This window comes from Phytobacter palmae (assembly GCF_039409775.1).
Lineage (GTDB): Bacteria > Pseudomonadota > Gammaproteobacteria > Enterobacterales > Enterobacteriaceae > Phytobacter > Phytobacter palmae.
Genome location: NZ_JBCIVJ010000008.1, coordinates 1 through 115,343, shown reverse-complemented (window position 1 = coordinate 115,343; position 115,343 = coordinate 1). Strand labels below are relative to the sequence as shown.

The following is a 115,343-nucleotide window of genomic DNA, read 5'->3' as shown; positions in this document are numbered from 1 at the left end:
CCAGTATCGCTATTGCTGATTTCGTGGCGGGTAGCCAGGATTCTTTCGTTAGCCTGATGAACAGCTACTCGCAAAAACTTGGCCTGACCAACACCACGTTCAAAACCGTCCACGGGCTGGACGCGCCGGGGCAGTTCAGTACCGCCCGTGATATGGCGCTGCTCGGTAAAGCGCTGATTCACGACGTTCCGGATGAATATGCGATCCACAAAGAGAAAGAGTTCACTTTCAACAAAATCCGTCAGCCGAACCGCAACCGTCTGCTGTGGAGTACCAGCATGAATGTTGACGGCATGAAGACCGGGACGACGGATGGCGCGGGTTATAACCTGGTGGCGTCGGCAACAATGGGGGACATGCGCCTGATCTCCGTAGTGCTGGGGGCGAAAACCGACCGCATCCGTTTTAACGAGTCGGAAAAACTGCTGACCTGGGGCTTTCGCTTCTTCGAAACGGTCACGCCTGTCAAACCTGACGCCACCTTTGTGAATCAACGCGTCTGGTTTGGCGCGCAAAGCGAGGCGAAACTGGGGGCGGGGGAGGCCGGTTCGGTCACCATTCCAAAAGGGCAACTGAAAAACCTGAAAGCCTCTTACACCTTAACCGAACCGCAGCTTACCGCGCCGCTGAAACAGGGGCAGGTTGTCGGCACCATTGATTTTCAACTTAATGGACAGACCATTGAAAAGCGTCCGCTTATTGTGATGGAGGCGGTGGAAGAGGCCGGGTTCTTTGGCCGGATGTGGGACTTTGTCCTGATGAAATTCCACCAGTGGTTTGGCTGGTTCGCCTGATAACCCCACACCGTGCCCCATGCGGGCACGGTCAGAAGAACAGTTTGATCTGCTCGGCTTTGGCAAACTCAACCAGCGCCTCGTCCGGGCAGCAGTCGCTGACGATGGCGTCAAAATGGTTTAAATCGCCCATGCACGCCGGACGCACTTTGCCAAACTTACTGTGATCGACCACCAGCACATGAAATTGCGCGCTGGCCATTGCCCACTGCTTTAGCGGCAACTCTTCCAGATTAAAACAGGTAACGCCCTGCTCAATGTGAACCCCGGCGGCGGAATAAAAGGCCATATCCGGGCGCAGATAGCTCAGCGTCTCTTTGAAATTGAGCGGCTGAAAAATGGCATTACTGGCATGAAATTCGCCGCCACTTAAGATGGCGCGGCAAAGCGGCTTTTCCTGGAGAGCCAGAAACGTATTCAGGGAGTAGCACACCCCGGTGAACGGCAGATCCGCCGGAATGGCTTCAATAATCCAGGGGGTCGTGGTGCCGCAGTCAAAGAACACCATTTGATGTGGCTGCACCAGCTTCGCGGCTAACTCAGCCGCACGGCGCTTCTCATCTACCAGACGGGTTTTCTGATCGCTTAGCAGATAATGGCTGGCGGTGCGCGGTTCAAGTACGATATAGCCGCCCAGTAGCACAACCGGCGCGCTGTTAGCGCTGAGATCGCGGCGAATCGTCATTTCTGAAACACCCAGAAGCGCGGCGGCCTCTTTCAGATGCAGCTTATCGCTGCGCTTGAGCGCCGACAGTAACTGGCTTATCCGTTCGTCACGTCTTGTTTCCATAATACCCCTGAATAAAAGAAAGCCCTGCGTTTAGCAGGGCGTTCATCTTACCTTTGCCGCCGGGCTTAGTCACGTACCCAGCCCCGGCGAATCGGAAAGGCAAAACAGAGGCGGTAGAGGTGCTGTAACGTGCGGTGTAGCGCCGGGCCGAAGATCTGCCAGAGTATCTGGGCGCTCAGACAACCACACAGGCCAACAAACAGACCGCCAACCATATCGAGTGGCCAGTGTACGCCCACGTAAACGCGAGACCAGGCAATCGCCAGCGCAACCAGCATCAGCACCGCGCCGGACCAGGCCCGGTGCCAGGCCATAAAGGCAATGGCAAACGTAAAAATCACCGTACCGTGATCGCTCGGGAACGAGTAGTCCGGCGAATGGGGCAGAAAGTTGTAGCCGACATGATCAACAAATGGGCGGTTATGGGGGAAGAGATGCCCCAATAATAGCGAAAGGCTCATGCTGATAGCCATTGCCATGGTGACTTTGATGACTAACTGGCGCTGTGCGCTAAGCTGTTTACGCGGCCCCCAGAGCCATAGCGCCACGGCAAGTAGCGGCACTATGCTGATTAAATCATTGGCGATGAACCGTGCTGCGGTAATCATCCACGCGGGGGAGTCCGGTGTGGCGTTGATCATCGCAAACAGCGTGTAATTCAGATTTTCCAACATGCTCTTTATGACTCCGGGCTCTGGCTGATGTGAATATTTGATGACAGCGCTCACCTTAAAAGCGGCGCGATAAACGGTAAAGTCGTTTCAGCTTATTTAACGGAGAGTTAGACGATTCTTAAGCCGTTTATTGCATCAATGTGACACGGTACGCAGTGATAATTAAGACAACCTTAAGGTTGAAAAAAGTGCTTTCCAGGTTGCGAGTAGCATAATTCGCTATCGTCGACCGGCCGCTTTGATTACACTCTGCGCGATTTTTTACGTAAAAGAGATTGCATGCAAAACCATACCCTTACTGGCCGTCGCCTGGGGCGTCAGGCACTGTTATTTCCCCTTTGTCTGGTCCTGTACGAATTCTCAACCTATATTGCCAACGATATGATTCAGCCGGGTATGCTGGCCGTGGTCGGGCAATATCAGGCCGGGATTGAGTGGGTGCCGACATCAATGACCGCCTACCTTGCCGGTGGCATGTTTTTACAGTGGCTGCTGGGCCCGCTGTCGGACCGTATCGGCCGTCGCCCGGTGATGCTGACCGGAGTGGTCTGGTTTGTGGTGACCTGCCTGGCCACCCTGCTGGCGCAAAACATTGAACAGTTCACTTTGCTGCGTTTTTTGCAGGGGATCAGCCTGTGCTTTATTGGCGCGGTCGGTTATGCGGCCATTCAGGAGTCCTTTGAAGAGGCGGTGTGCATTAAGATTACCGCGCTGATGGCTAACGTGGCGCTTATCGCGCCGCTGCTCGGTCCGCTGGTGGGGGCGGCGTGGGTTCATGCCGCTCCCTGGCAGGGGATGTTTGTCCTCTTTGCGCTGCTGGCGGCGGTGGCGTTTGTGGGACTGCAACGGGCGATGCCGGAAACCGCCACCCGGTTGGGTGAACCGCTGTCGTTAAAAGCCCTGTGGCACGATTATGCGCTGGTGATGAAAAATATCCGTTTCGTCGCCGGAGCGCTGGCTACCGGGTTTGTCAGCCTGCCGTTGCTGGCCTGGATTGCCCAGTCACCGATCATTATCATCAGCGGTGAACAGCTCAGCAGCTACGAATACGGGCTGTTGCAGGTGCCGATTTTTGGCGCACTGATTCTGGGGAATCTGCTGCTGGCACGGCTGACCTCCCGGCGTACCGTGCGTTCGCTGATTATCCTTGGCGGCTGGCCGATTGGAGCCGGGCTTATTCTGGCGGCCGTGGCAACGCTGGTCTCCTCGCATGCTTATCTCTGGATGACCGCAGGTTTGAGCCTGTATGCGTTTGGTATTGGTCTGGCTAATGCCGGGCTGGTGCGCCTGACGCTGTTTGCCAGTGAGGTCAGCAAAGGGGCCGTTTCGGCGGCGATGGGTATGCTGCAAATGCTGATTTTCACTGTCGGTATCGAAGTCAGTAAATATGCCTATCTGGCCGGCGGAAATGGCCTGTTCAGCGTTTTTAATCTGCTCAATGGCCTCTTCTGGCTGGGGCTGATGGTTGTTTTCCTGCGTGATAAAAGCGTCGGAAACTCGTTTGAAGGTTAAGCCTGTCCGCCGGGTGAGGGAAGCGCGTCCATCTGCCAGGGATGATTTTCCTTCGCCCATTTGAACCTGATGGCTTCGGGTGCCCCACAATCTGAGTAACTCGTTATTCCGCCAGTGATTATATCGACATATCTGTTATCACTTCCGGCGTGTCACTTTTACTGAAAACGCGTATCTTTGATAGCGATATTGCTGAGCACGACGCACCTGCCTGTTCACAAACTATTCAGATAAAACGTTAGGGACACATCGATGATCTTGAGAAAGACGCTGATTTCTTTAGTGACTATATATACCCTCTGCCATTTAAGCCCTGTGCTGGCGGCCTCTGCGCCGGTATTTACGCCTGAGCAGGAAGCGCAAATCGGTAAAATCGCTGCCGACTACCTTGTCGCCCATCCGGAGGTGCTGGTGCAGGTCAGCCAGAAACTGCAGCAGCAAGAGCAGGAGCGTCAACAGATGGCGTTGACGCAGAAGGTGATGGAGAACCAGGAAGCGCTTCTGCGTGATAAAGATACGCCAGTTATCGGCCCGCAGGATGCGAGTGTGGCGGTCATCGAATTTTTCGATTATCAGTGTATTTATTGCAGCAAACTTGCCCCGGAGCTGGAGAAAGTCATGAAGGCCAGCCCGGACGTGCGTTATATATTCAAAGAGTGGCCTATTTTTGCGTCACGCTGGGAGAACTCAGAGAAAGCGGCGCAGCGCGGTCTCGATGTCTGGAAGCAGAAAGGCGCGGCCGGATATGCCATCTATCACAACAGTATTTACCATACCGGGCATAACGAGGGGCAACTGACGGTCGAGGATATCAACGCTGCCGCGAAGGCTGCCGGTGCCACGGATAAGCCGCAGGCGGATTACAGCAACATCCTTGAAAATACCAATACGCTGGCGCAGACCCTCGAACTCACCGGGACGCCAGGACTGATTGTCATGCCGGTTAAAGGGGCAAACCCGCAGAACATCACCGTCTTCCCGGGGCTTGCCAGCGCGGAGCAGATTCAGGCCGCGATTAAGAAAGCCAGCCACTAACCCGCAACATTGCCGCCGGTTATACCGAATCCGGTGAGAATTACCGGCGGCAATTCAGTATCCGTGCGTTAATGTACGCTCTGTCGCGCCCCCTTTATTAACCAGAGAGAATTCAAGCTAAAGCCGCTGTTTGTTATTTCACTATAAGCATAACTACACTCTTTCAGTATGGCTTATTTAATATTCGCCATTCTTTTTCGCCATTGTCCTGGCGGTGTATTATAAATTTTCTTAAATATTTTTGAGAAGCTTTGCTGATCATCGAATCCGTACTTAGAGGCTATGTCAATAACGGGCATACTGGTTGTTAGTAAATCTGATGTCGCCTTCATTATTTTTTCTTGTCTGATATATCGTGCAAGGCTGAGCCCGGTGTGATGTTTGAAGATTCTTTGTAAATGTCTTTTTGAATAACCGGCTCTTTTGGCCGCGCTCGCGATGGTGATGTTTTTATCAAGGTTGTCGTCAATCCATGTTTTTATTTCCATTATTACCGTTGCCTGTAAGTGCGGCATTTTCTGCGCCTCGCCATTCTCTCTTTTGCGTAGATCCTGAGTGCTTTGGGTATTAAATTGTGGCGTGTTATTCAATCCCAGCCATAGCAGTACGTTATGTAAGCCACCAGGTAAATAACTGCACAGGCACCCCAAAGCGCAAATAAAAATAGAGTATCCTCACGCTTCATTTTTCAATGCTCATCATTAAAATGTGTAAGTTATGGCACCGGTAAAAGAGAAACTATTTCGTCTGAAAACAATGGGGCTTTTTGTAATGTCATCATCCAGCCAGTTATAACCCGCGTTTAACGTTGTCCCCCAATGCTGGTCAAATTGATGATTCCAGAGCAGGTTTGTGCTTACTCCATACAAGCCTCCGCCAGGGGTGAAGGTCTGATAGCCTGTATTATCGCTCTGTTTTTTACTGACACCATAATTAATTAGCGTATATCGATGATCGCCAAACATGGCGGTATTCTGCAGTGCGATAGTATCTATATCATTCTGCAAGGGAATAATAGTGAAAGACGCCTGATATTGTACCCCCTGGCTATCAGTCAGGGGTAAAATGGCTTTTCCTTCAACATTCGCCCAGGGCGTCATGGACCAGCCCACAGCCAGAGCGGTATTCATGGCCGCTTTAATGTTGCCCATTCCCTTTAATTCGTTTGCACCTTCCCGCCAGTCAGAATTACGCTCAGAACGCCCCAGACTATAACCAAGCGTGTGCTCTAAATACAGGCCATTGTCGGCCTGCAGGTCATATCCCAGACCTTTTTCTGAATCAACAAAAAACGCCCCTTTGCGCCCCTGAATTACCGGTAATACCTGGAAAAATTGATGATTTGAACCGCTGTAACGTGGAGCATATTGCCCTGCAATGCCCATGGTGAATGTGTTTTGATCAGCGGCAGTATCATCTGCATTCGCAAATGATGTCACCGTGGTAAATAGTAAACCGGTCATCAACGATAGGTTTTTTTGGGTAGACATTCATCATCTCCGGATTCATTAAAAAGCGTGTGATATCAGTGCATGATTTTCTGATTGTTCAGTATGAAGTACTGGTATCAATAAACAGTCGGGGAATTGTTAAGATACTGTCAAGTTTCGCATATTGAGGGGCTGTTTCTGAGAAATTCAGTACTCCCTGCGCGGTTCGTCCCATTTGTCATTTTATCGATGCGCATAGACTGTCATGAAAAGGGTATTGTATGTATTGGCGTAACAGACCGGCAATTGCTGTTGTCCAGAAAAACCAGGATAGACAGATGGCTTATCGAAAATTTTCGCTAATTGAAGACGATACGGATGCTGCCGACGTTCTGGCAAATATACGCGGCATTGAATACAGGTTTTATCAGCTATGAAAAGTCCCGTTCACCAGTCACTCTGGCGCTGGATTTGCGCCCGTATCCTTGCCCTTGCTATCGGGGCTGTGATCATTATCGCTCTGTGCATGTGGCTACGTTATGCAATCCAAAATTACTGGGCTTTGCATGACATGCCCGCCAGTGTCAGAGCTGAATTCCTCGCCTTGAGGGATAACCCTCAGGTTAACCCGGAACGCTTTCATTACATTGTCGATAAATGGTGGGGAATAAGTTACTCAACGCCCTCAATTGCCTCGACCGACTGGATTATGGTTGGTCTACTTGTTCTGGTCATGATCCCTTTTATCGTCATTATGGGGTTACGCTATGCGCGCCCCTTATCTTCTCAATTCACCCGATTACGAGAGGCTGCAGATAAAGTCACACAAGGGCAATTCGGCAGCCAGGCTGAACTCGTCAGAGATGCGCCTGAGGAAATGATACGTTTCGCCGTTGATTTTAACAGTATGACGCAACAGCTCGCCCTTTATGAACGCGAACTGCGCGCTTCACATGTCGCGATGGCACATGAACTTCGTTCCCCTTTAACGGCGGCCATTGGCCGGCTACAGGGGATGCTGGATGGTGTCTTTAGCCCTACAGAAGAGCAACTGGGTATGGTGATGAACCAACTGTTGCTCCTGAGTCGCCTTACCGAAGAATTACACTTACTTTCACTGGCAGATGCCGGACAACTGACCCTCGACCGTCATCCTCTGTGTCTTGAGGAGTTATTGCGTGAGCGTGCAGCATGGTTAAAGTTACAGGCGGATACGTCCGGCATGAGCATTACTGTTGCTGATACTTCACCGTCCATTTTCAATGGGGATGCTCTGCGCCTGGGTCAGGCCTTTACGATTATTATGGAAAACGCCTTGCGCTACGGGCGGCAGGGGGGACATTTAAACATTGGCGTTCGTCGCAATGCAGATGTGTTCAGCATTACCTTTAATGATGATGGTCCAGGCGTAGACCCCGCTTTCTTGCCGATAATCTTCGATCGGTTCACGCGAGCCGATGCTTCGCGGGCGCGGCATTCCGGGGGCAGCGGGCTCGGGTTATCCATAGCCAGGGCTATTTGCCTCGCTCACGGTGGGTATATTGCAGCTTTTTTGCCCGAAAAAGGGGGCCTGCTGGTAGAGATAACCCTGCCGGCTGAGGACATATAAATGCACTCTTGATGAATCCTTGATGGAAAATGAAGAGAATCTCGACTTCATAAAGGTGTAATGACGCCATTACCGATCAGGAGTGGCGTTATGTCAGAACAGCTCACCATATTATTTCGTCAAAGCGCGCATCATCTTTTTAATGCCGCACGTCAATTTTCACTTCTTTCTTTGCTGCCGCTCATCACTCCGGTGGTGTTAATTTTTTTCCTGACCGGCTGCGGGGAGAAGGAGACGCACAAGGCCGCTCCACCGCGGCCCGTTCGCTACGTTGTTATTCAAACCTTATCCTCTTTTCCGGTCGATGTACGAACCGGAGAAATACGTGCCCATGATGAAACCTTGCTCTCTTTCCGACTGAACGGCCGCATGGTGAGCCGTCTCGTTGATATCGGCGATCATGTGCATGCGGGGCAAGTGCTGGCGACATTAGAAAGCCAGACAGGAACAAATGAACTTGCCAGTGCCCGCGCTGATGTAGAGAGTGCCAAAGCAGCCGAACAGGTCGCATTGCTGAATTTGAACCGAATGCAAAAACTCTTGCCCTCCGGCGCTATCGCCCGTACTCAGCTTGATAGCGCGCGTGCTGACTGGCAAGCGGCGGCATCACGCCTTAAAAGCAGCATGGCCGCCATGCGCAATGCACAGGATAATCTTGCCTGGACGAAACTGACCGCACCTGCTGATGGCGTTATTACCCGCGTCAGTGTCTCTGCAGGTCAGGTTGTGAGCGCCGGGCAAACGGTCTTTACCCTTGCGACCAGCGAGGCTCGTGATGTGGTATTTGATATTGCTGACCCCCGGCGACTTTCCACCCCGGATGCAAAAGAGAGGGTATTTCACGTTGCGTTGTTGTCAGATCCAGCCGTAAAAACCATCGGTACACTGCGTGATATCAGCCCCCAGGCCGACCCACAAACAAGAACCTGGCAAGTCAGGGTTGCGCTTAATAACCCGCCTGCCGGGATGGCGTTGGGGGCAAGCGCGACCATTGAAATCCCGTCGTATGTGTTGCCCGGTTATAAGATCCCCGCCACCGCGCTGAGTCGCATCGGCGATAAACCCGCCATCTTTGTTATTGATAATAATGGGCAGGCGCAGTTACGTGAGGTCACTTTATCAGGCTATGTTGCCTCCTTCGCGTTCGTTTCATCAGGCCTTCATCCCGGCGATAAAGTCATCACCGCAGGCGTGAATAAGTTACGTGATGGCGAAAAAGTTATTCCGGGGGAGCGCCAGTCATGAATGCTTCCGCTAAAAAGCAGCGCTTCAATCTTTCCGCATGGGCGCTTGAACATCAGCAACTGGTGAGCATGTTTATGATGCTGATTCTCGTCGCGGGAATCTTGAGTTATGAAAAACTCCCGCGAAATGAAGACCCGGCATTCACCATAAAAACGGCGGTGGTCTCCGCGCAGTGGCCAGGCGCTACTGTTGAGGAGACGACCAGGCTTGTCACCGATGTTCTGGAGAAAAAACTGCAGGAGACGCCCTGGCTCGATTATATAGAAAGCGAAACCCGGGCAGGCCGTAGCGTTATTTATGTGAACTTACGGGACGACACGCCGCCGCAGCAAGTTCAGGGGATTTGGTATCAGGTTCGCAAAAAAATGCAGGATATCGCAACCTCATTACCAGAGGGGGCGCAAGGGCCTGCTGTAAATGATGAGTTTGATGATACGTTCGGCACCATTTATGCGTTCACAGCCGATGGCTACACTTCGCGGGAGTTACGCGATCGCGTAGAAGAGATCCGCCGTAATCTGATGTCGGTTAAAGATATCGGTAAGATTACGCTTCTGGGTGAACAGCAGGAGCAGATTGTTATTGCCTTTTCTCCCCGACAACTCGCCGGTATGGGTTTAGACGTTCAGCAGGTGAGCGAGGCATTAAAGGCCCAGAATGCCGTCGAACCCTCCGGCACGATCCGTACCGAAAACGATAACATTGCCTTGCGGGTGAGTGGCGCGTTGGTCTCAGAAGAGAGCCTTCGCGCTGTCACACTGCATATCAATGACCGGTATATTCCCCTGACGGATATCGCTACCGTCACGCGTAAAATTGCTGAACCCGCCACCCCTCTTTTTCGGGCAAATGGACAACCTGCGATAGGGCTTGCGATATCAATGGCCTCAACCGGTAACATGTTGCGTTTCGGTAAGACGCTTAACGCCCGAATGGCGCAGGTCAAAAACCAGTTACCTCACGGTATTGAAATGGTGAAAGTTGCCGATCAGTCTGTTGTCGTGAGCGATGCCGTCAGTGGTTTTGTCCGTGTGCTTATTGAAGCTGTTCTGATCGTGCTGGCCGTCTCCTTTATCTCGCTCGGCATGCGAGCCGGGCTGGTGGTCGCAGCAGCAATACCTCTGGTACTGGCAATGACCTTTGTCGGCATGATGCTGACCAATATTGGTTTACAGCGTATCTCTCTGGGGGCGCTCATTATTGCGCTCGGGCTTCTGGTTGATGACGCGATGATAACGGTAGAAGCGATGGTGGCACGGCTCGAGGCGGGCGACTCGCGTAAAAATGCCGCCACTTACGCTTTCAAAACCACGGCTTTTCCCATGTTGACGGGAACGCTGGTGATGATAGCCGGGTTCATTCCTGTCGGCTTTGCGGCTTCCAGCGCCGGAGAATACTGCTTCTCACTGTTTGCCGTTGTTCTGATAGCGCTACTTTGCTCCTGGGTTGTCGCCATCCTTTTCTCGCCGCTGACTGGCACCTGGTTACTTCCTGCACATATTAAGAAACATGGCGGGGGCGCAGGCAGGCTTGCGCTGGCCTATCGCTCTTTACTGGAGCGCGTGTTGCGTTATCGGCTGACCACAATCGGTCTTGCCTTACTGGCGCTTATTTTGGCAGGCGTTGGGGCGACATATATGCAGGGGGAGTTTTTCCCGGCATCGGACCGACCCGAACTGCTCGTTAGTCTTTCGCTCCCGGCGAATACCTCGCAACCGGAAACGGAACGGCAGGCAGAACGTTTTGAAAAAGCGATAAGCGGTAATGAAAATATTGACCATTACACAACCTACGTCGGATCGGGCGCCATACGTTTTTATTTGCCAATGGAAGTCCTGCCAGATAACGAAAACACCGCGCAACTCGTTATTGTGGCGAAGGATCTGACAGCGAGAGACCGCTTACAACAGCAACTCACGACCCTTTTAGCCAGCCAGTTTGGCGACCTGACGACGCGTGTGTCCCCCCTCGAATTAGGACCGCCAGTAGGCTGGCCCATAAAATACCGCGTGAGCGGGCCTGATTATGCCCAGGTACGGTTAATCGCCAGTCGTGTTGCCGCTAAAATCGGAGCATCGCCTTTTGCGCGCGAGGTTAACCTTACCGCTGGCGAACCGGAAAGAGTGATCACGCTTAATGTCAACCAGACGGCAGCGCGGGCAGCAGGCGTCTCCTCAGAAGATATCGCTCAAACGCTTAATACGGTCTGGTCTGGCCGAACTGTTACCACAGTCCGGGATAATGATCGCCTCGTGGATGTGGTGCTACGTGCAAACGATAATGAGCGTCTGGATATCAGCGCGTTATCGTCCCTGGTGCTGACAACCGCGACGGGAAAGAAAATTCCGCTAAGCGAAGTCGCCACGCCTGTATGGGGCGTTGACGATCCGGTTATCTGGCGTCGCCAACGTCTTCCCTTTATTACCGTGCAGACAGACCTCGCGCCAGGCCTTAACGCACAGACCGTCTCATCTGCACTGCGTGCGGATATTGATCAACTGCGTACGCAACTGCCGGCGGGATATCACATTGAAGAAGGGGGAACGGTAGCGGAATCGGATAAGGGGAATAGCTCAGTTTTCGCGGTGTTGCCTGTGACCCTCATTGCAATGCTGGTGCTGTTAATGGTTCAGTTGCAGCGTTTCTCGCGTATGCTGCTCGCGCTGTTTATGGCGCCTTTTGGTTTGCCTGGCATCGTATTAGCAATGTTGCCGACAGGAACGCCAATGGGATTTGTGGCATTGCTGGGCGTGATCGCGCTGGCAGGGATGATTATCCGCAATGCGGTGATTCTGATAAGCGAAGTGGACAACAATCAGGCGCAGGGGATGGCTTCGCGCGAAGCCATCGTTGCGGCAGCGGAGCATCGTTCGCGTCCCATCGTTTTAACGGCCTGCGCGGCAATACTGGGTATGATTCCCATATCACATCAGGTCTTTTGGGGGCCGATGGCCTATGCCATTATCGGCGGACTTCTCGTGGCCACGCTGGTAACACTTACGGTATTACCAGCCTCATTGAGCCTGCTGCTGGCCAGAGAAGAGAGGAAGAATTAACGGTAATAAAAAGCGAATGCGCGCGCGTAAGTCCCGGTGAATGGTTAGTGATGATCGTCAATTTGATGTTCGATAATCATCCCTTCGCCGACGCTTGCCAGATGACGGACACGAGGCGCAACGCGAACAACTGGCGCAGGGGCAACCACCTGCGGTGCAACATAATTAGCTTGCGCTGTGGGGGTGTTGATGGGGACTAACTCGATTTTGTAACCATCCGGGACATTGACCGTCACGTTTTGCGCCAGAGCGCAAGAAGAGAGCGTGCTAAACAGCAGCGCCGTTAACAGTTGAACTTTCATTTTCGCCTCGATAATTGACGGTGGCTGGCAATATGCCAGCCACACAGCAGGGCGAAGTATGCGTAATCGATCCCGGCGAAGTGTTGCCGCATGTGCGCATTACCCGGTTGCCGATTGCATGTCGCGCTCCGGCTTTGCCACCGCTTTAGCAACCAGCGCGGCGACCAGAACGAGGCCTAACACCACCAGCATTGCGCTGCGCAAGCCGTAGTGTTCCCCTAAGAAACCAAGCAGCGGCGGCCCTACCAGAAATGCCAGATAGCCCGTTGTGGCGACCACGCTGACGCGGGTTGGCGCATCGGGTCCGGTATCGCTGGCGGCAGAAATGGTCAGCGGGAAGCCCAGCGATGCACCCAGTCCCCAGAAAATAACCGACATTCCGGCAATCCACGCATTATCGACAAAAATAATCAGCCCAATACCTAAGGCGCCCATTACTGCGCTGGCGCGGACTACGGTGACGCGGCTGTAACGGTCTATAAACCAGCCGCCGGTAAAGCGGCCGACCGTCATTCCGAGGGTAAAACCGGCATAGATTAACGAGCCGGAGGTGGGGTTAAACCCATGGCCGTCGACCATTAATAACGGCAGCCAGTCATTGGCAGAACCTTCGGCAAAGGCCATCGCCAGCACTACAACCCCAATTAACAGGAGCTGAATATCACGATAGAAGGGGAGTCCCTGTTTGTTACGCTGCTTATCTTCAGGGGTATCTTTACCGGTCCCTTCGGGAATGGCAGAAATAGCCAACGCAATCGGCGCAATGGCGACTACCGCAGCCAGCAGAATGTGCAAGGTTGCCGGTGTACCTAAAGCGGTCAGGGTCATACCAACCCCTGCGCCAGCCAGTGTGCCGAGGCTGTAGAAGCCGTGCATCATCGGCAGGACAGTTTTATTCATTTCGCGTTCTACCACCGCGCCTTCAATATTTATCGCCACTTCGCCTGCACCCATACTGCCGCCAAAAAACGCCAGTCCAACGGCAAACAGCAGCGGGGAAGCCAGCCACAGAGCCAGACTCAACAACACCATGCCTGCGATGGCGGCGGTCATACTGGCGCGAATGACTTTGCGCGTACCAAAACGCTTTACCAGCCAGCCGGATGAGAGGATGCCACTCATGGAACCCACAGAGAGGCCAAACAGCACGACGCCCATCTCCGCCGTTGAGACAGATAAGATGTCGCGAATAGCCGGGGTTCGGGTAGCCCACGACGCCATCAGCAGGCCCGGAATAAAGAAGAAGGTAAATAGCGCCCAGAGCCGGTGCCTTAGAGCATTACGATGTGAAGTGACTGGCATTACGTCGCATCCTGCAAGGAAAAGAGAAGACAACACTAGCAAGCATGTGTACATTTGTACACATCTGATTGCGAGGATTTATGAGCCGAAGACCCAACGACCCGCAGCGGCGTGAGCGCATCCTGGATGCCACGCTGGAAACCATTGCGCAGCACGGTATTCATGCCGTCACCCACCGAAAAATTGCCAGCTGTGCCGATGTCCCGCTCGGCTCAATGACCTATTATTTTGCGGGCATTGATGCGCTGCTTGATGAAGCTTTTACCCGCTTTACGCAGCAAATGTCCGCGCAATATGCGGCGTTTTTTTCGCAGGTTGATAGCGCCGCAACCGCCTGTGATGCCGTAACTGAACTGATTTTTAGCGCTCAGGTGACGACACCGCACAATATGGAGCTGATGTATCAGCTGTATGCCCTGATGAGCAAAAAACCGATGCTGAAAAGCGTAATGCAAAACTGGATGCGCACCAGTCAGACCACGCTGGAACGATGGTTTGATCCGGTAACCGCCCGTGCGCTGGATGCTTTTATCGAAGGGATGACGTTGCATTTTGTTGTGGACCGGGAACCGCTGAGCCGTGCGGATATTCGCGCGATGGTGGGAAGGATTGCGGGCGAGTAAGCGCAGGGCAGATGACAGGCAACAAAAAACCCATCAACCTTGAACCGAAATGGCGGGGTTGATGGGCTCCACAAATTGGGGACATCAAAGAAAAGCAGTGGCACTAGTTATGACTAATGCTGAGAAAAAAAGTTCTCCGGGTGTTAATAATTTTTTTTAAGTTCGGAGTTATCCTAAACCCGGCCAGACAATGATAATAAGGGTCCCCGCCAGTGTAAGCAGTACGTTCGCTATCGCATAGGTGCCAGCATAACCCAATGCCGGAATGTTACTGCGCGCGGTATCGCTGATGATCTCCATCGCCGGCGCACAGGTCCGTGCCCCCATTAGTGCGCCAAACAGCAGTGCGCGGTTCATTTTCAGCACCCAGGCACCGAACAGGAAACAGATCATCACCGGCACCAGGCTGACAATCAGACCTGCGATCAGCATTTGCCCACCCACTTCTCCCAGGCTGTTACCAATGCCGCTGCCGGCGCTTAAGCCGACACCCGCCATAAAGACCATCAGGCCAAACTCTTTCACCATATTCAGCGCACCCTGAGGGATATAGCCAAAAGTAGGGTGGTTGGCACGCAGAAAGCCGAGCATGATCCCGGCAAACAGCAGGCCTGCCGCGTTGCCGATACCAAAGCTGAACGAGCTGAACTGGAAGGTGATCATGCCGATCATCAGGCCAACGATAAAGAAGGCGCAGAAGGCGAGCAGATCCGTAACCTGACTATGAATAGAGATAAAGCCGATACGGTCAGCGATGGTTTTTACTCGACGGGCATCCCCGCTCACCTGCAGGACATCGCCTTTATTAAGCAGAATGTTGTCATCAATCGGCATCTCAATCTGACTGCGGATAACACGGTTGAGGAAGCAGCCATGGTCTGTCAGCTTAAGCTGAGCCAGACGGCGACCCACCACATTATGGTTTTTTACTACCACCTCTTCGGTGACAATGCGCATGTCGAGCAGGTCGCGGTCGAAAACCTCTTTTCCGTTACGGAAACTGGGGTCAAGACGTGCATGCGCATCCGGATAACCAACCAGTGCAATTTCATCGCCCATTTGCAGCACCGCATCGCCATCCGGGTTCGCGAGAATACCGTTACGACGAATTCGCTCAATGTAACAGCCCGTCTGGCGATAAATGCCCAGTTCGCGCAAATTTTTGCCATCCGCCCAGGCCACCAGCTCCGGGCCGACGCGATAGGCGCGGATGACCGGCAGATAGACCTTCCGGTTGGTGTCGGTGTCGAGTCCACGTTCCCGGGCAATTTGTTGGGCGCTGGTCTGCAGATCCTGGTGCTGTAATTTTGGCATATAGCGAGCGCCGACGATCAAACTGACCAGGCCAATAAGGTAGGTCAGGGCGTAGCCGAGGCTTAAGTGATCGAGTGCCTGTGAAAGCTGACTACTGTCCATACCCGAATGACGTAGCGTATCGCCGGCGCCTACCAGTACGGGGGTGGAGGTCATTGCACCTGCCAGCATCCCCGCCGTCAGACCAATATCCCAGCCGAACAATTTGCCGAGCCCAAGAGCAATCAGCAATGCGCTGCCGACTAATACCAGCGCCAGCATCAGGTAATTTTTGCCGTCGCGAAAAAAAATAGAAAAAAAGTTTGGCCCGGCTTCCACACCTACGCAAAAAATAAACAACATAAAACCTAAATTGAGGGCATCGGTGTTTATGCTGAAATGTTGCTGACCTAATAATAAGGAAACCACTAAAACGCCAATGGAATTACCGAGTTGTACAGAACCCAGGCGTAATTTCCCCAGGCAAAGTCCGAGTGTCAGAACAACAAATAATAACAGTATGTAATTCCCGTTTAACAAATCTGCGACGTTTATATTCACGGAGGCTAACTTCTTGTTTACTTGTAAGCTATTGAAAGAATGGGTTATTTGGGCTACTGTTTTGCGAAGAATCTGAGGTTGAAAAACGCAGCAGTGCGTCTTTATTCCCGGCAACACAATAACTGGCCGCTAGTTTAATCGTATTGAATTGCAACGGCTAGTAAGAATCATCTATTCGCGCGGGGGTTTTTCGGCAAGGAGTGCCATAGCGCTTTATCTGACCGTACGTTCTTTGGAACGGATGAAGAGTTTGATAGAGAAAAGTCAGGAGGATTGTTTGAAACATAAACGCGGACTTGCAGGCATAATTTGCTGTTTTTTACTTTTCATTGTCGTCTGTTTTTTAGAAGTGACAAATATGGAAGGTGCCTTTCGTTCGTCCGGGCATCCTGAGCTGGGTTTGCTGTTTTTTACTTTACCGGGTGCCGTTGCCAGTATTTTTTCACGTCAGCGTAAACTGATGTTGCCACTTTTTGGCGCGATCCTCGCCGCACCGCTCTGTTTCGTCGTCATGCGCCTGTTTTTTACCCCGGTACGTTCTGTCTGGCAGGAGCTTGCGTGGCTGTTTAGCGCGGTATTCTGGTGCGCGCTGGGCGCGCTCTGTTATCTGTTTATCAGCAGCTTCTTTGGCAACGGGACGCGTTGAGCCCAGCCTCGCCCCGGTTGTTGCCTGTCTATTTTACTCTGCCGAACTGCTTGCGAACGAACTTATCAAACTCGTTAAAGCTGCCAATGTGTTTTTGATCGACAAAAATCTGTGGCACCGTTTCGATGGGTTTGCCGGCTGCTTGTTCCAGCGCTGCGCGGGTAACACCGTCGGCGTGGATATCAACATAACGCCACTCGAAATTATCTTGTGCTTTGCTGACTTTTTCAGCCAACTCTTTTACACGGGCGCACTGCGGGCAGCCCGCGCGACCAAATATCACTGCGTACATGGATCCTCCTTAAACCAGACGGTAAGCAGGGGATATAATGCGGCTTTTGCGTCCACGCATAAAACAGGTTGTGCCTGTTATGTTAATTCCCGCAACCTTTCAGCACATATTGGCGAGCATTTCCGGCGAAACTGTTCGCTATAATGGGGGTTTTATTTCCAGGGAAAATGACCATGACCCCAGTTATCGATCTGCTCCGCGCCCACCGCTCTATTCGCCATTTCACCCAGGAGCCCATTACCGCAGCGCAGCGTGAAGCGATTATCGCCAGTGCCCAGGCCGCCTCGAGTTCCAGCTTTTTACAGTGCAGCTCCATTATTCGCGTCACCGACCCGGCGTTGCGTCAACAACTGGTTACACTGACCGGCGGTCAACAGCATGTGGCAGAGGCCGCTGAATTTTGGGTGTTTTGCGCCGATTTTAATCGTCATCTGCAAATTTGCCCGCAGGCGCAACTGGGGCTGGCGGAACAGCTACTTCTCGGGGTCGTCGATACGGCCATGATGGCGCAAAATGCCATGACGGCGGCGGAGTCGCTTGGCCTTGGCGGCGTGTATATTGGCGGGATCCGTAACAACATTGAGGCGGTGACTGAATTACTCCATCTGCCGCAGCATGTTTTGCCACTCTTTGGGCTCTGCCTGGGCTGGCCTGCTGACGATCCGCAGGTGAAGCCGCGGTTACCCGCCGCGCTGGTGTTGCATGAAAACAGTTATCAGCCCGTCGATGCAGGTATCCTTGCACAGTATGATGAGCAAATTGCCGCGTATTATACGTCGCGAGGCAGCAATACCCGTCAGGATACCTGGAGCGATCATATCCGGCGCACCATCATTAAAGAGAACCGCCCGTTCATCCTCGACTATTTGCACAAACAAGGATGGGCGGTGCGCTAATTCCCGTTCATCCTGTGTCCCGCTGCGTGTATGATACGCAGGCTTTCTGCTCGTCTTACTTCACGTTGTCCGTGGGTTGGCTGCATCTGTGCTCCCTGGTCAGAGAGTGAGCTATGCTCCTGAGGACTTACTGACTTGTCGCCTTCCGGCAACGTGAAATATGCAGAGTATTGCCAGTTTATTCAGAGAGGTGCAGGGTGAAAATCGCCATTTTGTCCCGGGACGGAACGCTCTATTCATGCAAACGCCTGCGCGAAGCTGCCATTGCGCGCGGGCATCTGGTCGAAATTCTCGATCCGCTGTCGTGTTATATGAACATCGACCCTGCGGCCTCATCTGTCCATTATAAAGGGCGTCAGCTTCCCCATTTTGATGCGGTGATCCCGCGCATTGGCTCTGCGATTACCTTTTACGGTACCGCCGCGCTGCGCCAGTTTGAAATGCTGGGCAGTTATCCGCTGAATGAATCGGTGGCGATTACGCGCGCACGTGACAAATTGCGCTCTCTGCAATTATTGGCCCGCCAGGGGATTGATCTGCCGGTGACGGGGATCGCCCATTCGCCGGATGACACCAGTGACCTGATTGCGATGGTCGGCGGCGCACCGCTGGTGGTCAAACTGGTGGAAGGGACGCAGGGGATCGGCGTGGTCCTCGCCGAAACACGGCAGGCGGCGGAAAGTGTCATCGATGCCTTTCGCGGCCTTAACGCCCATATTTTGGTTCAGGAATACATTGAAGAAGCAAAGGGGCGGGATATTCGCTGCCTGGTGGTGGGTAACGAGGTCGTCGCGGCTATTGAACGGCAGGCGAAAGAGGGTGATTTTCGTTCCAACCTGCATCGTGGCGGTGTGGCCAGCGTGGCGACAATCAGTGCGCGTGAGCGGGAGATGGCGATTAAAGCCGCACAAACGCTTGGTCTGGACGTCGCCGGAGTGGATATCCTGCGCGCCAACCGTGGACCGCTGGTGATGGAAGTCAATGCGTCGCCGGGGCTTGAAGGTATTGAGAAGACTACAGGGGTAGATATCGCGGGTAAAATGATTGCCTGGATTGAGCGTCATGCCACGCCCGGCTATTGCCTCAAAACCGGCGGATAGTGGATTTTACGCGCTACGCAATGGTATGCGGTCTGCTTTTTGCGTAAGCTATGGCTCCACTTTTTTCGTCAGAGGTTGTTTTGCGCATGAATTCACTCGTCGCACCTGGTCTGGACACGCTTCGTCAATGGCTTGATGAGCTGGGTATCAGTTTCTTCGAATGCGATACCTGCCAGGCGTTGCACCTGCCGCATATGCAGAATTTCGACGGGGTGTTTGACGCCAAAATCGATCTGATTAATGACGTTATCCTGTTTACTGCGATGGCAGAAGTGAAGCCTTCCGCATTGCTGCCATTGGCCGCCGACCTTTCCGCCATCAATGCCAGTTCTTTGACGGTGAAAGCCTTTCTCGATATTCAGGATGATAACCTGCCTAAACTGGTCGTTTGCCAGACATTATCTTCAGGCGCCGGGGTGACGCCCGAACAATTTGCGTGGTTCATGCGCCAGAGCGAAGAGCAAATTTCCATGGTGATCCTTGAAGCCCGCGCCCATCAACTCCTGTTTGTTCCCGAAGAAGAAGAGTTCAAAGCTGGCGATGACGCACACAATTTTCTTCACTAAGCCTGCCTGACATTAGCGCAGTCGCTGCCAGAGCGGCTGCATAATGAATATTTTAATTCTGCTTTTAACCTTCTTTAAAAGAATTTTTCACCGCTATTCTCGCCGTTTCGGCTTATCACATAGACAGAATCTGCATAAAAAATTGATAAAAGGCGTTTTTTAATCTGCCCTATAGCCTCTAACCCTGGCTACAGTTATTCTTGCGGTGCTTTGAAAAGCATGCGGCGTCGGCCGAAAGAATTTTCCTCTTCGACCAGTGCAGACTGACAAAAATATGCATGAATTTTGCATATCTTAAATGCGTACACTTTGTTCGTATGGTAACGGACTTTCCAGAAGGAATGAGATATGACCGCTTTGAGTAAAAAATGGTTATCAGGTCTTATTGCGGGTGCATTAATGGCTGTCTCTGCCAGCACACTCGCCGCAGAGCAAAAGACGCTGCATGTATATAACTGGTCTGACTATATTGCGCCGGATACGGTCGCGAATTTTGAAAAAGAGACCGGGATTAAAGTCGTTTACGATGTGTTCGACTCCAACGAAGTGCTGGAAGGGAAATTGATGGCGGGCAGCACCGGCTTCGACCTGGTAGTACCTTCTGCAAGCTTCCTTGAGCGCCAGCTGACTGCCGGTGTGTTCCAGCCGCTTGATAAGAGCAAGCTGCCGAACTGGAAGAACATGGACCCGGATGTGCTGAAAATGGTTGCTCAGCATGACCCGGACAACAAATACGCGGTGCCGTACCTTTGGGCCACCACCGGCATTGGTTATAACGTAGATAAAGTTAAAGCGGTACTGGGCGATGTGCCGGTCGACAGCTGGGATCTGGTGCTCAAACCAGAAAACCTGGAAAAACTGAAAAGCTGCGGCGTCTCCTTCCTGGATGCGCCGGAAGAGATTTTCGCTACTGTATTGAACTATCTGGGTAAAGATCCGAACAGCACCAAAGCGGACGATTACTCCGGCCCGGCAACCGATCTGTTGCTGAAACTGCGTCCGAACATTCGTTACTTCCACTCCTCTCAGTACATTAACGATTTGGCAAATGGCGATATCTGTGTCGCCATCGGCTGGGCGGGCGATGTATGGCAGGCGGCTAACCGTGCTAAAGAAGCGAAGAACGGCGTGCATGTTAACTACATCATTCCGAAAGAGGGCGCCCTGGCGTTCTTTGACGTCTTCGCGATGCCTGTTGACGCGAAAAACAAAGACGAAGCCTATCAATTCCTGAACTATTTGATGCGTCCTGACGTTATTGCACACATCAGCGACCACGTCTTCTATGCTAACGGTAACAAAGAGTCCAAACCGTTGATCAGCGCAGAAGTGCGTGATAACCCGGCAATCTATCCGCCGGCGGATGTTTTCGCGAAACTGTATACGCTGAAAGTGCAGGATCCGAAAATTGACCGCGTAAGAACCCGTGCGTGGACAAAAGTAAAAAGCGGCAAATAATCAATCACCTGAACTGTGATTGAGTTGCACCGGGGCGGTGCAATTGCCCTAAACCTGGACAGAGGTCATCGGCCTCTGTCCGGTCATTTGTAATCAACTAGCTGGTACTGGTTGAGTTTTTTTGCCGGAGAGCACTTGAGTGAATGACGCTATCCCCCGCCCACAGGCGAAAACCCGTAAGGATTTAACGCCTCTGCTTGAAATCCGCAATCTGACCAAATCGTTTGACGGCCAGCACGCCGTTGATGACGTCAGTCTGACCATTTACAAAGGCGAAATCTTCGCGCTGCTGGGTGCATCTGGCTGCGGCAAATCAACGCTGCTGCGAATGCTGGCAGGCTTTGAACAGCCGACGACCGGGCAAATTATGCTCGATGGTGTCGATCTGGCTCATGTGCCGCCTTATCTGCGTCCTATCAATATGATGTTTCAATCCTATGCCTTGTTCCCGCATATGACGGTTGAACAGAACATCGCGTTTGGCCTCAAGCAGGACAAGCTGCCCAAAGCGGAGATCGCCAGTCGTGTTGCGGAGATGCTGAGTCTTGTGCACATGCAGGAGTTCGCGAAGCGTAAACCGCATCAGTTGTCCGGCGGTCAGCGTCAGCGTGTTGCTCTGGCCCGTAGTCTGGCAAAGCGCCCGAAACTGCTGCTGCTTGATGAGCCGATGGGGGCGCTGGATAAAAAACTGCGTGACCGTATGCAACTCGAAGTAGTGGATATCCTGGAGCGCGTTGGCGTGACCTGCGTAATGGTTACCCACGATCAGGAAGAAGCCATGACCATGGCCGGACGTATCGCCATTATGAACCGCGGTAAGTTCGTGCAAATTGGCGAACCTGAAGAAATTTATGAACACCCGACCACCCGTTACAGCGCGGAGTTCATCGGCTCAGTTAACGTGTTCGAAGGCCTGCTTAAAGCGCGTGAGGATGACGGTCTGGTGATTGACTCGCCGGGGCTGGTTCATCCGCTAAAAGTGGACCCGGATGCCTCTGTTGTTGATAACGTGCCGGTCTATGTTGCGCTGCGTCCGGAGAAAATCATGCTCTGCGAAGAGCCGCCCGCTGACGGTTATAACTTCGCGGTGGGTGAGGTGGTGCATATTGCCTATCTTGGCGATCTGTCTATTTACCACGTTCGTCTACAAAGCGGACAGATGATCAGTGCACAGTTGCAGAACGAGCACCGCTATCGTAAAGGTACTCCGACATGGGGCGACGAAGTTCGCCTGTGCTGGGATGCTGACAGTTGTGTGGTTCTGACGGTTTAAGGAGCGGTGATGAGTACACTTGAACCACCGACCCGCGTCGAAAAACCGGGCGGTTTTAACCTGTGGTTGGCGCGTTTTCAGATGAAGCACGGGCGTAAGTTCGTTATCGCGCTGCCCTATATATGGTTGATCTTACTCTTTTTGCTGCCGTTCCTGATTGTATTTAAAATCAGTCTGGCAGAGATGGCGCGCGCGATCCCGCCCTATACGGATCTGGTGGAGTGGGCCGATAATCAGCTCACCATTTCGCTCAACATCAATAACTTCCTGCAACTGACCGACGATCCGCTCTATTTTGAAGCGTATCTCCAGTCTTTACAGGTAGCGGCTGTATCAACGATATGCTGCCTGGTATTGGGGTATCCGCTGGCCTGGGCTGTTGCGCACAGTAAGCCATCGACGCGTAACATTTTGCTGCTGTTAGTTATTCTGCCTTCATGGACCTCTTTTCTGATTCGTGTCTATGCCTGGATGGGGATATTAAAAAGTAACGGCGTGCTGAATAATTTCCTGATGTGGCTGGGGATTATCGATCAGCCGCTGACTATTCTGCACACCAACCTGGCGGTATATATCGGTATCGTGTATGCCTATTTGCCGTTTATGGTGCTGCCTATCTATACCGCGTTGACGCGTATTGACTACTCGCTGGTTGAAGCGTCGCTGGATCTGGGCGCGCGCCCGCTGAAAACTTTCTTTAGCGTGATCGTACCCTTGACTAAGGGGGGCATTATCGCAGGCTCCATGCTGGTGTTTATCCCGGCGGTGGGCGAGTTCGTGATCCCGGAACTGCTCGGTGGCCCGGACAGCATCATGATTGGTCGTGTTCTGTGGCAGGAGTTCTTCAATAACCGCGACTGGCCGGTGGCTTCGGCGGTGGCGATTATTATGCTGCTCCTGCTGATAGTGCCGATCATGTGGTTCCATAAACATCAGCAGAAACAGATGGGAGACAACGCATGAATAACTTGCCGGTAGTGCGTTCCCCGTGGCGTATTTTGATTCTGGTGCTGGGGTTCACTTTCCTCTATGCGCCGATGCTGATGCTGGTCATCTATTCATTTAACAGTTCCAAACTGGTGACGGTGTGGGCCGGGTGGTCAACGCGCTGGTATAGCGAGTTGTTCCATGATGACGCCATGATGAGCGCGGTGGGTCTGAGCCTTACCATTGCCGCCTGCGCCGCCACAATGGCGGCGATCCTGGGGACAATTGCAGCGGTGGTGATGGTGCGCTTTGGCCGTTTCCGTGGTGCTAATGGTTTTGCGTTTATGATTACCGCGCCGTTAGTGATGCCGGATGTGATAACCGGTCTGTCGCTACTGCTGCTGTTTGTTGCTCTGGGACACGCGATTGGCTGGCCATCGGATCGCGGCATGCTCACCATCTGGCTGGCGCATGTGACTTTCTGTACGGCCTACGTGGCGGTAGTTATCTCCTCACGTCTGCGTGAACTCGACAGATCAATCGAAGAGGCGGCAATGGATCTTGGCGCGACGCCGCTGAAAGTGTTCTTCGTAATTACGCTGCCGATGATCATGCCAGCGATTATCTCTGGCTGGTTGCTGGCGTTTACCCTCTCACTCGACGATCTGGTTATTGCCAGCTTCGTTTCTGGCCCTGGGGCGACAACGCTGCCGATGCTGGTCTTCTCCAGCGTGCGTATGGGGGTGAACCCGGAGATTAACGCCCTGGCGAGCCTGATTCTGGGTGTCGTGGGGATTGTTGGTTTAATCGCCTGGTATCTGATGGCGCGCGCGGAAAAGCAGCGAGTGCGTGATATCCAGCGTGCAAGACAGGGACAATGATTCTAGAATCTTAAACGTTGTGTCGCAGATGCCGCGCTTGTCGCGGCATTTTTCACAGGGAAATACTGCACATTGGGATTCTTTACTAAAGCACATCAGTCTCACGCCCGTCCGAATGTACCTGCACTGGTACAGGTAGCGGCTATCGCCATTATTCTTATCCGCTGTGTGGATGTCTTCATGCTCTGCAATGTGCTGGGTGTACGGGGGATGATCGACTTTGTGGTGCGCAGTGCGCAAACCTGGAGTCTGACACTGATCTTCTTCGGCAGCCTGGTGCTGGTCTTTGTTGAAATTCTCTGTGCCTTTTCCGTGGTGAAGGGGCGAAACTGGGCACGCTGGCTGTATCTGTTGACGCAAATTATTGCCACTGGCTATCTGTGGGCGGCATCGTTAGGTTATGGGTATCCTGAGCTTTTCAGTATCGCTGGCGAATCGAAACGTGAAATTTTCCGTACCCTCATGATGCAGAAAATGCCCGATCTGCTGGTCCTGTTCCTGCTGTTTGTCCCTTCCCCCAGCCGGCGCTTTTTCCGTCTGCAATAACGGGGTACAATCGCCGCCCCCGCAATTAAGAAGGTTTTATTATGCAGTGCGCACTATTTGATGCCAGGCGCTGTCACTCCTGTCAGTGGATTGAACAAACGACTGGCGACCAACTCTGTGCAAAAATGGCCGATCTTCGCACCCTGCTGGCGGATTTACCGGTGACGGAATGGTGCGCGCCAGTCAGCGGTCCGGAGCAGGGGTTTCGTAATAAAGCCAAGATGGTGGTGAGCGGCAGCGTGGAGAAACCGCTGCTCGGTATGTTGCGCCGCGACGGTACACCCGAAGATTTGACCGATTGTCCGCTTTATCCCGCCTCGTTTCAGGCGGTTTTCGCTGTCCTTAAGCCTTTTATCGCCCGTGCAGGCTTAACGCCCTACAACGTGGCGCGTAAACGCGGCGAACTGAAATACCTGTTATTAACCGAAAGCCGACACACCCGCGGTATGATGCTGCGCTTTGTGCTGCGTTCACCGGCCAGGCTTGAGCAGTTACGTGCCGCACTGCCGTGGTTACAGGCGCAATTGCCGCAGCTTCATGTAATTTCGGTCAATATCCAGCCAGTACATATGGCAATTATGGAAGGGGAAACGGAGATCTTCCTGACTGAGCAGCAGGCGCTGGCGGAAAACTTCAACGGCGTGCCGTTGTGGATCCGTCCGCAGAGTTTCTTTCAGACCAATCCGGCTGTCGCCAGTGCGCTGTACGCCACGGCGCGTGAGTGGGTGAGGGGGCTGCCGGTACGCCATATGTGGGATCTGTTTTGCGGCGTGGGTGGTTTTGGTCTGCACTGTGCCACACCGGAGATGACGCTCACCGGTATCGAAATTGCGCCGGAGGCGATTGCCTGCGCGAAACAGTCTGCGGCTGATCTGGGGCTGACCGATTTGCACTTTCAGGCGCTGGACTCCACCCAGTTCGCGACCGCCCAGACAAATGCGCCGCAACTGGTGCTGGTAAACCCGCCGCGTCGTGGGATTGGTCAGGCGCTTTGTGATTACCTGAGCCGGATGGCGCCGCCATACATTATCTACTCAAGCTGTAATGCCCGCACAATGGCGGCAGACTTGCGTGCGCTGCCGGGGTATCGCGTGGAGCGTGTGCAACTGTTTGATATGTTCCCCCACACGGCGCATTACGAAGTGCTGACACTTCTGGTGAAATGTTCTACGGTTTAAAGCATTACTTCATCAGGGCACTGACCATGCGTATGCCTTCTCGTCACTTATTTCCTCTCAAACCCGCCACACCGGCTTGCGGCGTGGTGGGATTCGCCGTTCTGTTTGCGCTGCTGGGCGGAGTACTTTACGGTGTCTGTTACCTGGTGCGTGACTTTGTGAGCACGGGCAATCCTGCTATTTTCGCCGTTGCGCTGTTGGTGGCTCTGCTGAGTGTTTCCGGAATGAGGGACGGACGCAGACGGCGCGAAAAGTTCCTGGAAATGGCGAAGGAGCGTCAGGGCGAAAGTATCTGTCAGTTTGCGCGGGCATTTAATCGGCGGGACGTGGACTCCTGGGTAATTCGTGCCGTCTGGAATACTGTGATTGAGTGGGGCGGGAGTGACGTTGCGCGGTTAAATGTCCCCTTACGGGCAGAAGACAGGCTGGAGACTTTTGCTCTGGACGATAGCGAAGAACTTTTCGATGCGCTCTCTGATGCAGCGACAAGGGCCGGGCGTACCCTGGAAAATCTTGAGAGCAACCCCGTTATGCCGCTCAATACGCTGGGCGATATGGTCATGGCGTTAAATGCGCAGCCCATGACACAAGAGCGACAGCAAAAAAGAGAGGTCACCCTGGATTAGGGTATCAGGAAATACCTCCCGGGCGCAGCCCGAACAGGCCCCCGGCACTTAGGACGGAGGGCCGGTGGGTGAACTATTCGCTCATGCCGTCCGATTTTTTCTTCATCATGTCATCTTCTTTGCCCATCGTTCCTTTTTTCGCCCTGTCGCCGTGCTTCATCGTGCTCTCTTTTTTTGCCATCCCGTCATGTTTCATCGGCGCCTTTTTCTTCATCATGGTGCTGTCATCCTGCTTTTTCATTTCGTCCTGACTCATCGTGTCGGCGGCATGGGCGCTGGCCACCCCAAAGGCACAGAGGGTGGCGAGGGTGAGGATCAACTTTTTCATAGTGGTTTCCTTGCAAGGTAAGATGTTGTGTGTCACCTGACCCCCTGCCTGAGGATGGAAAGCCCAGGTGACTGGTTGCAGCTTACGCCGCGACCAGTCACGACTTCCTCACGGAAATATAAATTATTTGTGATAACTCAATGCGCGACTATTGGGTAAGCTAAGAAAGAGAAACTCAACCGGAACGGGCTATGGAAACTGCAAAAAAAATACTGCTGGTCGAAGACGATCGGGATATTGCCGGCCTGCTGCGGCTTAATTTGCAGGATGAAGGCTACCAGATTGTCCATGAAGAGGATGGGGCACGCGCGCTCGCCCAGCTTGAAAAGACCGACTGGGATGCGGTGATCCTCGACCTGATGCTGCCTAATGTTGACGGGCTGGAGATTTGCCGCCGTATCCGCCAGATGACCCGCTATCTGCCGGTCATTATCATCAGCGCCAGAACCAGTGAGACTCACCGGGTTCTGGGGCTGGAAATGGGGGCGGACGATTATCTGGCAAAGCCGTTTTCGGTGCTGGAGCTGGTGGCCAGGGTTAAGGCGTTGTTTCGTCGCCAGGAGGCGATGGGACGTAATCTGCGCCTGGATATGGGCAGCATTGCCTGTCACGGTTTAACCATCGACCCGCTTCCTCGCGAAGTACGCCTGCGCGGAGAGTTGATTGATCTGACGCCGCGTGAGTTCGATCTTCTCTACTGGTTTGCCCGTCACCCCGGCGAGGTCTTCTCCCGCCTGGCACTTCTCGACCAGGTGTGGGGATATCAGCATGAAGGCTATGAGCATACCGTTAATACGCATATCAACCGTCTGCGCATGAAGATTGAAAAGGACGCCGCCGCACCGGAAATCATTCTGACCGTCTGGGGTAAAGGTTATAAATTTGCTGTTTCGGAGCGTGAGGGGGAATGATGCGTCGTTTAAGTCTGACTCAGCGCCTGACGCTGGTTTTCACTGTGCTGCTCCTGTTCTGCGCTGCCGCAGCCTGCAGCGTGCAACTCTACAGTAGTACCCGCTATGGCGATGCGATGGTACAACGGCTCTCTGCGGGACTTGCTCAGCAAATTGCCGGCAGTGAGCCGCTGCTTGATTCGCAGGGGAAGGTGAATCGCCAGACGCTGAAATCCCTGTTTGACCGCCTGATGACGCTCAACCCCAGCGTCGAACTGTATATGATCTCCCCGGAAGGTGATTTGCTGGCCGATGCCGCACCGCCGGGGCATCTTCGTCGCGAGCATATCGATGTTGCCCCGTTACAGCACTTTTTATCTGGCGCGGCCTGGCCGGTCTACGGCGACGATCCGCGCAGTGTCGACAAACAAAAAGTCTTTAGCGTGTCGCCTGTTCGCCTGGATGGCCAGTTGCGTGGTTATCTCTATATTATTTTGCAGGGCGAGAATCTGAACGCGCTGGCAGATACTGCCTGGCAAAAAGCACTGTGGAGCGCATTGCTGTGGTCGTTGCTGTTAGTGGCGGTGTTTGGCGCACTGGCCGGCGGTCTTACCTGGTGGTGGGTGACACGGCCGGTGAAAAAATTGACTCGCGAGGTGCGGGGGCTGGAGCAGGATAGCATCAGCGCCATCAAGCAACTGGCGGCGCGTGTGCCGGATACCGGGGCGGGAAATGAAGTCGCGGTACTGGAAAATGCCTTTATCGAGCTTTCCCGGCAGATAGCCAGCCAGTGGGATCAACTGGCGGACAATGACCGACAACGACGTGAGTTTGTCGCCAACATTTCGCATGATCTACGTACGCCACTGACCTCGTTACTGGGGTATCTGGAAACCCTGTCGGTAAAGGCCGGGCATTTAACGGCGGAAGAGTCGAAACATTATTTGAGTATCGCCTTGCGCCAGGGCAACAAAGTCCGGCACCTGTCTCAACAGCTGTTTGAACTGGCGCGGCTGGAACATGGTGGCATCAAACCGCAACCGGAGCCGTTCTCAATGGCGGAGCTTTTACAGGATGTAGCGCAGAAATTCGATCTGATGGCGGAAACGCGCGATATCCGGCTACTACTGGATTTGCCCGTCAACCTGCCGCTGGTGTATGCCGATTTGTCGATGATGGAACGGGTGCTCACCAATTTACTGGATAATGCCGTGCGCCATACGCCCAACGGCGGGAAGATTTATCTGCGTGCCCGTCAGCAGGAGGACCAGCTTATTGTGGACGTTGAGGACAACGGCGCTGGCGTACCGGGCGCCCTGCGCGCCACGTTATTCCAGCGTCCTTCGGTTCTGGAAAAGGCCAGTGCGGGAGAGTCGCGTGGCGGGCTTGGGCTGATGATTGTCCGGCGTATGCTGCAACTGCATGGTGGTGATATCCGGCTGGTGGATGCGCAACCGGGTTCCTGCTTCCGCTTCACGCTGCCGTTCCAGGGGGCGTAAGGGGATAAAAAAAGCCGCAATATGCGGCTTTTTCTATTTGAGTCTGCTTACTGCGGGAACCACTGATCGCTGATTTTCTGGTAAGTACCGTCAGCTTTGATGGCAGCCAGTGCCGCGTTCAGTTTTTCCAGCAGGGCTTTGTTATCCGGACGTACCGCGATGCCAAGACCCGTGCCGAAGTATTGCGGATCGGTCACTTTCGGAGTAGCAACACCCAGTTGCGGGTTGGTTTTCAGCCACTCGTTGACCACAGCGGTATCACCGAACACACCATCGATACGGCCATTTTTCAGGTCGATAATCGCATTCTGGTAACTGTCATAGGCGACCGTTTTCACTTCCGGGTGTTTATCCTGCAGGTATTTCTGGTGAGTGGTGCCGTTTTCCATACCGATACGTTTTCCTTTCAGGTCATCGAAGGTTTTGAACGCATCTTTTTTGGCGATAACCACGGCGGAGTTGGCGTAGTACGGCTCGGTGAAGGAGACCTGTTTGCTACGTTCCGGGGTGATATCCATACCGGAGATAACCGCGTCATATTTCTTGAATTTCAGGGACGGGATCAGGCTGTCAAAGGCGTGGTTAGTGAAGGTACAGTCTGCTTTCATCTGTGCGCATAGCGCGTTTGCCAGGTCGATATCAAAACCGACAATCTTGTTATTCGCATCCATGGATTCAAACGGCGGGTAGGTAGCAGAGACACCGAAGTTAATCTTATCTGCCGCAGTTGCGCCAGCAGCGAAAGAGGCAAGTAGTGCGGCCAGAATCAGTTTTTTCATTTTTGGAACTCCTGTCTGTCAATCTTATTGTTTTGCGGTTGCCGTGTCTGAGGCATGGGACTCACAATGCCATCTAATGAATTTATATGCAATATTTTTGATTACTTATTTTATTTGTCTAATAAAAAAAGCGAATAACTAATGGGTTATTCGCTTTGTTGATTACTATTTATGCATTTATTGTGGTGTTTTCAGTTGCGACGCTCAAATGCCAGCGCTTTACGCTCAATCAGACGCATCATCAGGGTCAGCAGGCCGTTAACGATAAGATAGATCGCCCCGGCAGCACCAAATACCATCACGTCATAGGTGCGTCCGTACAGCAACTGGCCATGTCCCATCACTTCCATCAGGGTAATGGTATAGGCCAGCGAGGTACTTTTGAATACCAGCACCACTTCGTTCGAATAGGACGATAAGGCGCGTTTGAATGCATACGGCAACAGAATTGCCAGCGTGTCTTTTTTACTCATCCCCAGCGCGCTACAGGATTGCCACTGGCCTTGCGGAATGGCGCGGATCGCCCCGTAAAACAGCAGCGTGGTGTAAGCCGCACTGTTTAAGGAGAGCGCCAGCAAAGCACACAGCCAGGGTTCCGACAGCAGGTGCCAGACAACCGGGTATTCCTGTAGTACCGGGAACTGGCCCGGACCGTAGTAAATCAGGAAGATCTGCACCAGCAGCGGGGTACCGGTAAACAGGGTGATATACCCACGCACTACCCATGACAGAACGGGCGTTTTCAGCGTCAGCACAATGGTGAAGAGCAGCGAGAGAATCAGCGCGACAATCAGCGACGCCACGGTAAGCGTCAGGCTGGTGTGCAGGCCTTTCAGGAGCTCGGGTAAGTACTCAAGCATCAGTCTGGTCTCCGTTCAAAGCGTGTGGCACGCAGATCAATACGCTTAAGGATCCACTGACTGAGCAGGGTGACCACCAGATAAATCGCTGCCGCCACAATGTACCAGGTAAACGGCTCCTGAGTACGGGTGGCGATACTTTTGGTTTGCAACATCAGGTCATTAACGCTGATAAGCGAAACCAGTGCGGTATCTTTCAACAGTACCAGCCACTGGTTGCCAAGACCCGGCAACGCGTGACGCCACATTTGCGGCATGACCAGACGGAAGAAAATAGCGCTTTTTGACAGCCCCAGCGCCTGGCCCGATTCCCACTGGCCTTGCGGTACCGCTTTTAACGCGCCGCGTAGGGTCTGTGACGCGTAGGCAGAGTACAACAACGACAGGGCGATCACGCCGCAAAAGAACGGGCTGACATCAAAGTTCTCGATCTGCACCTGTATCGGGAGTTGAACGAATCCCAGATTGAGGGTGAAACCATCAGAAAGAAGTAACAATAGCTGTGACGAGCCGAAATAGATAAACAGCACGACCAGGATCTCTGGTAAGCCGCGCAAAATGGTGACCAGCGCTGAGCCAGCCCACGCAACGGGACGCCACCTGGCTGACTCCCATACCGCAAAGATCATCGCCAGAACCAGGCCGATGACCAGTGCGCAAACGGCAAGGCCGACGGTCATCCCGGCGGCGCTTGCTAATGGAAAAATTTCATTCATCAAGGATTACTTCTGGAACCATTTGTTGTAGATGGTTTCGTAGGTGCCATCTTTCTTCACTTTTTCCAGCGCAGTGTTGAATTTCTGCTGCAACTCGGTGTTGCCCTGACGAACCGCGATACCCAGGCCGGTGCCGAAGTACTCTTTATCTGTCACTTTGTCACCAACAGCGGCCAGCTTGTCGTTCGCTTTCAGCCATTCGGTGACAACCGCAGTGTCACCAAATACGGCATCGATACGGCCATTCTGCAGATCAAGTTTGGCATTCTGATAGCTGTCGTACGGAACGGTGGTGATTTCCGGGTGTTTATCGTTGATAAATTTCTGGTGCGTGGTGCCATTCTGCACGCCCACTTTCTTGCCTTTCAGAGCATCAATACTGGTGTATTTCCCGGTTTGTCCCACGAACAGCGCAGAGTTGTCATAATACGGGGTGGTAAACAGAACCTGTTTCTCACGCTCCGGGGTGATGTCCATACCGGCCATTACCGCGTCGAAACGACGGAATTTCAGGCTCGGGATCAGGCTGTCGAACGCCTGGTTGGTGAAGGTACAGGTGGCATCAATCTCTTTACACAGCGCGTTTGCCAGATCCACATCGAAACCGACGATTTTGTTATTGGCGTCGGTAGATTCAAACGGAGGGTAGCTTGCTTCGGTGGCAAAACGGATGGTCTGCGCTGCAGAAGCAGACAGACTGACGCTTGCAAGCAGCGCGGCGATCAATACTTTTTTCATTGTCATTTCCCCGAGAACTCAGTGAGATAAATAATATTTAAACGCGTCGGTCTGCGGCGTAGTAAAGCAGCTCGCATCCCCTTGTTCGATAATATGACCGTTTTCCATATAGACCACGCGGCTGGCGGTTTTGCGCGCCACTTCCACTTCATGGGTCACGATAACCTGCGTAATTCCTGTTTCTGCCAGTTCACGGATGATGCTGACAATTTGCGCGGTAATTTCCGGGTCCAGCGCGGCTGTCGGTTCATCAAACAACAGAACCTGCGGTTCCATCATCAGGGCGCGGGCAATCGCGACGCGCTGCTGCTGGCCGCCGGAAAGATGCAACGGATAACGATCGCTATAGGGCTTAAGACGCAGACGTTCCAGCAGTTTGTCCGCGCGGGCGAGCGCCTGATCTTTACTCAGACCCAGCACACGGCAGGGGGCCTCAATCAGGTTCTGTGCGACCGTTAAGTGTGGCCAAAGATTGTATTGCTGAAACACCATACCCACATTCTGACGCAAATCGCGAATCGCTTTGTCAGAAGGGGCTTTGGCGAAATCGAAATGATTACCTGCGATGCTTAACTGACCGGAGCGCGGCATCTCAAGCAGGTTCAAAACACGTAATAATGAGCTCTTGCCTGCGCCACTTGGACCAAGCAGCACAAGTGTTTCACCCTGTGGGCAGTCAAGCGTAATGTCAAAGAGCGCCTGGTGCGCGCCATAGAAGCAGTTAATGCCGTTTAATTTTATACTCATCGAGGCAATCTAATAGCAATTGAGGCCGCAAATAGTAACGTTCACAGAATAGTTATGCAATATTTGTGCGTTAAAACTTAAATATAAACCGCATTCACACATAAAGTTAGCACAAAATACCGGGGCGTGATGGAAGCAGGCATAAATGTCGGCATTCACGCTGGAATGCCAGACATTTAGCGGGGATTACTGCATATTTCCCGCTTTCATGGGCATCTTGTTATCGATGCTCAACAGACTGGCGCAACGTCCCGGCCGGGGCATGGGCTGCACCGCCGAGGTAGCGCACATCATCTACTGCCCAGCACTGACCTTCACGGATCATCAGCACTTCATCCTGCCAGCTCCGGGAACCCTGGGTCAGGGTGACCCGCAGTGGAATATTTCGCGCATCGGTGTTTGGGATTGTTGAGGCGCTGGCGACGCTTGCTTTCTCCGGCATCACGGTTCTGCTGGAGAAAGGATCGGATTTCAGTAACGTGGTGTTGCGATTATCTTTGCTGGCTGAGGCGAGCAATCCAGCCAGATCGTCGCTCAGGTACGGACGCAGTGCGGAAAAATCATTACTGCGGTGCTCAATGCGATAATCGTAAAATTTTTGGGCAACAGTATCGGGGCCGCCTTCGATGCAAGGGCCGGTGCGGGTTCCGATATCCTTAAACGCTGGTGTAACCGTGGTACAGGCGCTGAGCAGCAGCGCGCACGGTAAAACGAGAGTCAAAGCAGAGTAGCGCATATTGATTTCCTTATTTTCTCTTCGGATATAACCACCTTTCAAGAATAGTGTATTGCTTCGATAATGTGCTTTATAACGCACTGACTATCAAAAAGGAGACACTGATGCAATTTTCAACAACACCCACCCTTGAAGGCCAGACGATTGTCGAATACTGCGGCGTTGTTACCGGTGAGGCGATTCTGGGGGCTAATATTTTTCGTGATTTTTTTGCCGGTATCCGCGATATCGTCGGCGGACGTTCAGGCGCCTATGAGAAAGAGTTGCGTAAGGCACGTGAGATTGCCTTTCACGAGATGGGCGAACAGGCAAAAGCGCTGGGTGCAAACGCCATCGTCGGTATCGATATCGATTATGAAACGGTGGGCAAAGACAGCAGCATGCTGATGGTGAGCGTGAGCGGTACGGCGGTGAAAACACGCTGATGAGTCGTTTTTTATCCTTGCTTTTATTAGCGCTGCTCCTGGCAGGATGTGCGGGTGAGAAGGGAATCGTCGATAAAGAGGGCTACCAGCTCGATACCCGCCGTCAGGCGCAGGCGGCGTATCCGCGTATCAAAGTGCTGGTGGTGCACTACACGGCGGATGATTTTGATGTTTCGCTGGCGACGCTCACCGATAAGCAGGTGAGTTCGCACTATTTGATCCCGGCGCATCCGCCTGTACACCACGGTAAGCCGCGTATCTGGCAACTGGTGCCGGAAAGCGAACTGGCCTGGCATGCGGGGATCAGCTACTGGCGCAACGCGACACGCATCAATGACACCTCTATTGGTATTGAACTGGAAAATCGTGGCTGGCAAAACGTGGCCGGGGTAAAGCGATTTACTCCTTTTGAGCCTGAACAAATTGCCGCGCTGGTTCCGCTGATGAAAGACATTATCAGTCGTTACAACATTCAGCCACAGAATGTGGTGGCGCATTCGGATATCGCCCCGCAGCGCAAAGATGATCCGGGGCCACTTTTCCCGTGGCGCGAGCTGGCGGCACAGGGGATAGGCGCATGGCCGGATGCCGCGCGTGTGGCATTTTATCTGAATGGGCGTGCGCCGTACGAAGCGGTAGAGACGGCATCACTGCTCGATCTGCTGGCGCGCTACGGTTATGAGGTCAAACCGGAAATGAGCGCCGCCCAGCAGAAGCGGGTGATTATGGCGTTCCAGATGCATTTCCGTCCGGCATTGTGGAATGGCATTGCCGATGCGCAAACGCAGGCGATTGCCGAGGCGTTGCTGGAAAAATATGGCCAGGGGTGAGGATGTTTACGGGAAGGGCCGTTTAGCGCGGCAACTTCCCGTGATCCCTTAGCCAGTATGCCGTGCGGGCAATGCCCTCATCGACAGAGACAATGGGCTCATACCCCAGCTCCTCTTTTGCCCGGCGGATATCCAGCGTGAAATCAAAGTTCAGCTTGGATACGCCGTAATGGGTGAGGGTCGGTTCTTTGGCTGATTTGTCGCCGAAACGTTCCATACTGCGTGCGATCATATCCAGCATTGCATAAGGCACGGAGCGGATGCGGCAGTCCATTCCCAAATCATCAATCAACTTTTGCACGATACTGCGCAGGGTTCGCGGCTCGCCGTTGGTAATGTTGTACGCCCGCCCGGAGGGCAGCGCATCACAGGCGGGCTGGCTTGCCAGCCACATCGCATGCACCGCGTTTTCGTAGTAGGTCATATCGACCAGTGCCTGCCCACCGCGCGGCAATAATATACTGCGGTAGTGGTGCATCATCTGCGCCAGGCGGGGAATAAAGACTTTATCGTGCGGCCCGAACAGACTCTGCGGGCGTAACACCGTAAAACGCGTATTAGGGTTGGCCTGCGCGAGCAGTTGAATTACCTCTTCGCTGGCGGCTTTGCTGCGGGCGAACTCGTTTGCTAAACGCGCCGGACGGAAATCCTCACGAATGTCGTGATGATGATGATAATCGAAATAAAGCGACGGCGAGGAAATATGGATGAAGTTGCGTACGCCCCAGGCCACGGCCCATTCGCCAAGGCGACGGGTTGCCCGGACATTTGCCAGGTCGAACGCCGCCTGAGTACCCCAGGGTGAGGTGAAACTGGAGCAGTGCCACAGAGTATCCACGCCGGCGAGCATCACTTTGGCCTGTGAGGAGACCAGCTCGGTCAGATCGGCGTGAATAAACTCAGCGCCCATTTTTGTCAGCAACTCGCCCATGGCTTTATTGCGGCCCGTTGCGCGTACGCTAATGCCTTTTTGACGCAAATATTCGACGGCGTTTCGGCCTAAACCGCTGGTTGCGCCTGTGACCAGAACCTTCATAGCAATCCACTATAGTGACCCGCAATCATTGCGTGCGCATTCTTCCGTGAAATACGGCGGTATGCAATGGGAAACGTGAAAGAATAATGTCTGAATTTACTATTTTTCTGTGTTTTGTTCTGCCAGTCGCGCAATACGCCGCGCCATGCCCCGAAAAATAAACAGATGCGCGGGGATCATCAGCAACCAGTAGAGCAGCCCCGGCATTCCATGCGGATGCCACCATGCGCGCACATCCAGCAGGCGGTGATGACCTTTGTCGGTGAGGGTAAAACTCAGGCGGCCCAGCCCCGGCGCTTTCATCCCAAACAGCAGTGCCAGCTGCTCTTGCGGCTCGGCGATGATCACTTTCCAGCTATCAACCTGATCGCCTGGCTGCAAAAACGGACGTTGCGGACGGCCTTTCGCCAGACGATGGCCGAGCAGATGGTCGAGTGCTGCACGGGTTTGCCAGAGAAAATTGCCAAAAAAATAGCGCTCTTTACCGCCGATCTGATTAACCACCTCCCATAGCGCTTGCGGGCTTGCGCTGGTTTCAACGGTGAAGCCTGCCTGTTTGGGGAAGTAGCCATATTGTGGACGCCAGCGCGCAAATGCCTGCGGGGAGTACCCCCAGTCGCTGGAGTTCACCAGTTTCTCTTCTTCGCGAAGTGTACGACGAACAGCCTCGTCGAAAGTGAGCAGGGGCTGGGGGATGAGCTGGCGAAGGGGAGCATCGTCAGCCAGCAAGTCGTGCTTTAATCCCTGAATCAGGGAGCGAGCGATGGTCGGCGGCACTGACGTGATGACCTGCAAAAACCAGACTGAGATAAGCCGGGTGGGCAGAGGTATGGGGATCAGCGGACGGGTAACGCCGCTGACCGCCATAAAATGTTCAAACTGTTGCTGGTAGCTCAGCGTTTCTGGACCGGCGGCTTCGAAAACCCGATGTTCAGGCGCCGGATGGTGGCGTAACTCCAGAAGATAGTGGAGCAGATTCTCCAGCGCGACAGGCGTTGTACGTGAGCGTACCCACAGCGGCGGCGTCAACACCGGCAGGTTGTAAACCATATCGCGCATCACTTCAAACGCGGCCGAACCTGCGCCAACGATAATTCCGGCGCGCAATTCCGTAACAGGAACCCCCGCGTCACGCAGGATATCGCCGGTGAGCTGGCGGGCAATCAGATGGCTCGAATCACTGGTCTCTTTGGCCTGCAGTGAGCTGAGAAAAATCACCTGCCGGACCGGGCATTCTCTCAGCGCATCGCGCACGTTGAGGGCTATTTGTCGCTCCTGGGCGATAAAGTCACCGCTCTCGCCCATGCTATGCACCAGGAAATAGAGCGTATCGATACCCTGAAACAGCGCCGGGAGATTGTCCGGCCAGATAAGGTCAGTTTCATGACAGCTTACGCCTGGCAACTGCAGTTTTTGCAGGCGAGAGAGATGGCGTGCCACCGCGAGAATCTCATGACCCTGCTGACTTAACGCCTGGATCAGGTGCTGACCAATGTAGCCACTGGCTCCCAGCACCAGAATACGTTGCGGCACACCCGGCTCCTTAACGCTGCAAAAAAGCCTGCCAGTGAGAAACGACATCGGCAAGCTGATCGCGGCTGACGTCCAGATGGGTCACCAGACGGACAATTGGCGATGCGTTAATCAGCACATCACGCTCACGCATAAAGTCCCCAAGCGCCGCCGCGTTTTCTTCGCCTGCGCGGACGAACAGCATATTGGTGTCACAACGCATCACGTCGGCGCCGATCTCACGCAACTGTGCCGCCAGCCAGGCTGCGTTGTCGTGATCTTCTTTCAGTCGCTGAACATTATGCTCAAGCGCATAGAGACCTGCTGCGGCCAGTATCCCGGCCTGGCGCATGCCGCCGCCGGTCATTTTACGCCATCGAGTGGCGCGCCTGATGTAGTCCTTGCTTCCCACCAGCAAAGACCCGACGGGCGTACCAAGACCTTTGGAAAGACAAATGGTGAACGAGTCGCAGTATTGGGTAATGTCGCGCAGCGCGCAGCCATATTCCACCACGGCATTGAAAATGCGTGCGCCATCAACGTGCAGCGCGAGGTTACGCTGGCGGGTGAACTCCCACGCCTGGCGCAGGTAGTCGCGCGGCAGGACTTTTCCGTTGTGGGTGTTTTCCAGGCTTAACAGCCGGGTGCGGGCAAAATGGATATCGTCTGGTTTGATTTTCATTGCCACTTTATCGAGCGGCAGGCTGCCATCAGGCGCGGCGTCGATAGGTTGTGGCTGGATACTGCCCAGCACGGCAGCGCCACCGGCTTCGTACAGGTAATTATGGGCGGCCTGGCCGACAATATACTCTTCCCCACGCTCACAATGGCTGAGTAATGCCACCAGGTTTGCCTGGGTACCCGTAGGCAGAAATAACGCCGCTTCCTTGCCGCCCAGTTCTGCCGCGTAATGCTGCAGTTCATTGACGGTCGGGTCATCCCCGTAAACATCGTCTCCGACCGGTGCTGCCAGCATATGTTCCAGCATGGCGCGCCCCGGGCGGGTGACGGTATCACTGCGTAAATCGATCATGGCATTTCCTTATTACACTTTACCCTTCACACTGCCTCTGTGTTGGCTTCGCCCGCAAACCCCAGTCACATCGTATCTATGTTCCCGGGGGTATGCGGCTTACCGCCTTGACGCATCATGAATGATTTTGTGTAGAGGTAAAAAGGATGTTTTACCTGAGCCAGTTCGTTTTCGCCAGTTCCATCACCTCATCGCCTCGTCCGTTGATAATGGCGCGCAGCATATAAAGGCTAAAGCCTTTGGCCTGTTCCAGTTTGATTTGCGGCGGGATAGCCAGCTCTTCTTTCGCTACCACCACATCCACCAGCACCGGGCCATCAATAGAGAATGCGCGCTGGAGGGCTTCATCCACATCGGCGGATTTTTCCACCCGGATACCGGTTATTCCGCAGGCTTCGGCAATGCGGGCGAAATTGGTATCGTGCAGTTCGGTACCATCAGTGAGATAGCCACCCGCCTTCATCTCCATTGCCACAAAGCCGAGTACGCTATTGTTAAAAACGATGATTTTGACAGGCAGCTTCATTTGCACCACGGAGAGAAAGTCACCCATCAGCATGCTGAAACCGCCGTCGCCGCACATCGCCACGACCTGGCGTTGTGGATGCGTCGCTTTTGCCCCCAGCGCCTGCGGCATCGCATTGGCCATCGAACCGTGGTTGAACGACCCCAGCAGACGGCGCTTACCGTTCATTTTCAGATAACGTGCCGCCCAGACGGTAGGTGTGCCTACATCGCAGGTAAAGATGGCGTCGTCGCTGGCGAAATGGCTGATCTGTTGCGCCAGATATTGTGGGTGAATGGCTTTCTCACTGGGTTTTGCCAGATCGTCCAGGCCCTTACGTGCATCTCGATAGTGCTCCAGCGCTTTGTCCAGAAAGCGGCGATCGGTTTTTTCTTCCAGCAGCGGAAGCAGGGCGGTGAGGGTGGCATTGATATCGCCTACCAGCGCCATGTCTACTTTGCTGTGTGCGCCTATGCTGCCCGGATTGATATCAATCTGAATGATTTTGGCATCCGTGGGATAAAACGCGCGATAGGGGAACTGGGTGCCGAGCAGGATTAATGTATCGGCGTTCATCATGGTATGAAAACCCGATGAGAAGCCAATTAACCCGGTCATGCCGACATCGTACGGGTTGTCGTACTCCACATGTTCTTTACCGCGCATGGCATGCACAACAGGAGCTTTCAACTTACCGGCAAATTCAATCAATGCGCTGTGCGCTCCTGCGCAACCACTGCCACACATCAGGGCGATATTGCTGGAGTAGCGCAGCAATTGCGCGAGTTTTTTTAACTCCTCCTCAGCGGGGACCACGACTGGCTGTGGGGCCGGATACCAGTGACTGCTGGCGGTTTCTGGTGCCGGTTTCAACGCTACATCGCCGGGTAAGACGACGACGGAAACGCCACGGTTAAGCACCGCTTTGCGCATGGCGATGGCCAGCACCTGCGGGATCTGTTCGGGGGTCGAAACCAGCTCACAATAGTGGCTGCATTCGCGGAACAACTCCTGCGGATGGGTCTCCTGAAAATAGCCGCTGCCGATTTCGCTTGAGGGAATATGAGCGGCAATAGCCAGCACAGGCACGTGGTTGCGATGGCAATCGAACAGTCCGTTAATCAGATGCAGGTTGCCAGGTCCGCAGGAGCCGGCACAGACAGCCAGCTCACCGGTGAGTTGCGCTTCCGCGCCTGCTGCAAACGCCGCAACTTCTTCATGGCGCGTGGACATCCAGTCTATGGTGCCCATGCGGTTAAGGCTGTCGCTTAATCCGTTTAACGAATCTCCGGTCACACCCCAGATGCGTTTCACCCCTGCCTGTTCAAGTGTTCTGGCGATATAAGCGGCTACAGTTTGTTTCATCGTTACGCCTCCATCTTATTGTTCCGTCTACCAAGCGTAGTCGATGAAATGTCATTATTTGTGCGTAAATTGCCCCTAATTAGTTAGGGCTTTATTTATTTAGGGATTAGGAATAATCTGCTTACAGTTGGATAAAAATAGGAATCATTTCAAATGATTAAATCGCTGTTAAGTTCTGTTAATAAGATGTTGGCGCATGAGGACTTTGGTCGTTTATTGCTGCGTTTGACCGTCGGTGGATTGATGTTGTTCCACGGACTGCACAAGCTCATCGGCGGTATTGATGGCATCGCTGGTATGCTGGTGGCGAAAGGATTGCCTGGCTTTATCGCCTACGGTGTGTTGATTGGCGAAGTGGTTTGCCCGGCCCTGATTATTCTCGGCATTCTGGTACGTCCGGCAGCGTTGGTTCTGGCATTCACTATGGTAGTTGCCTGGTTGATGGTAGGCATTAACAACACGGCAATGCTGGATAAGACGGGCGCATGGGCGATTGAAAGCCTGGTCTATTTCTTTGTTGCGGCACTGGCACTGGCCTTCCTGGGCGCGGGACGTTACTCCGTTGCGCCGTCAGACTGGCGTTAAGGTATAAAAAAGCCCCTCCTGAAAAGGAAGGGCTTTTGCTTATCAGGGACCGGCATTTATGCCAGTACGAGGTCGCTTTCCGGGTGGCAGGAACACGCCAGAACATAACCCTCAGCAATTTCTTGCGGCGTTAATGTCATGGTGCTGGTGACGCTGTACTTACCGGATATCACCTTCGTTTTACACGAACCGCACACGCCCGCACGACAGGCTGCATTAACCGGCACCTTATTACTTTCAAAGGCTTCCAGCAACGTGGCGCCAACCGGACTATAAAATGCTTTCGCCGGTTGCAATTTCGTAAATTTCAGACCGCTGGTTGCCGCTTCTGCCGCCGGGGTAAAGAACTTCTCATTAAAGAATTGCGTCACGCCCAGTGCCTTAACGTCCTTCTCAACCTGGTCCATGTACGGCGCTGGTCCACAGGTCATGACGGTACGCGCGGCAAGGTCCGGGACGCTGCGCAGGATCTCTTGTGTAAGACGACCGGAAAGAAAACCTGTCGTGGCGTTGTTTTCCGCCACCAGGGTCACCGGGTAATTTTTCCACTCATCGGCAAAAATCACATCCTGGGGTGAGCGCACGCTAAAGATAACCTGCACATCAGCCTGCGGACGGTATTTTGCCAGCCAGCGGCGCATCGACATGATCGGTGTTACCCCACAGCCCGCCGCCAGCAAAAGCAATTTATCACTGGCCTTGTTGTCGCAGGTAAATTCCCCTTGCGCATCAGACAGCCAGAGATAATCACCGCGTTTGACGTCTCGCGTCAGCCACTCCGAGCCCAGACCGCCGTCGAGACGACGGATTGTCAATGTGATGTACTCACTCACTCCTGGTGTGGAGGAGATTGTATAAGCACGCATCTGCTCAGCGCTGTTGCGAATACTCACCAGCGCATATTGGCCTGCACGGTACGGGTAATAATCATGGCATAACAGCGATAGCGTCCAGACATCCGGTGTTTCCTGTTGGATGTGATGAACCTGCATACGCCACGGACACTGCGGGGTTGGCATCGTCATTCTCTGCTCCTTATGCGCTCAGTAACTGCTGCATATCCTGCTCTACGGTCGTGATTGAACGCAGACCGAATTTCTCATTCAGTACCGCCAGCAGATCTGGCGTCAGGAAGCCTGGTGCCGTTGGGCCGGTCACGATATTGGTGACGCCCAGGGAGAGCAGGGTCAGGAGAATGACAATCGCTTTCTGTTCAAACCAGGAAAGCACCAGCGACAGCGGCAGATCGTTCACGCCACAGCCCAGTTTTTCTGCCAGCGTGACGGCAAGAATAATGGCCGAATAGGCGTCGTTGCACTGACCGGCATCCACCAGACGCGGCAGACCTTCGATATTGCCGAAGTCCAGCTTATTAAAGCGGTATTTACCGCACGCCAGTGTCAGGATCAGACAGTCATCCGGTACGCTGGTGGCGAAGTCGGTGAAATAGTTACGTTCACCGCGTGCGCCATCACAGCCGCCAAGCAGGAAGACGTGACGCAGTTTTTCGCGGCTTACCAGATCAATCAAGGTATCCACGGCGCCCAGCAGCGTCTGACGGCCAAAACCAACGGTGATCAGATGTTCGATTTCGCTGTACGGGAAACCCGCCAGTTGCTTTGCCTGATCGATAACGGGTGTGAAGTCATCGCCTTCCAGATGATTCACGCCCGGCCAGCCGACGATGCTGCGAGTCCAGATGCGGTCATCATAGGAACCGACGGTCGGGTCAATGATACAGTTAGAGGTCATTACGATTGGGCCAGGGAAACGGGCAAATTCAACCTGCTGGTTCTGCCAGCCGCTGCCGTAGTTACCTACCAGGTGTTTATATTTGCGCAGTTCCGGGTAGCCGTGGGCTGGCAACATTTCGCCATGGGTATAGACGTTAACACCCGAGCCTTCGGTCTGTTGCAGCAGGTTATGCAGGTCTTTCAGATCATGCCCGGAAATCAGGATGCATTTACCGGCAACGGCTTTCACGTTGACCTGAGTCGGCGTAGGGTGACCGTAGGCGGTGGTTTCCCCCGCATCCAGGATGCTCATCACTTTAAAGTTCATCTGACCGATTTCCATCGAGCAGTTGAGCAGGGCGTTCATGTCAGCAGGCCAGGTACCCAGCCACGCCATAATTTTATGGTACTGCGCGTAAATTTCGTTGTCGTACTGGCCGAGTACGTGGGCGTGCTCCATATATGCTGCGGCCCCTTTCAGACCGTACAGGCACAGCAGGCGCAGGCCGAGAATATTTTCGCCGATAACCGCTTTGTCAATATTGGGTGTGAACGCTGCCGCCTGACGCTGCAGGTCGCCCAGGTCGTCACTTACCAGTTGCAGGTCTGCCATCGGATTATCGACAGTGGCTGCCGGGTCTTTGTTCAGGCACTGCGCTTTTAACGCTTCGCGGTAAGCAATTGCTTCACGCGCGTAGCCGACGATACGGACGGAATCGAAGTTGACATTAGTCAGCGTGGAGAAGAAGGCTCGTGGAGCAAAGTTATCGATCTCGTGAACGATAATGCCGTATTCACGCGCTTTGCTGGCCCAGGCAGACAGCCCTTGCAGCGCGGCGATCAGAAGATCCTGCAGGTCCGATGTTTCGGCCGTTTTGCCGCACATACCCTGCGCATACGCGCAGCCGTCACCAGCCGGGGTACGGATGGTCTGTTCACATTGCACACAAAACATAGTCACACCTTATAGATTAAAGTTATATTTGAAATGCATGTTTAAGATTATGCTGCTCCCGGATGGCTTAAAAGGTGTTTTTTATGCAATTTGCAGAGAGATTGATTTAGCGCAATTTTAGAGCCTGATGTCTACCGCTTAGGGGGTAAATGTTAAAAAGAGAAAGCGCACATAATAATAGAGAGAATTATTAGCGATACTGCAGATTGTGAAGATACCGGCGTTTTCCTTGAGCGAAAAACGCCGGTGTTGCTCAGACTCAGACGCGAAGTTCTGGCGACCAGGCAAGATAAAATGTATACATAAAATAAACCAATAATTTATTGGCTTAGTTCGAATTAATCACGTTTTTCCAGCAGTGTACGATACAAAATACCGCCAAGGAGGCCGCCGATAATGGGCATTGCCCAAAATAGCCATAATTGATTCAACGCCCAGCCACCCTGAAAGAGTGCCACTGCGGTGCTACGAGCTGGATTAACCGAGGTATTTGTTACAGGAATACTGATCAAATGTATCAGCGTTAAAGCAAGACCGATGGCGACAGGTGCAAAACCAGCAGGCGCATATTTATCCGTCGCACCGAGAATAACTAACAGGAACCCACAGGTGAGTACTATTTCAATAATAATGGCAGAGGTCATAGAATATTGACCTGGCGAATGTTCGCCATAGCCATTTGACGCAAAGCCGCTGGAGGCAGCATCAAAACCCGCTTTGCCGCTGGCAATCAGGTATAGCACGCCGGCAGCAATTATCCCGCCGGCCAGTTGAGCAATAATATAACCGATAATCTCTTTTGCCGGAAAACGACCGCCAGCCCATAATCCAAGGGTTACGGCGGGATTAAAGTGTCCCCCGGAAATATGCCCGACAGCGTAAGCCATCGTTAATACGGTTAAACCAAATGCCAGCGCTACGCCAACAAAACCAATTCCCAGCTCAGGGAATGCTGCGGCTAATATCGCGCTCCCGCAACCACCAAATACCAGCCAGAACGTTCCAAAACATTCTGCCGCTAATTTTCTAAACATAATATCCTCAATAAAATTCTACGTCCTGTGAAGACAGCCAGAAACATTTCGCTGACTGTCAGGTCACTATTTTAGAAATAATGATGTGTAAGAACCAGTCAAATAAATGATCTTAATTTGACTTAGGGCAAAACGATGGGAATAGCGTTACGATGAACGAACAAACGCAGTGAATAATAGTTTCGAATAAAATTCAATACGGTTAAAAATAAAACAGATGCGTTTCGGTAAGCTTCATCACCTTCATTGATGCTTAATCTATGATAAATACCGTGTTTTGCCTCGTATCATGCCGCTATACTTGAGCTAACTTAATGGAAAAAGGCATATTTCCCGGAGGGGCTATGATTCTGGAACGCGTAGAGATTGTCGGGTTTCGCGGTATCAATCGGCTATCGCTGATGCTGGAACAAACCAACGTCCTTATCGGGGAAAATGCCTGGGGTAAATCAAGCCTGCTGGATGCGCTGACGCTGTTGCTCTCCCCGGAGACAGATTTATATCATTTTGTGCGCGAAGATTTCTGGTTTCCGCCGGGCGATATTCAGGGGCGCGAGCACCACCTGCATATCATCCTCACGTTTCGTGAATCTGAACCGGGTCGATACCGTACACGGCGTTATCGACCACTCCAGCCGTGCTGGGTTGCCAGCGATGATGGCTATCAGCGTCTGTTTTACCGGCTGGAAGGGGAACTGGCGCAAGATGATAGTGTGATGACGCTGAGAAGCTTTCTCGACGCTCAGGGGCATCCGCTTATCCTTGATGATATTGATGAGATGGCACGGCATCTTATCCGCCTGATGCCAGTGCTTCGTCTGCGCGATGCGCGATTTATGCGACGTATCCGTAATGGCTCACTGCCGCAGACACTGGAAGTGGAAGCAACGGCGCGTCAGCTTGATTTTCTTTCACGGGAGCTGGTGACTCATCCGCAAAATCTGACAGACGGGCAAATTCGTCACGGGCTGTCGGCGATGGTACAACTGCTGGAGCACTATTTTGCGGAACAGGGTAGTGGTCCATCCCATCAGCGCCTGATGCGCCGTCGCTCTCACGATGAACAACGTAGCTGGCGTTACCTCGATATTATTAACCGTATGATTGATAAACCCGGTGGCCGTATGTACCGGGTCATCCTGCTGGGCTTTTTTGCAACACTATTACAGGCTAAAGGGACCGTGCGCCTGGACCGCGATGCGCGACCACTTCTGCTGGTTGAAGATCCTGAGACGCGACTGCACCCCATTATGCTCTCTGTCGCCTGGCAATTGCTCAACTTACTGCCGTTACAGCAAATCACGACGACAAACTCCGGGGAGCTGCTTTCACTCACCCCGGTTGAGCATGTGTGCCGCCTTGTAAGAGAGTCGTCACGGGTTGCCGCATGGCGCCTGGGGCCGGGTGGAATGAACGCTGAGGAGGGACGGCGTATTGCGTTCCATATTCGTTTTAACCGCGCCTCGGCGTTATTTGCCCGCTGTTGGCTGCTGGTAGAAGGCGAAACGGAGACCTGGGTGATTAACGAGCTGGCGCGACAGTGCGGGCATCATTTCGACGCGGAAGGAATTAAAGTCATAGAATTCGCCCAGTCCGGGTTAAAGCCCTTGATCAAATTTGCCAGACGCATGGGTATTGAATGGCATGTGCTGGTCGATGGTGATGAAGCGGGTAAAAAATATGCAGCCACGGTGCGCAGTCTGCTGAACGAGGAACGTGATCAGGTGCGTGAACACTTAACCGAACTGCCGGCGCTGGACATGGAGCATTTTATGTTTCGTGAGGGATTTGACGATGTGTATCGCCGTGTTGCGCAGTTGCCTGAAAATGTGCCGATGAATATGCGTCGCGTCATTATCAAAGCAATTCATCGTTCGTCGAAACCCGACTTAGCGATTGAAGTTGCGCTGGAAGCGGGGCGGCGTGGTGTGGAGTCGGTGCCGCTACTCCTGCGCAAGATGTTCTCCCGCGTACTCTGGCTGGCACGCGGGAGAGCCGATTAACGTTGCAAAATCTGACGCATCTGGCTTTGCAGTGAATCCAGTAACTCATAGCGGCGGCGGTATTCCGCGCGTTTTTTACTCGCTATCTCTTCCATGGTTTTACGCGCTATAAACATCGGCAGGCGGAAGGTTCCCTCGGCGGTACGTTCACCGCTGAGCGATTCCCAGAAACTGTCGTAGTCCGCGTGTAACTTGTCCTGTTTTTTCTTACGGTAGCGCCAGCTTTGGTAAATATGCGTTTCATTGCTGACGGCGATAATCTGCTCGATATCCAGGTGAGACGCCAGCACGGTACACGCTTCCAGTAACAAGCGTTTGGGAAATAAGCCGTGGCAACTCTTGGTTGCAGTCTGGATAGCATCATGGGGAACATTCGCTTTTGCGCCCTGTAAGCCACCGATAAACAGAGTGCGTTTCCCTTCGTATTGGCACAGCGCGAAGGTCATTCCCGCCAGTTGGGTACGCTGTTCATCGCAGAAAATCAGCGTCGCTTCGCCTTCTTTGTCCAGCATCGGGTCTGCATACAAGCGGATGTTGTAGTGTTCCCCATTCTTGCCGTTTAGTTCGGCAAAAGTGATGCCCTGCGGAGTAAAAAACCCCGAGCGCACAGCGGTAGGTAAGCTCTCACAAAAGGTCTTGTAATGATAATCGAGCGCGGCGAGTGTTTTTTTCTCATCGAATGTTAATGACAGCCACGGGCGATGTAATCGACAGGCAAGACCAGGCTGCGCATTAAGCATAAGTAATAAATCCGGGTGCTGCGCCAGGCTGGATAGCAGTTTTGCGGTGCCGAGCGGTTTGAGTAAAGAACGCAGCACAAATTTTCGCCGATAAGTTGGATTTTTCCAGGCAAGGCCCGGCATTAATTTGCCACTGGCAAGATGACAGAAAAGTTGCCAGCCTGTTTTAACAGAGAGTACTGGTGAAGTGATTCCAGCGATAGTGGACATGACACAAACTCGAATTGTAATCGTAGTGCCAATATTTCAACAAAATATATTTCAACACCGGATAAATGAATTATGTGAAAAAAGAGAAGATTCAGTTTCGTTGAGCAAACGTTTAATGAATACTGGCATCAATAGAGTCAGTTTGGATATCTGGAAAAGTTATGAATTTGAAGGGAAGAAGTCGAAAAATCTGGCTGGTGCTGATAGTACTGTTCGTACTGGCGGCAATATGGCTCTTTAAGCAGTTGAATGCACCAGTGCCTCACTATCAAACATTGATTGTTCGCCCTGGCGAACTGCAGCAGAGCGTGCTGGCGACCGGGAAGCTGGATGCGTTGCGTAAAGTTGATGTAGGTGCCCAGGTGAGTGGGCAGTTGAAAACGCTATCGGTAAATATTGGCGATAAAGTTAAAAAAGATCAACTGCTCGGTGTGATTGATCCGGAACAGGCAACAAACCAGATCAAGGAAGTGGAAGCGACTCTGATGGAGTTGCGCGCGCAACGTCGTCAGGCTCAGGCTGAACGCAAACTGGCAGCTGTCACGCTCGCACGCCAGCAACAACTGGCTAAAACCCATCTGATATCGCGCCAGGATCTGGATACGGCCATTACCGAACTGGCCGTCAAAGAGGCGCAAATTGGCACTATTGATGCCCAGATTCAACGTAACCAGGCGACGCTCGACACGGCGAAAGCCAATTTTGATTACACCCGCATTGTTGCGCCTATGGCGGGCGAGGTGACGGAAATCACTACATTGCAGGGCCAGACGGTCATCGCTGCCCAGCAGGCACCGAATATTCTGACGCTGGCCGATATGAGTACCATGCTGGTGAAAGCACAGGTATCCGAAGCTGATGTCATCCATCTCAAACCGGGACAAAAGGCCTGGTTTACCGTGCTGGGTGACCCGGAAACCCGCTATGAAGGTAAACTCAAGGATATTCTCCCCACGCCGCAAAAAGTGAATGACGCCATTTTTTACTACGCACGTTTTGAGGTACCAAATCCGCAAGGCATTCTTCGTCTGGACATGACGGCGCAGGTACATATTCAGCTAACGGGTGTAAAAAATGTTCTCACTGTGCCGCTTGCGGCATTAGGCGATCCGGTGGGCGATAATCGCTACAAAGTGAAAGTGCTACGTAACGGCGATGTTCGCGACCGTGAGGTGACGCTGGGCGCGCGCAATGATACCGACGCCGAGGTGACAAAAGGTCTGGATGCCGGAGAGGAGGTGGTCATTTCGGAAATCAACCCCGGAGCTAATAAATGACGGCGCTACTGGAGCTTAAAGATATTCGCCGTAGCTATCCGTCCGGTGATGGAAAAGTGGACGTTCTTAAAGGTATCACCCTTGATATTCATGCAGGAGAGATGGTGGCGATTGTCGGGGCTTCCGGGTCCGGCAAGTCGACATTAATGAATATCCTCGGCTGTCTGGATAAGCCGACCAGCGGCAGCTATCGGGTCGCCGGGATTGATATTTCAACGCTCAATGGCGATGCATTGGCCAGATTGCGACGTGAACACTTCGGTTTTATCTTTCAGCGCTATCATCTGTTATCACATCTCACTGCGGCACAGAACGTCGAAGTTCCCGCCGTCTATGCGGGCGTTGAACGTAAGGCGCGGCTGGCGCGGGCAAAGGAGCTTCTGGCGCGACTGGGTTTGGGCGAACGGATGGCTTATCCGCCTTCACAGCTTTCAGGCGGTCAACAGCAGCGCGTCAGTATTGCGCGTGCCCTGATGAACGGCGGACAGGTTATCCTTGCTGACGAACCTACCGGCGCACTGGATAGCCATTCGGGCGAAGAGGTGATGGCTATCCTGCATCAGCTTCGCGATCGCGGTCATACGGTCATTATCGTCACCCACGATGCGGAAATAGCCGCGCAGGCTGAAAGAGTTATCGAAATCCGCGATGGCGAGATAATCAAGAATCCCCCCTTCGCGAAGCAGAACAACGCACCGGAAAAGATAAGCACTGGATCAGAACCTGGCAACTGGCGACAGTTTTCCGGGCGTTTCCAGGAAGCGCTGATGATGGCGTGGCGGGCAATGGCAGCAAACAAGATGCGTACCTTACTCACCATGCTTGGCATCATCATTGGTATTGCCTCGGTAGTGTCGATTGTGGTGGTGGGAGATGCCGCGAAGCAACTGGTGCTTGCCGATATTCGTGCCATCGGCACCAACACCATTGATGTCTATCCCGGTAAAGATTTCGGCGATGACGACCCGCAGTATCAGCAGGCGCTGAAATATGACGATATGGTTGCCATTCAGAAGCAGCCGTGGGTGCGGTCTGCCACACCTTCTGTCTCACAAAATTTGCGTCTGCGCAGTGGAAATATTGATGTGGCGGCCAGCGCGAATGGCGTCAGCGGCCAGTATTTCAACGTCTACGGCATGACCTTTAGCGAAGGCAGTACCTTCAACAGTGAGCAGGAAAAAGGTCGGGCACAGGTGGTAGTCCTCGACAGCAATACGCGTCGCCAGCTCTTCCCGAACAAAGCACAGGTTACAGGCGAAGTGATTCTTGTGGGAAATATGCCCGCCACGGTGATTGGTGTGGCCGAAGAGAAGCAGTCAATGTTTGGCAGCAGTAAGATTTTGCGCGTCTGGCTGCCATATCCCACCCTTTCTGCGCGCGTTCTCGGCCAGTCCTGGTTGAACTCCATTACCGTGCGTGTCAATGAAGGTTACAGCAGTGAGCAGGCGGAGCAGCAGCTTACGCGGTTGCTGTCATTACGCCACGGCAAAAAGGATTTCTTCACCTGGAATATGGACGGTGTATTGAAAACGGCAGAAAAGACCACACGTACTCTTCAGCTGTTTTTAACCCTGGTTGCGGTAATCTCACTTCTGGTTGGCGGTATTGGTGTAATGAATATTATGCTGGTATCAGTAACGGAACGAACCCGAGAGATTGGTATCCGCATGGCGGTAGGGGCAAGGGCGAGCGATGTACTGGCGCAGTTTTTGATTGAAGCCGTGCTGGTATGCCTGGTAGGGGGCGCGCTGGGCGTTGCGCTATCGATGGCTATCGCCTTCACGCTGCAACTGTTCCTGCCGGGTTGGGAGATTGGTTTTTCGCCCGTTGCGCTGTTGACGGCTTTTATCTGTTCTACCTTTACTGGTGTACTGTTCGGCTGGTTGCCAGCCCGCAACGCGGCGCGACTGGACCCGGTGGATGCGCTGGCACGGGAGTAAATAAAAATGCCAGTCGACTGGACTGGCATTTTAACTGCGGCATGTACACAATGAAGAAAACACCGTCAGGCGACGGCTTCTGCTTCTACAGGCACGATGAGACTGGCATGATTGCCTTTAGGGCCCTGATGTACATCAAACCGGACGGTTTGCCCGGCTTTTAACGTTCTGTAACCATCCATCTGAATGGTGGAGTAATGTGCGAAGATATCTTCGCCACCGCCTTCGGGGCAAATGAAACCAAACCCTTTGGCATTGTTGAACCACTTAACAGTACCCGTTTCCATGCTTCGACATCCTTCGTAAATCTTATTTAAGTAAGATGGAATGAACCGGTGGCAGAGTGTGGGTTTGTTCAAAACCTCGCCAACTCTCGCCTGTACAATTTAGAGAAATCAGGCATCGCGTCAAGCTTTTGGCAGGGGTTCTGCGGGGTGCATCAATCAAAAATTTGAAGCAGTTAACGCTATTGGAGGGGTTTGTGACAGCCGTCGCGGATGACAACGATAGATGATAGTTATCTAACACCTGATGTAGATTAAAAATACATCTAGACTCATGTAATCGGCCGATTGATTTGGGTCGGAACCTGTAACCTAAGATGAAAACTGACGATGGGCAAGACCAATAACTGGCTGGATTTTGACCACCTGGCGGATGAAAAACTGCGTGACGCGCTAAAGCCGCCATCGATGTATAAAGTTATGTTAATGAACGATGATTACACGCCAATGGAATTTGTTATTGACGTGCTACAAAAGTTCTTTTCTTATGATGTAGAACGTGCAACGCAACTGATGCTTACTGTGCACTATCGTGGAAAGGCAATTTGTGGTGTTTTCACCGCAGAAGTCGCGGAAACGAAAGTGTCTTTGGTAAATAAATATGCCAGGGAAAACGAACATCCGTTGTTGTGTACGCTGGAAAGAGCCTGAATGCAGGCATAAAACTTGGGGGAGGTGCCAATGCTCAATCAAGAACTGGAACTCAGTTTAAACATGGCTTTCGCCAGAGCGCGTGAGCACCGACATGAGTTTATGACCGTCGAACACTTGTTACTGGCATTGCTCAGTAACCCCTCGGCCCGAGAAGCGCTGGAAGCGTGTTCTGTGGACCTGGTGGCGTTGCGACAGGAACTCGAAGCCTTCATCGAACAAACCACACCCGTCCTGCCGATGAGTGAAGAGGAGCGCGATACCCAACCGACGCTCAGCTTCCAGCGTGTCTTACAGCGCGCGGTGTTTCACGTTCAGTCCTCCGGCCGTAGCGAAGTTTCCGGGGCGAACGTGCTGGTTGCCATTTTCAGCGAGCAGGAGTCGCAAGCGGCTTATCTGCTGCGCAAACATGAAGTGAGCCGTCTCGACGTGGTTAACTTCATCTCTCACGGCACACGTAAAGACGAGCCGGGACAATCTTCTTCTGATTCAAGTAGTCAGGCGAATAATGAAGAGCAAGCAGGCGGGGAGGAACGTATGGAAAACTTCACCACCAATCTCAATCAGCTTGCTCGTGTCGGCGGAATTGACCCGTTGATTGGGCGTGACAAAGAGCTCGAGCGTACTGTTCAGGTTCTCTGTCGTCGTCGTAAAAATAACCCGCTGTTAGTGGGGGAATCCGGTGTCGGTAAGACAGCTATTGCCGAAGGGCTGGCATGGCGTATTGTGCAGGGCGATGTGCCTGAAATCATGGCCGATTGCACCGTCTATTCGCTCGATATCGGTTCTCTGCTGGCAGGGACCAAATACCGCGGTGACTTTGAGAAGCGTTTCAAAGCGCTGTTGAAGCAGCTTGAGCAGGACAGCAACAGCATTCTGTTTATTGACGAAATCCACACCATTATCGGTGCGGGTGCTGCGTCGGGTGGACAGGTGGATGCCGCTAACCTGATCAAACCGCTGCTCTCCAGCGGTAAGATTCGCGTGATGGGGTCGACGACCTATCAGGAATTCAGCAACATTTTTGAGAAAGATCGTGCGCTGGCGCGTCGTTTCCAGAAAATTGATATTACTGAACCGTCTGTCGAAGAGACCGTGCAGATTATCAATGGGCTGAAACCGAAATATGAAGCACACCATGACGTGCGTTATACCGCGAAGGCGGTGCGTGCCGCGGTTGAGCTGGCGGTGAAATATATCAATGATCGTCATCTGCCTGATAAAGCGATTGATGTGATTGACGAAGCAGGCGCGCGTGCACGACTGATGCCCGTCAGCAAGCGTAAAAAAACCATCAACGTGGCGGATATCGAATCGGTGGTGGCCCGCATCGCGCGTATTCCTGAGAAGAGTGTGTCGCAAAGCGATCGCGATACGCTGAAAAATCTCGGCGATCGCCTGAAAATGCTGGTCTTTGGGCAGGATAAAGCCATTGAGGCATTGACCGAAGCCATCAAAATGAGTCGCGCGGGTCTGGGTCACGATCACAAGCCAGTCGGTTCCTTCCTGTTTGCCGGTCCTACCGGGGTCGGGAAAACCGAAGTGACGGTCCAGCTGTCTAAAGCCCTGGGTATCGAACTGCTGCGTTTTGATATGTCCGAATATATGGAGCGTCACACCGTCAGCCGTTTGATTGGTGCTCCTCCAGGATATGTCGGCTTTGATCAGGGTGGCTTACTGACGGATGCGGTCATTAAACATCCTCATGCGGTGCTGCTGCTTGATGAAATCGAGAAAGCGCATCCGGATGTCTTTAACCTGCTGTTGCAGGTAATGGATAACGGTACGCTGACCGACAACAACGGGCGCAAGGCGGACTTCCGCAACGTGGTGCTGGTGATGACCACCAATGCCGGGGTACGTGAAACTGAGCGTAAATCGATCGGTCTTATCCACCAGGATAACAGCACCGATGCGATGGAAGAGATCAAAAAGATCTTTACGCCGGAATTCCGTAACCGTCTGGACAACATCATCTGGTTCGATCACTTGTCGACTGAGGTTATCCATCAGGTGGTCGACAAATTTATCGTCGAGCTCCAGGTGCAGTTGGATCAGAAAGGCGTATCGCTGGAAGTTAGCCAGGATGCCCGCAACTGGCTGGCAGAAAAAGGCTATGACCGTGCGATGGGGGCTCGTCCAATGGGACGCGTCATCCAGGATAATCTGAAAAAACCGCTCGCCAATGAACTGCTGTTTGGTTTGCTGGTTGATGGCGGCCAGGTAACGGTGACGCTGGATAAAGAGAAAGATGAGCTGAAATATGGCTTCCAGAGTGCACAGAAGCACAAACCGGAAGCAGCACATTAATCTCACTCACTGCCTGAAATAAAAAACCGGACTGATGTCCGGTTTTTTTATGCACAACATACTGACGTTGATCTTGCCTGCATCCCCGTAAAGTGGGGCGCATCGTATTCAGAAACGAAAAAAGCCGGACGTGCAGTCCGGCTCTCAAATTCTTGCACGTGCGTGCTTCAACAATTAACGGCTACGGAAGACAATGCGGCCTTTACTCAGGTCGTACGGGGTCAGTTCAACTGTCACTTTGTCGCCCGTCAGAATGCGGATGTAGTTTTTACGCATTTTACCGGAGATATGCGCAGTGACCACGTGACCGTTTTCCAGTTCTACGCGGAACATAGTATTAGGCAACGTTTCCAGAACGGTGCCCTGCATTTCAATATTGTCTTCTTTGGCCATCTAATCCTCGGGGGTATCACTACCATATTTTTTTGAACCGGCAAGATAATGCCGAAGTTCGTCTGTTAAGTAAAGATTTGTGCGATAAAACGCAGCAAAGCGGCTTTTGCGCATTACCCTCACGCCACACTCACGGCACGCAATATGCGCAACGTGTAAAGGGGAACGAAGAAGGAAATGAAAGACGTCCCTGATACAAGCTTTCCCGAATGGTGGCGGGGTAACAGGCAGAAGCTGCTCTGAGCGTCCATTATAACACCCTGATAAAAAATGTGCCGAAAACATTCATCAGGCTGGCAAAAACAGTTCCCTGGGGACCCAGAAATGGGAGGGGAGCTTTTGCAGGCGGAGTTCTCCAAGCCATTCAAGGTATTCGCGGCGCGGGATTTCCACAGCTCCAAGCGAGGCCGTATGGGAGTTCAGCACCTGGCAATCAATCAGTTGACCACCATCGCGAGCGAAGGCATGGCTGAAAATCATTAACGCGGTTTTGGATGCGTTAACACGGCGGCTGAACATTGATTCGCCGCAAAACAGTGTCCCCTGTGACACACCGTACATGCCACCGACCAGTTCATCCTTCTCCCAGACCTCAACTGAATGGGCATATCCCAACTCATGCAGTCGATGATAAGCCAGCACCACGTCCGGTGTGATCCAGGTTCCCTCATCGCGATCTTCTGTACAGCCATCGATTACCCGCCCAAAGGCATGATTAATCGTAACGCGATAAGGAGAGGACTTGTGAAAGCGTTTCATACTACGGCTGACATGAAACTCTGCGGGCCACAATACGGCACGTGGATCCGGTGACCACCAGAGAATGGGATCCCCAGGCGAAAACCACGGAAAGATACCGCGCTGGTATGCCATCAGGAGACGGGCAGGGCTAAGATCCCCACCGAGTGCCAACAAGCCATTTGGTTCACGTAACGCCGCTTCCGGCGAAGGGAACGCAAGGGTATGACGAGACAGCTGGACCAGGCGCATGACACAACGCTCCACAACGCAACAAGGAATACCCCATATATATCGTCACTTCCAGCGCGGCACTTTAAAATCTTCCCACGAAGAGAGGCCTGAACTGGCGACATACATCGACTACAGACGTTGCTTAAACTGGTAATATCGACCCTGTTTTGCCATTAACGCTGCGTGATTACCTTGCTCAATTATTTGTCCGTTGTCCATCACAATTATCTGATCAAATCGACTCAGTCCGCGCAGGCGATGTGTCACCATGAGCACTGTTTTTTCTTGCATCACTTCTTCAAGCAACTCAAGAATTTGGCTCTCAGTGGCAGCATCAAGCCCCTCAGTCGGCTCATCCAGCAGGACCAACGGCGCATCGTGCAATAACGCTCGTGCGATAGCCAGGCGGCGAAGCTCGCCGCCGGAAAGTTGACGACCACCTTCACCCAGCCAGGCATTCAGGCCGCTATCATCAAGTAATTTCTCAAGACCTGTGCGAGTAAGTACGTCAGCCAGGTCTTCATCACTTGCCTGAGGCGCGGCCAGCAGCAGGTTATCACGAAGCGTTGCGCTAAACAGATGTACACGTTGCGGTACCATGCTGATACTCGCACGTAGCGCAGTTTCACTATAGTGAGTAAGCGGCACTCCGTTGAGTAATACTTCCCCGTGCTGTGGGTCCCAGGCACGCGTCAATAGCTGTAGCAGTGTCGATTTACCGCAACCTGTGCGCCCCAGCACGGCAACATGTTCGCCAGCGTTGACTGAAAGACTAATGCCATCCAGCGCCTTTTGCGGTTGCTCAGGATAGCTAAATGAGATGTCCTGCAGGTGTATATTGGCCGCTGCAGGTGCTATCACTGAGGCCTGTGGGAACTGCACTTCGGGAGGGCAGTCGGTAATTTGCGTGATACGCATCGCCGAGGCGATAACTTGCCCCAGATGCTGGAATGCGCCTGTAACCGGGGCAAGCGCTTCAAAGGCAGCCAATGCACAGAACACGAAAAGGGCGATAAGTGCGCCTGGTTGAGTGTTATCTCCCACGCTGCCTGAGGCGAACCACAGCATGGTCAGCACTGCAATCGCGCTAATAAGTAACATTACAGCCTGGGACGCGGCCGTCAGATCGGACTGACGACGCTGGGCGTCATGCCAGCTCAATTCCGTATTTTCCATCTGTTCGCGATAGCGCTGGCTGGCACCGAAAATCGCCAGTTCCGCCTGGCCCTGTAGCCAGGTGGTTAATTGTTGGCGGTATTGCCCGCGAAGTTGCGTCAGACTTTCGCCGGTGGGTTTCCCGGCACGATAAAAGAGCGGCGGCAGGATAATCAGCGTGGCCAGCATAATCCCACCCAGCATCAGTGCCAGGGGGACATCCAGTATGCTTAACCCTACGGTGACCACGATAATCACAACGAGAGCGCCGACAAGAGGGGAAATGACGCGCAGATACAAGTGGTCAAGTGTGTCGACATCCGCAACCACGCGATTAAGTAACTCACCCTGGCGAAAACGTGACAGACCGGCGGGAGAGAGTGGTAACAGCTTGCTGAATGTAGTTACACGCAAATGTTGCAGCACGCGGAAAGTCGCGTCATGACTGACCAGCCGCTCAAAATAGCGCCCGGCAGTACGTGTAATCGCTGCTCCGCGAACTCCCGCAGCCGGGAGCATATAATTAAAGCTGTAGAGTCCGGCTGCACCGACCACTGCTGACGCAGATAAAAACCAGCCGGACAAGGTCAGCAGGCCGATGCTGGCCAGCAATGTGACAATCGCGAGGATCACACCCAGCAACAGCAACCAGAAGTGGCGCTTATAGAGAGCGAGATAGGGCAGAAGTGCGCGCATTTAAATGTCCTCCTGGCGATGGGCGAGGAGCGCGGCAAAGGCTCCCTGCGCAGCGGAAAGTTCCGCAAAAGTCCCTTGTTCGATGATTTTTCCATCATCCATGACCCAGATAGCGCTCCAGTCGGCCAACCCTTCTAACTGATGTGTCACCATAAGCGTTGTCTGGTTCTGGGACGCATCATTAAGCGCTTGCATTACGCGCTGTTCACTGTGCGCGTCGAGACTTGCAGCAGGTTCATCCAGCATCAAAAGCTGGCATTGGTTAAGCAGGGCGCGGGCGACGGCAACTCGCTGAGCCTGGCCTACGGAAAGACGCGTTCCCTGATCGCCTGGCGCTGTTTCCAGCCCCTGGGGTAAGAGCGGTAAAAATTCACTCACCCAGGCTTTATCCAGCACGGCCTGCAGTTCAGTGGCACTGGCATCCGGTCGTGACAAGAGGATATTTTCCCTTAAGGTAGTGGCTGGCAACTGCGGGTTTTGCCCGACCCAACTGATAAGCTGGCGCCAGCTATCCGGATTCAAATCGCGCAATTCAACGCCGTTGACCCGCAACGAGCCTTCATAGGGCAGGAACCCGGAAAGCGCATTAACAAGCGAACTCTTGCCGGAGCCGCTTTTTCCCACCAACACCACGCGCTGCCCGGCTGGCAGCGTGAAATTCAGTGGCCCGGCAAGTATGTTGCCTTCTGGCGATTTAAGAACCAGGTCTTGCGCCGTGATGCTTACCGCCTCATCCGCTTTCAGCGCAATATCACCACGCTGCGGATGGGCAAGGGGTGCTTCCATAAAGGTTTTCAGACTGTCGGCGGCACCAATTGCCTGAGCTTTGGCGTGGTAGAACGTCCCCAGATCGCGCAGCGGCTGGAAGAACTCTGGGGCCAGAATCAGGGCCAGAAAACCGGCAAACAGCGTTACGCCCGTGCCGTAATGACCAAAATTGAGTTCTCCCAGGTAAGAGAAGCCAAAATAGACCGCCACCAGAGCGATAGACAAGGAGGTAAAAAACTCCAGCACGCCAGAAGAGAGGAACGCCATACGCAGGACCTCCATCGTACGGCTGCGAAAATCCTCGGAGGCCTGACGAATATTTTCCGTTTCCGCTGCACCACGATCGAAGATACGCAGTGTTTCCATACCGCGTAAGCGGTCAAGGAAATGGCCGCTCAGGCGCGCAAGTGCTTTGAAATTACGTCGGTTCGCATCGGCTGCGCCCATACCCACCATCGCCATAAAGATTGGAATGAGCGGGGCGGTTGCTAACAAAATCAGGGCGGCGGCCCAATTAATCGGAAAGAGAGTAATGACAATCAGCAATGGTACGCTGGCGGCCAGCGCCATTTGAGGCAGGTAACGTGCATAGAAATCATGCATATCATCAATTTGTTCAAGGATAAGCGTAGCCCAACTGCCTGCGGGCTTACCCTGAATCCAGGCGGGACCGGCTTGCTGTAGCCTGTCCAGCACCTGGCGGCGTATTTCGAAACGGATGTGCACGCCAGCATGAAAACCGACGCGCTCACGCAGCCAGACAACCCAACTGCGTAAAATAAAAATCAGCACCAATAAGGCAAAAGGCAGCAGCAATGCTTCGCGCGGGATATTTTCCATAATCATATGATTCAGGATTGTGGCGAGTATCCAGGCCTGAGCAACGATAAGAACGCCACTAACCACGCCCAGCAGGCGGGACATCATAAGCCAGCGACGGGAAATGACACTTTGCTGTTTTAACCAGCGGGTTAACTCTTGTTGACGGGTTTTATTCATTGCGCGCTTTGCAGGTGAAGTTATCGAAATTTTTGAGCTTCGCAATGTTACATCGGCGCAAAAATAAAGGCGACTTATAGTCGCCTTATTTACCTTTGTTACTGAGTTGTAACGTTTATTTACTTTGCGCTAACCCATCGAGGTAGCGCTCTGCATCCAGCGCCGCCATACAACCGGTACCGGCTGAGGTGATCGCCTGACGGTAGATATGATCCATCACATCACCTGCAGCGAAAACGCCTGGAATGCTGGTCTGAGTGGCATTGCCATGAATACCGGACTGCACTTTGATGTAGCCATTTTCCAGCTCCAGTTGACCATCAAAAATGGCAGTGTTCGGGCTGTGGCCAATAGCGACAAACAGGCCGGCTACATCAAGTGATTCAATGTTATCCGCGTTTTCGGTATCGCGAATACGCAGGCCACTAACACCCATCTGATCGCCCGTGACCTCTTCCAGAGTACGGTTGGTGTGCAGCACAATGTTGCCACTGGCCACTTTGTCCATCAGACGTTTAATCAGGATTTTTTCCGCGCGGAAAGAGTCACGGCGGTGAATCAGGTGTACCTCAGAGGCGATGTTCGCCAGGTACAGTGCTTCTTCGACGGCGGTGTTACCTCCACCGATGACCGCGACTTTCTGATTGCGGTAGAAGAAGCCATCACAGGTGGCGCAGGCAGAAACACCGCGGCCTTTAAATGCTTCCTCAGACGGTAGACCTAAATAACGCGCGGAGGCGCCAGTGGCGATAATCAATGCGTCACAGGTGTATTCGCCGCTATCGCCGAAAAGGCGGAACGGACGATTTTGCAGATCAACCTTGTTGATGTGATCGAACAGAATTTCGGTATCAAATTTTGCGGCATGTTCATGCATCCGCTCCATCAGGAGCGGCCCGGTCAGATCGTGCGGGTCGCCCGGCCAGTTTTCCACCTCAGTGGTCGTGGTGAGCTGACCGCCTTTCTCCATACCAGTAATTAATACCGGCTCCAGGTTTGCACGCGCAGCGTAGACCGCAGCGGTATATCCCGCAGGCCCTGAACCAAGGATAAGCAGCTTACTGTGTTTGGCCGTACCCATGAGATCCTCATTATTGTTTGGCAGACATGGGGCTGGATTGTAGGGAATTTACTGGCGTAAAAAAAGGGCACAGCAGTTTTGTTAACGATATGTGTAATAGATGGCACTAATCATTTAACGCTGAATGCGATCCCGAACATAACAATTTCTTCTGAAAATAGGACCGTTATAAGGTGATTAAATGAGTATTGCCTAAGGGCGATGATGAATATGTGGCATGTTGTACTAAAAAAAGATGTTTTGCTTTGACAATGCCCTGCGCTTTTGCGAAAACATCAAAGGAAGAAAAAAGCAGTGTTTCACGCGTGATGCAAATTCATGCATGTAAATACCATTTTTACCGGGCTAGCGAAATCTACGCATGGCGTGGACAGACGCCATTCGTGATGTCGATAGCTGCCGTAAGGCAACGGACTTCTTAATGCAGACCCTGGGATTACACGCGGTATTATCATTATCTACTTGCGAGTAAAGCGACGGGCAAAGACCCTGAACAGTGAAGTGCACAGGGTCAAGACAGGAGTAGGGAAGGAATACAGAGAGACAATAATAATGGTAGATAGCAAGAAGCGCCCTGGCAAAGATCTCGACCGCATTGATCGTAATATTCTGAACGAATTGCAAAAAGATGGGCGTATTTCCAACGTCGAGCTTTCTAAACGAGTGGGACTTTCTCCTACGCCGTGCCTTGAGCGCGTGCGCAGGCTGGAAAGACAGGGTTTCATTCAGGGCTATACAGCGCTGCTGAACCCGCATTATCTGGATGCATCACTTCTGGTATTTGTTGAGATTACTCTGAATCGTGGCGCACCGGATGTGTTTGAGCAATTTAACGCCGCAGTACAAAAACTTGAAGAAATTCAAGAGTGTCATTTGGTATCTGGTGATTTCGACTACCTATTGAAAACACGCGTGCCGGATATGTCTGCTTATCGCAAACTGCTGGGGGAAACCCTGCTGCGACTGCCGGGCGTGAATGACACCCGTACTTATGTGGTGATGGAAGAGGTCAAACAGAGCAATCGTCTGGTTATCAAGACGCGCTAATACGGAACAGGTGCAAAATCAGCTTTTTTTGATTACACTCCTGTTAATCCATACAGCAACAGTGCCGGGGTTACCCGGCGCTGTTGTCCGTTTTAGCTGGAGAGCCTTACTTGAGCCAGGAATACACAGAAGACAAAGAAGTCACACTAACCAAGCTAAGCAGCGGGCGTCGACTCCTTGAGGCGTTGCTGATCCTCGTTTCTCTGTTTGCCGTCTGGTTAATGGCGGCGCTCATTAGTTTTAATCCTTCTGATCCCAGTTGGTCGCAAACCGCATGGCATGAACCCATACATAACCTGGGTGGTGCGCCTGGGGCGTGGCTTGCGGATACATTATTCTTCATTTTTGGCATCATGGCTTACACCCTGCCGGTTATTATTATCGGTGGTTGCTGGTTTGCTTATCGCCATCGCGCCAATGAAGACTTTATCGATTATTTCGCTGTTTCGTTGCGTCTTATTGGCGCATTAGCGCTGATCCTGACCTCTTGCGGTCTGGCGGCCATTAACGCTGACGATATCTGGTATTTCGCCTCTGGCGGCGTCATCGGTAGTTTGCTGAGCACGACTTTGCAACCACTGCTGCATAGCAGTGGGGGCACCATCGCCTTGTTGTGTGTCTGGGCGGCCGGACTAACGCTGTTTACGGGCTGGTCCTGGGTGACTATTGCTGAAAAACTGGGTGGCATTATCCTCGGTATTCTCACTTTCGCCAGTAATCGCACACGCCGCGACGATACCTGGGTCGATGAAGATGAATACGAAGAAGAGGAATACGACGACGAGCCTGCAGCCCCGCGTGAATCGCGTCGTGCCCGTATTTTGCGTGGCGCACTGGCTCGCCGTAAACGCGTAGCGGAGAAATTCGCCAATCCAATGGGGCGTAAAACCGATGCAGCATTGTTCTCCGGAAAAAGGATGGATGATGATGAAGAGGAGATTGCCTACAGCGCCCGCGGTGTCGCAGCAGATGCTGATGATGTCCTGTTTTCGGGCCATCGCGCCACTGAAACTGATATCGACGCTTACGATCCGCTGTTAAGTGGACAACGCGCAACCGAACCGGTTTCGGCTGCCGCGGCAGCTATGACAGCGGCACAGGCACATGCTGCACCAGCCGGCCCGGCGATCCAGCCTTCTGTAGAACCTATGCCATGGCAGCCTGCTCCCGCCGACTCTGCGGCGCAATATCAGCCCGAGCCAGAACAGGTTCCACTTTCGCACTACTCTGCGCCTGCACAGAACAATGAGTGGCAGCCAGAAGCGCCGTCGGTCGCGCCACAGCCGCAGACATATCAGGCATGGCAAGAGCCCCCATACGAAGAACCTGCACCAGCGCCAGAGATTGAGCCGGAAGCGGTAGAAGAGGTGAAGCAGACGCGCCCGCCTCTTTACTATTTTGAAGAGGTTGAGGCTCAGCGTGCGCGTGAGCGTGAGCAACTTGCCGCCTGGTATCAGCCGATCCCGGAACCGCCAGAAGAACCAACGCGTTCAACCGACCCAGCGATGCCCTCTTTCTCGGTTGCGCCGACAACGCCCGTTGAATCAAAGGTCATGCCAGCAGTTGCTCCTGTTGCAGCGGCGGCAAAAGATGCCGCAGCGACAACTGCAATGGCTACTGCACCGGTATTTAGCCTTGCGGATGGGAGTGCGGCTGCCCGCCCACAGGTAAAAGAGGGTATTGGTCCACAATTGCCGCGCCCGAACCGTGTCCGTGTGCCTACCCGGCGCGAACTGGCTTCCTATGGCATCAAGCTGCCATCACAACGCATGGCGGAAGAGCGCGCGCGTCAAGCCGGGCGCCAGCAACATGGTGCGCTGGATGACGACGATGCTGATATGTTGCAACAGCATGAGCTGGCACAGCAGTTCGCGGCCAGCCAGCAGAACCGTTATGGTGATGAGTACCAGCACGATAAGACAGCCCCTATTCTTGATGAAAGTGAGGCCGAAGAGGCTGAACTGGCACGTCAGTTTGCCGCCAGCCAGCAGCAGCGCTATTCCGGTGAGCAACCGAAAGGGGCACATGCCTTTACAGCCGACGATTTCGCCTTCTCGCCATTTAAAGCGTTGGTGGATGATGGTCCGGGTGAGCCATTGTTTACGCCTGGCGTGATGCCTGAGCCGGAACCGCCAGCACAGCAACATGCAATGAATTATTCTGCTCAGCCTTCTGCGCCTGTACATGTGCAGCCCGCAGCAGCCAGGCCACAAGCGCCTGCGCCCCAGGAAAGCCTGATTCATCCGCTGTTAATGCGTAACGGCGACAGCCGCCCGTTGCCAAAACCGACAACGCTGCTGCCTTCCCTGGATTTACTGACGCCGCCGCCAGCTGAGGTCGAGCCGGTTGATACTTTTGCGCTGGAGCAGATGGCCCGTCTGGTGGAAGCGCGGCTGGCTGATTTCCGTATTAAAGCTGATGTGGTGAACTATTCTCCGGGCCCGGTTATTACGCGCTTTGAACTGAATCTGGCGCCAGGTGTTAAGGCCGCGCGAATTTCTAACCTGTCGCGTGACCTTGCTCGTTCACTGTCAACAGCAGCGGTTCGTGTTGTAGAAGTGATTCCAGGTAAACCTTACGTTGGTCTGGAGTTACCAAACAAAAAGCGTCAGACCGTCTATTTACGCGAAGTGCTGGACTGTGCCAAATTCCGCGAAAGCCCGTCGCCATTGACCGTCGTGCTGGGCAACGATATCGGCGGCGAACCGGTGATTGCTGATTTGGCCAAAATGCCGCATTTGCTGGTCGCGGGGACCACAGGTTCTGGTAAATCCGTTGGGGTTAACGCCATGATCCTCAGCATGCTCTATAAAGCGCAACCGGAAGACGTGAAATTCATCATGATCGACCCGAAAATGCTGGAGCTTTCGGTGTATGAAGGGATTCCACATTTGCTGACTGAGGTGGTCACCGACATGAAAGACGCCGCCAACGCATTGCGCTGGAGCGTTAATGAGATGGAACGTCGGTATAAGCTGATGTCGGCGCTTGGCGTGCGTAATCTCGCAGGTTATAACGAAAAAATCGCCGAGGCGGCGAAAATGGGACGCCCGATCCCGGATCCATACTGGAAACCGGGTGACAGCATGGCGATTGAACATCCGGTGCTTGAAAAACTGCCGTACATCGTTGTGCTGGTAGATGAATTTGCTGATCTGATGATGACCGTGGGCAAAAAGGTGGAAGAACTGATCGCCCGCCTGGCGCAGAAAGCGCGTGCCGCGGGTATTCACCTGGTACTGGCGACGCAGCGTCCCTCTGTTGATGTAATCACCGGCCTGATTAAAGCCAACATCCCCACCCGTATTGCTTTTACCGTGTCGAGCAAAATCGACTCCCGTACCATCCTTGACCAGGGCGGTGCTGAATCACTGCTGGGTATGGGGGATATGCTTTATTCAGGGCCAAATTCGACAATGCCGGTACGTGTCCATGGAGCGTTTGTGCGCGATCAGGAAGTGCATGCCGTGGTGCAGGACTGGAAAGCACGCGGTCGCCCGCAATATATTGACGGTATTACCTCCGATAGCGACAGTGAAGGGGGTGGTGGTGGCGGTTTTGACGGTGGAGAGGAACTCGATCCGTTATTCGACCAGGCGGTAAATTTCGTCACCGAAAAACGCAAGGCTTCTATCTCTGGCGTTCAACGCCAGTTCCGTATTGGTTATAACCGCGCGGCGCGCATTATTGAGCAGATGGAAGCGCAGGGCATCGTCAGCGAACAGGGGCATAATGGCAATCGTGAAGTGTTAGCGCCACCGCCATTTGAGTGATTGCAAAGATCGGTAAAGCCGTAAAAATTCAGTATTTTCTTCTGTCGCTTGTGGCGATGAGCTTTTAGAGTGACAGAAGTGTTCTCCCGTATCGGGAGTGACGTTTTGAGGAAAAACAATGAAAAAAATCGCGATAACCTGTGCTTTACTTGGCAGCTTTATGGTGAGTAGCGTATGGGCGGATGCTTCCGGCGATCTGAAAAGCCGTCTCGATAAAGTGAGCAGTTTCCATGCAAGCTTTACCCAAAAAGTGACGGACGGAAGCGGTGCGGCTGTGCAGGAAGGTCAGGGTGATTTGTGGGTCAAGCGTCCAAATCTATTCAACTGGCATATGACGCAACCTGATGAGAGTGTCCTGGTATCCGATGGGAAAACATTGTGGTTCTATAACCCGTTTGTTGAGCAGGCTACAGCAACCTGGCTGAAAGATGCCACCAGCAACACTCCCTTTATGTTGATAGCGCGTAACCAGAGTAGCGACTGGCAGCAGTACAATATTCAGCAGAACGGCGATGATTTTGTACTGACACCCAAAAGCAGCAATGGCAACCTTAAACAGTTCACGATCAATGTTGACCGCGATGGCACAATCCATCAGTTCAGCGCGATTGAGCAGGATGATCAGAAAAGTAGCTACCAGCTAAAAGCCCAGCAAAATGGCTCGGTAGATGCGACTAAGTTTACCTTTACTCCGCCAAAAGGCGTAACGGTTGACGATCAACGTAAGTAAGAGGCGTGCGTGAGCAATCTGTCGCTCGATTTTTCCGACAATGCGTTTCAACCTCTGGCCGCTCGTATGCGGCCAGAAAATTTGGCGCAATATATAGGTCAGCAACACCTGCTGGCACCGGGCAAACCCCTGCCTCGGGCGATTGAAGCTGGTCATCTGCATTCGATGATTTTATGGGGGCCGCCCGGAACGGGAAAAACGACGCTTGCAGAGGTAATTGCGCGCTATGCCAGTGCCGACGTTGAACGCATTTCCGCGGTCACATCGGGCGTGAAGGAGATCCGGGAAGCTATTGAGCGTGCCCGGCAAAATCGCAATGCTGGACGTCGCACGATCCTGTTTGTCGATGAAGTCCATCGATTTAACAAAAGCCAGCAGGATGCCTTTTTACCCCATATTGAAGACGGTACCATCACCTTCATTGGTGCTACCACTGAAAACCCCTCGTTTGAACTCAATTCCGCTTTGCTCTCTCGTGCGCGTGTTTATCTGCTGAAATCCTTGACTACAGAAGATATTGAGCAGGTATTAACGCAAGCGATGGACGATAAGACACGGGGCTATGGCGGTCAGGATATTTCTCTGCCGGATGAAACCCGTCGCGCGATTGCGGAACTGGTCAACGGCGACGCCCGCCGTGCGCTCAATACTCTTGAAATGATGGCGGACATGGCCGAGCTGGATGATTCTGGTAAGCGCGTCCTTCAGCCATCGCTTTTGACGGAGATTGCTGGCGAGCGCAGCGCGCGTTTTGATAACAAAGGCGACCGTTTCTACGATTTAATCTCTGCGCTGCATAAGTCGGTACGCGGCAGCGCGCCGGATGCGGCGTTGTACTGGTACGCTCGTATTATCACCGCCGGAGGTGATCCGCTGTATGTGGCGCGCCGCTGTCTGGCCATTGCGTCAGAGGATGTTGGCAACGCCGATCCGCGTGCGATGCAGGTTGCCATTTCGGCCTGGGATTGTTTCACCCGGGTGGGGCCTGCTGAGGGTGAACGGGCCATTGCGCAGGCGATAGTTTATCTGGCCTGTGCCCCGAAAAGTAATGCGGTTTATACCGCCTTCAAAGCCGCACTGGCTGATGCGCGCGAACGTCCGGATTACGATGTTCCCGTACATTTACGTAATGCGCCAACCAAACTGATGAAAGATATGGGTTATGGTCAGGAGTACCGTTATGCCCATGACGAACCCAATGCCTATGCGGCTGGCGAGTCTTATTTTCCCGAAGAGCTAGCACAAACACGTTATTATCATCCGACAAACAGAGGTCTTGAAGGCAAGATTGGCGAAAAGCTCACCTGGCTCGCTGAACAGGATCATAAAAGCCCCACAAAACGCTATCGCTGAGAGTGGCGTTGCGGTAATGTTGTCGGTGTATCTCTGTGGCCGCAGGCTGCGGTCACTTTCTCATTTTTTCAATTCGATAAGCACAGGATAAGCATGCTCGATCCCAATCTGCTGCGTACCGAGCCAGACGCAGTCGCAGAAAAACTGGCACGCCGGGGCTTTAAGCTGGATGTAGATAAATTGCGCGCTCTTGAAGAACGTCGCAAGGTTTTGCAGGTGAACACCGAAAACCTGCAGGCAGAGCGTAACTCGCGATCGAAATCCATCGGCCAGGCGAAAGCGCGCGGGGAAGACATTGAGCCATTACGCCTGGAAGTTAATAAACTGGGTGAACAACTGGACGCGGCAAAAGCCGAGCTGGATACGTTGCTGGCGGAAATTCGTGATATCGCGCTGGCCATCCCAAATATTCCGGATGATAGCGTTCCTGTTGGTAAAGACGAAAACGACAACGTCGAAGTGAAACGCTGGGGTACGCCGCGTAAGTTCGACTTTGAAATCCGCGATCATGTCTCGCTCGGCGAAATGCATGCGGGGCTGGATTTTGCTGCAGCCGTTAAACTAACCGGTGCCCGTTTTGTGGTGATGAAAGGTCAGATTGCTCACCTGCATCGTGCACTGGCGCAGTTTATGATTGACCTGCATACCGAGCAGCACGGCTATAGCGAAACCTATGTTCCGTATCTGGTTAACCAGGACACGCTGTACGGTACGGGTCAGTTGCCGAAATTTGCGGGTGATCTGTTCCATACGCGTCCACTCGAAGAAGAAGCTGACAGCAGTAACTATGCTCTAATTCCGACTGCAGAAGTGCCGCTGACTAACCTTGTTCGCGATGAAATCATCGATGAAGACGACTTGCCGATTAAACTGACGGCGCATTCACCGTGCTTCCGTTCGGAAGCCGGTTCTTATGGTCGTGATACGCGTGGTTTAATCCGTATGCACCAGTTTGATAAAGTCGAGATGGTACAGATTGTTCGTCCCGAAGATTCAATGGCCGCACTGGAAGAGATGACTGGTCACGCAGAAAAAGTGCTGGAACTGCTCGGTCTGCCATACCGCCGTGTTGCACTCTGCACCGGTGATATGGGATTTGGTGCCTGCAAAACGTTTGACCTGGAAGTGTGGGTTCCGGCGCAAAATACCTATCGCGAAATCTCCTCCTGCTCCAACGTCTGGGACTTTCAGGCGCGCCGTATGCAGGCTCGTTGCCGTAGCAAATCCGATAAGAAAACGCGTCTGGTACATACCCTGAATGGTTCCGGACTGGCGGTCGGCCGTACTCTGGTTGCCGTGCTGGAAAACTATCAGCAAGCCGACGGTCGCATTGAGATCCCGGAAGTCCTGCGCCCTTACATGCGCGGCCTTGAGTATATCGGCTAAGATTCCTGTCTTATAAAAAGCGCCTCCGGGCGCTTTTTTTTGCTCATCTTGATTTTCGACAATAAGCCTGTTTTTTTTATGGTTAATACTCGCCTTGCTGGATCAGAATAAAACACTAAAAAGTTGAGATTGCGATATATAAAAAAATATATAACGATTTCACATTTTAAATTTTGTGAGCAAAGTGAGTACATATGAAAACTAAGACCCCCGATACACTACTCGGTGTGGAGGTGAGTCGACGTGGGCTAATGAGGACCACCGCTATTGGCGGGCTCGCGGCGGCAGGAAGCGCCTTCACTTTACCTTTTTCCCGACTCGTCAGCGCCGCTGACGCGATTTCCCAACCTTCCACCAGTGAGAAAGTTGTCTGGAGTGCCTGCACGGTCAACTGCGGCAGCCGATGCCCGCTGCGCATGCATGTCGTGGATGGCGAAATTAAATACGTAGAAACTGACAACACCGGTGATGATAACTACGAGGGGTTGCATCAGGTTCGCGCCTGTCTGCGTGGCCGCTCAATGCGCCGTCGTGTCTATAACCCCGATCGTCTGAAATATCCGATGAAGCGCGTTGGCAAACGCGGTGAAGGTAAATTCGAGCAAATCAGTTGGGAAGAGGCTTACGATACGATCGCGCAGAATATGACGCGTCTTATTAAAGATTACGGTAACGAATCCATCTATCTGAATTATGGTACCGGAACGCTGGGCGGGACGATGACGCGCTCATGGCCGCCAGGAAAAACGTTGGTGGCGCGCCTGATGAACTGCTGTGGCGGTTACCTTAACCATTATGGCGATTACTCCTCGGCACAAATTGCTGCGGGGCTTAATTACACTTACGGTGGTTGGGCGGATGGTAATAGTCCGTCAGATATCGAAAACAGCAAACTGGTCGTGCTCTTTGGTAACAATCCTGGCGAAACGCGTATGAGCGGTGGCGGGGTGACCTATTACCTTGAACAGGCGAGGGCAAAATCGAATGCCCGAATGATCATCATCGATCCGCGCTATACCGACACTGGTGCGGGGCGTGAAGATGAGTGGATCCCCATTCGTCCCGGGACCGACGCCGCGCTGGTAAACGGTATTGCATGGGTACTTATCACGGAAAACCTCGTTGATCAGCCATTCCTTGATAAATATTGCGTTGGCTACGACGAAAAAACATTACCTGCCAGCGCACCTGCCAATGGTCATTACAAAGCCTATATCCTTGGGCAAGGCAAAGATGGTGTGGCCAAGACGCCTGAGTGGGCTTCGACAATTACCGGTATTCCAGCAGAGCGTATTGTGAAGTTGGCAAGAGAAATCGGTAGCACCAGGCCTGCATTTATCAGCCAGGGGTGGGGGCCACAGCGCCATGCCAACGGTGAGATGGCAACTCGTGCGATTTCCATGCTGGCTATTTTGACGGGCAATGTCGGGATCCATGGCGGCAATACTGGCGCGCGCGAGGGGTCGTATGATCTGCCGTTTGAACGGATGCCGACACTGGATAACCCGGTACAAACCAGCATTTCCATGTTTTTGTGGACGGATGCCATTGAGCGAGGGCCGGAAATGACGGCACTGCGTGACGGTGTACGTGGCAAAGATAAGCTGGACGTGCCGATTAAGATGATTTGGAACTATGCCGGTAACTGCCTCATCAATCAGCATTCGGATATCAATCGTACGCACAGCATTCTGCAGGATGATAAAAAATGCGAGCTGATTGTGGTGATTGATTGCCATATGACCTCATCAGCAAAATATGCCGATATTTTGCTGCCAGATTGTACGGCATCTGAGCAGATGGACTTCGCGCTGGATGCTTCCTGCGGCAATATGTCTTACGTCATTTTTAATGATCAGGTCATTAAGCCTCGTTTCGAATGCAAGACCATTTATGACATGATGTCCGGACTTGCAAAACGTCTTGGGGTTGAGCAGCAGTTTACTGAAGGTCGCACGCAGGAAGAGTGGATGCGTCACTTGCACGCACTTTCGCGCAAAGCGATCCCGGATTTGCCTGATTTTGATACTTTCCGTCAGCAGGGGATGTTCAAACAGCGCGATCCGGATGGGCACTACGTCGCCTATAAAGGGTTCCGTGAGGATCCACATGCTAATCCGCTGACCACACCGTCAGGTAAGATAGAGATCTATTCGGAAGCGCTGGCAACGATCGCAGCAACCTGGGAATTGCCGGAAGGTGATGTTATCGACCCGCTGCCGATTTATACCCCCGGGTTCGAGAATTATAACGATCCGCTGAGTAAAACATTCCCCTTACAGCTTACCGGCTTCCACTATAAATCCCGTACGCACTCAACCTATGGCAACGTTGATGTATTGAAAGCTGCCTGTCGGCAGGAGGTGTGGATCAACCCGATTGATGCGCGCAAACGCGAGATAAGCAATGGTGATCGCGTACGCATTTTTAACGATCGTGGCGAAGTCCATATTGAGGCGAAGGTGACGCCGCGCATGATGCCAGGCGTAGTCGCGTTGAGCGAAGGTGCCTGGTATGCGCCGGATGCGAAAGGTATAGATCAGGCTGGTAGCATTAACGTCCTGACGACTCAGCGTCCCTCGCCACTGGCGAAAGGTAATCCGTCGCACACCAACCTCGTTCAGGTCGAGAAGGCGTAAGGAGTAAGAGATGGCTACGCAATATGGATTTTATATCGACTCCGCACGTTGTACCGGCTGCAAAACCTGTGAGCTGGCGTGTAAGGATTACAAGAACTTAACCCCGGATGTCAGCTTCCGTCGCATTTATGAATACGCGGGGGGAGACTGGCAGGAGGATAACGGCGTCTGGCACCAGAACGTTTTCGCCTATTACCTCTCTATCGCCTGTAACCACTGCGAGGATCCGGCCTGTACCAAAGTCTGTCCCAGCGGGGCGATGCATAAACGCGAAGATGGTTTCGTGGTGGTGAATGAAGATATCTGCATCGGTTGCCGTTACTGCCATATGGCCTGTCCTTACGGTGCGCCGCAGTTCAACGCGGAAAAAGGTCATATGACCAAGTGCGATGGCTGCTACAGCCGTGTCGCCGAAGGCCATAAACCTGTTTGCGTGGAATCCTGCCCGTTACGCGCGCTGGATTTCGGGCCGATTGAAGAGCTGCGTAAAAAGCACGGGGAGCTGGCAGCTGTCGCCCCGCTCCCTGCTTCGCACTTCACGAAGCCGTGCATCGTGATTAAACCTAACGCCAATAGCCGCCCGACAGGGGATACGACCGGCTACCTGGCAAATCCGCTGGAGGTGTGAGATGGGAAACGGATGGCATGAGTGGCCGCTGATGATCTTCACTGTGCTTGGTCAGTGTGTGGTGGGTGGCTTCATTGTACTGGCTGTGGCGCTCCTTAAAGGAGATGTTCACTCTGAAACACAGCAACGTATTGTCCGCGTGATGTTTGGTCTGTGGGTATTGATGGGCATTGGTTTTATCGCATCAATGTTGCATCTCGGCACACCAGTGCGGGCGCTGAACTCCCTCAACCGGGTCGGCTCTTCGGCGCTAAGCAATGAAATCGCCTCAGGATCGTTGTTTTTTGCCGTCGGTGGTATCGGTTGGCTACTGGCTATGGCAGGGAAACTGCCGCAGGGAGCGCGCCAGCTTTGGCTTATTGCGACGGCATTGCTGGGCGTAGTGTTTGTCTGGATGATGGTGCGTGTATATAACACCATTGATACGGTACCGACCTGGTACACGCTCTGGACGCCGCTCAGTTTCTTCCTGACGCTGCTCATTGGCGGCCCGCTACTTGGCTATTTGTTACTGCGTATAGTAGGCGTTGAAGGTTGGGCAATGCGACTGCTGCCAGTGATTACTTTACTCGCACTCGTTGCCAGTATGGTTGTCGTGGTGATGCAGGGAAGCGAACTTGCGTCTATTCACAGTTCCGTCCAGCAGGCTTCTGCGCTGGTACCGGATTACGGGGCATTAATGGCATGGCGCGTCGCTGCTCTGGTCCTGGCAGTAGTATGCTGGGTGGGGCCGCAACTGAAAGGCCACTACCCTGCGATTCCGTTACTGAGCCTGGCATTTGTCCTGGTGTTGGTGGGGGAAATGATTGGTCGCGGTGTTTTTTACGGCTTGCACATGACCGTAGGTATGGCGGTGGCAGGATAACGTTGTAACAGCCGGGGCGGAAGTCCCGGCTTTTCGGGACTGTTTTCACAAGAAATCATCATGAATTTTTTCAACTGAACCCTGTCGGCCTGTTTCTGACATAAGCCAGTCTAATCAATCATGTAATTAAACTTTTAACCCTACGGAAACTTTGCTGGATTAGTTTTATATATCGTCCAGGTGTAAAACGTACTGATGGATAAAAGTGGTAGATTGACAATGTTTTTGCCAGTGGCATGATGCGCACGAATATTGAACTTCCTCACGGTTTTTACCCATGCCCACTTATACGCGCCCAGTGCTGTTGTTGCTCTGTGGCTTGCTGTTGTTGACGCTGGCAATTGCAGTGCTCAACACGCTCGTCCCGCTTTGGCTCGCTCATGAAAACATGCCTACGTGGCAGGTTGGTATGGTCGGTTCTTCCTATTTTACCGGTAACTTACTGGGGACGCTGCTGACCGGGCGTGTGATTCAGCGGCTTGGGTTTAACCGCAGTTATTACATTGCATCCATCATTTTTGCGATTGGCTGCGCTGGCCTGGGGCTTAATGTGGGTTTCTGGAGCTGGCTTAGCTGGCGTTTCATTGCGGGTATCGGTTGCGCAATGATTTGGGTCGTAGTGGAAAGCGCATTGATGTGCAGTGGCACATCCCGTAATCGCGGACGCTTACTGGCGGCCTACATGATGGTCTATTATGTGGGCACGGTGCTTGGTCAGTTGATGGTAAGTAAGCTATCCACTGAACTGATGCATGTGCTGCCCTGGGCTGTGGGGTTAATACTGGCGGGGATTTTACCGTTACTCTTCACGCGCATTATGGAACAGCGCGATGAGTCTCACGGTACTACGGCTATCTGGCCTATGTTCCGCCTGCGACAGGCGCGGCTTGGCGTTAACGGTTGCATTATTTCCGGTATCATTCTGGGTTCCTTGTATGGGTTGATGCCGCTTTATCTGAACCATAAAGGTGTCAGTGATGCGGGGATTGGGTTCTGGATGGCGTTAATGGTGAGTTCCGGGATCATCGGGCAATGGCCAATTGGTCGTCTGGCCGATCGTTTTGGCCGACTGTTGGTGCTGCGTGTGCAGGTCTTTGTTGTGATCCTCGGCTGTTTCGCAATGCTCAGCAATGCGTCAATGGCTCCCGCGTTGTTTGTACTGGGTACAGCCGGTTTTACGCTCTATCCGGTGGCGATGGCGTGGGCCTGTGAAAAAGTTGAATACCATCAGCTGGTGGCGATGAACCAGGCTTTGCTGTTGAGCTATACGGTAGGCAGCCTGTTAGGGCCAACACTGACCGCAATGTTAATGCAAAGCTATTCCGACAGCTTGCTGTTTATCATGATTGCCAGCGTATCGTTTATCTATCTGGTTATGCTGATGCGTAAAGCTGGTGAGCATCCAACGCCAGTGGCGCATGCCTGATTTTAAGCCTGCATAAGCAGGCTTTTTTCCTGACAGACGAAAATTCCCCATTATGGGAATTGTCACTATTGTGACCAGCTGGATATTTCAGATATTCTGCGCCTGGACTCACTTTAAGAAGGCTTCCATCATGATGTCTTTCCGTCGTTTCAATACTGCCGCATTGGCTGTTTTTCTCGCGTGTTCCCTCGTATCAATACCTGCTATGGCTAATCCTGGTAATGGGAATGGTAATGGCGGAGGGCAGGGCAATAATGGCAACCATGGTAATTCCGGCTCACATGGCGATAACGGAAATCATTCGGCAAATAATCAACACAAACCTGCTAAACAAAAAGACGGTAACGATGTTTCAGTGAATGTCAGCTATGACCGTGCGCGTACGCTGGCCGTGAATTATGGTTTGACGGGCTATGACTCTTTGCCGCCGGGAATCGCAAAAAACGTTGCGCGCGGTAAAGCACTACCGCCAGGTATTGCGAAGAAAACGGTGCCCGCTTCTATGCTGGGGCAGTTACCATCCTATCCGGGATATGAATGGCGAATTGTAGGCGACGACTTAGTTTTGGTGGCGCTAAGTACCGCTGTCGTAACGGCAATTATTAATGGTGTATTCAAATAAAATAATAACGCCCGGGGAACCGGGCGTTATTATTTAAATTAGTACATCACTTTATGACCGTACTGTTCCAGGATGCCTTTCACGCGCTCCATGGTCTCTTTCTTCGGCGGATGAACGCCATCAAGTTTGTACTCTTCACCCATCGCCACCCATTTGTGTTTACCCAGCTCATGGTAAGGCAGCAGTTCGATTTTCTCGACATTGCCCATATCGCGGGTAAATTCACCGAGGCGGTGCGCGGAGTCGTCATCGTCGGACCAGCCCGGTACAACAACGTAGCGGATCCAGACCTTAATATTTTTATTCGCGAGGTATTTCGCGAACTCCAGCGTACGGTGGTTAGAGACACCCACCAGATCCTGATGAATTTCATCATTCATCTGTTTGAGATCGAGCATCACCAGATCAGTCACTTCCAGCAGCTCATCAATCACCGGATCGTAACGGCGAACAAAGCCGTTGGTATCGAGACAGGTATGAATACCCTCTTTTTTGCAGGCTCGGAACCAGTCGCGAACAAACTCCGCCTGCAAAATGGCTTCCCCACCGGAAGCTGTCACGCCACCGCCGGACGCATTCATAAAGTGACGATAGGTCACAACATCTTTCATCAGCTCTTCGACGGTGATTTCTTTGCCGCCATGAGTGTCCCAGGTATCGCGGTTATGGCAATACAGGCAACGCATCAGGCAGCCCTGGAAGAAGGTGATAAAACGGATACCCGGGCCATCAACAGTGCCACAGGATTCAAAGGAGTGGATGCGACCAATAACTGACATTGCGGTGTATTCTCCAGATGTGGCCCATCCGGGGCCTGTATTGATGCACAGCTCATCGGCTATGTTTAAGTCTATTTTGGCTGATATCCATGGTTTAAGTATAGATATCTGACAAAGCAGACTGGCAAGCGGTGTTAAAAAGGCCCCACTTGTGTGGAGCCTTTATTGTACGCTTTTTAAATCGCGATTTCAGTCAATACCCGTCGTCTTTCAGGCTTCATCCTTGTTGGCTTCATTTACTCACCCGAATCCACTTACTTTAGTAAGCTCATCGGGCTTTGTGCTCTTCTTGCCGCCTTGATGCGCCCGAAATCTCCTGGGTTACACCAGTTACATGGTCTGAGTGAAAGTACGGGTAATAACGTCCTGCTGCTGTTCTTTAGTCAGGGAGTTAAAACGTACTGCGTAGCCAGATACACGGATGGTCAGTTGCGGATATTTCTCCGGATGTTCCATCGCATCAAGCAACATTTCGCGGTTCATCACGTTCACGTTCAGGTGCTGACCACCTTCGATGGACGCTTCGTGGTGGAAGTAACCATCCATCAGACCTGCGAGGTTGGTTTTACGCACTTCATCGTCTTTACCCAGCGCGTTCGGAACGATAGAGAAGGTGTAAGAGATACCATCTTTAGCGTAAGCGAACGGCAGTTTTGCAACGGAGGTCAGAGAGGCAACAGCACCTTTCTGGTCACGGCCGTGCATCGGGTTAGCACCTGGTCCGAACGGCGCGCCAGCACGACGACCATCCGGGGTGTTACCGGTTTTCTTACCATACACAACGTTAGAAGTGATGGTCAGAACAGACTGAGTCGGGATAGCGTTGCGGTAGGTAGTGAGTTTCTGAATTTTCTTCATGAAACGTTCTACCAGGTCAACAGCCAGATCATCTACACGTGCATCGTTGTTACCAAACTGCGGATATTCGCCTTCGATTTCGAAGTCGATAGCCAGACCGTCTTCATCACGAATCGGTTTAACTTTCGCATATTTGATAGCAGACAGGGAGTCAGCCGCAACGGACAGACCTGCGATACCACACGCCATAGTACGGATAACGTCACGGTCGTGCAGTGCCATCAGAGAGGCTTCGTAGCTGTACTTGTCGTGCATGTAGTGGATAACGTTCAGTGCAGTGACGTACTGTTTAGCCAGCCAGTCCATGAAGTGATCCATGCGATCCATCACTTCATCGAAGTTCAGCACATCGCCTTTGATCGGTTCAGATTTAGGACCAACCTGCATTTTCAGTTTTTCATCAACGCCGCCGTTGATGGCATACAGCATGGTTTTCGCGAGGTTAGCGCGAGCACCAAAGAACTGCATTTGTTTACCAACAACCATCGGGCTTACGCAGCAAGCGATAGCGTAGTCGTCATTGTTGAAGTCCGGACGCATCAGATCATCGTTCTCATATTGCAGAGAAGACGTATCGATGGAGACTTTCGCAGCAAATTTCTTGAAGTTCAGTGGCAGTTTTTCAGACCACAGAATGGTGATGTTCGGCTCCGGAGACGGCCCCATGGTGTACAGGGTGTTCAGGAAACGGAAACTGTTTTTGGTAACCAGAGTACGGCCATCAACACCCATACCGCCGATAGATTCAGTTGCCCAAATCGGGTCACCAGAGAACAGTTCATCATACTCAGGGGTACGCAGGAAGCGAACCATACGCAGTTTCATGACCAGGTGGTCAACCATTTCCTGCGCTTCTTGCTCGGTGATTTTGCCTGCTTTCAGATCGCGTTCAATGTACACGTCGAGGAAGGTCGCAGTACGACCGAAGGACATTGCTGCGCCGTTCTGGGATTTAACAGCAGCCAGGTAGCCGAAGTAAGTCCACTGAATAGCTTCCTGAGCGGTAGTTGCCGGACCAGAGATATCGCAACCGTATTTAGCGGCCATCTCTTTGATCTGACCCAGGGCACGATGCTGTTCAGCGATTTCTTCACGCAGACGGATAGTCGCTTCCAGGTTTACGCCGTTTTCCATGTCAGATTGCAGAGACAGGAACTGGGAGTATTTGTCTTTCATCAGGAAGTCGATACCGTACAGTGCAACGCGACGGTAGTCACCGATGATACGACCACGACCATAGGCATCTGGCAGACCGGTCAGCACGCCAGATTTACGGCAGTTCAGGATGTCTTTGGTGTAAACGTCAAAAACGCCCTGGTTATGAGTTTTGCGGTATTCAGTGAAGATTTTTTTCAGGGCCGGATCCAGCTCGCGGTTGTACGCTTTGCAGGAACCTTCAACCATTTTGATACCACCGAACGGGATAATCGCACGTTTCAGCGGCGCTTCAGTCTGCAGACCAACGATTTTCTCAAGCGCTTTGTTGATGTAACCAGCATCGTGAGAGGTGATGGTAGAAGCAACAGAGGTGTCGAAGTCAACAGGCGCGTGAGTGCGGTTTTCCTGTTTAACGCCTTCCATTACTTTGTCCCACAGCGTGGTGGTCGCTTCGGTCGCGCCAGCCAGGAAGGACTCGTCACCCTCGTAAGGGGTATAGTTTTTCTGGATAAAGTCGCGTACGTTGACTTCTTTCTGCCAGTCACCTTTCGCAAAACCTTCCCAGGCTGTGGCTAATTTTTCATTAAGCTCGGACATGTAACACCTACCTTCTTAAGTGGATTTTTTATTTACTGCCTGAAACAACCATCAATTAATGATGATTATCGCCACGCAGGTAAATGACCCAGTATGTCAACCCAACTAACAATCCTCCACCAATGATATTCCCAATTGTTACCGGAATCAGATTATCGGTGATGAAATTTGTAATAGTCAGGTGAGAAAAACTTTCCGGGCTGGAGCCGATAGCGGTCCAGAACTCCGGGCTTGCAAAGTGACGGATTACGATACCCATCGGAATCATAAACATGTTTGCGATACTGTGCTCAAAACCGCTGGCAACGAACATGGCCACCGGCAGAACCATAATCAATGCTTTATCTGTCAGGCTGCGACCTGAGTAGCTCATCCATACGGCCAGACAGACCATCAGGTTCGCCAAAATACCCAGTGCGACAGCTTCAATAAAGGTATGGTGCAGTTTGTGGTCGGCTGTTTGCAGGACATTCAAGCCCCAGCCGCCATTCGCTACCATATATTCACCGGATAACCACATCAGCAGCACAAAGAGCAATGCACCAAACAGGTTACCGATATAAACGTTGACCCAGTTACGAGCCAACTGGCCCCAGGTGATACGTCCACTGGCTTTCGCCACCACGATCAACACAGTTGATGTGAAAAGGTCTGCGCCGCAGATGACGCAAAGAATTAACCCTAATGAGAAACATATCCCACCAACTAATTTAGCCATGCCGTACGGCATTGAGGCTGTCCCAGTGGTGGCAGTAATATAAAAAACAAACGCGATGGAGATAAAGACCCCTGCTGTAATCGCCAAAAAGAACGTTGTCAGCGGTTTCTTTGTTGCTTTGTAGACACCTGCTTCTTCGGCAACTTTGGCCATCGCAGCTGGAAGTATTAGATCAAAAGGGTTGTCAGCTTTCACACTAACTCTCTCTTTATTTAAGTCGGCGACGAGATACTAACAAAGCATTATAGAAGAGGATTTGATATGGATCATATCTCGCCTGGCTTATAGGACCGCAAAGTGCATGGTTTTTCAGCAAATGCGGAGTAACTTTTTGATTTTAAAAGTAAAAATAAAGTTTAAACTTTGCAATTACAGTTGAATTTTTTTATGCGGCCTCCCAGACAACAGTTAATTAAAATGGGGTAATTACCATAAAGAGTAACAATAATCCCTGGGTTTATATGAATATATTCACCCATGGTTAACTTAATTATTACAATTGGCACTCATTGCCGAAATATAAATAAAAAGGGGCAATGAAATTGCCCCGTAATATAACGTAGACCTGTGATTAAGCCTACAGATTGTCGTGTTACTTGTCGTTAATTCGACCAAAAGGCACGTTTGGCCCGTTGTAATTTTTCGTAAGCTGCCAACAACGCCTGGTGCGCCGGGAACGCCGTCAACGAACCATCAGTTGCCTGCAGACCATAGAAGGGCGCTTCACCGCTTAGCGCCGCACTTGCCGCTTCAACTGCGTCCGCACCGTACATGCGCACAAAAGCGTTCAGATATTGCAGCGGCTGGCGCTCTTCTTCCTGAGACAGCTGCAGCAACGTTTGCAGGCAGCGGTAGTAATTGATGCGCTCAGCGCTGAATACCGAGCCGTTGAGCTCGATTGTCCACTCCGTCCATGAGAGCGCCTGATCCAGGTCGCCACCCGCTAGCGCGAGCATTGCTTTTAGTTCGCCAATACGCAGCGTAAACCAGCCATTGTCTTTACCGGTCGCAACGCCCAGTAACTCACGCACGCGGGTGAAATCGTCGTGGCCTTCTTCATCGAGCTGCTCAATAAGATTCAGGTAATCTTCTTTCTCCCACTCGCTGCCTGGCAGAGAGAGGATAGTTTCGCGCAGATGACTACCCATGCTGTTGTTTGCCAGCCAGAGATCTTCTGCCGGATAAATATCGGACATGCCCGGAACCAGAATACGACAGGCGTAGACGCCCAGATGCTCGTAGTCGGCGATGTACACTTCTTTATCTTCTGCATTGAAGATGGCCATCAGGGTGGCAAACTCTTCTTCGGTTGTTCCGGCAAAGCTCCAGTCAGCAAACGGATAGTCCGCATCTTGCTTAAAGAGATCCCAGGAGATCGAACCGCTGGAGTCGATAAAGTGCGTTTCGAGGTTGGTATGTTCTGCGACTTCTTCATCATCAAACGTTGGCGGGGTAAAGACATCCAGATCTTTCAGGCTACGCCCCTGGAGCAGTTCAGTCACGGTACGTTCCAGCGCCACACCAAAGTCCGGATGTGCGCCGAAAGAGGCGAAGCAGGTACCGTTAGTCGGGTTAAACAGAACCACGCAAATGACCGGATATTTGCCGCCCAGCGAGCCGTCATAAGCAAAAATCGGAAAACCTTCGGCTTCCAGCTTCTCAATGGATGCCACAACGCCAGGATAACGTGCAAGTACATCTGCCGGGATCTCAGGCAGACTGATGCGTTCGCTGATGATGCGGTTTTTAATATGACGTTCAAAAACCTCTGACAGCCCCTGTACGCGAGCTTCATTACGGGTATTACCCGCTGACATGCCGTTAGATACATACAGGTTACCGACGATATTCATTGGAATATAGACGGTTTGTTCATCTGACTGGCGGGTAAAGGGGAGGGCGCAAATTCCACGAGCTTCGTTGCCGGACTGCAGATCGATCAGCATACCTGCCGTCAGCTCGTTTTCCGGATCGTAAAATGCACGCAGGCGCGAATCGAGAATGCCTTCCGGCAGAGTGTCGTCTTCGGTCAGCGGGAACCACTTCTCATTTGGGTAATGGACAAATGGACCGTTAGCCACGTCATCACCCAGCCAGAAATCGGCAAAGAAATAGTTGGTGGACAGACGCTCAAAATATTCACCCAGCGCGGATGCCAGTGCCGCCTTCTTGGTCGCGCCTTTACCATTGGTAAAACACAGCGCGCAGTCTTTATCGCGAATATGGACGGACCAGACGTTAGGTACCGGGTTCAGCCAGGAGGCTTCTTCAATATTGAAGCCGAGATCGAGCAATTTTTGCTGGAAGCGAGCGATGGAATCTTCCAGTGCGGCGTCTTTGCCGGGAATATAGGTTTGCGTCATAGCAGTCACTTTTTTGTACGTAAAGCGGGCAATGATACGGGTTTTACGTGACTGACGCTATCTTCGGGGCCCGGTCTGCGGAAATAAAACTTTTGGCTATCATTAATGGAACTAACTTATTGTTCGGACATAAAAAAATGAAAGCGTTTGATCTCCACCGCATGGCGCTGGATAAGGTTCCTCTGGAGTTTCTGGGCGAAGTTGCGCTTCGCAGCCTTTATACCTTTGTTTTGGTCTTTATATTTCTGAAAATTACGGGGCGGCGCGGCGTGCGTCAGATGTCGCTATTTGAAGTATTAATCATCCTGACACTAGGCTCTGCGGCAGGCGACGTTGCGTTTTATGACGATGTGCCAATGCTTCCGGTACTGGTGGTATTTGTTACCCTCGCTGTGCTGTACCGCTTAGTGATGTGGTTCATGACTCATAGCGAGAAACTGGAAGATTTACTGGAAGGCAAGCCTGCCATCATTATTCACGAAGGGGAATTTGTCTGGGAGAAATTAGATAAGCAGAACATGACGGAATTTGAATTCTTCATGGAGCTACGAATCCGCGGTGTTGATCATCTTGGGCAGGTGAGGCTGGCTCTCCTGGAGACCAATGGGCAACTTAGCGTCTTTTACTATGCTGATGAAGATGTAAAACCGGGTCTGTGTATTTTACCTAAGGCGTTTTCTGAGCGTTTCACTACCATACCTGAAGCGGGAGATTATGCATGCGTACAGTGCGGTAAAATCATTGCTATGCCAGCGGGTTGCCATCAATTATGTCCGCGCTGTGCAAATCCAGAATGGTCGAAGGCCAGCCGTGGAATTCGGGTGACTTGATAGCCATTATGTCGGTTTTATGACGATTAGACGGGAGAATGTTTTGTGTGACAACGAGCGCATTTTTTGGGTCATAAGTTTTAGACATTGCGGCGCGTGTCACTGAATGATAAAACCGATATCCACTGTTATAACTTATTGCTTTTAGCGTGGTGAGGGGAAATGGCTCAGGTCTTTAATTTCAGTTCAGGTCCGGCAATGTTACCGGCGGATGTGCTTAAACAGGCTCAACAGGAACTCTGTGACTGGCACGGTCTTGGTACATCGGTGATGGAAATCAGCCACCGTGGTAAAGAATTTATTCAGGTGGCTGAGGAAGCAGAAAAGGATTTTCGCGATCTGCTGAATATTCCCTCGAACTACAAAGTTTTGTTCTGCCATGGTGGCGGCCGTGGTCAGTTTGCCGGCATTCCGTTGAATATTCTGGGTGATAAGACCACTGCAGATTATGTTGATGCAGGTTACTGGGCGGCGAGCGCAATCAAAGAAGCAAAAAAATACTGCTCTCCTAATGTTATTGACGCAAAAATCTCCGTCGATGGCCTGCGTGGCGTGAAGCCGATGAGCGAGTGGCAACTCAGTGATAACAGCGCCTACTTGCACTACTGTCCGAACGAAACCATTGACGGTATTGCCATCAATGAAACACCGAACTTTGCGTCAGATGTGGTTGTAACGGCAGATCTCTCTTCCACTATTCTGTCCACTCCACTGGATGTCTCCCGCTATGGCGTGATTTATGCAGGCGCGCAGAAAAATATCGGCCCGGCTGGCTTAACGCTGGTTATCGTTCGTGAGGATCTGCTGGGTAAAGCGCATCAATCTTGCCCTTCAATTCTGGATTACACCATCCTGGCGGAAAATGATTCAATGTTTAACACGCCGCCGACATTTGCCTGGTATCTGGCTGGTCTGGTGTTTAAATGGCTGAAAAACAACGGTGGCGTTGCGGCCATGGATCGTATTAATCAGCAAAAAGCTGACCTGCTGTACGGTTTGATTGATAAAAGCGATTTCTACCGTAACGATGTTGCCAAAGCGAACCGTTCTCGCATGAACATTCCGTTCCAGTTAGCTGACAATTCACTGGACAAAATTTTCCTTGAAGAGTCGCTGGCTGCGGGGCTGCATGCACTGAAAGGTCACCGTGTAGTCGGTGGCATGCGTGCCTCCATCTATAATGCAATGCCGCTGGAAGGCGTAAAAGCGCTGACTGACTTTATGGCTGACTTCGAACGTCGCCACGGCTAATTGGCTTGCCTTACACCCCCGTAGCCTGGCTGCGGGGTTTTTTTATTCTGTTTGTTGAGAGTTGAGTTTCATGGAATCCCTGACGTTACAACCCATCGCGCGGGTAGATGGCACGATTAATCTGCCTGGTTCAAAAAGTGTTTCCAACCGCGCCTTGTTGCTGGCCGCCTTTGCACAGGGCACCACCGTTCTGACCAATCTTCTTGACAGCGATGATGTACGCCATATGCTCAATGCGCTCAATGCTTTGGGCGTTTCCTTTACGCTGTCTGCGGATCGTACCCGCTGTGAAGTAACGGGTATCGGCGGGCCGTTAGCCGCAGAAAAACCTCTGGAGTTATTCCTGGGTAATGCAGGTACGGCAATGCGCCCGCTGGCAGCAGCGCTGTGCCTTGGCAGCAATGATATTGTCCTGACCGGCGAACCACGCATGAAAGAGCGTCCGATTGGTCATCTGGTGGATGCGCTACGTCAGGGCGGCGCGCAGATTGATTATCTGGAACAGGAAAATTATCCGCCTCTGCGTCTGCGCGGCGGGTTCAGCGGCGGCTGCGTTGAGGTTGACGGTAGCGTATCGAGCCAGTTTTTAACTGCATTGCTGATGACTGCTCCGCTTGCAACCCAGGATACCGTCATCTCCATTAAAGGAGACCTGGTTTCCAAACCCTATATCGACATTACGCTGCATCTGATGCACACCTTCGGTGTTGAAGTCGAAAATCAGCAATATCAGCGCTTTGTCGTGCGTGGTAATCAGCAGTACTCCTCCCCAGGCCACTATCTGGTGGAAGGTGATGCTTCTTCTGCTTCCTATTTCCTGGCAGCTGGCGCGATTAAAGGCGGCACGGTCAAAGTTACCGGTATTGGGCGCAACAGCGTGCAGGGCGATATTCGTTTTGCCGATGTACTGGAAAAAATGGGGGCACAGATTGTCTGGGGTGAGGATTTTATCTCCTGTACGCACGGAGAATTGAACGCCATTGATATGGATATGAATCATATCCCGGATGCAGCGATGACGATTGCAACGGCGGCACTCTTTGCTCGCGGTACAACTACGTTGCGTAACATTTATAACTGGCGCGTTAAAGAAACTGACCGTCTTTTTGCAATGGCTACAGAGCTTCGTAAAGTGGGCGCTGAGGTGGAAGAGGGCGAAGATTTTATTCGCGTGACCCCACCTGCACATATCCAATATGCGGAAATTGGCACCTATAATGACCACCGTATGGCAATGTGTTTCTCTCTGGTGGCGTTGTCGGATATACCTGTCACTATCCTCGATCCGAAATGTACGGCCAAAACCTTTCCTGACTACTTCGAACAACTGGCGCGCATTAGTACGCTGGCCTGATTCTTTTCCTGCAGTTTTTGACGCCGACATCTGTCGGCGTTGTTGATTTCTTCGCCTTGCTGTCTTCTCCGTTGAATGTTATTTTTGCACGTTAGCTTTATTTAAGCTTATGAATTATTTATGTTTTATATGTTTAATCAACGGATGATTCACATGACACATACAAAAAAACTTATGGCATTAGCCGTGGCTGCAGTGGTACTGGTGGGTTGAAAGAATATGAACGCAAATATGCTCGCCAGCTCGGGCGTCTCTGCCTTCAAAGCGGCGACATTATCAGATGCAGATGTAAAAGCGCTGTCGAGCGATGCCTGCAAGCAAATGGACACCACCAACAAAGTGGCGGGCGCATCAAGTAAATATACAAAACGCTTGAATACAATAGCGAAAGCATTGGGCAACAATATCGACGGCATACCTGTTACTTATAAAGTCTATTTAACCTCGGATGTGAACGCGTGGGCTATGGCCAACGGCTGCGTCCGCGTCTACAGCGGCCTGATGGATCTGATGACTGATAACGAAGTCGAAGCAGTATTAGGGCATGAACTGGGACATGTGGCGCTGGGCCATTCGAAGAAAGCCATGCAGGCGGAATACGCGACGCTTGCTGCCCGCGATGCCATTTCTGCTACCAGCGGCGTTGCGGCGCAACTGTCCCGCTCACAACTGGGTGATTTGGCTAATGGTGTTATCAATTCCGCCTTTTCCCGCAGCCAGGAGTCAGATTCAGATGATTTTTCCTATGACTTGCTAAAAAAACGCGGCATCAAAACACAGGGCCTGGTGACCAGCTTCGAGAAGCTGGCGCAAATGGATTCCGGCCATGCGAAATCGTTATTTGATTCTCACCCGCCATCAGCGGAGCGCGCGCAACACATTCGTGATCGTATCGCCGCAGATAAAAAGTAAATAATTGTCACTTTCGGGCTGGTATTCTTCCAGCCCTCTATAATTGCGCAAACCTTCTCCACTCAGCACGATTAATCCTGTTATTTATGCCAGGTAGTAACGGTCATTGGCGTTGCAGCGTATAATGCGCGGCGTTCACGTTAACGGTATGCCTTTATGAAGGAGAAAAAGATGACGGCAATTGCCCCGGTAATCACCATTGATGGGCCTAGCGGTGCGGGGAAAGGCACCCTGTGCAAGGCAATGGCGGAAGCGTTGCAATGGCATCTACTGGATTCAGGCGCAATCTATCGTGTGCTGGCGCTGGCCGCACTGCACCACCATGTTGATGTCACCTCAGAAGACGTACTGGTCCCGCTGGCAGCGCATCTTGACGTACGTTTTGTCTCGACTGACGGCAACCTTGAAGTGATCCTTGAAGGTGAGGACGTGAGCGGTGAGATCCGTACGCAGGAAGTCGCTAATGCGGCATCGCAGGTTGCGGCTTTCCCTCGCGTGCGCGAGGCCTTGTTACGTCGTCAACGCGCTTTTCGTGAAGCGCCGGGCCTCATTGCGGATGGCCGCGATATGGGGACCGTCGTATTCCCTGATGCGCCAGTGAAAATTTTCCTTGACGCTTCCTCGGAAGAGCGTGCGCACCGCCGCATGCTACAGTTGCAGGAAAAGGGGTTTAGTGTTAATTTTGATCGCCTTTTATCCGAGATAAAAGAGCGCGATGACCGCGATCGCAGTCGCGCCGTCGCCCCACTTGTTCCTGCAGAAGATGCGTTAGTGCTGGATTCTACCAGTTTAACTATTGAGCAAGTGATTGAAAAAGCGCTACAATATGCGCGCCAAAAACTGGCACTCGCGTAATTGCGACAGAATTAGCAGTACCCCCGCTGCAAAGGATTGACGGCGGGTATGTGAAACAACCCCATCCGGCACGGAGCCAGGTGGACGTTAATATTAACCTGAAGATTAAACATGACTGAATCTTTTGCTCAACTGTTTGAAGAATCCTTAAAAGAAATCGAAACCCGCCCGGGTTCCATCGTTCGTGGTGTTGTTGTTGCTATCGACAAAGACGTAGTACTGGTTGACGCTGGTCTGAAATCTGAGTCTGCCATTCCGGCTGAGCAGTTCAAAAACGCCCAGGGCGAACTGGAAATCCAGGTTGGCGACGAAGTTGACGTTGCTCTGGATGCAGTAGAAGACGGCTTCGGTGAAACCCTGCTGTCCCGTGAAAAAGCTAAACGTCACGAAGCCTGGATCACGCTGGAAAAAGCGTACGAAGAAGCTGAAACTGTTACCGGTGTTATCAATGGCAAAGTCAAAGGCGGCTTCACTGTTGAGCTGAACGGTATTCGCGCGTTCCTGCCGGGTTCTCTGGTAGACGTTCGTCCGGTTCGCGACACGCTGCACCTGGAAGGCAAAGAGCTTGAATTCAAAGTAATCAAGCTGGACCAGAAGCGTAACAACGTTGTTGTTTCTCGTCGTGCCGTTATCGAATCCGAGAACAGCGCAGAACGTGATCAACTGCTGGAAAACCTGCAGGAAGGCATGGAAGTTAAAGGTATCGTTAAGAACCTCACTGACTACGGTGCATTCGTTGATCTGGGTGGCGTTGACGGCCTGCTGCACATCACTGATATGGCATGGAAACGCGTTAAGCATCCGAGCGAAATCGTTAATGTGGGCGACGAAATCACTGTTAAAGTGCTGAAGTTCGACCGCGAGCGTACTCGTGTATCCCTCGGCCTGAAACAGCTGGGCGAAGATCCATGGGTAGCTATCGCTAAACGTTACCCGGAAGGTACTAAACTGACTGGTCGCGTAACCAACCTGACTGACTACGGCTGCTTCGTTGAAATCGAAGAAGGCGTTGAAGGTCTGGTTCACGTTTCTGAAATGGACTGGACCAACAAAAACATCCACCCATCCAAAGTTGTTAACGTTGGTGATGTAGTGGAAGTTATGGTTCTGGATATCGACGAAGAACGTCGTCGTATCTCTCTGGGCCTGAAACAGTGCAAAGCTAACCCGTGGCAGCAGTTCGCGGAAACCCATAACAAGGGTGACCGTGTTGAAGGTAAAATCAAGTCTATCACTGACTTCGGTATCTTCATCGGCCTGGATGGCGGCATCGACGGTCTGGTTCACCTGTCTGACATCTCCTGGAACGTTGCAGGCGAAGAAGCAGTTCGTGAATACAAAAAAGGCGACGAAATCGCAGCTGTTGTTCTGCAGGTTGACGCAGAGCGTGAACGTATCTCCCTGGGTGTTAAACAGCTCGCAGAAGATCCGTTCAACAACTACGTTGCTCTGAACAAGAAAGGCGCGATCGTAACCGGTAAAGTAACTGCAGTTGACGCGAAAGGCGCAACCGTAGAACTGGCTGACGGTGTTGAAGGTTACCTGCGTGCTTCTGAAGCATCCCGTGACCGCGTTGAAGACGCAACTCTGGTTCTGAGCGTAGGCGATGACGTTGAAGCTAAATTCACCGGCGTTGACCGTAAAAACCGTGTAGTAAGCCTGTCTGTTCGCGCTAAAGACGAAGCTGACGAGAAAGATGCTATCGCAACTGTTAACAACAAACAGGAAGACGGTAACTTCTCCAACGCTATGGCAGAAGCCTTCAAAGCAGCTAAAGGCGAGTAATATTTCGCCATACTTTGGACTGCCAGACGGCTGTGAGTACATCGCCTCGGTAAATTACCGGGGCGATATTGCAAAGCAATCGTGTCTGACACGCGAAGTATGATGAGTATACTTGACAGATTACAGATTTCGTCCTGTAATCAAGCACAAAGGGCGGCTACGGCCGCCCTTGTTCAAGCTGTTAAGCTAATTTGCCCTGAAGGAAACCGGAGGAATCATGACCAAGTCAGAATTGATTGAAAGACTTGCCAGCCAGCAATCGCACATTCCCGCGAAAGCCGTGGAAGACGCGGTCAAAGAGATGCTGGAGCATATGGCCTCTACTCTTGCCCAGGGTGAGCGTATTGAGATCCGCGGTTTCGGCAGTTTTTCTCTGCACTATCGTGCACCCCGCACCGGGCGTAATCCGAAAACGGGCGATAAAGTGGATCTGGAAGGAAAATACGTTCCGCACTTTAAGCCGGGTAAAGAATTGCGTGACCGCGCCAATATTTATGAAGGTTAAGTTTTAATCTGGATTGAAACCTAATCATCGTGAAAAGCACCGACAGGTGCTTTTTTCATTTTTATCTCCTTCCTCCTTCCTCCTGGAAAGCTGCTCGCAAAATGCGTGTCTTCGGTTGCAAGTTCGTTTAGAACTGTCCACCTTTGCCGCAAAACCAGAAAATCATGCCAGACGGCTTGCGCAACGCCAGTCACACTTACCGTAACAAGGAGGTGGGCATGCCATTACCTGCGCTAGCGTTGTGCCTGAACGTAGGCATATTGCCACTATTATTTCTCCCCGCACTGCCTGAAATTGAATATGTCTGGATGATAATTGTTGCAGGATGTCTGCTGGCCAGCAGACATCAGCGCTACATTCGTTATACAGGGTTTACGGTGCTGTTTTTCGCCTGGGGATTGTTAGCAGCATTACAGGCTATCTGGCCAACTCAACATTTGCCGGGGGCGAATCGGCAGGTGAGGGTGGTGATTACCGGGACCGATCACGCAACAACACACTACGCTGATATCACTCATCTGGAAGGTAAACGCATAATCCCCGCAGCAGGTATAACGCTCTACGGCGAATACCTGCCGCAGCCGGTGTGCATTGGCCAGCAGTGGGATATGACGATAAGAGCGCGGCCAGTACATGGGCAACTGAATGATGGAGGGTTTGACACTCAGCGTCACGCGTTGTCGTCGCATTTACCGCTGACCGGTCGTTTTACTAATGCACAGATTGTGGATGCTCAATGTAGCTGGCGCGGTCAGTACCTGGATTCGCTGAGCAAGTATCTGGAAACGTACCCCTGGAGAGCGGTCATTCTGGCGCTGGGGCTTGGCGAGCGTTCTGTACTGGATCGTGAGGTAAAAGATATTATGCGTCAGACGGGTACCGCTCATCTGATGGCGATATCCGGTCTGCACATTGCGCTGACGGCAATGCTTGGCGTATTACTGGCAAGGGGCGTGCAGCGTTTTTTACCCACAAGGCGAATTAACTGGCATTTACCGTTATTAATTGGTGTGGTCTGCGCTATCGGTTACGCCGGGTTAACGGGAATGCAGCCACCTGCTTTTCGAACGACGCTCTCTATTGTGATATGGGCGGTGCTACGTCTGTCGGGACGCCTGTGGACACCGTGGCAGGTCTGGCTGTGCTGCATTGCCGGCATACTGTTTATCGACCCTATCGCTGTGTTATCACAAAGTTTATGGCTGTCTGCGTTCGCCGTCGCGGCACTGATTTTTTGGTATCAATGGCTCCCATTACGGATACGCAATCTCTGCTGGTGGCGTCGGGTTCTCAGCGACCTTCTCTACATCCAGGCCGGCATGACATTATTGCTGATGCCGCTGCAGATTTTGTCGTTTCACGGCATAAGCCTGAGCTCAATGGCGGCGAATTTAATCGCTGTACCGCTGGTTACTTTTCTCACCGTCCCACTCATCCTTGTCGGTATGCTACTGCATCCGTTCGGCCTGCAAAGTGTTGAATCATTTGTCTGGTCTCTGGCTGATGGTTCTCTTGCGGTTCTGTTCTGGTCTCTGCAACGCTTGCCGTACGGTTGGCTTGATGTCGATGCACGCTGGCTTGGGTTAGCCTGCCTCCCCTGGCTTTTTCTTATCATGGGAAAATTGCGCTGCTGGCGCTCTTTTCCTGCTGTCGGTTGTACGGCAATCATCCTATTGCTGTTCCCTTTTCGGCAGATCTATCGCGACGGTGACTGGGCCGTACATATGCTTGATGTAGGACAAGGGCTGGCGATGGTCATTGAGCGCAATGGCAAGGCTATTTTGTACGACACCGGGCTTGCCTGGCCGGGAGGGGACAGCGCGCAACAACTGATTACTCCATGGTTACGTTGGCATCATCTGCAACCGGAAGGCATTATCCTCAGCCATGAACATCTCGATCATCGCGGCGGGCTTAATACGCTTCTTATCGACTGGCCATCGCTATGGGTTAAAAGTCCATTAGGCTGGCCCAGTCATCAGCCCTGTTTTCGCGGTGAAAGCTGGCAATGGCAGGGACTCGCCTTCACCGCACACTGGCCTCTCAAAGACACACAAATGAAGGGAAACGATCGTTCATGCGTGGTCAAAGTTGATGACGGGCAACAGAGCATACTACTGACGGGAGATATTGAAACCGCAGGGGAAATGGGGATGATGAGCCATTACTGGCAGTATCTCCAGGCTACACTTATCCAGGTGCCTCATCATGGCAGTAACACCTCTTCCACGCTCCCTTTTATTCAGAGGGTGAATGGAAAAGTGGCGCTGGCGTCTGCATCGCGTTACAACAACTGGCATTTACCGTCAGCAAAAGTGAAAAAGCGTTATCAGCAACAGGCTTACCGGTGGTTTGATACGCCTCATCATGGACAAATAACAGTCTTATTCTCGCGGCAAGGTTGGAAAATCTTGAGCTTACGTGAGCAAATTTTCCCACGTTGGTATCATCAGTGGTTTGGCGTACCTGGAGATAACGGGTAGAATATGCGGCTATTTCAACAAGTGCTGGTTTTTTGAATGCATAACGACAAAGATCTCTCAACATGGCAGACGTTCCGCCGACTTTGGCCCATCATTGCGCCGTTTAAAGCGGGTTTGATCGTGTCGGGAGTAGCGTTAATCCTCAACGCAGCCAGCGATACATTTATGTTATCGCTTCTCAAACCATTACTGGATGATGGTTTTGGTAAAACGGACCGCTCTGTGTTGCTGTGGATGCCACTGGTGGTTATCGGGCTGATGATTTTACGCGGCATCACCAGCTATATCTCTAGCTACTGTATTTCATGGGTTTCTGGCAAGGTGGTGATGACCATGCGTCGCCGCCTCTTTAGTCATATGATGGGGATGCCCGTATCCTTCTTTGACAAACAATCTACCGGGACACTCCTGTCTCGCATTACATATGACTCTGAACAGGTCGCTTCTTCCTCTTCCAGTGCGCTGATCACTGTGGTACGTGAAGGGGCATCTATCATCGGTCTGTTTGTGATGATGTTCTATTACAGCTGGCAATTATCCGCAATTCTCATTGTGCTTGCGCCGATCGTCTCTTTTGCTATCCGCGTTGTGTCAAAGCGTTTTCGCAATATCAGCAAAAATATGCAAAACACGATGGGGCAGGTGACGACCAGTGCCGAGCAGATGCTGAAAGGGCATAAAGAAGTGCTGATGTTTGGTGGTCAGAATGTAGAAACCAGCCGTTTTGAGAAAGTCAGCAATAAGATGCGCCTGCAGGGAATGAAAATGGTATCGGCATCCTCAATATCCGATCCAATCATCCAGCTTATCGCTTCGCTGGCTCTGGCGTTTGTGCTTTATGCTGCAAGTTTCCCAAGCGTGATGGATACACTGACAGCAGGGACCATCACCGTGGTGTTCTCCTCCATGATCGCACTGATGCGCCCACTGAAATCGCTGACCAATGTTAACGCGCAGTTTCAGCGCGGGATGGCGGCCTGTCAGACGCTGTTCGCTATTCTCGACAGCGAGCAGGAAAAAGATGAAGGTACGCTGGTTATTGAACGTGCAAAAGGTGACGTTGAGTTTCGGGATGTCACCTTCACTTACCCAGGGCGCGAGACGCCTGCGCTGCGTAATATCAATCTGAGCATTCCGGCAGGTAAAACAGTAGCACTGGTTGGCCGTTCTGGTTCGGGTAAATCGACCATGGCAAGCCTTATCACGCGCTTCTATGACATAGATAAAGGCCAGATCCTGATGGATGGTCATGACCTGCGCGAATATAAGCTGACGTCATTGCGCAACCAGGTTGCACTGGTCTCGCAAAATGTGCACCTCTTCAATGATACCGTGGCAAATAATATTGCCTATGCTCGTACGGAAGAGTACAGCCGTGAGCAGATCGAACAGGCGGCGAAAATGGCCTATGCCATGGATTTCATCAATAAGATGGACAATGGTCTGGATACCATTATCGGTGAAAACGGCGTACTGCTTTCCGGCGGCCAGCGGCAGCGTATTGCGATTGCCCGTGCGCTGCTCCGTGACAGCCCTATCCTTATCCTTGATGAAGCAACATCAGCACTGGATACGGAATCAGAGCGTGCGATTCAGGCGGCGCTCAACGAATTGCAGAAAAACCGTACCTCACTGGTGATTGCACACCGCCTTTCAACGATCGAACAGGCAGATGAAATCGTCGTGGTAGAAGATGGGCGCATCGTTGAGCGTGGAAGCCATAGCGAGCTTCTGGCGCAGCGCGGTGTTTATGCGCAGTTGCATAAAATGCAGTTTGGCGAATGATTGCGCGCATCTGGTCCGGCGAATCACCGCTGTGGCTGCTGTTATTGCCGCTCTCCTGGCTCTATGGCCTGGTCAGCGGCATTATTCGTTTGTGCTGGCGGCTGGGGTTGAAAAAAGCCTGGCACGCGCCCGTTCCCGTTGTTGTGGTCGGCAATCTTACCGCGGGTGGCAATGGTAAAACGCCAGTGGTTGTCTGGCTGGTGGAACAGTTACAGCAGCGCGGTATACGGGTGGGAGTGGTTTCCAGAGGATATGGCGGTAAAGCCGCACACTATCCGTTACTACTCACTCCTGAAACCACGACCGCCGAGGCGGGCGATGAGCCGGTGCTTATTTTTCAGCGTACAGGGGCGCCTGTCGCTGTTTCTCCCGCCAGAGTCGATGCCGTCAAAGCGCTTCTGGCCGATTCGTCAGTGCAGCTAGTCGTTACCGACGACGGTTTGCAGCACTATCGCCTGTACCGTGATAAAGAAATTGTCGTTATTGATGGCGTGCGGCGTTTTGGTAACGGCTGGTGGCTTCCGGCAGGGCCGATGCGTGAACGGGCATCGCGACTTAAATCCGTTGATGCTGTGATCACTAATGGTGGAATTGCTCAGCCTGGCGAGATAGCTATGCGATTGCAGCCAGGGCTGGCTGTGAATTTGCTTACCGGTGAGCGCCGCAATGTCGACGCGCTGCAAAATCTGGTTGCGATGGCTGGAATTGGTCATCCTCCGCGTTTTTTTGCTACGCTGCATGAAAGCGGTGCGCGTCCGGTGAAAACCGTTGCGTTAGCCGATCACCAGGTGCTTTCCCGGAAGGATGTCTCAGCACTGCTCGAGCCGGATCAAACACTTATCATGACGGAAAAAGATGCCGTTAAGTGTCGCGCTTTTGCGGAAAAAAACTGGTGGTATCTGCCTGTGGATGCGCATCTTGAGAATAAGCAAGCAGAGAAGTTGTTGCAGGAACTCTTAACTCTGGTGCGCTGACGTTCTTGTCGGGGCGCGCCGTGTTCTACAACCGGGAAGCCTATGTCTGTGCCACAAATCACGCTGCAAACTGCCCGTCATCTCCATCTTGCCGCTCAGGGGTTACTGAGAAAACCATCCCGTCGCGCTACCCCTGGTGACGTACTGGCGACGATTCAACGCATGTCATTGCTACAGATTGATACCATCAATATTGTGGCGCGAAGCCCTTATCTGGTGCTGTTCAGCCGTCTTGGCAAATATCCCCCGCAGTGGCTTGACGACGCGCTGAAAAATGGCGAACTGATGGAGTACTGGGCGCATGAAGCCTGCTTTTTACCACGCAGCGATTTTGCACTATTCCGTCATCGTATGCTTGCCCCTGATAAAATGGGCTGGAAATATCGCAAGGCGTGGATGCAAGAGCATGCCGAGGAAATTGAGGCGCTCATCGCACATATTCAGCAAAACGGCCCTGTTCGTTCGGCTGACTTTGAACATCCGCGTAAAGGGGCCAGCGGCTGGTGGGAGTGGAAGCCACATAAGCGCCATCTTGAAGGGTTATTTACTGCAGGGAAAGTGATGGTTATCGAACGTCGCAATTTCCAGCGCGTTTATGACCTTACCCATCGTGTGATGCCAGACTGGAATGACGAACGGGATTTATTAACGCAGGCAGAAGCCGAGCACCTTATGCTTGAAAAGAGCGCGCGCAGTCTGGGCCTCTTTCGTGCTGAATGGCTTGCGGATTATTACCGTCTGCGTCGGCCTGCGTTACCACTGCTGCTTGAGCGCATGCAGGAAGAGGGCAAGATTATCCCGGTGGATGTCGAAGAACTCGGTCCCGCCTGGCTACATACTGACCTGATGCCGCAGCTTGACCTTGCAACAGTCGGCAAACTGACGGCAACGCATAGCGCTGTGCTTTCCCCCTTCGACCCGGTAGTCTGGGATCGCAAACGGGCGGAGCAGCTGTTTGATTTTAGCTATCGGCTGGAGTGCTATACGCCTGCGCCGAAACGCCTGTACGGGTATTTTGTGTTACCACTGTTGCATCGTGGTCGTCTGGTCGGGCGAATGGATGCCAAGATGCATCGTAAGGCGTCGGTACTGGAGGTCATTGCGCTCTACCTGGAAAACGGTGTAAAACCAGGTCACACGCTTGAAAAAGGGCTCATAACTGCAATCGGTGATTTTGCCCGCTGGCAAGGCGCGCAGCACGTTACCTTTGGGTATCTGCCGGAAGGGCTTTTTATTGAGCATCGTCAGGGGCTGGAAATAGACGCAGCCTGACTACTGAATATGTTAAAGTTTACGGATCACGCGTCAGGTCCATCAGGAGGAAATATGGATCATCGGTTACTGGAAATCATTGCCTGCCCGGTTTGTAATGGCAAACTTTATTACAGCCAGGACAAGCAAGAACTTATTTGCAAAGTAGATAGTCTCGCTTATCCCGTGCGCGAGGGCATTCCTGTACTGCTGGAAAACGAAGCCCGTTCATTAACAGAAGAAGAGAGTCGGCCATGAGTTTCGTTGTCATTATTCCAGCGCGTTATGCATCCACCCGTTTACCAGGGAAACCATTGGTTGATATCAATGGGAAACCCATGGTGGTGCATGTGCTGGAACGTGCGCGTGAGTCCGGGGCGGCGCGCGTAATTGTTGCGACCGACAATACTGATGTTGCGCGTGCGGTAGAAGCGGCGGGTGGAGAGGTCTGCATGACCCGCGCCGATCATCAGTCCGGGACGGAGCGTCTGGCCGAAGTCGTTGAAAAATGTGGTTTCAGTGATGACACTGTGATCGTCAATGTGCAAGGTGATGAACCGATGATCCCGCCGGCGATTATTCGTCAGGTGGCTGAAAATCTGGCCGCTCGCGACATCGGTATGGCTACGCTGGCAGTACCGATTCATCACGCCGATGAAGCATTTAATCCTAACGCGGTGAAAGTGGTGACCGACGCGCAAGGCTATGCGCTCTATTTCTCCCGGGCAACCATTCCATGGGATCGCGATCGTTTTGCTGCTTCTCGTGAGACGATTGGCGACACTTTGCTGCGTCATATCGGTATTTATGGTTATCGTGCCGGCTTTATCCGTCGTTATGTAAACTGGGAAGCCAGTCCGCTGGAAAATATCGAGATGCTGGAGCAACTGCGTGTACTGTGGTACGGCGAGAAAATCCACGTAGCCGTTGCGACGGAAATCCCGGGAACGGGCGTCGATACCCAGGAAGATCTCATGCGTGTACGCGCTGAAATGCGTTAATTTCCTCTTCTCAATCCCCTCACCCAGAGGGGATTTGCGTTTTTCCCGCAAATTCTCGTATTGATTTGATCTCATCAGGGTGACATCCCGACATCCGGCGCTCATTATAAAAGCAGTAGTCTTCATGAGGGCAATCTGCTATGGAACAACTGCGCGCTGAATTGAGCCACCTGCTGGGTGAAAAGCTGAGCCGCATGGAATGTGTCAGCGAGAGACCTGATACAACATTATGGTCCTTGTATGACAGTCAGGGGAATCCGATGCCGTTGCTGGCGAGAAGTTTTTCCACCCCAGGCCTTGCACGTCAACTGGCATGGAAAATCTCAATGCTGGCACGCAGTGGCACGGTACGTATGCCCGTCGTATATGGGGTAATGACCCATGAAGAGCATCCGGGGCCCGATGTTTTGCTAATGGAACGCCTGCGCGGTGTGCCGGTGGAAGCGCCTGCACGTACCCCTGAACGCTGGGAGCATCTGAAAGACCAAATTGTGGAAGGGCTATTGTCCTGGCACAGACAGGACAGTCACGGCTGTGTGGGAATGGTGGACAATACACAGGAGAACATCTGGCCTTCCTGGTATCGTCAGCGGGTAGAGGTGCTATGGACCACGCTGAATCAGTATCACAATACGGGGCTCACGATGCAGGATAAACGTATCCTCTTTCGCACCAGAGAGTGCCTGCCGTCGCTGTTCGAAGGTTTTAACGACAACTGTGTGCTGGTACACGGTAACTTCAATCTGCGTAGTATGTTGAAAGATGCCCGAAGTGACCAGCTTCTGGCGATGGTCGGGCCGGGTATCATGCTCTGGGCGCCCCGAGAATATGAACTGTTCCGCCTGGCGGATGGCCCCCTGGCCGAAGGCTTGTTCTGGCACTACCTTCAGCGCGCCCCGGTCGCAGAATCCTTCATGTGGCGGCGCTGGCTCTATCTGCTGTGGGATGAAGTGGCGAAACTGGTCAACACGGGCCACTTCAGTCGCCCCAGTTTTGACCTGGCGTCTAAGTCACTCCTGCCCTGGCTTGCCTGAGTCACCTTTCAACCACTGCCAAATCCGCCCAAGTGTTTCATACCCGACCCGGTCGCTGTGCATGAGCCAGACCGGGGAAGGGATGGCGCGTTCCCAGGGGTTAAGAGGGGAAACGATAGCCAGTTGGTTCGCAGGAGCGGGAAGGGGATGCAACCCCGCATTACGGAAGAAAATCATTGCCCTGGGCATATGCGATGCGGATGTCACCAGTAAAAATGGCGCATCGCCAATAGTACGTTTGACCGCTGCGGCTTCCTCTTCGGTATCTTTCGGTGAGTCGAGGGTGATGATATCGCTGCGCGGGATGCCCAGGCTCTCAGCCACTCTGGCCCCGGCTTCTGCGGTACTGACCGGGTTCGTTTTTGCCGCCGCCCCCGTAAAGATCAATTTCGCCCCTGGGTTCTGATGTAACAGGCGAATACCTTCATTCAAACGTGGCAGGCTGTTATTAATGAGATTTGAGCTGGGTGCCCATGCGTCATTCCAGGTGTAGCCTCCGCCCAGAATTACGATATATTGCACCGTCTCTCCACCGCGCCAGGTGGGATAAGTGTCTTCGATGGGTTTGAGCATTTTATCCGCGACGGGTTGCAGACTCAGCAGCAGAAGAACCAGCCAGCTTGCGCTGATGATACCTTTGCCTGTTTTCTGCCAGCGGCTGAACCAGACCAGTAATAGCCCAAGCCCAATCAGTATCAGCAGTGCAGGCAGGGGCAGCATCAGGCCGCCAATGTATTTCTTGAGCGTAAAAAGCACGCGTCCGTCTCCTTTTTAACCATACAGCAGGCGTTTTGCGTGGATCTTACACCAGATGGGTTCATTCTGAGCACGGCTGTGACAAAATAGCGGTTTTGTCAGGATCGCGGAGCGGCCATGCAGGATCGTAATTTCGACGACATCGCGGAAAAATTCTCCCGCAATATCTATGGCACGACCAAAGGCCAACTGCGTCAGGCGATCCTCTGGCAGGATTTGGACAGAATTCTCGCCGAAATGGGCGATCGTACGCTTCATGTACTGGATGCAGGTGGCGGCGAAGGGCAAACTGCGATTCGCATGGCCGAACGTGGTCATCATGTAACGTTGTGTGATGTGTCGCAGGAAATGATTGCACGTGCTATCGCAGCCGCAGAAGAGAAAGGTGTGAGCGGTAACATGCATTTTGTACAATGCCCTGCTCAGGACATTGCGCAACATTTGGAATCGCCTGTCGATCTGATATTGTTCCATGCTGTGCTTGAATGGGTCGCTGAACCGGTGGACGTTTTGCAAACGTTGTGGTCGCTTCTAAAGCCCGGAGGGACGTTGTCGTTGATGTTTTACAATGCTAACGGCCTGTTGATGCACAATATGGTGGCAGGGAATTTCGACTATGTGCTGGCAGGTATGCCTAAAAAGAAAAAGCGCACATTGTCCCCGGATTATCCGCGAAATCCGGATGAGGTCTATGGCTGGCTGAGAGCGATTGGCTGGCAGATCACGGGTAAAACGGGGGTTCGGGTCTTTCACGATTACCTGCGCGAAAAACACCAACAACGTGACTGTTTTGACTCCTTGCTTGAACTTGAAACGCAATATTGTCGTCAGGAGCCGTATATCAGCCTGGGGCGTTATATCCATGTGACCGCGCTCAAGCCGCAGAGAGATGAAAGGATGAACGATGAGTGAATTTTCCCAGACAGTTCCCGAACTGGTTGCCTGGGCCAGGAAAAACGATTTCTCTATCACGCTTCCGGTAGACAGACTGTCGTTTTTGCTGGCGGTTGCCACGCTGAACGGTGAACGCCTGGATGGCGAAATGAGCGAAGGAGAGCTTGTTGATGCGTTTCGCCACGTCAGCGATGCATTTGAACAAAGCGGAGAAACCGTTGCTCAGCGCGCGAACAATGCCATAAACGATATGGTCCGTCAGCGCCTGTTAAACCGTTTTACCAGCGAACAGGCTGATGGTAATGCCATTTATCGTCTGACGCCGCTTGGAATTGGTATTACCGATTACTATATTCGCCAGCGCGAGTTTTCAACGCTACGTCTGTCCATGCAGTTATCTATCGTGGCGGGAGAGCTGAAACGTGCTGCTGATGCCGCAGATGAAGGTGGGGATGAATTCCACTGGCATCGTAATGTCTATGCGCCCTTGAAATACTCGGTGGCTGAAATTTTCGACAGCATCGATCTCACCCAGCGTGTGATGGATGAGCAGCAGCAGTTAGTTAAAGATGATATCGCGCAGTTATTGAATAAAGACTGGCGCGCGGCTATTTCGAGTTGTGAACTCTTACTCTCCGAAACCTCCGGTACGCTGCGTGAATTACAGGATACGCTGGAGGCAGCAGGGGATAAGCTGCAGGCAAACTTGCTGCGTATCCAGGACGCGACGCTTGCGCATAACGATCTGGAGTTTGTTGACCGACTGGTTTTTGATTTACAGAGCAAGCTGGACCGTATCGTCAGCTGGGGACAGCAGGCGATCGATTTATGGATTGGCTATGATCGCCACGTACACAAGTTTATTCGTACCGCTATCGATATGGATAAAAACCGTGTATTTGCCCAGCGCTTACGCCAGTCAGTCCAGACCTTCTTCGATTCACCCTGGGCGCTAACCTACGCCAACGCCGACAGGCTGCTGGATATGCGTGATGAAGAGATTGCGTTGAGCGATGCCGAGGTAACAGGTGAGCTTCCACCTGACCTGGAATACGAAGAGTTCAACGAAATTCGCGAACAACTTGCGGCCATGATCGAAGAACAACTGGCGATCTATAAAACCAGACAAGCTCCACTGGATCTTGGGCTGGTTGTACGCGAATATCTGGCGCGATACCCGCGCGCGCGGCATTTTGATATCGCGCGGATCGTCATTGATCAGGCGGTACGCCTCGGCGTAGCGCAAGCAGATTTCACCGGCCTGCCAGCAAAATGGCAGCCGATTAATGATTACGGAGCCAAGGTACAGGCGCATGTCATTGACAAATATTGAACAAGTGATGCCGATCAAATTGGCCCAGGCGCTGGCTAATCCACTCTTTCCTGCACTCGACAGCGCGCTGCGCTCAGGTCGTCACATTGGGCTTGATGAGCTGGATAACCACGCCTTCTTAATGGATTTCCAGGAGTTTCTGGAGGAGTTTTACGGACGTTACAACGTTGAGTTAATCCGTGCGCCGGAAGGTTTCTTCTACCTGCGCCCACGCTCAACGACACTTATTCCGCGTTCGGTGCTGTCTGAACTGGATATGATGGTCGGCAAAATCCTTTGTTACCTCTATCTCAGCCCGGAACGTCTGGCCAATGAAGGCATTTTCACTCAGCAGGAGCTGTATGACGAGCTGATGACGCTGGCGGATGAAACCAAACTGTTGAAACTGGTGAATAACCGCTCAACAGGTTCTGACCTGGATCGCCAAAAATTACAGGAAAAAGTGCGTTCCTCACTGAACCGCCTGCGTCGGCTTGGCATGATTTGGTTTATGGGTAACGACAGCAGCAAGTTTCGTATTACCGAGTCTGTTTTCCGCTTCGGCGCGGATGTGCGTACCGGGGATGATGCACGTGAAGCCCAACGGCGTTTGATCCGCGACGGTGAAGCCATGCCTGTTGAAAATCACCTGCAACTCAATGATGAGAATGAAGAGAATCAGCCGGAAAGTGGAGAGGAAGAATAATGATTGATCGCGGTAAATTTCGCTCACTGACGCTGATTAACTGGAACGGTTTTTTTGCCCGTACGTTTGACCTGGACGAACTGGTTACCACATTGTCCGGGGGTAATGGTGCTGGTAAATCCACCACCATGGCGGCGTTCGTCACCGCGCTTATCCCGGACTTAACACTACTGCATTTCCGTAACACCACTGAGGCTGGCGCGACGTCCGGCTCTCGTGACAAAGGTCTGCACGGTAAGCTGAAAGCCGGGGTCTGCTACTCCGTTCTGGATGTGATCAACTCTCGCCATCAGCGCGTGCTGGTGGGGGTGCGCCTGCAACAGATAGCGGGTCGTGATCGTAAGGTCGACATCAAACCGTTCGCTATTCAGGGGCTGCCTACAGCGGTTCAACCGACGCAACTGCTGACAGAAACGCTCAACGAGCGACAGGCGCGCGTGCTGCCGCTGCAGGAAGTGAAGGAGAAGCTGGAGACGATGGAAGGGGTGCAGTTTAAGCAGTTCAACTCCATCACCGATTATCACTCTTTGATGTTCGATTTGGGCATCGTGGCACGCCGCTTGCGCTCAGCATCTGACCGTAGCAAATTCTACCGCCTTATCGAAGCGTCGTTGTATGGTGGTATCTCCAGCGCGATCACCCGTTCCCTGCGCGACTATCTCTTGCCGGAAAATAGCGGCGTACGTAAAGCTTTCCAGGATATGGAAGCGGCACTGCGCGAAAACCGTATGACGCTGGAAGCGATTCGCGTTACCCAGTCAGATCGCGATCTGTTCAAGCATTTGATCAGTGAAGCGACCAACTATGTGGCGGCAGATTACATGCGCCATGCCAACGAACGGCGTATTCATCTCGATCAGGCGCTGACATTCCGACGTGATCTGTTCAGTTCGCGGCAAAAGCTGGCGGCTGAACAATACAAACATGTCGATATGGCACGTGAACTGGCAGAACACACTGGCGCAGAAGGTGATCTGGAGGCTGACTATCAGGCCGCCAGCGATCATCTGAACCTGGTGCAGACTGCGCTTCGCCAGCAAGAAAAAATTGAGCGCTACGAGGCGGATCTGGACGAACTGCAAATCCGCCTTGAAGAACAAAATGAAGTCGTGGCCGAAGCCACCGATCAGCAGGAAGAGAACGAAGCGCGCGCTGAGGCCGCTGAACTGGAAGTGGATGAGCTGAAAAACCAGCTTGCGGACTACCAGCAGGCTCTGGATGTGCAGCAAACCCGCGCGATCCAGTACAACCAGGCGCTACAGGCGTTACAGCGTGCAAAAGAACTCTGCCAGTTACCAGACCTGACGGCAGAAACGGCGGACGAATGGCTGGAAACTTTCCAGGCGAAAGAACGAGAAGCCACAGAAAAACTCCTGTCGCTTGACCAACGTATGAGCGTAGCGCAAACCGCGCACAGCCAGTTTGAACAAGCTTACCAGTTGGTCGTGGCAATCAACGGTCCACTGGCCCGTGATGAAGCCTGGGAGGTCGCTCGTGATCTTTTACGTGAAGGGGTAAACCAGCGCCATCTGGCGGAACAGGCGCCATCGCTGCGCGCGCGTCTGAACGAACTGGAGCAACGTCTGCGTGAGCAACAGGATGCTGAACGTATGCTGGCGGAATTCTGCAAACGGCAGAATAAACAGTATGACGTCGACGAGCTTGAGTCTCTGCATCATGAGCTGGAGGCGCAAATCGCCTCGCTTTCCGAGAATGTGGCAATGGCCGGTGAGCAGCGTCTGGCGCTGCGCCAGGAGCTGGAGCAGCTGCAAACCCGAATTCAAACATTGACCCGGCGCGCACCGATTTGGCTGGCAGCGCAAAGCAGCCTGGCTCAGTTATGTGAGCAGAGCGGCGAACAATTTGAATCCGGCCAGCAAGTGACAGAGTACCTGCAACAATTGCTGGAGCGTGAACGCGAAGCTATCGTTGAGCGCGATGAAGTCGGGGCGCGCAAGCGTGCCGTGGATGAAGAAATCGAACGTCTGAGTCAGCCGGGTGGCTCCGAAGACGGGCGCCTGAATACGCTGGCAGAACGTTTTGGCGGTGTGCTGCTCTCAGAAATTTACGATGACGTTAGTCTTGATGATGCGCCCTATTTTTCCGCGTTGTATGGCCCATCACGTCACGCCATCGTTGTCCCGGACCTCTCCCTTATTTCAGAACAGCTTGAAGGGCTGGAAGATTGTCCGGAAGACCTCTATCTGATTGAAGGGGATCCGCAATCTTTTGATGACAGCGTGTTCAGCGTCGATGAGCTGGAAAAAGCGGTGGTGGTTAAGATAGCCGATCGCCAGTGGCGCTATTCCCGTTTCCCGTCGGTGCCGCTGTTTGGTCGCGCTGCACGTGAAAGCCGTATTGAAGGACTCCACGCTGAGCGTGAAGAGCTTGCCGAGCGCTTTGCTACATTATCATTCGACGTGCAGAAAACGCAGCGCCTGCATCAGGCCTTCAGCCGTTTCATCGGCAGTCATCTCGCCGTCGCGTTTGATTCAGACCCGGAAGCCGAAATTCGCACTCTCAGTGGTCGCCGCGGAGAACTGGAGCGTGCGCTGAGCAATCATGAGAATGACAACCAGCAAAACCGCATGCAGTTCGAGCAGGCGAAAGAGGGGTTTGCTCAGCTTAACCGCCTGCTGCCACGCCTGAGTCTTCTGGCGGACGAAACCCTGGCCGATCGCGTTGATGAAATCCAGGAGCGTCTGGACGAAGCGCAGGAAGCCGTGCGCTTTATTCAGCAGTTTGGTAACCATCTGGCGAAACTGGAGCCGATCGTCTCTGTTCTACAAAACGATCCGGAACAGTATGAACAACTGAAAGAAGATTATGCGTATTCCCAGCAAGTGCAGCGTGAAGCACGTCAGCAGGCATTTGCGCTCACCGAAGTTGTGCAACGCCGGGCGCATTTTAGCTATTCCGACTCTGCGGAAATGCTCAGCGGGAATAACGATCTTAACGAGAAGCTGCGTCAACGGCTTGAGCAGGCAGAACGTGAACGCAGCCGTACACGTGAGGCGCTGCGTAGCCATGCTGCCCAGCTTAGTCAGTACAATCAGGTATTGGCATCACTGAAAAGCTCGTTTGATACCAAAAAAGAGCTGCTCAACGACCTGCAAAAAGAGCTGCAGGAAATTGGCGTCCGGGCAGACAGTGGCGCTGAGGAGCGCGCGCGTATTCGTCGTGACGAGTTGCATGCTCAGTTGTCAGGCAATCGCGCTCGTCGCAATCAACTGGAAAAAGCGCTGACCTTCTGCGAAGCGGAAATGGATAACCTGACGCGTGCGCTGCGTCGCCTGGAACGTGATTATCACGAGATGCGCGAACAGGTCGCCACGGCGAAAGCTGGCTGGTGTGCGGTGATGCGAATGGTTAAAGATAACGGCGTAGAACGTCGTTTGCATCGTCGTGAACTGGCTTATCTTTCTGCAGACGAATTGCGCTCCATGTCGGATAAGGCGTTAGGTGCATTGCGTCTCGCCGTGGCGGACAATGAACATCTGCGCGATGTGCTGCGTATGTCGGAAGATCCGAAACGCCCGGAACGCAAGATTCAGTTCTTTGTTGCGGTCTACCAACATCTGCGCGAGCGTATCCGTCAGGATATTATTCGTACTGACGATCCGGTTGAGGCCATCGAACAGATGGAGATTGAGCTCAGCCGATTGACGGAAGAGTTGACCTCCCGCGAGCAGAAACTGGCGATCAGCTCCCGTAGTGTGGCGAATATCATTCGCAAAACAATTCAGCGCGAGCAGAACCGTATTCGTCAACTTAATCAGGGGCTGCAGAATGTCTCCTTCGGTCAGGTACACAGCGTCCGTTTGAATGTTAACGTGCGGGAAACCCATGCCATGTTGTTGACGGTGCTGTCTGAGCAGCATGAGCAGCATCAGGACCTGTTTAACAGCAATCGCCTGACCTTCTCAGAAGCGCTGGCGAAACTGTATCAACGCCTGAACCCGCAAATCGATCTGGGTCAGCGTACGCCGCAAACAATTGGCGAAGAGCTGCTTGATTACCGCAACTATCTGGAGATGGAAGTAGAGGTCAATCGCGGTTCGGATGGCTGGCTACGTGCAGAATCCGGGGCGCTGTCGACCGGTGAGGCCATCGGTACAGGGATGTCTATCCTGGTCATGGTCGTCCAGAGCTGGGAAGATGAGGCGCGACGTCTGCGTGGTAAAGATATTTCGCCATGTCGCCTGTTGTTCCTCGACGAGGCCGCACGCCTGGATGCCCGATCCATCGCGACACTGTTTGAACTCTGCGAACGCCTTGAAATGCAATTGATTATTGCAGCACCGGAGAACATCAGTCCGGAAAAAGGCACTACCTATAAACTGGTGCGTAAAGTCTTTCAGAACCACGAGCATGTTCACGTTGTGGGTCTGCGTGGTTTCGCGGCTCAATTACCAGAGACATTACCCGGTACGGCAGACGCTTCTTAACTGTTCACCTAAACAATGAGGGCGGCAGAGATGTCGCCCTTTTTCTTTTCTGAAACGCCTGGCGCGGAGATCGGCCTTTCTTTAAACTTCTTTACATTTGGCAAGGCAAATGCTTTTTTGTCTTTATATACTGATAGAAAGAGTTTTGTGAGTGTAATGAAGAAACAGGGGGCAAGGGATGTTGCTTAAGAAATCATATGGTCGTCGGATGTCGACATTAAGTTTATGTCTGGCATTCGCATTTGCTCCGCTGTTTAGCGCTCAGGCCGACGAGCCTGAGGTGATACCGGTTGACAGTTCCGCCACTCAGGGCGATCAACCCACGGCTTTATCGCAACCACTGGAACAGTCGCCTGCAACGGCAATGATGGCGGGCTTGCAGCCTTATCCGACAGCAGATGCGCCTGCTAATGCGCGTGTTGCGTTGCAGGCACTGCTGCCTGCTAACTGGACTCCCGTCTACATGGATTCGCTCTCCGCGTTGTATGCCGCGCGTGCTATGAAGCCGATGTGGGATAACCGTGAGGCAGTTCAGGCTTTCCAGCAACAACTCGCCGAAGTTGCGATTGCCGGTTTTCAGCCGCAATTCAACACCTGGGTTGAGTTACTGACCGATCCGAATGTCTCCGGTATGGCACGAGATGTGGTGCTATCGGACGCCATGATGGGGTATCTGCATTTTGTCGCCGGTATTCCGGTGAAAGGCAGCCACTGGCTCTACAGCAGTAAACCTTACACGCTGGAGACACCGCCGCTGTCGGTCATTAATCAGTGGCAGTTAGCATTAGATAAGGGCAACCTGCCGCAATTTATCGATACCCTTGCACCTCATCACCCGCAGTATGCGGCGATGCATCAGTCTTTGTTAGCCCTGGTGGCAGACAATTCACCGTGGCCACAGCTGACCAGTACCGTTTCACTGCGCCCCGGACAGAAGAGCAGGGATGTCCCGGCGTTGCGTGAAATCCTGCAGCGTAGCGGTATGATGGATGATGCACCGAAAATCGCGCTGCCTGGGGATGACGCAACAAGCAGCGTTGTCAGCCCTTCTGCCATCCCGGTTGATACGGCACGAGCAACAACCGCGCAGTTGAGTAAAAAAGCGAGACCTGCTGGTTCAGTCAGCAGCGACTACGATCGTCAGTTAGTTGCCGCAGTCAAACGCTTCCAGTCTGCTCAGGGGTTGCATGCCGACGGAGTGATAGGGCAGTCGACGCGAGACTGGCTCAATGTAACCCCTGCCCAGCGTGCCGGGGTTCTGGCGCTTAATATCCAGCGTCTGCGTTTGCTGCCGGGTAAACTCTCCACAGGAATTATGGTTAACATCCCGGAATATTCGCTGGTCTATTATCTGAACGGCAGCCAGGTGCTGGCGTCCCGCGTAATTGTTGGACGACCGGATCGCAAAACCCCGATGATGAGCAGCGCGCTAAACAACGTGGTGGTTAATCCGCCGTGGAATGTTCCGCCGACGCTGGCGCGCAAAGATATTTTACCGAAAGTGTGGAATGACCCCGGCTATCTCGAACGCCACGGCTATACCGTGCTACGCGGCTGGAACAGTAAAGAGGCGATTGATCCGACGATGGTGGACTGGGCAACAATCACGCCGTCGAATCTGCCTTTCCGCTTCCAGCAGGCTCCGGGCGCGCAAAACTCCCTGGGTCGCTATAAGTTCAATATGCCGAGTTCTGACGCTATCTATCTACATGACACGCCTAACCATAATCTTTTCCAGAAAGAGGCGCGAGCGTTGAGTTCAGGCTGTGTGAGGGTGAATAAAGCCGCTGAGCTTGCCAATATGCTATTACAGGATGCGGGGTGGAACGATACGCGGATTTCCGATACCTTAAAACAAGGAGATACCCGTTACGTTAATATCCGTCAAAATATACCGGTGAATCTTTATTATTTGACCGCATTCGTTGGTGAAGACGGACGTACTCAATATCGTACAGATATTTACAATTATGATCTGACTGCGCGATCTGGTGCACAAATTCTGGCGAAAGCCGAACAATTAATCAGGTAAATGAAGCAGTTCGGGAAATAACATTGTCGTAATATTTAGCGAAAACGGGCCGGATCTGCTGTAAGGCCCGTCTTTGCTGGGGTTGAGCAACCTTGACGCAGACGTTTTTGCCCGGTAAGGTGCCTCTCGTGCGCAATAAAAGTGCATAAATTACGATCACTTTGTTATCTTGCAGACCTGATTATCATGGACAAATTTGACGCTAATCGCCGCAAATTGTTGGCGTTAGGTGGTATTGCCCTTGGTGCAGCCATCTTACCTCAACAAGCATTTGCAACCCTTTCCACCCCACGTCCGCGTATTTTAACGCTGAATAATCTCCATACTGGAGAGACAATTAAGGCGCAGTTTTTCGATGGCCGGGGCTATATTCAGGATGAATTAGCAAAACTCAATCATTTTTTCCGTGACTATCGCGCGAATAAAATTAAAACCATCGATCCAAAACTGTTTGATCAACTTTATCGCCTGCAAGGTTTGTTAGGAACAAGCAAACCCGTGCAATTGATTTCGGGATACCGTTCTGTCGACACGAATAACGAACTCCGGGCTCACAGTTCTGGGGTAGCCAAAAAGAGCTACCACACCAAAGGGCAGGCAATGGATTTTCACATCGAAGGGATTTCTCTGAGCAATATTCGCAAAGCTGCGTTATCTCTGCGTGCAGGTGGTGTAGGATATTACCCCAGCAGCAACTTTGTGCATATTGATACCGGGCCGCTAAGGCACTGGTAAAACTCAGTTAAAAGAGACAGGAGCAGTATGAACTATCGTATTATTCCGGTTACCGCCTTCTCCCAGAACTGCTCGTTAGTCTGGTGTGAGCAAACCCGGCTGGCAGCAATAGTGGATCCCGGTGGGGATGCTGAACGCATCAAACAGGAAGTTGAAGCCTCCGGCGTGACGTTAACGCAAATCCTGCTTACGCATGGTCATCTGGACCATGTTGGCGCAGCTGCTGAGCTGGCGCAGCACTATGGCGTGCCAGTGATTGGCCCGGAAAAAGAAGATGAGTTCTGGCTGCAAGGGCTGCCTGCTCAAAGCCGCATGTTTGGCCTGGATGACTGCCTGCCGCTGACGCCGGATCGCTGGTTAAATGAAGGCGATACAGTGAGCGTAGGTAATGTGACGCTGGACGTTTTGCACTGTCCCGGTCATACCCCAGGTCACGTGGTTTTCTTTGATGCGCAAGCCCGGCTGCTGGTGTCCGGCGACGTTATTTTTAAAGGCGGCGTAGGGCGCAGTGATTTCCCGAAAGGCAATCACGGGCAGCTGATTGATGCTATCAAAACGAAACTGCTGCCGCTGGGAGATGATGTAACCTTCATCCCTGGTCACGGCCCGATGTCCACCCTTGGCAACGAGCGGCTACATAATCCTTTCCTGCAGGATGAACTGCCGGTCTGGTAAAACAAAAAAGGTAGCAGATGCGACCTTTTTTATTTCGATTGTTGTTTATAACACCGCGACGATAGCTTCACATAACGGGGACATGTTATCCGGCGTCATACCCGCAACGTTAATACGTCCAGATGCAACCGCGTAGATAGCGAACTCTTCGCGCAGACGTAGCACCTGCTCTTTGGTCAGGCCACTGAAAGAGAACATCCCGTTCTGGCGGGTGATAAAGCTGAAATCGCGATCCGCCCCTTTTTCCTGCAGGGTATTCACAAACAGCAAACGCATACGCTGAATGCGCTGGCGCATGTCAGTCAATTCTTGTTCCCAGATGGCGCGCAGCGCCTCATTGCTCAGGATCGTTGCAACTACGGACGCACCGTGAGCCGGCGGGTTAGAGTAGTTAGCGCGGATAGTCGACTTCATCTGGCTAAATGCACGGTCCACTGTTTCCTGATCCGCGGCCACCAGCGTACAGGCGCCGACGCGCTCGTTGTACAGACCAAAGTTTTTCGAGTAAGAGCTGGCGATGATCAATTCTTTATGCAGCGCAGCAAAGGCGCGCAGACCTTCTGCGTCTTCTTCCAGACCGCGAGCGAAACCCTGATAGGCAAAATCGAACAGTGGCAGCCAGCCTTTTTCAATGGATAATTTGGCCAGCGTCTCCCACTGCTCAAGCGTTGGATCGATACCGGTCGGATTATGGCAGCAACCGTGGAAGAGCACGATATCACCCGCTTGCGCCGCTTCGAGGCTTGCTACCATGCCGTCGAAATCCAGCGCATGGTTTTGCGCGTCATAGTAAGCGTAATCACACACCTCGAGGCCGGCGGAGTTAAACACGCCTTTATGGTTCGGCCAGCTTGGATTACTTACCCAAATACGTTTTGCTGAGGTATTTTTCGCCAGAAAATCAGCGGCAACTCGCAGGCCACCCGTACCGCCCGGGGTCTGCGCAGTGCGCGCACGTTTGTCATTAATAATCGCGCTGCCTTTGCCAAACAGCAGTTCCTGCGTGCAACGACCAAACTCAGGAATACCGTCGATGCCGAGGTAATTTTTTGTGTTTTCGTTTTCCAGCAGATACTGCTCCGCTTTTTTAACGCTGGTCAGTACCGGTGTTTTCCCGGTTTCGTCTTTATAGACGCCAATACCAAGGTTGATTTTGCCAGGACGTTCATCGGCGCGAAACAGATCGGCCAAACCCAGAATAGGGTCAGCAGGGGCAGCGGTAATATTCTCAAACATGACGAGGTTCCATTATGATGACAGAAGGGAGATCCGCTATCAGGTTAACGGTTGATGTGACAATTGCCAACCGTTTGCGATAAAAAGCGTGCGTCTTTTTAGAAGTCAGTATCTTTGGCGGCGAGTCAATAAAAAAACAGGGCCGGGGCCCTGTTTTTCACGCATATAATAACGAGGTGTGCTGATTAGAACTGGTAAGTTACAGCCATCGCAACCTGGTCATCACGACCATTCACGATACCAACGCTGTCGCTGTAGTTGCTCTTGTCGATCAGGTTCAGCTGGTAGTCAACATAGATGTTGAAGTTTTTGTTGAAGTAGTAGTACGCACCGATTTCAACATATTTCTGCAGATCTTCATCGCCGCCAGTGAAGGTACCACGTGCAGCCAGGTCCTTGCCTTTAGACTGAACGTAGGACAGGGACGGACGCAGACCGAAGTCGAACTGGTACTGAGCCATTGCTTCAAAGTTCTGAGTTTTGTTAGCAAAAGAACCGTCAGCTTCGCGAGTCATGTTGCGGGTTTCAGCGTAAACAGTTGCCAGGTAGATGTTGTTTGCGTCGTATTTCGCACCCACAGCCCATGCTTCTGCTTTCTCACCTTTACCGTCTGTAGTCTGCAGGTCAGTACGGTCAGAGTTGCTGTAAGCGCCGATTAAGCTAAAGCCTTCTGCGAAGGAGTAACCCAGAGAGTAACCAACGCCGTCGCCATTAGAGGTTCTGGCGTCGTTACGTTCGTTTTTACCCTGGTACTGGATACCCATGCTCAGGCCATCAACCAGACCGAAGAAGTCGCTGTTACGGTAGGTCAGGACGCCAGTAGTACGGCCAGTCATGAAGTTATCAGAGTAGTTAGCCCAGGTCATGCCAGAGAAAGATGGGGCAACGTCGGTGTAAGATTCTACGTCGTAGACGATACCGTAGTTACGACCGTAATCCAGAGAACCTACGTTGTTAACTTTGATACCAGCAAAAGCCAGACGGTTACGGGTACCCTGTGAACCTTCTGCATCGCTTGCCAGCGCACGGTATTCCCACTGACCGTAACCGGTTACATCGCTGTTGATCTGAGTTTCGCCTTTGAAACCAATCTGAGCGTAGGTGTTGTCGTTGCTATTGGTGTTGTCACCAGAGGTCACGAAGTCGTGCTCACCAACAACTTTACCGTACAGGTCCAGTTTGTTGCCGTTTTTGTTGTAAACTTCTGCAGCGTTAGCTGCACCAGCTACCAGCAGGGCAGGGATAACCACTGCCAGGATATTGCGCTTCATCATTATTTATTACCCTCATTGGTTTTTTTGTACACCTGCCACTGCCGCCAATAAATTCCGTCAATAAAAATTTACGGAACTATTGATGAGAGTTTGGTGTCTTTCTGTGTCTGAAAGGCATCTTTCCATTCATATAATCGTTTCGCTAGCCTGAAAGTGCTACAAATGTCTTAAAGAGGTTACAAAAAGCAATTATGTGTAAGAATTTATGTATTTTTAGGAACTTTGTGAACCACCTCAAAATTCAGGGCTGATTGTTGTCAAAAACAGCGACCCCATAACTATATATATGAATTGCTTATATTTAATTAAGATAAGGGTAAATCTTGTACAGGAATCATTCTCATCTTACTTTTTCTTCGCAGCCATTTTAGCCGTCCGGAGTGCTGTGTGATTTTTATCCAGACGTGCTATGAGATGAGGAAAAACTAATCCACAAGAGAGGTGTGGATTATTTTTTGTTCAGGAATATTTCAGTACGATCTCGCCCGGTAATGACCAGAAGGGCAAGCCGGGTCAGCCCGGCAAGAACAAAGAAATAATGAAGAGTATAAAAAAAGCCAGCAACCGCTGGCTTTTTTTATTAGAACGTAGCACTGCGGGGGGTGCGAGGGAACGGGATAACATCACGTACGTTCTGCACACCGGTCACGTAAGCGATCAGGCGTTCAAAGCCCAGGCCGAAACCTGAGTGCGGAACAGTGCCATAACGACGCAGATCGCGATACCACCAGTAGTCTTCTTTATTAAGACCCATTTCAGCCATACGCGCATCCAGCACATCCAGACGCTCTTCACGCTGAGAGCCGCCGATGATTTCACCAATGCCAGGCGCCAGAACGTCCATAGCAGCAACGGTTTTTCCGTCATCATTAAGGCGCATATAGAAAGCCTTAATGTCTTTCGGGTAGTTTTTCACCACGACCGGTGCTTTAAAGTGTTTCTCGGCCAGATAGCGCTCATGCTCGGAAGAGAGGTCAACACCCCAGTAAACCGGATTTTCAAATTTTTCACCGCAGTTTTCGAGGATGGTCACGGCATCGGTGTAGTCCACCTGCGCAAAGTCAGCCGCAACAAAACGCTCCAGACGAGCAATCGCGTCTTTATCTACACGTTCAGCGAAGAACTTCATGTCATCCATACGCTCAGTCAGAACTGCGTTGAAAGCATATTTCAGCATCGCTTCTGCCAGACGAGCATTATCTTCCAGATCGGCAAATGCCACTTCTGGCTCCAGCATCCAGAATTCGGCAAGGTGACGGCTGGTGTTGGAGTTTTCCGCGCGGAACGTCGGGCCAAAGGTGTAGATTTTGGACAGCGCGCAGGCATAGGTTTCGCCATTCAACTGGCCAGATACGGTCAGGAAGGACTCTTTGCCAAAGAAATCTTTGTCAAAATCGACTTTGCCCTGATCGTTACGCGGCAGGTTTTCCAAATCCAGCGTGGAAACACGGAACATTTCACCGGCGCCTTCGGTGTCAGATGCGGTAATCAGCGGCGTGGAAACCCAGAAGAAACCCTGTTCATCAAAGAAGCGGTGTAGGGCCTGCGCCAGCGTATGACGAACACGGGCGACTGCGCCGATCAGGTTGGTGCGCGGACGCAGGTGCGCCACTTCACGCAAATACTCGATGCTGTGGCGTTTCGCCGCCATCGGATAAGTGTCCGGGTCTTCAACCCAGCCGGTGACTTCGACCTGAGTCGCCTGCAGCTCGAAGCTCTGGCCTTCGCCAGGCGATTCCACCACTTTGCCAGTAACAACAACGGAGCAGCCGGTGGTCAGGCGAAGAACTTCTTCATTGTAATTGGGCAGAGAATTATTAATAACAGCCTGTACAGGATCAAAGCAGGAACCGTCATAAACGGCGAGGAAGGAGATGCCAGCTTTTGAATCTCGGCGGGTACGTACCCATCCGCGCACGGTGACTTCTTGGTCAACGGTAACACGGCCCTGGAGTACGTCGGCTACAGGCACAACGCTCATAATATTCTCTCTGTAAATTGTCTGGAAAAGATCATCGTTTGTCCGCCCACAAAGGGGGGATACCTATGTTACCTGGCGAGCGCCATCAGACAAGTAGAATTCGCAGCGAAAAGGAGTATTTCGGAAATTAATCTTTTGCCAGCGCTGAGATAGTGAGCGCCGGGGTGTAAAACAGCTCGCGGGATAGCTTTATATATGCGGTTAAATCGCAAACACTCATCGCGAATAAAAAGCGTCCCGATGGGGGACGCTTTTTGATATTTCTGGCGGTGATTAACTGGCCTTTTTGACCTGCGGCAGGTCAAATGCTTTGCGCAACGCGCGCACAAAGGCTTTATCGTGGCAAATCGTTTTGCCGGGGCTGTCAGACAACTTTGCCACCGGTTTGCCGTTACACTCAACCAGCTTAATCACGATATTTAACGGTTTTACATGCGGAATATCGCAGGTCAGCCGCGTACCAATACCGAAGCCCAGCTTGATGCGGGAGGCAAAGTGGCTATAGAGATCCAGCGCCTTATTCAAATCCAGATTGTCAGAAAAAATCAGTGTCTTTGACAGCGGATCAATACCAAGCTTTTCATAATGGGCGATGGCTTTTTCGCCCCATTCCACCGGGTCGCCAGAATCATGACGCAGACCCTGGTAGCGTTGTGCAAATACCGGTCCGAAATCGCGCAGAAAGGCATCCATGGTGATACAGTCTGTCAGGGCAATACCGAGTTGCTCCGGGTACTCTTCCAGCCACGCGGCGAGTGCGGCACGCTGACTGGTAGCCAGATCCGGGCTGATTTGCTGGTGCGCCTGGAACCATTCATGGGCCTGAGTCCCCATCGGCGTGAGCGACAGACGACGCGCAAGATCGTAATTACTGGTGCCAATAAACCAGGGTTCTTGCTTGAGGCGCGCAACGATAGCGTACTGCACATCGCGTGAAAAACGGCGGCGTGTGCCGAAATCCATCAGACGGAAGCCTGACATATCCAGCTCTGCGGTGCGGTTAGCAAAATCCGCCAGTTTTGTTTCAAGATGCAGCAGGGCCTGCTGAACACCCACGTGCCCGGAGCGACAGCGATGCACCAGCTCGCTAATCACTGCCAGTAGCGGCACTTCCCACATAATGACTTCGCGCCATGGCCCGGACATGCGAATGTTCAACTTGCCATTGTCATTTGTGACAGTCACTTGCGACGGGTCATAACGGAAGTTACGCAACCACTGCAGATAATCCGCTTTGAAGAAGGGGAGGCCGGACAGCCACTGGTATTCATCTTCCTGCAGGCGCAGATGTTGCATTGCGTCAACTTCTTCGCGAATTGCGTTGGCATAAATACCGAGAAGGTCGTCGCCGCGGCAGCGAAATTCCGCTGTTACATGCACATCGTAATAATGATGGAACACCGCCTGTTGCATATGCAATTTGTAGGCATCAGTATCCAGCAGCGTCTGCAGAGCAGGGGGAGCGAGTCGTGTCATGGTGCGCCGTAGCATCCTCTCACAGGAGCGTTTAGTACAATAAACAAAGCAGGTGAAAACCGCTGGAGTATACCTTGTTTATTGATTTATTGAACCCCGATCACACCATATCGCGCAAAACGGGTCGAGGGCATTTCGTGCCGCATGTTATTAAAATGTAGCATAGTGAGCTTTTCTCCCTGAAAAGATGAACATTCTGCGTGGCGGGATTTACGCAACAGGAATAGACTGGAGACGTAACCAAACAGAAGATGCTAAAGGTTTTTTATGACACAACAGCCACAAGCCAAATACCGCCACGACTACCGTGCGCCGGATTACCTGATTAGCGATATTGACTTGACCTTTGACCTGGATGCCGCAAAAACCGTTGTCACTGCGCTGAGCACTATTTCACGTCATAGCGCTTCTCCAGTGCCATTGCGTCTTAATGGCGAAGACCTGACGTTAGTGTCA

General features: G+C 52.4%; 97 protein-coding genes and 1 pseudogene (1 of these 98 running past the window's edge). 60 read left to right on the top strand and 38 right to left on the bottom strand.

Annotated features, from left to right (window positions below; translation table 11 throughout):
• Positions 1-794, top strand: partial view of a serine-type D-Ala-D-Ala carboxypeptidase gene (dacC, locus tag AAIG39_RS11960; protein ID WP_090087156.1) — the 3' portion only. It extends 406 nt beyond the left edge of the window; 794 of the gene's 1,200 nt are visible here — the last part of the coding sequence; its start codon lies off the left edge, out of view; its stop codon occupies positions 792-794.
• Between the two features lie 31 nt (positions 795-825).
• Here dacC and deoR read toward each other — a convergent pair whose 3' ends face one another.
• Complete coding sequence (gene deoR, locus AAIG39_RS11955; RefSeq protein WP_090087039.1) at positions 826-1,584, bottom strand: DNA-binding transcriptional repressor DeoR; 759 nt, start codon at positions 1,582-1,584, stop codon at positions 826-828.
• Between the two features lie 65 nt (positions 1,585-1,649).
• The gene (ybjG, locus tag AAIG39_RS11950; protein WP_249568616.1) at positions 1,650-2,258 is read right to left on the bottom strand and encodes an undecaprenyl-diphosphate phosphatase; all 609 of its coding nucleotides are present in this window, start codon (positions 2,256-2,258) and stop codon (positions 1,650-1,652) included.
• A gap of 279 nt (positions 2,259-2,537) precedes the next feature.
• Between ybjG and AAIG39_RS11945 the strand changes: the two genes are divergently transcribed.
• Positions 2,538-3,770, top strand: coding sequence for an MFS transporter (locus AAIG39_RS11945; RefSeq protein ID WP_343193933.1), 1,233 nt, complete (start codon positions 2,538-2,540; stop codon positions 3,768-3,770).
• A 252-nt stretch (positions 3,771-4,022) separates the two neighbouring features.
• Positions 4,023-4,805: a DsbA family protein gene (locus tag AAIG39_RS11940; RefSeq protein ID WP_090087045.1), complete on the top strand. Its 783-nt coding sequence runs from the start codon at positions 4,023-4,025 to the stop codon at positions 4,803-4,805.
• A gap of 173 nt (positions 4,806-4,978) precedes the next feature.
• Here the strand turns inward: AAIG39_RS11940 and AAIG39_RS11935 are convergent, their stop codons facing one another.
• Together AAIG39_RS11935 and AAIG39_RS11930 are read right to left on the bottom strand one after the other, a co-directional pair.
• A complete protein-coding gene (locus AAIG39_RS11935) occupies positions 4,979-5,320 on the bottom strand; it encodes a helix-turn-helix domain-containing protein (protein ID WP_425503307.1) in 342 nt (113 codons plus the stop codon).
• Between the two features lie 186 nt (positions 5,321-5,506).
• Positions 5,507-6,295, bottom strand: coding sequence for a MipA/OmpV family protein (locus AAIG39_RS11930; RefSeq protein ID WP_343193932.1), 789 nt, complete (start codon positions 6,293-6,295; stop codon positions 5,507-5,509).
• Positions 6,296-6,668: 373 nt separating this feature from the next.
• On the opposite strand from AAIG39_RS11930, the gene AAIG39_RS11925 reads away from it, so the two are divergent.
• From AAIG39_RS11925 to AAIG39_RS11915, 3 genes are all read left to right on the top strand, one after another.
• Positions 6,669-7,844 (top strand): sensor histidine kinase, encoded by a 1,176-nt coding sequence (locus tag AAIG39_RS11925; protein WP_090087046.1) that lies wholly within the window; start codon positions 6,669-6,671, stop codon positions 7,842-7,844.
• A 90-nt stretch (positions 7,845-7,934) separates the two neighbouring features.
• The gene (locus AAIG39_RS11920; RefSeq protein ID WP_343193931.1) at positions 7,935-9,089 is read left to right on the top strand and encodes an efflux RND transporter periplasmic adaptor subunit; all 1,155 of its coding nucleotides are present in this window, start codon (positions 7,935-7,937) and stop codon (positions 9,087-9,089) included.
• Entirely contained in the window at positions 9,086-12,145 is a 3,060-nt protein-coding gene (locus tag AAIG39_RS11915) for an efflux RND transporter permease subunit (protein ID WP_343193930.1), read from the top strand. The genes AAIG39_RS11920 and AAIG39_RS11915 overlap by 4 nt, the downstream gene beginning before the upstream one ends.
• Positions 12,146-12,189: 44 nt before the next feature.
• Here the strand turns inward: AAIG39_RS11915 and AAIG39_RS11910 are convergent, their stop codons facing one another.
• Together AAIG39_RS11910 and AAIG39_RS11905 are read right to left on the bottom strand one after the other, a co-directional pair.
• Positions 12,190-12,447: a hypothetical protein gene (locus tag AAIG39_RS11910; protein WP_090087052.1), complete on the bottom strand. Its 258-nt coding sequence runs from the start codon at positions 12,445-12,447 to the stop codon at positions 12,190-12,192.
• A gap of 99 nt (positions 12,448-12,546) precedes the next feature.
• Positions 12,547-13,749, bottom strand: a complete 1,203-nt coding sequence (locus AAIG39_RS11905) for an MFS transporter (RefSeq protein ID WP_249568610.1) — start codon at positions 13,747-13,749, stop codon at positions 12,547-12,549.
• 80 nt (positions 13,750-13,829) lie between these two features.
• Here AAIG39_RS11905 and AAIG39_RS11900 point away from each other — a divergent pair, with 80 nt between their 5' ends.
• Positions 13,830-14,372, top strand: coding sequence for a TetR/AcrR family transcriptional regulator (locus tag AAIG39_RS11900; protein ID WP_090087058.1), 543 nt, complete (start codon positions 13,830-13,832; stop codon positions 14,370-14,372).
• A gap of 168 nt (positions 14,373-14,540) precedes the next feature.
• On the opposite strand, the gene AAIG39_RS11895 is transcribed toward AAIG39_RS11900, so the two are convergent.
• Positions 14,541-16,226: an aspartate:alanine antiporter gene (locus AAIG39_RS11895; RefSeq protein ID WP_090087060.1), complete on the bottom strand. Its 1,686-nt coding sequence runs from the start codon at positions 16,224-16,226 to the stop codon at positions 14,541-14,543.
• A gap of 277 nt (positions 16,227-16,503) precedes the next feature.
• Here AAIG39_RS11895 and AAIG39_RS11890 point away from each other — a divergent pair, with 277 nt between their 5' ends.
• Positions 16,504-16,872, top strand: a complete 369-nt coding sequence (locus AAIG39_RS11890; RefSeq protein ID WP_090087062.1) for an inner membrane protein YbjM — start codon at positions 16,504-16,506, stop codon at positions 16,870-16,872.
• A 28-nt stretch (positions 16,873-16,900) separates the two neighbouring features.
• On the opposite strand, the gene AAIG39_RS11885 is transcribed toward AAIG39_RS11890, so the two are convergent.
• Entirely contained in the window at positions 16,901-17,164 is a 264-nt protein-coding gene (locus AAIG39_RS11885) for a GrxA family glutaredoxin (RefSeq protein WP_090087064.1), read from the bottom strand.
• Between the two features lie 173 nt (positions 17,165-17,337).
• Between AAIG39_RS11885 and nfsA the strand changes: the two genes are divergently transcribed.
• The 10 genes from nfsA (at position 17,338) to AAIG39_RS11835 (ending at position 26,615) form a co-directional block, all read left to right on the top strand.
• Positions 17,338-18,060, top strand: a complete 723-nt coding sequence (nfsA, locus tag AAIG39_RS11880; RefSeq protein ID WP_343193929.1) for an oxygen-insensitive NADPH nitroreductase — start codon at positions 17,338-17,340, stop codon at positions 18,058-18,060.
• Positions 18,061-18,257: 197 nt separating this feature from the next.
• On the top strand, positions 18,258-19,160 hold the full coding sequence (rimK, locus tag AAIG39_RS11875; protein WP_343193928.1) for a 30S ribosomal protein S6--L-glutamate ligase: 903 nt from the start codon (positions 18,258-18,260) through the stop codon (positions 19,158-19,160).
• Between the two features lie 86 nt (positions 19,161-19,246).
• Positions 19,247-19,726: a type III secretion system chaperone family protein gene (locus AAIG39_RS11870; RefSeq protein ID WP_343193927.1), complete on the top strand. Its 480-nt coding sequence runs from the start codon at positions 19,247-19,249 to the stop codon at positions 19,724-19,726.
• A gap of 348 nt (positions 19,727-20,074) precedes the next feature.
• Positions 20,075-21,184, top strand: coding sequence for a spermidine/putrescine ABC transporter substrate-binding protein PotF (potF, locus tag AAIG39_RS11865; RefSeq protein ID WP_090087072.1), 1,110 nt, complete (start codon positions 20,075-20,077; stop codon positions 21,182-21,184).
• A gap of 139 nt (positions 21,185-21,323) precedes the next feature.
• Positions 21,324-22,457, top strand: coding sequence for a putrescine ABC transporter ATP-binding subunit PotG (gene potG, locus AAIG39_RS11860; protein ID WP_090087074.1), 1,134 nt, complete (start codon positions 21,324-21,326; stop codon positions 22,455-22,457).
• Positions 22,458-22,466: 9 nt separating this feature from the next.
• On the top strand, positions 22,467-23,420 hold the full coding sequence (potH, locus tag AAIG39_RS11855) for a putrescine ABC transporter permease PotH (RefSeq protein WP_039078497.1): 954 nt from the start codon (positions 22,467-22,469) through the stop codon (positions 23,418-23,420).
• Complete coding sequence (gene potI / locus AAIG39_RS11850) at positions 23,417-24,265, top strand: putrescine ABC transporter permease PotI (RefSeq protein WP_079498317.1); 849 nt, start codon at positions 23,417-23,419, stop codon at positions 24,263-24,265. Before potH ends, potI begins: the two co-directional genes overlap by 4 nt.
• Before the next feature lie 72 nt (positions 24,266-24,337).
• Positions 24,338-24,811 carry a YbjO family protein gene (locus AAIG39_RS11845; RefSeq protein ID WP_047371096.1) on the top strand — a complete coding sequence of 158 codons (474 nt, stop codon included), beginning with the start codon at positions 24,338-24,340 and terminating at the stop codon, positions 24,809-24,811.
• Between the two features lie 41 nt (positions 24,812-24,852).
• Positions 24,853-25,989, top strand: a complete 1,137-nt coding sequence (rlmC, locus tag AAIG39_RS11840) for a 23S rRNA (uracil(747)-C(5))-methyltransferase RlmC (protein WP_343193926.1) — start codon at positions 24,853-24,855, stop codon at positions 25,987-25,989.
• 26 nt (positions 25,990-26,015) lie between these two features.
• The gene (locus tag AAIG39_RS11835; protein WP_343193925.1) at positions 26,016-26,615 is read left to right on the top strand and encodes a hypothetical protein; all 600 of its coding nucleotides are present in this window, start codon (positions 26,016-26,018) and stop codon (positions 26,613-26,615) included.
• Positions 26,616-26,688: 73 nt separating this feature from the next.
• Here the strand turns inward: AAIG39_RS11835 and AAIG39_RS11830 are convergent, their stop codons facing one another.
• Positions 26,689-26,943, bottom strand: coding sequence for a pentapeptide MXKDX repeat protein (locus tag AAIG39_RS11830; protein ID WP_249568603.1), 255 nt, complete (start codon positions 26,941-26,943; stop codon positions 26,689-26,691).
• 191 nt (positions 26,944-27,134) lie between these two features.
• On the opposite strand from AAIG39_RS11830, the gene AAIG39_RS11825 reads away from it, so the two are divergent.
• A complete protein-coding gene (locus AAIG39_RS11825) occupies positions 27,135-27,854 on the top strand; it encodes a response regulator transcription factor (protein WP_142519116.1) in 720 nt (239 codons plus the stop codon).
• Positions 27,851-29,332 (top strand): sensor histidine kinase, encoded by a 1,482-nt coding sequence (locus AAIG39_RS11820; protein ID WP_343193924.1) that lies wholly within the window; start codon positions 27,851-27,853, stop codon positions 29,330-29,332. The genes AAIG39_RS11825 and AAIG39_RS11820 overlap by 4 nt, the downstream gene beginning before the upstream one ends.
• Positions 29,333-29,379: 47 nt before the next feature.
• On the opposite strand, the gene artJ is transcribed toward AAIG39_RS11820, so the two are convergent.
• From artJ to AAIG39_RS11790, 6 genes are all read right to left on the bottom strand, one after another.
• Positions 29,380-30,111 (bottom strand): arginine ABC transporter substrate-binding protein ArtJ, encoded by a 732-nt coding sequence (artJ, locus tag AAIG39_RS11815; protein WP_090087086.1) that lies wholly within the window; start codon positions 30,109-30,111, stop codon positions 29,380-29,382.
• Positions 30,112-30,302: 191 nt separating this feature from the next.
• Positions 30,303-30,971: an arginine ABC transporter permease ArtM gene (gene artM / locus AAIG39_RS11810; RefSeq protein ID WP_090087088.1), complete on the bottom strand. Its 669-nt coding sequence runs from the start codon at positions 30,969-30,971 to the stop codon at positions 30,303-30,305.
• On the bottom strand, positions 30,971-31,687 hold the full coding sequence (gene artQ / locus AAIG39_RS11805; protein ID WP_090087090.1) for an arginine ABC transporter permease ArtQ: 717 nt from the start codon (positions 31,685-31,687) through the stop codon (positions 30,971-30,973). Before artQ ends, artM begins: the two co-directional genes overlap by 1 nt.
• Before the next feature lie 6 nt (positions 31,688-31,693).
• The gene (artI, locus tag AAIG39_RS11800) at positions 31,694-32,425 is read right to left on the bottom strand and encodes an arginine ABC transporter substrate-binding protein ArtI (RefSeq protein WP_047371087.1); all 732 of its coding nucleotides are present in this window, start codon (positions 32,423-32,425) and stop codon (positions 31,694-31,696) included.
• Positions 32,426-32,443: 18 nt separating this feature from the next.
• Positions 32,444-33,172 carry an arginine ABC transporter ATP-binding protein ArtP gene (artP, locus tag AAIG39_RS11795; RefSeq protein WP_090087094.1) on the bottom strand — a complete coding sequence of 243 codons (729 nt, stop codon included), beginning with the start codon at positions 33,170-33,172 and terminating at the stop codon, positions 32,444-32,446.
• Positions 33,173-33,392: 220 nt separating this feature from the next.
• On the bottom strand, positions 33,393-33,908 hold the full coding sequence (locus AAIG39_RS11790; RefSeq protein ID WP_090087096.1) for a lipoprotein: 516 nt from the start codon (positions 33,906-33,908) through the stop codon (positions 33,393-33,395).
• A gap of 104 nt (positions 33,909-34,012) precedes the next feature.
• Between AAIG39_RS11790 and AAIG39_RS11785 the strand changes: the two genes are divergently transcribed.
• Both AAIG39_RS11785 and AAIG39_RS11780 read left to right on the top strand, forming a co-directional pair.
• Positions 34,013-34,333, top strand: a complete 321-nt coding sequence (locus AAIG39_RS11785; protein WP_249568599.1) for a heavy metal-binding domain-containing protein — start codon at positions 34,013-34,015, stop codon at positions 34,331-34,333.
• Positions 34,333-35,163 (top strand): N-acetylmuramoyl-L-alanine amidase, encoded by an 831-nt coding sequence (locus AAIG39_RS11780; protein ID WP_343193923.1) that lies wholly within the window; start codon positions 34,333-34,335, stop codon positions 35,161-35,163. Before AAIG39_RS11785 ends, AAIG39_RS11780 begins: the two co-directional genes overlap by 1 nt.
• A 22-nt stretch (positions 35,164-35,185) precedes the next feature.
• On the opposite strand, the gene AAIG39_RS11775 is transcribed toward AAIG39_RS11780, so the two are convergent.
• The 4 genes from AAIG39_RS11775 to poxB form a co-directional block, all read right to left on the bottom strand.
• Positions 35,186-36,199 (bottom strand): NAD-dependent epimerase/dehydratase family protein, encoded by a 1,014-nt coding sequence (locus AAIG39_RS11775; RefSeq protein ID WP_249568597.1) that lies wholly within the window; start codon positions 36,197-36,199, stop codon positions 35,186-35,188.
• Between the two features lie 99 nt (positions 36,200-36,298).
• Positions 36,299-37,732, bottom strand: coding sequence for a DUF2867 domain-containing protein (locus tag AAIG39_RS11770; RefSeq protein WP_343193922.1), 1,434 nt, complete (start codon positions 37,730-37,732; stop codon positions 36,299-36,301).
• A gap of 10 nt (positions 37,733-37,742) precedes the next feature.
• The gene (gene ltaE, locus AAIG39_RS11765) at positions 37,743-38,744 is read right to left on the bottom strand and encodes a low-specificity L-threonine aldolase (protein ID WP_343193921.1); all 1,002 of its coding nucleotides are present in this window, start codon (positions 38,742-38,744) and stop codon (positions 37,743-37,745) included.
• Positions 38,745-38,895: 151 nt separating this feature from the next.
• On the bottom strand, positions 38,896-40,614 hold the full coding sequence (gene poxB / locus AAIG39_RS11760; RefSeq protein ID WP_249568594.1) for a ubiquinone-dependent pyruvate dehydrogenase: 1,719 nt from the start codon (positions 40,612-40,614) through the stop codon (positions 38,896-38,898).
• 153 nt (positions 40,615-40,767) lie between these two features.
• Here poxB and AAIG39_RS11755 point away from each other — a divergent pair, with 153 nt between their 5' ends.
• A complete protein-coding gene (locus AAIG39_RS11755; protein ID WP_249568593.1) occupies positions 40,768-41,199 on the top strand; it encodes a DoxX family protein in 432 nt (143 codons plus the stop codon).
• A 56-nt stretch (positions 41,200-41,255) separates the two neighbouring features.
• Here the strand turns inward: AAIG39_RS11755 and hcr are convergent, their stop codons facing one another.
• The 3 genes from hcr to aqpZ all read right to left on the bottom strand — a co-directional run bounded on the left by hcr (position 41,256) and on the right by aqpZ (position 44,921).
• Complete coding sequence (hcr, locus tag AAIG39_RS11750; protein WP_343193920.1) at positions 41,256-42,224, bottom strand: NADH oxidoreductase; 969 nt, start codon at positions 42,222-42,224, stop codon at positions 41,256-41,258.
• A 10-nt stretch (positions 42,225-42,234) separates the two neighbouring features.
• Positions 42,235-43,887, bottom strand: a complete 1,653-nt coding sequence (gene hcp, locus AAIG39_RS11745) for a hydroxylamine reductase (protein ID WP_343193919.1) — start codon at positions 43,885-43,887, stop codon at positions 42,235-42,237.
• Between the two features lie 338 nt (positions 43,888-44,225).
• Entirely contained in the window at positions 44,226-44,921 is a 696-nt protein-coding gene (gene aqpZ / locus AAIG39_RS11740; RefSeq protein WP_090087117.1) for an aquaporin Z, read from the bottom strand.
• Between the two features lie 344 nt (positions 44,922-45,265).
• Here aqpZ and AAIG39_RS11735 point away from each other — a divergent pair, with 344 nt between their 5' ends.
• Positions 45,266-46,924, top strand: coding sequence for an ATP-dependent endonuclease (locus AAIG39_RS11735; protein ID WP_343193917.1), 1,659 nt, complete (start codon positions 45,266-45,268; stop codon positions 46,922-46,924).
• Here AAIG39_RS11735 and AAIG39_RS11730 read toward each other — a convergent pair.
• Positions 46,921-47,874 carry a VirK/YbjX family protein gene (locus tag AAIG39_RS11730; RefSeq protein ID WP_090087121.1) on the bottom strand — a complete coding sequence of 318 codons (954 nt, stop codon included), beginning with the start codon at positions 47,872-47,874 and terminating at the stop codon, positions 46,921-46,923. The genes AAIG39_RS11735 and AAIG39_RS11730 overlap by 4 nt on opposite strands.
• 161 nt (positions 47,875-48,035) lie before the next feature.
• On the opposite strand from AAIG39_RS11730, the gene macA reads away from it, so the two are divergent.
• On the top strand, positions 48,036-49,151 hold the full coding sequence (gene macA / locus AAIG39_RS11725) for a macrolide transporter subunit MacA (protein ID WP_090087123.1): 1,116 nt from the start codon (positions 48,036-48,038) through the stop codon (positions 49,149-49,151).
• Complete coding sequence (gene macB / locus AAIG39_RS11720; RefSeq protein ID WP_343193916.1) at positions 49,148-51,091, top strand: macrolide ABC transporter ATP-binding protein/permease MacB; 1,944 nt, start codon at positions 49,148-49,150, stop codon at positions 51,089-51,091. The genes macA and macB overlap by 4 nt, the downstream gene beginning before the upstream one ends.
• Before the next feature lie 65 nt (positions 51,092-51,156).
• Here macB and cspD read toward each other — a convergent pair whose 3' ends face one another.
• On the bottom strand, positions 51,157-51,378 hold the full coding sequence (cspD, locus tag AAIG39_RS11715; protein ID WP_039078525.1) for a cold shock-like protein CspD: 222 nt from the start codon (positions 51,376-51,378) through the stop codon (positions 51,157-51,159).
• Positions 51,379-51,705: 327 nt separating this feature from the next.
• Here cspD and clpS point away from each other — a divergent pair, with 327 nt between their 5' ends.
• Together clpS and clpA are read left to right on the top strand one after the other, a co-directional pair.
• Positions 51,706-52,026, top strand: a complete 321-nt coding sequence (gene clpS / locus AAIG39_RS11710; RefSeq protein ID WP_090087128.1) for an ATP-dependent Clp protease adapter ClpS — start codon at positions 51,706-51,708, stop codon at positions 52,024-52,026.
• 30 nt (positions 52,027-52,056) lie between these two features.
• Positions 52,057-54,336 (top strand): ATP-dependent Clp protease ATP-binding subunit ClpA, encoded by a 2,280-nt coding sequence (clpA, locus tag AAIG39_RS11705; RefSeq protein WP_090087130.1) that lies wholly within the window; start codon positions 52,057-52,059, stop codon positions 54,334-54,336.
• 174 nt (positions 54,337-54,510) lie between these two features.
• Here clpA and infA read toward each other — a convergent pair whose 3' ends face one another.
• The 5 genes from infA to trxB form a co-directional block, all read right to left on the bottom strand.
• Positions 54,511-54,729, bottom strand: coding sequence for a translation initiation factor IF-1 (gene infA, locus AAIG39_RS11700; RefSeq protein ID WP_001040187.1), 219 nt, complete (start codon positions 54,727-54,729; stop codon positions 54,511-54,513).
• Positions 54,730-55,017: 288 nt separating this feature from the next.
• Positions 55,018-55,719 carry a leucyl/phenylalanyl-tRNA--protein transferase gene (gene aat / locus AAIG39_RS11690; protein ID WP_090087131.1) on the bottom strand — a complete coding sequence of 234 codons (702 nt, stop codon included), beginning with the start codon at positions 55,717-55,719 and terminating at the stop codon, positions 55,018-55,020.
• A 111-nt stretch (positions 55,720-55,830) separates the two neighbouring features.
• The gene (cydC, locus tag AAIG39_RS11685) at positions 55,831-57,552 is read right to left on the bottom strand and encodes a heme ABC transporter ATP-binding protein/permease CydC (RefSeq protein WP_090087133.1); all 1,722 of its coding nucleotides are present in this window, start codon (positions 57,550-57,552) and stop codon (positions 55,831-55,833) included.
• Positions 57,553-59,319, bottom strand: a complete 1,767-nt coding sequence (gene cydD, locus AAIG39_RS11680; protein WP_343193915.1) for a heme ABC transporter permease/ATP-binding protein CydD — start codon at positions 59,317-59,319, stop codon at positions 57,553-57,555. It lies immediately after the preceding gene.
• 115 nt (positions 59,320-59,434) lie between these two features.
• A complete protein-coding gene (gene trxB, locus AAIG39_RS11675) occupies positions 59,435-60,400 on the bottom strand; it encodes a thioredoxin-disulfide reductase (RefSeq protein ID WP_090087137.1) in 966 nt (321 codons plus the stop codon).
• Positions 60,401-60,952: 552 nt separating this feature from the next.
• Between trxB and lrp the strand changes: the two genes are divergently transcribed.
• The 10 genes from lrp (at position 60,953) to AAIG39_RS11625 (ending at position 74,869) form a co-directional block, all read left to right on the top strand.
• A complete protein-coding gene (gene lrp, locus AAIG39_RS11670; protein WP_000228469.1) occupies positions 60,953-61,447 on the top strand; it encodes a leucine-responsive transcriptional regulator Lrp in 495 nt (164 codons plus the stop codon).
• A gap of 110 nt (positions 61,448-61,557) precedes the next feature.
• Positions 61,558-65,220 (top strand): DNA translocase FtsK 4TM domain-containing protein, encoded by a 3,663-nt coding sequence (locus AAIG39_RS11665; protein WP_343193914.1) that lies wholly within the window; start codon positions 61,558-61,560, stop codon positions 65,218-65,220.
• Positions 65,221-65,338: 118 nt separating this feature from the next.
• Entirely contained in the window at positions 65,339-65,950 is a 612-nt protein-coding gene (lolA, locus tag AAIG39_RS11660; protein ID WP_085006010.1) for an outer membrane lipoprotein periplasmic chaperone LolA, read from the top strand.
• A 9-nt stretch (positions 65,951-65,959) separates the two neighbouring features.
• Positions 65,960-67,303, top strand: coding sequence for a replication-associated recombination protein RarA (gene rarA, locus AAIG39_RS11655; RefSeq protein ID WP_090087141.1), 1,344 nt, complete (start codon positions 65,960-65,962; stop codon positions 67,301-67,303).
• Positions 67,304-67,396: 93 nt separating this feature from the next.
• Positions 67,397-68,689: a serine--tRNA ligase gene (gene serS / locus AAIG39_RS11650; RefSeq protein ID WP_090087143.1), complete on the top strand. Its 1,293-nt coding sequence runs from the start codon at positions 67,397-67,399 to the stop codon at positions 68,687-68,689.
• 194 nt (positions 68,690-68,883) lie between these two features.
• Positions 68,884-71,328: a dimethylsulfoxide reductase subunit A gene (dmsA, locus tag AAIG39_RS11645; protein WP_343193912.1), complete on the top strand. Its 2,445-nt coding sequence runs from the start codon at positions 68,884-68,886 to the stop codon at positions 71,326-71,328.
• A gap of 10 nt (positions 71,329-71,338) precedes the next feature.
• Complete coding sequence (locus tag AAIG39_RS11640) at positions 71,339-71,956, top strand: DMSO/selenate family reductase complex B subunit (protein WP_343193911.1); 618 nt, start codon at positions 71,339-71,341, stop codon at positions 71,954-71,956.
• 1 nt (position 71,957) lies between these two features.
• Entirely contained in the window at positions 71,958-72,821 is an 864-nt protein-coding gene (locus tag AAIG39_RS11635) for a dimethyl sulfoxide reductase anchor subunit family protein (protein WP_090085595.1), read from the top strand.
• Positions 72,822-73,098: 277 nt separating this feature from the next.
• On the top strand, positions 73,099-74,247 hold the full coding sequence (locus tag AAIG39_RS11630; protein ID WP_090085597.1) for an MFS transporter: 1,149 nt from the start codon (positions 73,099-73,101) through the stop codon (positions 74,245-74,247).
• A 133-nt stretch (positions 74,248-74,380) separates the two neighbouring features.
• Positions 74,381-74,869, top strand: coding sequence for an anti-virulence regulator CigR family protein (locus AAIG39_RS11625; RefSeq protein WP_090086036.1), 489 nt, complete (start codon positions 74,381-74,383; stop codon positions 74,867-74,869).
• A 38-nt stretch (positions 74,870-74,907) separates the two neighbouring features.
• On the opposite strand, the gene pflA is transcribed toward AAIG39_RS11625, so the two are convergent.
• The 4 genes from pflA to ycaO form a co-directional block, all read right to left on the bottom strand.
• On the bottom strand, positions 74,908-75,648 hold the full coding sequence (pflA, locus tag AAIG39_RS11620; RefSeq protein WP_249572957.1) for a pyruvate formate lyase 1-activating protein: 741 nt from the start codon (positions 75,646-75,648) through the stop codon (positions 74,908-74,910).
• A 330-nt stretch (positions 75,649-75,978) separates the two neighbouring features.
• Positions 75,979-78,261, bottom strand: a complete 2,283-nt coding sequence (gene pflB, locus AAIG39_RS11615; RefSeq protein ID WP_090085601.1) for a formate C-acetyltransferase — start codon at positions 78,259-78,261, stop codon at positions 75,979-75,981.
• 55 nt (positions 78,262-78,316) lie between these two features.
• On the bottom strand, positions 78,317-79,174 hold the full coding sequence (gene focA, locus AAIG39_RS11610) for a formate transporter FocA (protein WP_090085603.1): 858 nt from the start codon (positions 79,172-79,174) through the stop codon (positions 78,317-78,319).
• A gap of 407 nt (positions 79,175-79,581) precedes the next feature.
• Positions 79,582-81,342, bottom strand: coding sequence for a 30S ribosomal protein S12 methylthiotransferase accessory factor YcaO (ycaO, locus tag AAIG39_RS11605; protein ID WP_343193910.1), 1,761 nt, complete (start codon positions 81,340-81,342; stop codon positions 79,582-79,584).
• Between the two features lie 137 nt (positions 81,343-81,479).
• On the opposite strand from ycaO, the gene AAIG39_RS11600 reads away from it, so the two are divergent.
• From AAIG39_RS11600 to AAIG39_RS11535, 14 genes and pseudogenes are all read left to right on the top strand, one after another.
• Positions 81,480-82,172: a YetF domain-containing protein gene (locus tag AAIG39_RS11600; RefSeq protein WP_343193970.1), complete on the top strand. Its 693-nt coding sequence runs from the start codon at positions 81,480-81,482 to the stop codon at positions 82,170-82,172.
• 162 nt (positions 82,173-82,334) lie between these two features.
• Positions 82,335-83,423, top strand: a complete 1,089-nt coding sequence (serC, locus tag AAIG39_RS11595; protein ID WP_090085607.1) for a 3-phosphoserine/phosphohydroxythreonine transaminase — start codon at positions 82,335-82,337, stop codon at positions 83,421-83,423.
• Between the two features lie 70 nt (positions 83,424-83,493).
• Positions 83,494-84,777, top strand: a complete 1,284-nt coding sequence (aroA, locus tag AAIG39_RS11590) for a 3-phosphoshikimate 1-carboxyvinyltransferase (protein WP_343193909.1) — start codon at positions 83,494-83,496, stop codon at positions 84,775-84,777.
• Positions 84,778-84,930: 153 nt separating this feature from the next.
• Positions 84,931-85,689: pseudogene (gene loiP / locus AAIG39_RS11585) on the top strand (metalloprotease LoiP).
• Positions 85,690-85,860: 171 nt separating this feature from the next.
• Positions 85,861-86,544 carry a (d)CMP kinase gene (cmk, locus tag AAIG39_RS11580; RefSeq protein WP_090085612.1) on the top strand — a complete coding sequence of 228 codons (684 nt, stop codon included), beginning with the start codon at positions 85,861-85,863 and terminating at the stop codon, positions 86,542-86,544.
• Between the two features lie 111 nt (positions 86,545-86,655).
• A complete protein-coding gene (rpsA, locus tag AAIG39_RS11575) occupies positions 86,656-88,329 on the top strand; it encodes a 30S ribosomal protein S1 (RefSeq protein WP_047371052.1) in 1,674 nt (557 codons plus the stop codon).
• A gap of 217 nt (positions 88,330-88,546) precedes the next feature.
• Positions 88,547-88,834 carry an integration host factor subunit beta gene (gene ihfB, locus AAIG39_RS11570; protein ID WP_039078549.1) on the top strand — a complete coding sequence of 96 codons (288 nt, stop codon included), beginning with the start codon at positions 88,547-88,549 and terminating at the stop codon, positions 88,832-88,834.
• A gap of 218 nt (positions 88,835-89,052) precedes the next feature.
• Positions 89,053-91,317, top strand: coding sequence for a ComEC family protein (locus tag AAIG39_RS11565; RefSeq protein WP_343193908.1), 2,265 nt, complete (start codon positions 89,053-89,055; stop codon positions 91,315-91,317).
• 36 nt (positions 91,318-91,353) lie between these two features.
• Positions 91,354-93,102 (top strand): lipid A ABC transporter ATP-binding protein/permease MsbA, encoded by a 1,749-nt coding sequence (msbA, locus tag AAIG39_RS11560; RefSeq protein WP_090085616.1) that lies wholly within the window; start codon positions 91,354-91,356, stop codon positions 93,100-93,102.
• Positions 93,099-94,076, top strand: coding sequence for a tetraacyldisaccharide 4'-kinase (gene lpxK, locus AAIG39_RS11555; protein ID WP_343193907.1), 978 nt, complete (start codon positions 93,099-93,101; stop codon positions 94,074-94,076). Before msbA ends, lpxK begins: the two co-directional genes overlap by 4 nt.
• Positions 94,077-94,118: 42 nt before the next feature.
• Positions 94,119-95,348 (top strand): winged helix-turn-helix domain-containing protein, encoded by a 1,230-nt coding sequence (locus AAIG39_RS11550; RefSeq protein ID WP_343193906.1) that lies wholly within the window; start codon positions 94,119-94,121, stop codon positions 95,346-95,348.
• Positions 95,349-95,402: 54 nt separating this feature from the next.
• Complete coding sequence (locus AAIG39_RS11545) at positions 95,403-95,585, top strand: Trm112 family protein (RefSeq protein ID WP_039078554.1); 183 nt, start codon at positions 95,403-95,405, stop codon at positions 95,583-95,585.
• The gene (gene kdsB, locus AAIG39_RS11540; RefSeq protein WP_343193905.1) at positions 95,582-96,328 is read left to right on the top strand and encodes a 3-deoxy-manno-octulosonate cytidylyltransferase; all 747 of its coding nucleotides are present in this window, start codon (positions 95,582-95,584) and stop codon (positions 96,326-96,328) included. The genes AAIG39_RS11545 and kdsB overlap by 4 nt, the downstream gene beginning before the upstream one ends.
• Positions 96,329-96,468: 140 nt before the next feature.
• Positions 96,469-97,362 carry a YcbJ family phosphotransferase gene (locus tag AAIG39_RS11535; RefSeq protein ID WP_090085624.1) on the top strand — a complete coding sequence of 298 codons (894 nt, stop codon included), beginning with the start codon at positions 96,469-96,471 and terminating at the stop codon, positions 97,360-97,362.
• Here AAIG39_RS11535 and elyC read toward each other — a convergent pair.
• A complete protein-coding gene (elyC, locus tag AAIG39_RS11530; RefSeq protein WP_090085626.1) occupies positions 97,339-98,118 on the bottom strand; it encodes an envelope biogenesis factor ElyC in 780 nt (259 codons plus the stop codon). The genes AAIG39_RS11535 and elyC overlap by 24 nt on opposite strands.
• A 117-nt stretch (positions 98,119-98,235) precedes the next feature.
• Between elyC and cmoM the strand changes: the two genes are divergently transcribed.
• From cmoM to AAIG39_RS11495, 7 genes are all read left to right on the top strand, one after another.
• Positions 98,236-99,030, top strand: coding sequence for a tRNA uridine 5-oxyacetic acid(34) methyltransferase CmoM (cmoM, locus tag AAIG39_RS11525; protein ID WP_343193904.1), 795 nt, complete (start codon positions 98,236-98,238; stop codon positions 99,028-99,030).
• Positions 99,023-100,345: a chromosome partition protein MukF gene (mukF, locus tag AAIG39_RS11520; RefSeq protein ID WP_090085629.1), complete on the top strand. Its 1,323-nt coding sequence runs from the start codon at positions 99,023-99,025 to the stop codon at positions 100,343-100,345. The genes cmoM and mukF overlap by 8 nt, the downstream gene beginning before the upstream one ends.
• On the top strand, positions 100,326-101,030 hold the full coding sequence (gene mukE / locus AAIG39_RS11515) for a chromosome partition protein MukE (RefSeq protein ID WP_090085631.1): 705 nt from the start codon (positions 100,326-100,328) through the stop codon (positions 101,028-101,030). Before mukF ends, mukE begins: the two co-directional genes overlap by 20 nt.
• Positions 101,030-105,478: a chromosome partition protein MukB gene (mukB, locus tag AAIG39_RS11510; protein ID WP_343193903.1), complete on the top strand. Its 4,449-nt coding sequence runs from the start codon at positions 101,030-101,032 to the stop codon at positions 105,476-105,478. Before mukE ends, mukB begins: the two co-directional genes overlap by 1 nt.
• Positions 105,479-105,656: 178 nt before the next feature.
• Positions 105,657-107,510: a L,D-transpeptidase gene (gene ldtD, locus AAIG39_RS11505; protein WP_343193902.1), complete on the top strand. Its 1,854-nt coding sequence runs from the start codon at positions 105,657-105,659 to the stop codon at positions 107,508-107,510.
• A 186-nt stretch (positions 107,511-107,696) separates the two neighbouring features.
• A complete protein-coding gene (gene mepK / locus AAIG39_RS11500; protein WP_090085637.1) occupies positions 107,697-108,245 on the top strand; it encodes a peptidoglycan L,D-endopeptidase MepK in 549 nt (182 codons plus the stop codon).
• Between the two features lie 27 nt (positions 108,246-108,272).
• Positions 108,273-108,920: an MBL fold metallo-hydrolase gene (locus AAIG39_RS11495; RefSeq protein ID WP_090085639.1), complete on the top strand. Its 648-nt coding sequence runs from the start codon at positions 108,273-108,275 to the stop codon at positions 108,918-108,920.
• 45 nt (positions 108,921-108,965) lie between these two features.
• Here the strand turns inward: AAIG39_RS11495 and AAIG39_RS11490 are convergent, their stop codons facing one another.
• The 4 genes from AAIG39_RS11490 to pncB all read right to left on the bottom strand — a co-directional run bounded on the left by AAIG39_RS11490 (position 108,966) and on the right by pncB (position 114,887).
• Positions 108,966-110,156, bottom strand: coding sequence for an amino acid aminotransferase (locus AAIG39_RS11490; protein WP_343193901.1), 1,191 nt, complete (start codon positions 110,154-110,156; stop codon positions 108,966-108,968).
• A 185-nt stretch (positions 110,157-110,341) separates the two neighbouring features.
• Positions 110,342-111,430: a porin gene (locus AAIG39_RS11485; protein ID WP_343193900.1), complete on the bottom strand. Its 1,089-nt coding sequence runs from the start codon at positions 111,428-111,430 to the stop codon at positions 110,342-110,344.
• A 580-nt stretch (positions 111,431-112,010) separates the two neighbouring features.
• A complete protein-coding gene (gene asnS / locus AAIG39_RS11480) occupies positions 112,011-113,411 on the bottom strand; it encodes an asparagine--tRNA ligase (protein ID WP_090085643.1) in 1,401 nt (466 codons plus the stop codon).
• A gap of 273 nt (positions 113,412-113,684) precedes the next feature.
• Positions 113,685-114,887, bottom strand: coding sequence for a nicotinate phosphoribosyltransferase (pncB, locus tag AAIG39_RS11475; protein WP_090085644.1), 1,203 nt, complete (start codon positions 114,885-114,887; stop codon positions 113,685-113,687).
• A gap of 267 nt (positions 114,888-115,154) precedes the next feature.
• Here pncB and AAIG39_RS11470 point away from each other — a divergent pair.
• Positions 115,155-115,343: hypothetical protein (locus AAIG39_RS11470; protein ID WP_343193899.1), on the top strand; the 189-nt coding region annotated here is incomplete at its 3' end.

Excerpts from the sequence above, each read along its gene's own strand:
- deoR (WP_090087039.1), bottom strand. The coding sequence starts at position 1,584 with ATGGAAACAAGACGTGACGAACGGATAAGCCAGTTACTGTCGGCGCTC.
- ybjG (WP_249568616.1), bottom strand. The coding sequence starts at position 2,258 with ATGTTGGAAAATCTGAATTACACGCTGTTTGCGATGATCAACGCCACA.
- AAIG39_RS11945 (WP_343193933.1), top strand. The coding sequence starts at position 2,538 with ATGCAAAACCATACCCTTACTGGCCGTCGCCTGGGGCGTCAGGCACTG.
- AAIG39_RS11940 (WP_090087045.1), top strand. The coding sequence starts at position 4,023 with ATGATCTTGAGAAAGACGCTGATTTCTTTAGTGACTATATATACCCTC.
- AAIG39_RS11935 (WP_425503307.1), bottom strand. The coding sequence starts at position 5,320 with ATGCCGCACTTACAGGCAACGGTAATAATGGAAATAAAAACATGGATT.
- AAIG39_RS11930 (WP_343193932.1), bottom strand. The coding sequence starts at position 6,295 with ATGTCTACCCAAAAAAACCTATCGTTGATGACCGGTTTACTATTTACC.
- AAIG39_RS11925 (WP_090087046.1), top strand. The coding sequence starts at position 6,669 with ATGAAAAGTCCCGTTCACCAGTCACTCTGGCGCTGGATTTGCGCCCGT.
- AAIG39_RS11920 (WP_343193931.1), top strand. The coding sequence starts at position 7,935 with ATGTCAGAACAGCTCACCATATTATTTCGTCAAAGCGCGCATCATCTT.
- AAIG39_RS11915 (WP_343193930.1), top strand. The coding sequence starts at position 9,086 with ATGAATGCTTCCGCTAAAAAGCAGCGCTTCAATCTTTCCGCATGGGCG.
- AAIG39_RS11910 (WP_090087052.1), bottom strand. The coding sequence starts at position 12,447 with ATGAAAGTTCAACTGTTAACGGCGCTGCTGTTTAGCACGCTCTCTTCT.
- AAIG39_RS11905 (WP_249568610.1), bottom strand. The coding sequence starts at position 13,749 with ATGCCAGTCACTTCACATCGTAATGCTCTAAGGCACCGGCTCTGGGCG.
- AAIG39_RS11900 (WP_090087058.1), top strand. The coding sequence starts at position 13,830 with ATGAGCCGAAGACCCAACGACCCGCAGCGGCGTGAGCGCATCCTGGAT.
- AAIG39_RS11885 (WP_090087064.1), bottom strand. The coding sequence starts at position 17,164 with ATGTACGCAGTGATATTTGGTCGCGCGGGCTGCCCGCAGTGCGCCCGT.
- nfsA (WP_343193929.1), top strand. The coding sequence starts at position 17,338 with ATGACCCCAGTTATCGATCTGCTCCGCGCCCACCGCTCTATTCGCCAT.
- AAIG39_RS11870 (WP_343193927.1), top strand. The coding sequence starts at position 19,247 with ATGAATTCACTCGTCGCACCTGGTCTGGACACGCTTCGTCAATGGCTT.
- potF (WP_090087072.1), top strand. The coding sequence starts at position 20,075 with ATGACCGCTTTGAGTAAAAAATGGTTATCAGGTCTTATTGCGGGTGCA.
- potH (WP_039078497.1), top strand. The coding sequence starts at position 22,467 with ATGAGTACACTTGAACCACCGACCCGCGTCGAAAAACCGGGCGGTTTT.
- potI (WP_079498317.1), top strand. The coding sequence starts at position 23,417 with ATGAATAACTTGCCGGTAGTGCGTTCCCCGTGGCGTATTTTGATTCTG.
- rlmC (WP_343193926.1), top strand. The coding sequence starts at position 24,853 with ATGCAGTGCGCACTATTTGATGCCAGGCGCTGTCACTCCTGTCAGTGG.
- AAIG39_RS11835 (WP_343193925.1), top strand. The coding sequence starts at position 26,016 with ATGCGTATGCCTTCTCGTCACTTATTTCCTCTCAAACCCGCCACACCG.
- AAIG39_RS11830 (WP_249568603.1), bottom strand. The coding sequence starts at position 26,943 with ATGAAAAAGTTGATCCTCACCCTCGCCACCCTCTGTGCCTTTGGGGTG.
- AAIG39_RS11825 (WP_142519116.1), top strand. The coding sequence starts at position 27,135 with ATGGAAACTGCAAAAAAAATACTGCTGGTCGAAGACGATCGGGATATT.
- AAIG39_RS11820 (WP_343193924.1), top strand. The coding sequence starts at position 27,851 with ATGATGCGTCGTTTAAGTCTGACTCAGCGCCTGACGCTGGTTTTCACT.
- artJ (WP_090087086.1), bottom strand. The coding sequence starts at position 30,111 with ATGAAAAAACTGATTCTGGCCGCACTACTTGCCTCTTTCGCTGCTGGC.
- artM (WP_090087088.1), bottom strand. The coding sequence starts at position 30,971 with ATGCTTGAGTACTTACCCGAGCTCCTGAAAGGCCTGCACACCAGCCTG.
- artQ (WP_090087090.1), bottom strand. The coding sequence starts at position 31,687 with ATGAATGAAATTTTTCCATTAGCAAGCGCCGCCGGGATGACCGTCGGC.
- artI (WP_047371087.1), bottom strand. The coding sequence starts at position 32,425 with ATGAAAAAAGTATTGATCGCCGCGCTGCTTGCAAGCGTCAGTCTGTCT.
- artP (WP_090087094.1), bottom strand. The coding sequence starts at position 33,172 with ATGAGTATAAAATTAAACGGCATTAACTGCTTCTATGGCGCGCACCAG.
- AAIG39_RS11790 (WP_090087096.1), bottom strand. The coding sequence starts at position 33,908 with ATGCGCTACTCTGCTTTGACTCTCGTTTTACCGTGCGCGCTGCTGCTC.
- AAIG39_RS11785 (WP_249568599.1), top strand. The coding sequence starts at position 34,013 with ATGCAATTTTCAACAACACCCACCCTTGAAGGCCAGACGATTGTCGAA.
- AAIG39_RS11780 (WP_343193923.1), top strand. The coding sequence starts at position 34,333 with ATGAGTCGTTTTTTATCCTTGCTTTTATTAGCGCTGCTCCTGGCAGGA.
- AAIG39_RS11775 (WP_249568597.1), bottom strand. The coding sequence starts at position 36,199 with ATGAAGGTTCTGGTCACAGGCGCAACCAGCGGTTTAGGCCGAAACGCC.
- ltaE (WP_343193921.1), bottom strand. The coding sequence starts at position 38,744 with ATGATCGATTTACGCAGTGATACCGTCACCCGCCCGGGGCGCGCCATG.
- poxB (WP_249568594.1), bottom strand. The coding sequence starts at position 40,614 with ATGAAACAAACTGTAGCCGCTTATATCGCCAGAACACTTGAACAGGCA.
- AAIG39_RS11755 (WP_249568593.1), top strand. The coding sequence starts at position 40,768 with ATGATTAAATCGCTGTTAAGTTCTGTTAATAAGATGTTGGCGCATGAG.
- hcr (WP_343193920.1), bottom strand. The coding sequence starts at position 42,224 with ATGACGATGCCAACCCCGCAGTGTCCGTGGCGTATGCAGGTTCATCAC.
- hcp (WP_343193919.1), bottom strand. The coding sequence starts at position 43,887 with ATGTTTTGTGTGCAATGTGAACAGACCATCCGTACCCCGGCTGGTGAC.
- aqpZ (WP_090087117.1), bottom strand. The coding sequence starts at position 44,921 with ATGTTTAGAAAATTAGCGGCAGAATGTTTTGGAACGTTCTGGCTGGTA.
- AAIG39_RS11735 (WP_343193917.1), top strand. The coding sequence starts at position 45,266 with ATGATTCTGGAACGCGTAGAGATTGTCGGGTTTCGCGGTATCAATCGG.
- AAIG39_RS11730 (WP_090087121.1), bottom strand. The coding sequence starts at position 47,874 with ATGTCCACTATCGCTGGAATCACTTCACCAGTACTCTCTGTTAAAACA.
- macA (WP_090087123.1), top strand. The coding sequence starts at position 48,036 with ATGAATTTGAAGGGAAGAAGTCGAAAAATCTGGCTGGTGCTGATAGTA.
- macB (WP_343193916.1), top strand. The coding sequence starts at position 49,148 with ATGACGGCGCTACTGGAGCTTAAAGATATTCGCCGTAGCTATCCGTCC.
- cspD (WP_039078525.1), bottom strand. The coding sequence starts at position 51,378 with ATGGAAACGGGTACTGTTAAGTGGTTCAACAATGCCAAAGGGTTTGGT.
- clpS (WP_090087128.1), top strand. The coding sequence starts at position 51,706 with ATGGGCAAGACCAATAACTGGCTGGATTTTGACCACCTGGCGGATGAA.
- clpA (WP_090087130.1), top strand. The coding sequence starts at position 52,057 with ATGCTCAATCAAGAACTGGAACTCAGTTTAAACATGGCTTTCGCCAGA.
- infA (WP_001040187.1), bottom strand. The coding sequence starts at position 54,729 with ATGGCCAAAGAAGACAATATTGAAATGCAGGGCACCGTTCTGGAAACG.
- aat (WP_090087131.1), bottom strand. The coding sequence starts at position 55,719 with ATGCGCCTGGTCCAGCTGTCTCGTCATACCCTTGCGTTCCCTTCGCCG.
- cydC (WP_090087133.1), bottom strand. The coding sequence starts at position 57,552 with ATGCGCGCACTTCTGCCCTATCTCGCTCTCTATAAGCGCCACTTCTGG.
- cydD (WP_343193915.1), bottom strand. The coding sequence starts at position 59,319 with ATGAATAAAACCCGTCAACAAGAGTTAACCCGCTGGTTAAAACAGCAA.
- trxB (WP_090087137.1), bottom strand. The coding sequence starts at position 60,400 with ATGGGTACGGCCAAACACAGTAAGCTGCTTATCCTTGGTTCAGGGCCT.
- lrp (WP_000228469.1), top strand. The coding sequence starts at position 60,953 with ATGGTAGATAGCAAGAAGCGCCCTGGCAAAGATCTCGACCGCATTGAT.
- lolA (WP_085006010.1), top strand. The coding sequence starts at position 65,339 with ATGAAAAAAATCGCGATAACCTGTGCTTTACTTGGCAGCTTTATGGTG.
- serS (WP_090087143.1), top strand. The coding sequence starts at position 67,397 with ATGCTCGATCCCAATCTGCTGCGTACCGAGCCAGACGCAGTCGCAGAA.
- dmsA (WP_343193912.1), top strand. The coding sequence starts at position 68,884 with ATGAAAACTAAGACCCCCGATACACTACTCGGTGTGGAGGTGAGTCGA.
- AAIG39_RS11640 (WP_343193911.1), top strand. The coding sequence starts at position 71,339 with ATGGCTACGCAATATGGATTTTATATCGACTCCGCACGTTGTACCGGC.
- AAIG39_RS11635 (WP_090085595.1), top strand. The coding sequence starts at position 71,958 with ATGGGAAACGGATGGCATGAGTGGCCGCTGATGATCTTCACTGTGCTT.
- AAIG39_RS11630 (WP_090085597.1), top strand. The coding sequence starts at position 73,099 with ATGCCCACTTATACGCGCCCAGTGCTGTTGTTGCTCTGTGGCTTGCTG.
- AAIG39_RS11625 (WP_090086036.1), top strand. The coding sequence starts at position 74,381 with ATGTCTTTCCGTCGTTTCAATACTGCCGCATTGGCTGTTTTTCTCGCG.
- pflA (WP_249572957.1), bottom strand. The coding sequence starts at position 75,648 with ATGTCAGTTATTGGTCGCATCCACTCCTTTGAATCCTGTGGCACTGTT.
- pflB (WP_090085601.1), bottom strand. The coding sequence starts at position 78,261 with ATGTCCGAGCTTAATGAAAAATTAGCCACAGCCTGGGAAGGTTTTGCG.
- ycaO (WP_343193910.1), bottom strand. The coding sequence starts at position 81,342 with ATGACGCAAACCTATATTCCCGGCAAAGACGCCGCACTGGAAGATTCC.
- AAIG39_RS11600 (WP_343193970.1), top strand. The coding sequence starts at position 81,480 with ATGAAAGCGTTTGATCTCCACCGCATGGCGCTGGATAAGGTTCCTCTG.
- serC (WP_090085607.1), top strand. The coding sequence starts at position 82,335 with ATGGCTCAGGTCTTTAATTTCAGTTCAGGTCCGGCAATGTTACCGGCG.
- aroA (WP_343193909.1), top strand. The coding sequence starts at position 83,494 with ATGGAATCCCTGACGTTACAACCCATCGCGCGGGTAGATGGCACGATT.
- cmk (WP_090085612.1), top strand. The coding sequence starts at position 85,861 with ATGACGGCAATTGCCCCGGTAATCACCATTGATGGGCCTAGCGGTGCG.
- rpsA (WP_047371052.1), top strand. The coding sequence starts at position 86,656 with ATGACTGAATCTTTTGCTCAACTGTTTGAAGAATCCTTAAAAGAAATC.
- ihfB (WP_039078549.1), top strand. The coding sequence starts at position 88,547 with ATGACCAAGTCAGAATTGATTGAAAGACTTGCCAGCCAGCAATCGCAC.
- AAIG39_RS11565 (WP_343193908.1), top strand. The coding sequence starts at position 89,053 with ATGCCATTACCTGCGCTAGCGTTGTGCCTGAACGTAGGCATATTGCCA.
- msbA (WP_090085616.1), top strand. The coding sequence starts at position 91,354 with ATGCATAACGACAAAGATCTCTCAACATGGCAGACGTTCCGCCGACTT.
- lpxK (WP_343193907.1), top strand. The coding sequence starts at position 93,099 with ATGATTGCGCGCATCTGGTCCGGCGAATCACCGCTGTGGCTGCTGTTA.
- AAIG39_RS11550 (WP_343193906.1), top strand. The coding sequence starts at position 94,119 with ATGTCTGTGCCACAAATCACGCTGCAAACTGCCCGTCATCTCCATCTT.
- AAIG39_RS11545 (WP_039078554.1), top strand. The coding sequence starts at position 95,403 with ATGGATCATCGGTTACTGGAAATCATTGCCTGCCCGGTTTGTAATGGC.
- kdsB (WP_343193905.1), top strand. The coding sequence starts at position 95,582 with ATGAGTTTCGTTGTCATTATTCCAGCGCGTTATGCATCCACCCGTTTA.
- AAIG39_RS11535 (WP_090085624.1), top strand. The coding sequence starts at position 96,469 with ATGGAACAACTGCGCGCTGAATTGAGCCACCTGCTGGGTGAAAAGCTG.
- cmoM (WP_343193904.1), top strand. The coding sequence starts at position 98,236 with ATGCAGGATCGTAATTTCGACGACATCGCGGAAAAATTCTCCCGCAAT.
- mukF (WP_090085629.1), top strand. The coding sequence starts at position 99,023 with ATGAGTGAATTTTCCCAGACAGTTCCCGAACTGGTTGCCTGGGCCAGG.
- mukE (WP_090085631.1), top strand. The coding sequence starts at position 100,326 with ATGTCATTGACAAATATTGAACAAGTGATGCCGATCAAATTGGCCCAG.
- mukB (WP_343193903.1), top strand. The coding sequence starts at position 101,030 with ATGATTGATCGCGGTAAATTTCGCTCACTGACGCTGATTAACTGGAAC.
- ldtD (WP_343193902.1), top strand. The coding sequence starts at position 105,657 with ATGTTGCTTAAGAAATCATATGGTCGTCGGATGTCGACATTAAGTTTA.
- mepK (WP_090085637.1), top strand. The coding sequence starts at position 107,697 with ATGGACAAATTTGACGCTAATCGCCGCAAATTGTTGGCGTTAGGTGGT.
- AAIG39_RS11495 (WP_090085639.1), top strand. The coding sequence starts at position 108,273 with ATGAACTATCGTATTATTCCGGTTACCGCCTTCTCCCAGAACTGCTCG.
- AAIG39_RS11490 (WP_343193901.1), bottom strand. The coding sequence starts at position 110,156 with ATGTTTGAGAATATTACCGCTGCCCCTGCTGACCCTATTCTGGGTTTG.
- AAIG39_RS11485 (WP_343193900.1), bottom strand. The coding sequence starts at position 111,430 with ATGATGAAGCGCAATATCCTGGCAGTGGTTATCCCTGCCCTGCTGGTA.
- asnS (WP_090085643.1), bottom strand. The coding sequence starts at position 113,411 with ATGAGCGTTGTGCCTGTAGCCGACGTACTCCAGGGCCGTGTTACCGTT.
- pncB (WP_090085644.1), bottom strand. The coding sequence starts at position 114,887 with ATGACACGACTCGCTCCCCCTGCTCTGCAGACGCTGCTGGATACTGAT.